This window comes from Cellulomonas sp. P1_C4, assembly GCF_056406355.1.
Genome location: NZ_JBFUAI010000001.1, coordinates 169843 through 281908, shown reverse-complemented (window position 1 = coordinate 281908; position 112066 = coordinate 169843). Strand labels below are relative to the sequence as shown.

Genomic DNA, 112066 nt, shown 5'->3' with positions numbered 1-112066 from the left:
GGGCAGAACCGCTTGCGCTCCTCGACCTCCGGCACGGCCATGACGGCCTGCAGCGGGTCCTGGACGGGTGCGGGCGGGACCGTCGTGAGCCCGGCGCCCAGCCGAGCCCCGCGCAGGCGCGTCGAGGACGTGCCGACGCGTCGCGTGGGCCGCGAGCCCGTGGCCGCCGTGCGGGCCGAGCCGAGGGCGACGGTCGCCAGGCGGCTCGAGCTCGTCCGACCGGTGCGGGTCGAACGCTCGGCGACCTCCTCACCCGCTGCGTGGTCCGGGGCCGCCTGGGCGACTCCCGTGCCCAGGAGCGACGTGGCGGACGCGGCCGCGGAAGGCGCCGACGAGGCCGGCTGCGGCGAACCGCAGACGTTGCACCAGCCGTCCTCGTAGGTGCCCGTGCAGCCGGGCTCGATGCATGCGGTCATCGGGGTCGTCCCTCCTGACCCGCCGAGGGCAGGTCGCGGGTGAGGTACTCGTACTGCTCCACGAGGAAGCGGGTCATGGTGAGGTCGCAGGGGGTCTGGGCGACGACGGCGCGGGCCTCGTCGTACCCCGACCGGACGGTCGGCGACGCGCTGCGCCCGTTCGCGTCGGCGGCGGCGCGCGCACCCTCGAGGCGGTAGCGCAGCTCCGCGCGCTCACGCAGCGGCGCACTGTAGGCATCGGCGACGGCGTCGAACGCGCGGCCCACGGCCCCCAGCCGGTCGACGTAGGAGTCGAGCTCGGTGCGCGTCGCGGGCACCGGACCCAGGCGGGAGACGTCGGGCACCGCGAGCTTGGGCGGGCGGGCGATCTCGCGCCGGCAGCGGTCCGCCAGCTCGTGCAGCGTCGGCTCCCGCTTCTCGAGCGCGGCCACCGTCGCCGCCGCGTCCGCGCGCCCCTTCTCCACCGTGCGCCGCTGGGACACCTGCACGATGAGGTCGCGCTCCGCCACCGCGGCGCTAGCCTCCAGCTCGGCCAGCGGGCCGCTGATGTCGGCGCCGCGCGCCGCCTGCGTGACGAGCTTCTGCTCCCGCGCACGCAAGGTGGCGACGAGCTCGCCGGCGGCCACGTCGAGGCCCGCGAGGTCCTCGCAGCGGACCAACCCCGCCCGCAGGCCGCGCAGACGGGACGCCTGGTCCGCGGTGTCCGGGTCGAACGACAGCCGCGCCCGCACCTGGGAGATCATCGCGTCGCACAGCGTCACGGCCTCGACCAGCGAGACCAGCGCGGCGCCCAGCCCGGAGTCGAGCCGCCCCCAGACGAGCTGCGACATCTTCTCGCGGTCCACGGCGTCCGCCCGGCCCGAGTCCCACACCTCGACCAGCTCGTCCGTGCGGGTCCGGATCGCCTGCCACATGGTCAGCGCGAGCAGCACGTCGTCGGTGTAGCTCTCGGACGCGGGCGAGGCCTGCGCCGCCTGGTCCAGACGGTCCAGCTCGGTGCGCCGGTGCGCCAGCCACGCCTCCAGGCCGCTGAGGTACGCGAGCAGCTGGGGGGCCGGGATCGGCTCGCCCAGCCTCCCGGGCGGGTCCGGGGCGTCGGGTCCGCTCACCGGCCGTACACCGAGGTGGGCGGCGTCGGCGCGGGTCCCAGCGCGTGCAGCCAGCGGTCGTAGGTGGCCGCCCAGGTGCCGTCGGCCTTCATCCGGTCGAGCACGCCGTTGACGAACCGCACGAGGTCGACCTGGTCCTTGTTGACGCCGATGCCGTACGGCTCGTCGCTGAACGCGTCGCCGACGACCTTCGCGTAGGGGTCCTGCGCCGCGAACCCGGCCAGGATCGTGTCGTCGCCGGTGATCGCGTCGACCTTGCCCTGCTGGAACAGGACGAGGCAGCCGGTGTGGGTCGGGGCGCTGACGGCCGTCACGTCCGGGTAGGTCTCCTGCAGCCGCGTCAGGGTCGTCGTGCCGTCCGGCGCGCAGACGCGCTTGCCCGCCAGGTCGTCGATGCCGGTGGCCGTCGAGTCGCGGGTGACCAGCACCTTCTGCCCGGCGTGCAGGTACTCGCCCGAGAAGGCGATGGAGTCCCAGCGCTCGCAGTTCATGGTGAACGTGCGGGCCACGAGGTCGACCTCGCCGTTGGTGAGCACGTCGAGGCGCTGGGCGGAGGTGATCACCCGGAACTGGAGCCTGTTCGGGTCGCCGTCGAAGATCGCCGCCGAGATCGCGTGCAGCATGTCGATGTCGAAGCCCTCGATCTGGCCCGACAGCGGGTTGCGGGCGCCCATGAGCAGGGTGTCGGCGGAGATGCCGACGCGCAGGGCGCCGCGCGAACGGATCGCGTCGACGGTCGGCGCGGGGCCGCCGTCGGGCGCGTAGGACGTCGTGGCGTTGTCGCACTCGGTCGCGGCGGGCACGGCGGCGGCCGTCGCCGGGGCCGACGTCGTTGCGGCCGGCTGGACGGCGGTCGGAGCAACCGTGCAGCCCGCGAGCAGGAGCAGGGACGCGACGACCGCGCCACGGCGCCATCTCTGGGTGGTGGTCACCGGTACTCCTCCACTCGGGTCGAGATGCCGCGCCAGGACAGGACCGCGGCGAGCAGACCGGCGACGAGCATGAGCCAGCCGACCAGGACGGCGGACCCGCCGGACCCGGACAGGCCGACGTGCGTCTCGTGCGCGCTGGCCTCGAGGCTGGTGGACGCGGCGGTCGAGAACGCGTCGAACTTCCCGTTCGGCGTGCCATCGCCGGTGCTGATCGCCAGCGCGACGGCCCCGTCCCAGTCACCGCCGTCGTCGAGCTTCCGGATCTCCTGGTGCGCGGCCACCCAGTCGTCGAGCAGCGGCACCAGGCCCGGGTCGACGGTGTCCCGCGAGAGCAGCGTGCGCGCCTCGTCCGTCTCGGCGACGAAAGTCTCCTCGTACGAGGCCCCGGAGCCGCGCTTGATCAGCGTGAACGACTCCATCGACTTCGCGTCGTTGGCCAGCGAGTACGCCTGGGACACCGAGACCGTCTCGTCGTACGGGCCGTGCTGCACGTCCGTCGCCCGCTGCGCCGTGGACCCGAGCACCACCGCCCCGCCGACGCTGGCGGCGAGCGCCAGGACGGTCGACCAGAACAGCCCGGCGTTCAGGCGTCGGTGGGTGCGCCGGGCCAGCCACACCTGCACGACGACGAGCACCGCCAGTGCCAGGATGCCGAGCGCGAGCAGCCACGGCACGGACGCCACGGAGTCGAAGGACGCGTCCACCCGGTCGCTGTTGGCGCCGACCAGGTCGTCCAGGTGCGGGAGCACGTCCGTGCGCAGCACCGTCGACGCCTGGTCGAGGTAGGCCGCCCCGACCGGGAAGCCCTGCCGGTTGTTGGCCCGCGCCTGCTCGACCAGCCCCGTGTAGGTGGTCAGGCCGGCGGTCGCCTTGCCCAGCAGCTCGGCGTCCGCCTCGTTGGAACCGGCCAGCTGCGCGAGCCCGTTCGCGGCCGAGGCGACGGCCTCGTCGTACCGGGCACGCTGCTCGGGCGGCTCGAGGCCGCCGACGAGGAACGCGTTGGTCGCGGTCGCGTCGGCGACCACCAGGTCGTTGCGGACGTCCTGGATGCCGACCAGCTGGGTGGTGTCGGCGTCGGCGTCGGCGAGGGCGTCCGACTGCGCGAGGCCCGCCCGCAGCCCGAGCACCCCGACGGCCAGGGAGGCGACGACCGCGAGGACGCCGGCGACGCGCATCTTGCCGGGCGTGCGGCGCAGCGCGCCGCGCACGCCCGTCCGGTGCACCGGCGCGGGAGCGGGGGTCGGCGCGACCGCGGGAAGGGTCGCCGGCTGGGCGATGGTCTGCGTCACGCTGACTCCTCGATGTGGGCGGGCACGGCGGCGACGTCGGACTCGGGCACCAGGTCGTCGGGGAGGAGCAGCCGCAGCTGCTCCACCGTCGGTTGCTCAACGTCCCGCAGGCGCCAGGCGTGCCGGGTGATCGCCTGGTCCAGCACGTTGCGGGCGTACCGGCCGTTCCCGAACCCCTCGTCGCGGATCTGCAGCGACGCGAGCTCCTCGAACCGGGTCAGGCACTCGGGGGTCGGCTCGAAGTCGGCCTTGGCCGCGGTGCGCGCGAAGATCTCGCGCAGCTCGGCGTCCGTGTAGTCGTCGAACTCCACGGTGGTGGAGAACCGACTCTCCAGGCCCGGGTTGGTCGCGAGGAACGTCGCCATGGGCCCGGGGTAGCCCGCGACGATCACCACGAGGTCGTCCCGGTGGTCCTCCATGTCCTTGACCAGCGTGTTCACCGCCTCGGCGCCGTACTGGTCCTCGGCCAGGCCGTACGCCTCGTCGACGAACAGCACGCCGCCCAGCGCGGTCGCGACGACCTCGGACGTCTTCACGGCCGTCTGCCCGAGGTACCCCGCGACCAGCTCGGAGCGGTCCACCTCGACCAGGTGCCCCTTGGTCAGCAGCCCCAACGCCTGGTAGATCCCGGCCACCAGCCGCGCGACCGTCGTCTTGCCGGTGCCGGGGTTGCCGAGGAACACGAGGTGACGCGTGAGCGTCGGCGCCGTGAGGCCGGCCTCGGTCCGCAGCTTCTCGATGCGGAGCAGCTGGGTCTGCTGGCGGATCTCCGCCTTGACGCGCGACAGGCCGACGAGCGCGTCCAGCTCCGCCAGCAGCTCCTCGAGGGTCTTGGCGGGCTTCTCCTCCGGGTGGAACGTGGTGCCCGGCGGCGGTGTGGCAGCGTGCGCCGTGCCCGGGGGCGGCTCGATGCCTGGGAGATCGAGGCCCGGCATCGAGAAGGCCGCCGGGGTCGGCGTCCCCTGGGGTGGCCCACCCACGGCTGCCCGCTGCACCGCGGCGGTGGCGGAGGCGCGCGCGATGACGTCGATCTCCGCCGGCCCGAGGTCGCAGGCCGCGGAGACCACGCCGGCGAGCGCGGTCGCGTACGCCTCGGCGTGCGAGGAGCCCTCGGCGACGAGCCCCGCTAGCAGGTCGGTCGGCGCCGACCGCCACCGCCGCGCGCTGGACGCGGCCGAGAAGAACGCGCCGTAGGTGGCGTCGGGCGAGCCGACGGCCGTGAGCCAGGCGGCCGCCGCGCCCGKGACCGACTCCGCGACGGCGGCGGCGAGCMGCGCGCCCTCGTCGCGGACTGCGGCCTCGTCCAGCCCGGCCGCGGCGCCGGCCTGCGCGAGCGTGTCCAGCGCATCGGGAAGGGTCACGGGAGCTCCCTCTGCGGGGTGTCGAGGCCGGCGTCGGGCGCCAGGGCCAACGAGGACTCGCCGAACTTCTCGGCGAGGAACTGGCCGTGGGCCACGAGCGCGTTGGCGTCCTCGCGCGACACGGCGTCGGAGATCTTGTCCAGCGTCACGCCCAGCAGGTCGAGCTGGTCGCAGAGCACCATCAGCGAGGTCTTCCCCTTGGACACCACGCGACGGTCGGCGAAGTCCCGCGGCAGGCGCAGATACCCGCCGACCGCCTCGGGGAGGTAGCTCGTGGCGGTCGCGACGACGGTGTGCGCCTGCCGGCTGCCGGCGCCCAGCCGGTCCAGCCGCGGCGCCATCTCCTCGACCGTCCGGGCGATGCGGTGCACCCGGGCCGTCACGGCGCCGGGGACCTTGCCGACGATCTGCTGCTCCACCTGGTGGGCGGACGCGAGGATGTCGGCCGTCGTCGGGGCAGGCGGCGGCGCAGGGAGCTCAGGCTCCTGACGCCGCCCCCTCAGGCGCGCGAACCAGCTCATGTGTGGCGCCTACCCAGACCCTCGGTGCTCAGCTCGTGCCGAGGTCGAGCGAACCGCTGGCCACGTCCGTGGTGTCCGCGCGCTTGACCCGGTCGAGGTAGGTGCGCGCCTTCGTCGTCTCGGTCTCGAGCACGCCGATGGTCGTCGCCATCGAGTCGAGCGCCTTGACCTTGAACGTGTCGATCGAGTCCATCGTCGCGTAGATGTCCGTGAACGCCTGCTGCAGCTGCGGGAGGCCGACGGTGGCCTGCGCCGCCTGCTCCTGGATCCCCGCCGACTGCTCCTTGAGCATCTTGGCGGTCGACGCGATGAGGCCCGTGGTCGTGGTGTTGAGCGCCGTGATCTGGTCGAGGACCAGCCGCTGGTTGTTCAGCGCCTGGGCGACGATGACCGCGGTGCGCAGGGCGGCGACGGTGGTGGTCGTCGCCCGGTCGACACCCTTGATGAGCTCGACGTTGTTCTTGATGATGATGTCGATCGCGAGGTAGCCCTGGATCGAGACCGCCAGCTGCGTGAGCAGGTCCTGGTGCTTCTGGCGCACGTAGAACAGGACGTCCTCGCGCAGTGCCTTGGCCCGCGCCGGGTCGGTCGCGTCGAGCTCCGCGATGGTCGTCGACAGGCGCCGGTCCAGCGACTCCGCGACGTAGATGTACTGGTGCAGGCGGGCCATGGTGTCCCAGAGGTGCTGCTTCTCCAGGTTGAGCGCCGCGTTGTCCTTGCGCAGCTCGTCCTGCCCATTGTAGAGCGCGCGGACGATCGCGTCGATCTGCTTCTGCGAGCTCTCGTAGCGCCGGAAGTAGTCGGTCATCGAGTCGCCGAACGGGATGAGCCCGAGCAGCTTCTTGCCGATCGTGGCCTCGCTGGGGTCCAGGCTCTCGACCGTCTTGCGCAGGTCCAGCAGCGACTTGCTCACCTGGGACGTGCCGGAGACGCCGCCCTCGCGCAGCTCCTTGACGGGCATCTGGAGCAGCCGGTTGGACGTCTCCGCCGCCCCGCGGATGTCGGAGTCGCCCATGAGCCGGATGTCGTCGGCCTTGCGCGCGAGCTCCGGCGACCCCACCTGCGCGGCCATGAGTCCGTCGACGTACGCCGAGACCTTCGCGTCGAGCCCCGGCAGCGCGGCCTCGGGGATCTGCGGAGCCATCCCGGACGCCGCCGTCGTGGCCACCGGGGACACCGGCGCGGGCGCCTCGAGCGCGAACACGGACTGCGGCGCGGGGGGCTGGAGGGGAGCTGCCTCGGTCATCGTCGTCCTTCACGTCCAGGTCGTCGCAGGGCGATCATTCTGCGCCTTGCAATGGTCATGGAATGGTCAAGCATCCTGTTGGGGACAGTAGCACGCAAGACCGTTCCGGCCCGGAGACCAACCGATCTCTGCCATGCCCAGGCAGGGGGCGACGAGCGCGCGGTGAGATGGGGCAGGATCGGGAGATGACACCCGACGACAAGGCCTCCCTCGAGGAGCGGCTCCGGCGGCTCGGCATCGCCCAGGACGTGCAGCGCGTCGTCGCCGCCGGCATCGACAAGCTGCCCGTGAGCGACTCCACCAAGGGCTCCCTGGCGTCCAAGAGCGCGACCGCCGTCGTCGTCGTCGGGGAGACCGGCGTCGCGCTCGGCAAGGGAGCAGCGACCGCGGCCAGGGATGGGGCGGACGCGTTCCAGCGCAGCCGGCAGGAGCACGCCTCCGCTCACCCGGCACCCCCGGTGGACGACGTCACCACGCGGCTCGAGCGCCTGAGCGCGCTGCACGCGGGGGGTCGGCTGGACGACGAGGAGTACCGGGTGGCCAAGGCGAAGGTCATCGCGGGGAGCTAGGGCTCCTCGTCGGGGCGCACCTCGTCGCCCGTGACCGGGTCGATGGCCCGCTCCCCCCTCGGCAGGTTGGACAGGTCGGGGGCGATGACGATGCCCGGCAGGCCCGAGTCGGGCAACCGGAACACCGGCTCGTCGGCGGCCCCCGAGCCCACCAGCACCAGGTCGTGCGACCCGGCGCGCGCCAGCGTCTCCCCGCGGAAGAACGCCGGCGCCCGCAGCCGCCAGACCACCATGAGCACCGCGCCGATGAGGATCGCGACGACTCCGACGACGGCCACTGCGCCCACCCCGGCGATGGTGACGTCGTTGCCGTTCTCGTCCTGCAGCCAGTCGACCTCGGCGAACGACTTCAGCGCGTACACGAACGCGACCAGCAGGATCAGGCCGCCCAGCGAGGGCAGCACGCCTTGCATGAAGAAGTCGCGCGGCTTGTGGTGCAGCGTCCGTCGATAGAACCACGAGCACGCGAACCCGGTGAGGCCGTAGTAGAAGGCGATCATCAGGCCGACCGACCCGATCAGCGCGGTCAGCAGGCTCGGGCTGATGAGCGTGAAGATCGCGTAGAAGAGCATCGACGCCAGGCCCATCGCGATCGTCGACACGCCCGGCGTCAGGTACCTGGGGTGGATCTTGGCGAACGCCGCGGGCATCGCCTTGTACGCGGCCATCGACAGGGTGGTCCGGGCCGTCGGCAGAATCGTCGTCTGCGTCGACGCGGATGCCGACGTGAGGATCGACGCGGACAGCAGGAGCAGCCCGATGTGACCGAGCGCGGTGTCGCCGAACAGCGCCGGCCCGATCGCCGCGAACACGTCGTCGGCGTTGTCCGGGTTGCCCAGCCCGATGCCCGTGGTGCCGACCCCCGCGAACGCCACCGCCGCCGTCGACACGAGCGTGTAGGTGACCAGCAGCAGCACGGTCGACAGGATCGCCGCGCGGCCGGGGGTCTTGGCGGGGTCGTCCGACTCCTCGTTGACCGAGACGGCCGTGTCCCAGCCCCAGTAGATGAACACGGCCGTGAGCAGTGCCGGGGCGATGACGTCGGCCACGCTCAGCCCGCCCGGCCAGAACCAGTCCCAGGACGGGATCAGCGAGTAGAACTCCGCGTTGCCCGAGTACACCTTTCCCAGTGCGACCACCGAGAACATGATCAGCACGGCGACCTCGATGGCCAGCAGGACGTACTGGATGCGCGCCGACACCTCGATGCCGCGGTAGCAGATGTACGTCATGATCGCGATCCACAGCAGGCCGGCGACCGTCGTCCAGAGCGTGCTCGATGCCAGCTCCCCGACGGCCTCCCACCCCAGGTCCGCCACGAAGGTGAACGAGTACGCGCCGGCGATCTGGGCGAGGTTCGCCATGACGATCACGTCGGCGGCGATGATCCCCCAGCCGCCCAACCAGCCGGTGATCGGCCCGAACGCCCGGGCTGCCCAGGTGAACGTGGTCCCGCAGTCCGGCTCGGCGCGGTTGAGCTCCTGGTAGGCGACGGCGATCAGGTACATCGGGACGAAGGCCAGCAGGATGATGGCCGGCGCCTTGACGCCGGCCAGGATCGCCCCGCCGCCCGCCACGACGAACCCGAGGCTCGCCGCGAGGCTGTACGCGGGGGCGGTGGACGCGGTGCCGACGACGACGCTCGACACCAGGCCGAGCGCGCCGCCCTTGAGTCCCTTGCCGGTCTCGGGGAACCCGAGCGGAGCGGCGTCGGCGGTCGGAGAAGTCAACGGAACCTCACAGCGGCTGAGCCCGAGGCCTCGTTGCCTCGGGCGGTGACGCCCCCCGGATTCCTTGCGTCGTCATGCTGGAGCAGATATCGCTCGTCAGAAGTGCGGACAGCACTGCAGACCGTAGACCCGCCGGTCGCCGACGGAAAGGGTGTCAGCGCTTCGGCCACGTCCACGGCGGGCCGTCGAACCGCTCACGTCCGGCGACCGTGGTGGCCGCGCCGGTCTTGCTGAGCTCGACGGTGGTCGAGCCCGCCTCCCGCAGCGCACGCACCAGGTCGCCCGAGTGGGTCACGACGAGCACCTGCGAGCGCTCGGAGGCCGAGGCGATCAGCGCACCGACGGCCGGCATGAGGCTCGGGTGGAGGCTGGACTCGGGCTCGTTGAGCACGAGCAGGTCCGGCGCCCGGGTGGCCAGGCACGCCGCGAGCAGCAGGAGGTAGGTGAGCGTCCCGTCCGAGAGCTCGGCGACCGAGAGCGCCCGGAGCAGACCGGGCTGGGTCATGCCCACGCGGCAGGTCCCGTCCTCGTCCTCGTCGACGACCACCTCGGAACCCGGGAACGCGGCGTCCACGCAGGCCTGCAGGGTCTCCGGGTCCCCGACGCGCCCGATGGTCAGCAGGGCCGCGGCAAGATCGTCGCCGCCGGAGGACAGGACGGGCGTGAACGTCGCGACCCCGGGCCTGCGGGCCGGGGCGTCGGCGTCCGTGCGCAGGTGGTCGTAGAACCTCCAGCGCCGGGCCTGCTCCCGCAGGGCGAAGAGCTCCGGCGTGGCGCTCGGGTCCGCGAGCACGGCCATGACGGACTCGTGCTGGCTGACCGCAAGCGGGGCATCGCGCCACGTCCCGTCGTCGTCGCGGCTCCGCACCCTCATCCCGACGCGTTCGGTGAGGATCGTGGACGGGCGCAGCACCGGACCGGCCCAGACGACCTCGGACTTGATCTCCGGGTCGAGCTTGAACGGCCCCATCTGCGGCAGGCCGAGGTCGATCGCGTACGACAGCTCCTCGGTGGCCACGCCGAGCCGCACGGCCACCGGCCCCTTGGGGCGCGGCCCGGCGTGGATGGCCGAGCGCATGCCGCCCTCACGGGCGAGCGAGCTGATCGCGCCGTCGCGCACGACGTYGGCGAGCAGGCGCAGCACCCGGTAGACGCTGGTCTTGCCGCTGCCGTTCGCGCCGGTCACCACGGTGAGCCGGTCGAGCCCGAGCACGAGCTCGTCCAGGCTCCGGTAGCGCTCGACGGCCAGCGTCCGGATCATGCGGTGACCTTAGCGAGCGCTCGTGTCGGACGGTGGTCGTAGGGTCGCGGGGCATGGAGGTCCTCTCGCGTGCGCAGGCACGTCGGATCGCGGTGCGCGCGCAGCTGCTCACCGCCGAGCGGCCGACGGAGGTCCGGGAGGTCGTGCGGCGGCTGACCATGGTCCAGCTCGAACCCACCAGCGCGATCGCCCCGAGTGCGGACCTCGTCCTGTGGAGCCGCCTCGGCTCGGCGTACGACCCGCGCGAGCTCGCGGACAGCCTCGACGACCTCTCGCTCCTCGACTTCCGCGGGACGGTTCGGGTGCCGGAGGACATCGCGCTGTTCCGCGCCGAGATGGCCGCGTGGCCGGGGACCGGGCCCGACGTCAAGGGTTGGCAGCTGGCCAACGCCCGCTGGCTCCACGACAACGAGGGCTGCCGCCAGGACATCCTCGAGCTGCTGCGCTCGGACGGGCCGCTGACGGCGCGCGAGCTCCCCGACACCTGCGTGCGGCCGTGGCGGTCGAGCGGCTGGAACAACAACCGGAACGTCGTGATGATGCTCGAGGTCATGGTCCACAACGGCGATGTCGCGGTGGCCGGCCGGCGCGGTCGAGACCGCCTCTGGGACCTGGCGGAGCGCATCTACCCCGACGATCCCGCTCCCCCGCCCGCGGAGGCGCGGCGCCTCCGGGACGAGCGACGCCTGCGGGCCCTCGGCATCGCGCGGCCCACCGGCACGGAGCAACCGGTCGAGCCCGTGGCCGTGGGCGAGGCCGGTGAGCCGGCGGTCGTCGAGGGTGTCCGGGGCACGTGGCGGGTCGACCCGGAGCTGCTCGACGGCCCGTTCGAGGGGCGCGCGGCGCTGTTGTCGCCCTTCGACCGGCTGCTCAGCGACCGCAAGCGGATGGCCGAGATCTTCGAGTTCGAGTACGCGCTGGAGATGTTCAAGCCCGTCGCCCAGCGCCGGTGGGGGTACTACGCCCTGCCGATCCTGGTGGGCGACCGGCTGATCGGAAAGCTCGACGCCGCGGCCGACGTGCGGGCCGGGGTGCTGCGGGTGCACGCCGTCCACCGKGACGAACCGTGGAGCGCGGCCGACACCGCGGCGGTCGACGCCGAGATCGAGGACCTGGCCCGCTGGCTGGAGCTGGACCTGGCGCGGGAGGACTGAGAGCGGTCAGAGCCCGACCATGCGCATCCCGGCGTCGTTGTAGCGGTTGCCGTGCACGCCGATGCGGTCGGCGGCGGACGTGAGGTCGGCCAGGTCCTGCGCCGTGAGCTCGAGGTCGGCGGCGCCGATGTTCTCCTCGAGCCGGCTGAGCCGGCGGGTGCCCGGGATGGGCACGATCCACGGCTGCTGGGCGAGCAGCCAGGCGAGCGCGACCTGCGCGGGCGTGGCCGCGTGCCGGGAGGCGACCTCGGCGGCCAGGTCGACGAGGGCCTGGTTGGCCTGCCGGTTCTCCTCGGTGAACCGCGGGATCGTCGTGCGGATGTCCTTCTCGGTGAACGACGTCGTCGCGTCGACCGTGCCGGTGAGGAAGCCCTTGCCCAGCGGGCTGAACGGCACGAACCCGATGCCGAGCTCCGTGAGCGTCGGCAGCACGTCGACCTCGGGGTCCCGCGTCCACAGCGAGTACTCGCTCTGCAGGGCGGTGACCGGGTGCACGGCGTGCGCCCGTCGGATCGTCGCCGGACCCGCCTCGGACAGACCGAAGTGACGGACCTTGCCGGCGGCGACCAGCTCGGCGACCGCACCGGCGACGTCCTCGATCGGCACCTCGGGGTTGACGCGGTGCTGGTAGAAGAGGTCGATCACATCGATGCCGAGGCGCTGCAGCGAGGCGTCGGCGACCTCCTTGATGTGCTCCGGTCGGCTCGACAGCCCGTGGTGCGAGCCGTCGGCGTGCAGGTCGAACCCGAACTTCGTCGCGATGACGACCTGGTCGCGCACGGGCGCCAGCGCCTCGCCGACGAGCTCCTCGTTGACGAACGGGCCATAGACCTCGGCCGTGTCGAAGAACGTCACCCCGCGGTCGACGGCGCCCCGCAGGACGCCGATCATCTCCTGCCGGTCACCGGGGTTGGGCCCGTAGCTCTGGCTCATGCCCATGCAGCCGAGGCCGATCGCGGAGACCTCGAGGTCCTGTCCGAGAGTGCGTGTGTCCATTCCTCGACGCTACGTCCAGACCCGGCGACGAGGGAGGCCCTGGCAGTACCGCCCTGGCGTGCCAGACTCACGCCGTGAGCGCATTCTCGGGCCGCGACGTGCAGTCCCGGATCTACCGCGCCGGGGTGTTCGGGCGGCGGCCCGTGGTCCCCGTGGAACCCGCGCGGCTCGCCGCGGCGGCTCGGCGGCGGATGAGCCCGGCCGCCTGGGCGTACGTGGCGGGCAGCGCCGGCCGGCAGCAGACCGCGCGGGCCAACGTCGAGGCGTTCGGGCGGCACCGGCTCGTGCCGCGGATGCTCGTCGACGTGGAGACCCGGGACACCTCGGTCGAGCTCTTCGGCCGCCGGATCCCCGCTCCGCTGCTGCTCGCCCCCATCGGCGTGCTGGAGATGGCGCACCGCGACGCCGACCTCGCCGCGGCCCGCGCCGCGCGAGCGCTGGGGCTGCCGATGGTGATCTCGTCGCAGGGCTCGGTTCCCATGGAGCAGACGGCCGCCGAGCTCGGCGACACACCCMGCTGGTTCCAGCTGTACTGGAGCAAGGACGACGACGTGGTCGACTCGTTCGTCGACCGCGCCGCGGCGATCGGCAGCGACGCGCTCGTCGTCACGCTCGACACCCATGTGCTCGGCTGGCGCACCAAGGACCTCGACCTCGGCTACCTGCCCTTCGCCCGCGCGGAGGGGATCGCGCAGTACACGAGCGACCCGGCGTTCCGCCGGTTGGTGGAGGCACGCGCTGCTTCCGCAACGGCCTCCAGGGACCGCCCCACGCCGGCCGCGGTCCGCGCGCTGCTGTCGATGGCCCGGCACTATCCCGGTGACCTGCGCACCAACCTCCGCTCGCCGCAGCCGCGCGCCGCCGTGGACACGTTCCTCGACGTGTTCTCGCGGTCGTCGCTGACCTGGGACGACCTCGCCCGGCTGCGCGAGCGCACCTCCCTGCCCATCGTGCTCAAGGGGATCCAGCACCCCGACGACGCCCGGCTCGCGCTCGACCACGGGGTCGACGGCATCGTCGTGTCCAACCACGGCGGTCGGCAGGTAGACGGTGCCGTCGGCTCGCTCGACGCGCTGCCCGGGGTCGTCGAGGTCGTCGACGGCCGGGTCCCCGTCCTGTTCGACAGCGGCATCCGGGGCGGCGCCGACGTGGTCAAGGCGCTCGCGCTGGGCGCGGCCGCGGTCCTCGTCGGCCGGCCCTGGGTCTACGGGCTCGCGCTGGCCGGCGCCGACGGAGCCCGCACCGTGCTGGAGCACGTGTGGGCCGAGCTCGACCTCACCATGGCGCTGTGCGGCGTCCGCTCCATCGACCAGATCGGCTCGAACATGCTCACGGACGCGCCATGACCATCGAACCACCCGTGATCTCGGTGATGCTCGCCGTCCCCGACGCGGCCGCTGCTGCCCGCTGGTACGCGGAGGCGCTCGGCGCGACGGTCCTGTGGGACCTCGGGTCGGTCGTGGGGCTCAGCGTCGGCGGGGCGCCGTTCTTCCTCGGTCAGCCCGAGGGAAACCGCTGGGACACCCCCGGGGAGCTGGGCGGCCGGACCGTCCGCGTCGAGGTCTTCGTCGAGGACCCGGACTCGTTCCTCCAGCGCGCGGTGGACGCGGGAGCGGACGGCGACGTCGACCTCGTCCGCACCCACCAGATGCCGTGGGGCCCGCACCGGCAGGGCGGCTTCGTCGACCCGTTCGGCCACCTGTGGCTCGTGGGTGACCGGTCGCCGCTGCGGCCTCATCCCGCGCGCGTGGCGCCCGAGCGGGCGACACCCGACGACATCGACGCGATCCACGCCCTGCGCCGGTCGCTCGAGGACTGGATGGCCGCGAACGGCACGGTCCAGTGGCCGCAGGGCTCGCTGCCGCGGGAACGCGTCGCGGCGCAGGTCGACGCGGGCGAGTGGCACGTCGTGCGCGACGACGGCGGCGTCGTCGTCGCCACCATCCGCCTGCTGTGGTCGGACCCGGACTTCTGGGGGGCCGACGACTCCTTCGCGGTGTACGTCCACGGCCTCATGGTCGACCGCCGCCACACCGGCGCGGGCATCGGCAGGACACTGCTCGACTGGGCGGCGGCCCGCGGGCGCGACGCCGGGGTCGACCTGTTCCGGCTCGACTGCCGGACCACCAACCCGGTGCTGCGCGACTACTACGAGGCGTACGGGTTCACCGCCGTCGGGCAGCGCGACTTCGCCGACTTCTCCTGCACCCTGCTGGAGCTCGACCTGCGGGGCTGACGCATGTCGGTGGCCCTTCGTAGCCTGGCGGGATGACGCAGCAGCAGCGGACCTATCCCCCCGGAGTGACGTCCTGGGTCGACATCGAGCAGCCGGACGTCGAGGCGGCGAAGGCGTTCTACGGCCCGGTCCTCGGGTGGTCGTTCCACGACGCCACGCCGCCCGGGCTGCCGTTCCGGTACGTGATCGCGCAGGTCGACGGCCGGGACGCCGCCGGTATCGGCGGCCCGTCGGACCCGTCCGGCGCCGCGCCGGCCGACCCCTCCTGGCACACCTACGTCGGCGTCGAGGACCTCGACGCCGCGCTCACCCGGGTCGCGGCGGCGGGCGGCACGGTCACCACCGCGCCGACGGTCGCGGGCGAGGGCGGCACGTGGGCAGCGTTCACCGACCAGCAGGGCGCCGACCTGCGGCTGTGGCAGCCGAAGCGGCGCCTCGGCGCGCAGATCGTCAACGCGCCGGGCGCCTGGAACTTCAGCGACCTCCACACCAGCGACCCGGCCGCCGCGCTCGGCCTCTACACCCGGGCGTTCGGATGTGAGGTCGCGGACGTCGGGTTCGCGACGATGATCCGCGTCCCCGGGTACGGCGACCACCTCGCCGCCACGGTCGACCCCGACATCTACGAGCGGCAGCACGGCGTGGCCGTGCCGCCCGGGTTCGCCGACGCCATCGGCTGGATCGCACCCGTCCGTGGCGACGAAACGCCCCACTGGCACGTCTCGTTCGCCGTCGCGGACCGCGACGAGACCGTGGCGCTGGCGACCGCGCACGGCGGCGAGGTCATCGCGACCGAGGAGAACCAGTGGGCGCGCACGGCGACGATCCGCGACCCGCAGGGGGCCGTGTTGACCGCCAGCCAGTTCGCCCCTCAGTAGCCGCGCGAGCTGTCGGCCGTCACTGCCGCACCGCGGAGGGTCCCCACGTACTCGTCGACCGTCATCGGCTTGGAGAACATCGGGTAGTCGTAGGTGATCGCGTTGTCGTGCTCGGCCTGCGAGGTGGCGCCGACGGCGTCGGTGAGCGTGATGACCTCGAAGCCCTTCTCGTAGGCCGAGCGCATGGTCGACTCCACGCAGCAGTTGGTGAGGAAGCCGGCCAGCACCACGGTCGTGATGCCCTTCGACCGCAGGATGAAGTCGAGGTTGGTCGACCCGAACGCGTCGAGCCCGCGCTTGCCCTCCACGACGATGTCGTCGCCGGCGGGGGCGACGTCCTCGACGAAGTCCGCACCCCACGAGCCCTTGACGAACGCGTTCGAGTCGACGACGCCCTTGAGGATCCCGTAGGGGTGCGCAGTGATCTCGCCGTACCCCGCCGCGAACGCGATGGGGCTGTGGATCACCGTGGCACCCGCGGCGCGGGTGGCCTCGAGCGCCGTCCTGGCGTGCGCGAGCATGCCGGTGCTCTCCATGACGCCCTGGACCGCGCCGTGCAGGACGCCGCCCTCGCTGGTGAAGTCGTTCTGGAACTCGATCAGGACGAGTGCCGTGGTCTCCGGGTTCATCTCTGCTCCTCTGCTGGATGTGTTCGGACGGGTGGTGCTGATCGGTGGAGGGCCTGGTCGGCGAGCAGCTCGACGACGTGTCGGTACGTCGCGCCCGTGGCTCGCGTCATGCCCAGCTCGCAGGTCCGGTTGCAGCTGGCGTGCGCCTGCGCGCCCAGACGAGCGACCTCCGCGGCCTGCCGACGCGTCGCTGCGGCCGTCAGCTCAGGGTGCAGCATCCCGCGGTCGCCCGCGAAGGCGCAGCACCCCCAGTCGAGGGGCACGGTGACCGTCTCGGCGACGGCCTCGGCGACCGTCCGCAGAGCCGGGTCGAGGCCCAGCTGCGTGGACGAGCAGGTCGGGTGCAGGGTCAGCGAGTCGAGCCGACGGAACTGACCGAGGACCGGCAGCACGCGGTCGGCGACGAAGGCCACGACGTCGACGACCTGCACCTTGCTCCCGAGCACGTGCCGGAAGCCCTCGGTGCACGACGAGGCGTCGCAGACCACGGGCAGCCGGCCGCCGTCGGTCGCCTCCCGCAGGGCGCGCAGCACGGCGGCGCGCATCGCCTCGTGACCCGCGACGACACCCTTCGATGACCAGGGGGTGCCGCAGCACAGGTCGTCGATCCCCTCGGGGACCAGCAGCGTGATGCCCGCGGCCGCGCACAGGTCCTCGAACGCGACCTGCACGCCGGGACCCTGGGCCGGGCCGAACATGACGTTCACGCACGCCGGCACGTAGACGGCGTCGGGCGGCGCGTCGGGTCGCGGCCGTCGGCGGGGCGCACCGCCGGCGGGCAGGTCGGACGTCCACTGCGGCACCGCGTCGGACCCGAGGACCGCGCGAGCCGCGGCGGTCACGGCGGGCACCAGCGGGCCGGGCACCGCGCGGGCCACGGTCAGCGCGGTCCCGGCGAGGCTCGTCGTCGCGCCCCAGTGCTTCGCCGCCGCCGTCCAGGCGGCCCCGGCCGGGGCGGACAGGTTCTCGCGGCGCAGCGTCTTGACCAGCAAGCCGGTGTTGATGCCGACCGGGCACGCGGTGCCGCACATCCCGTCGACCGCGCAGGTGTCCACGCCCGGGTACTCGTAGGCGCGCTCGAGCCGCGCGGCCGTACCGTCGTCGCCGGCCAGCTCCGCCGCGCGGATGTCCCGGCGCAGCGCGATCCGCTGGCGCGGCGTCAGGGTGAGGTCCCGGGACGGGCACACCGGCTCGCAGTAGCCGCACTCGACGCAGCGGTCGACCTCCGCCTCGACCGTCGGCGCCAGCTTGATGTGCCGCAGGTGGGCCTCCGGGTCGTCGGAGAGCAGGACGCCCGGGTTGAGCAGCCCGCGCGGGTCGAACAGGCGCTTGATCTCGTGCATCACGTCGTAGAGCTCGTCGCCGTACTGGCGCCGGACGAACGGCGCCATGACGCGGCCGGTGCCGTGCTCGGCCTTCAGCGAGCCCCCGTTGTCCAGGACGAGGGTCACCAGGTCCTCGGTGAAGGCGGCGTAGCGCGCCAGCTGCTCGCCCGACTCGAACCGGTCGGTGAGCATGAAATGGAGGTTGCCGTCCTTGGCGTGGCCGAAGATCACCGCGTCCTCGTAGGCGTACCGGTCGAAGAGCGTCGTCAGCGCGGAGCACGTGTCCGCCAGCCGCTCCACCGGCACGACGACGTCCTCGAGCAGGGCGGTCGTCCCGCTGCGGCGCGCGCCGGCCACCGAGGTGTACAGCCCCTTGCGCAGCTTCCAGAGCTGATGGCGGGTGCCCGGGTCGGCGGTCAGCGGCACCCCGCCGAGCACGGGTCGCGCGCTGCCGACCAGCGACGCCAGCTCGTCGGCGGTCGTCGCCTGATACTCCACGAGCAGCGCCGCCTGCCGCTCCACGGTGAGCGCGGCGACCGCGGGCGGGCAGTCGGCGAGGGTCTGCCCGACCCGCAGCGAGGTGGCGTCCATGAGCTCGAGGGTGGCGGCACCGGTGGCGACGAGCGCCGGCAGCGCCCGGTTGGCCGCGTACAGATCGTCGAACACGAGCAGCGCCGACGCCGCGTGCGTGCGCAGCGGGACCGTGCGGAAGGTCGCCGACGCGACGAAGGCGAGCGTCCCCTCGCTGCCCACCACCAGGTGGGCCAGCATCTGCGGCGCGGTGTCGAAGTCGACCAGCGCGTTGAGGCCGTAGCCCATGGTGTTCTTCATCGCGAACTGCCGGGCGAGGGTCGCCACCGAGGCAGGGTCGTCGAGCACCCGCCGGCGCAGCGCGTGCAGGCCCGCGTAGAGCTCGGGCTCGAGGGCGCGCAGCAGCTCGTCCGCATCCGACGCGCCCGTGTCGACGACCGTCCCGGACGGCAGGACCACGACCAGCGACTCCAGGGTCCGGTAGCTGTTCTCGGCCGTGCCGCACGCCATGCCCGAGGAGTTGTTGGCGACGACCCCGCCGACGGTGCACGCGACCTCGCTGGCCGGGTCCGGCCCGAACCGGCGGCCGAACCGGGCCAGGTGCGCGTTCAGCTGCCGGACCGTCACCCCGGGCTGCACGCGGACGCGGTCGCCGCCGTCCAGCACCTCGACCCCCTGGAAGTGCCGGCGCACGTCCACCAGCACGCCGTCGCTGCCGGCCTGCCCGGACAGGCTGGTCCCGCCCGAGCGGAAGGTCAGCGGCACGCCCGCGTCCGCCGTCGCGCGCAGCAGCCTGCCCACCTCGGCGGCGGTGCGCGGGGCCACCACCGCCTCGGGGACCAGCAGCACGTGGGACGCGTCGTGCGCGACGGCCCGGCGGCTCAGCTCGTCGGTCCGGACCTGCGCACGCTCCGCGACGCACCCGGCCAGCAGGGCGGCGAGCGGCGTCGGTGCCGTCGAGGTCATCGGGCTCCCTCATCACGTGTCGTGCGATTGTCGGACAAGTCGACGCCGCCGTCGAGGACCGCCCCTCGCCGGGCTGACCGGGCGGCTGCCCCCACCCGGTCGGGCATTCCTCCCGGCCGCCCGGGACGGGTGCCCCATGACGCCCGGGACGCCCCGGCGAGACGTTCGTACCTCAGGAGTCAGGAGCTCCCCGAGGAGGAACCGATGCGTCGCATCACGATGTCGATCGTGGAGCTGGACGACCCGCTCAACCCGCGCGAGGACCCAACCGAAGAGCCGCCTCCCCGCGCGGCACGGGCCGCGTTCGCCACGCTCGCGGCCGCCTGCCTCGCGGTGGTGCTCACCGCGAGCGTGCTCGGCGCCACCGGCCCGGCGGCCGCGCCGGCCCCCAGCCCGGTGCAGTACTCCACGGCGCCGGCCGACCGGTGCCCGGGCGACCACATGCGCCCGGGCGGCAGCTCGTGCCTGGACCCGTGCGCCCACTACGACAACCCGTCCGCCGGCGTCGCGTGCGAGCACGCTCGACGTGTGGAGACGCCGACGCCGCTGGGCTTCTCGACCGGCACGCCCGAAGGTGCATGGTGAGCGCGCCCTCGACCGCGAGGGCGGCCGCCGCGAGCGGTCTGCCCGCCGCCTCGATGCCGATGCCACCCCACGTCCGCGCACTGACGGTCGCGAGCGGAGTCTGCGGCGTGGTCGGCACGGCGCTGCTCGCCGCGTTCTTCGCCTTCGCCGACCCGTTCACCACGTCGGGCGGCCCGTGGCACTGGGCCGGCCGCGCGAACGACGTCGTCGGCTCGCTCGCGTGGTTCCTGCTCATCCCGGCGGTTGCCTGGTTCGCGTTCGTCCTGCGCGACGTCCTCGTGCGCGTCTGGTCGGCGCTCACGGTCGTCGGTCTCGCCGCGATGGCGGTCGCCGGTCCGCTGTTGGTCCGTGAGCAGATCACCCTGGACGACCAGTACGCCGTGTCGGCCGTCGGCCTCCCCCTCGTCGTCGGCTGGGTCTGGCTCGCATCGCGGCGCGGCGGGCGGCGGGGCGTCGTCGGGAGCGTCGCCGCGGCGACCGGGCGAGCAACCGTTCTGGTCTTCGTGCTCGGCGCGGTCGTCGGACTGGCCGGGCTCGCGCTCCTGCCGTGGGGGAGCCCCGCCCTGGTCGTCGCTCTGGTGCCGGGGGTGCTCGGCTGGGTCGCGTTGACGGCGTGGCCGCTGGTGCTCGGCATCCGACCCCGCACGGCCGATGCGGCAGTCCTGGCCCTCATGAACCAGCTCACGCGGGCCTGCATCGCCGGCTACCGCGCGACGGGCGGCCGGTTCATGGGTCGCGCCAAGGGCGCGCCGGTACTCCTGCTGACGACGACCGGGCGCCGGTCGGGTCTCGTCCGCAGCGTGGCCGTCGTGTTCGCGGAGGTCGACGACGCCTACGTGGTGATGGCGACGAACGGCGGMCGGGCCGCGCTCCCGGGGTGGTACTTCAACCTCGTCGCGGACCCCGATGCGGACGTCGAGATCGGCCCGCGGTTCCGCGTGGTCCGCGCGCTCGAGCTGCAGGACGACGACTACGACGACGCCCACGCGGTGCTCACCACGGCGTACCCGCGGCTCGAGCACTACTGGACCACCACGCCCCGGCGTATCCCGCTGCTCCGGCTGACCCCGGTCGACCCGTGACACCGCCCCGGGAGGCGGCCACGATGAGCGCATGGGTGCTCCGTCCGCGGGACGGCCGGTGACAGCGCAGGGCAGCCCCGTCGGCGTGCTCGTGCTCGTGTCGGTGGCGCTCGCAATCTGTGCCGCATTCGTCGCCTGGCGCGTCACGACACCCGGCGAGTGCGCGCGGCTGACCTCGGCGCCCAGCGCGTGGACGACGACGGGCGTGCTCCCCACCGCCGAGGTCGGCTGCCCGGTGCATACGGGCGACGAGGCGACCGGCGTGATCGCGTCGTCGGTGGATTCCGTGCGGTACGCGGTCGTGCGCGACGGCGAGGATCTCGTCGTCGACGTCCCGCTCGGCCCGGCGGACATCGCGCCCCGGCTGGCGCCGGGATGGTCGACGCTGCTGTTCGTCGGCTCGCTGGTGGGCGTCGGTGCCTACGCATTCGTCCGCCGACCGCGCGACCGGGCCGCCCAKGCCCTCCTGCTCATGGGGACCGGGCTCGCCACCAGCACGATCGTGTACCTGCTCGAGCTCCCCCTCCACGGCGGGTTCTCGCCGTGGCCCCGCAACCTGTTCCTCGGTGCTGTCGTCGGCTGCTACCTGCTCGGGTGGGGCGGGGTGCTCGCGTTCGCGCTCGTCTTCCCGTGGCGAACGCCGTGGTCCCGGTTCGCCGCACCGGCAGCCGTCGCGCCCGCACTCCTCGCGACGGCGGTGGCGGTGATCGGCTCGTTCGCCGGTCCGTTCGTAGCCGCGAGCGCCGCCATCGACGCCGAGGCCGCACTCACCCTGGTGGTGTTCGGCGTCGCGATCGTCGTGTTCGCCCTCCGGGTGCGCGGCGGCGCACCAGACCAGGATGCCGCGCGGCAGGTCCGGTGGGTCGGCCTCACCGGGGCGGCCGCGCTGATGCTCGCCGCCGCGCTCTGGCTCGTCCCGCAGCTCGTCATCGGTCGGTCCTTGCTGCCCGGCACCTGGATCGGGCTGCCGGGCCTCATAGCCGTGGCCGGACTGCTCGTCGCCCTGCTGCGGCAGCGACTCTTCGGCCTCGATGTCGTCCTGCTGCGCACCCTCGTCGCCTCCGGGCTGGCGCTCGGCATCGTCACGGTCTACACGGGGATCACGGCCCTGCTGGGCGCCTCCGCCTCGGCCGTGGTGCCCGTGCAGGTGGCGCTGGTGGCCGCCGCAGGGGTCGCGCTCACGCTGGATCCCATGCGCCGGGGGCTGACCCGGCTCGGCCGCCGAGCGCTGTACGGCGACCGGGACGACCCGTACCGCGCGCTCAGCCGGCTCGGGGAACGGATCGCGGACGCCACCCGACGCGACGTCCTGCCGCTGGTGGCCGACGAGATCGCGCAGGCGCTGCGGTCGCCGTGGGTCGGGATCGCCGCCGTCGGAAGACCGCTGGTCGTGGCCGGCCCGTCGACCAGCCCACCCTCCGACGACGGCGTCGAGGCCCTCCCCCTCGTGCACCACTCGGAGCGCCTCGGCACGCTGCGGATMGCCCGGCGCCGACCCGACGAGCCGTTCGACCCCGCGGAGCGGCGGCTGCTCGCCGGCCTGGCCGGGCGGGTCGCCGCGGCGGTCGCCGAGGAACGCCTGGACGCCGCCGTGCGAGCCTCTCGCGAGCGCCTCGTGCTGGCCCGCGAGGAGGAGCGCCGCGCGCTGCGCCGCATGCTCCACGACGAGGTCACCCCGACCATCGCCGGCATCGCGCTGCGGGCGGCCACCGCCCAGGCGCTGGTCACCGCGCCGGGGCGGGAGGGCGAGCTCGATCGCACACTCGCCGGCATCGCGGTGTCCGCCACCCAGGCTGCGGCCGAGGTCCGTGAGCTCTCGTACGGCCTGCGTCCCCCCGCGCTCGACGAGCGCGGGCTGGTGCTCGCGCTCCGGGAGCACGCCGACGAGCTCGCCGTGAAGGTCGACGTGGTCAGCGACCTCGGCCCGGAGGTCCTGCCCGCCGCGGCCGAGGTGGCGGCGTACCGCATCGCAGTCGGCGCGCTGGCGAACGTGGTCGCGCACGCCGACGCCACGCGCGCGCAGGTGGCGATCGAGCGCCTGCCTGACGCTCTGCGCGTCACCGTGCAGGACGACGGCACCGGGATGGCGCCCGGGACGCGGGCCGGGGTCGGCCTGACGTCGATGCACGAGCGTGCCGGTGAGCTGGGCGGCGAGCTCGTCGTCTCCCAGGTGCCCGGTGGCGGGACACGCCTGGTCGCCGTCCTGCCGCTGGTGGCGGTCGGGGCATCCACATGACCGGTGACGCCACCCGCGTGGTGGTCGCCGACGACCACCCGCTGTACCGCGAAGGGCTCGTGGGTCTGCTGACGGCAGCCGGCGACATCGTCGTCGTCGCGCAGGCGGGCAACGGCGCGGACGCGGTCACGCAGACCGAGGAGCTCACACCGGACGTCGTCGTGCTCGACCTCAAGATGCCCGAGCTCGACGGCGTGGAGGCGACGCGGCGCATCGTCACGGCGGCGCCGCACACCGGCGTCCTCGTCCTCACCATGTACGACGACGACGCTCTCGTGTTCCGCGCCATCCAGGCGGGCGCGCGCGGGTACGTCCTCAAGTCCGAGCAGCCCGCCACGGTGCTCGCAGCCGTGCGGGCGGTCGCGCGCGGCGACGCCGTGTTCGGGCACGAGCTCGCCGGCCGGCTCGCCGCCTGGTTCGCCGCGGCGCCGCCCGATCTCGGCCCGTTCGTGCAGCTCACCCCCCGCGAGCACCAGGTGCTGGACCTGCTCGCGCGCGGGCTCGGCAACCCGGCGATCGCCGACCGGCTGGGGATCAGCGCGAAGACGGTGCGCAACGTCGTGTCGAACGTGCTGGTCAAGCTGCAGGTCGCCGACCGCGCCGCGGCGATCGCGCGCGCCAGGGACGCGGGCCTCGGTCGGGGCTGAAGCCTGGTGTCAGGACGCGCCGTCCATCTCGGTCATGTCACCGGTGGCGGGGTCTGACCCCGTCGGGGCGTACCGCAGCTGGACCGCTCCGGCGCTCCCCGTCACCGGCGGCTCGAGCAGCGTGAGCCCCGACGCCCGGACGCCGTCGGGGAAGACCTTCTTCCCCTGGCCGAGGACGATCGGGTAGACCCAGAGCGTCAGCACGTCGAACAGCCGCTCGGCGAGCAGCGTCTGGACGAGGTCAACGCTGCCGATGACGTGCGTGTTCTCGTGCCGGTCCCGCACGGCCCGGATCTTCGAGACGACGTCCGCGCCGAGCAAGATGGTCCCCGCCCAGCCGAGGTCCGGCGTCCCGCGGCTGGCGACATACTTGGGTACGGCATTGAGCTGGCGCGCGATGTCGCCGTCCTGGTGCGGCCAGTACGCGGCAAAGATGTCGTACGTCCGTCGCCCGAGCAGCAACGCGTCCATGGCCGCGATGCCGGCGCCCACCTCACGGCCGACGACGTCGTCGAACAGCGGCGCCTGCCAGCCGCCGAAGGGGAAGCCGTCGGACGAGTCCTCCTCGGGGGCGCCCGGCGCCTGCGCGACGCCGTCGAGGGTGACGAACAGGTCGATGTGCAGGCGGCCCATGGCAGCTCCTCGGATGGTCCTCGGTCTGGGCGACCGTTCGAGGGTAGCCCCGGGTCCGTTGGGGAGGTCAGCCCCCGCCGACGCTCGGCGACGCGTGGACGAGTCGATCGCCCCCGGGCAGTGCGCTCGTCGCGGCCAGGACGAGCGCGAGGACGCCGAGGCCGACGGGGAGCGACCAGACCGTCGCGACGACCCCGACGAGGAGCGGGCCGCCGGCGTCGCCGAGCTCGCGGCCCACCTCGGCGGTGCCCATGGTGCGACCCATGCGCTCATGGGGTGTCGTCTCGGCGAGGTAGGCGAACGCGAAGGGCGTCGACACCCCGATCCCCGCCCCGATGAGGCCGCCTGCCGGGTAGAGACCGACGACGGAGGGCAGCACGGCGGCGAGCAGGGCGCCGCCCGCGGCCAGGAGCAGCCCGCCCGTCATCCCGGCGGGGTCGGTGAGACGGTTCCGGTCGCGCAGGGCACCGGCCAGAGGTTGCGTCAGGGTCGAGCACAGCGCCAGGACCGAGGCGATCCCCAGGGCGGCCAGCAGGCCCGCCCCGAGGTGGTCGGCCAGGGCGGGCAGGAACCCGATGGCCGCCCCGAGCGCGCCGGTCGACGCCGCCAGGACCAGGGTGGGGATCACGAACTGTCGGTGGGTGGACTGCCGGACCACGTCGGCGACGGTGTAGCGCGGGCGGGGCAGCGGCTCGATCCGGGGCAGCCGGACGGCGACCCAGACCGCGGCCAGTGCGGCGACGGCAGCCAGCGTGACGAAGAGGAGCGGGAACCCGCCCAGGTGCAGGAGTGCCGCGCCGATCAGCGGACCGAGGGTGTAGCCGAGGGCCTTCCACGAGCCGTACCGCCCGAAGTACCGGCCGGCCCGGCCCGGGCCCGCGAGCCGGGCGACAGTGGCGGACGAGGCCGGGGAGAACGCCGACGCAGCCGCCCCCTGCCCCAGCCGGGCGAGCACGAGGACCAGCGGCTCCGACCCCCACACCCCGATCGACGACGTGACGGCGAAGGCGACGAGGCCGCCGACGATCACGGGCTTGGCGCCGATCCGGTCGCTCAGGGATCCGAACACCGGCTTGAGGACGACCTCGGCGACGTCGTAGATCGCGATCAAGAAGCCGATGCGCAGCAGGTTCAGCCCCAGGCTCTCCCCGCTGGCACCGAGTCCCGCGGCGACGCTGTGGGCCCCGAAGGCCGTGACGAAGCCGGCCGCGTACAGCGGTCGCAGCGCACCCGTCGGCCGCTCGATGCTGCGCTCCGCCTCTGCCATCAGCTCGTCGCGCCCGATTCCTCGCGGTCCAGGTACGCCCGCCCGCGCGGCGAGAGCCGGTAGCCGACCTCGAGGCTGTGCGTCAGGCCGAGCTCCTTGAGCCGGCGGACGTCCCGCTTGAACGGCGCCGTCTCGCGCCCCACCGAGGCGGCCAGGTCGGGCGCGCGGGTCGCCGGGCGGTCGCGGATCAGCTCGAGCGTCTGCCGCGTCCACCGGGTGGTCGCGTCCCAACGGGCCAGCGTGGCCGCGAGCGTCGCCAGCTGCTCCGCGGTGAACGACGTGTCGGCGGACAGCGCCTCGCGCGGGTCGGGACCGCCCCACGACAGCCCGATCCGGTATAGCGGGAGCTCGGTCCGGCCGCCGACGACCTCGTCGACCGACGACGCACCGGCCGCGCGTGCCTCGTCAACCGTCGCGCCGCTGACCTCGTCGACGGTTCCGACGAGCACGACGCCCACCGACGACAGGAACGAGCCGCCGGGCTTGACCCGGGGCGTCGCCCATCGCCGGAACGCCAGCGTCACCTCGCCGCTGCGGATCCCGTCGGCGATCCGCTGGTTGAGGAGCATGCCCACCATGATGGGCGATTGTCGAATGCGTCGTGGGTCGAGGTCGCTGGTCAGCGGGGCGCGACGAGCCACGCCAGGAAAGCCTCGACAGGCCCGCGCTCGGCGGCGGACGCGAAGGGGCCGAGCTTGTCGTGGACACTGTCGCCGTGCGCGCGAGCTGGTCGAGCCGATGGCTCGCTCCGGGCGCTTCCCGGGCCAGGTGTGACGACGGCGCGCGGACCTCAGGGCAGCTCACCCATGCCTGCCCTGCGGGCGCGGCGGATGGCCTCGGCCCGGTCGGGGACGTCGAGCTTGGTGAACAGCGACGACACGTGGTTGCGCACTGTCTTGTCGGAGATGAACAGCTCCCGCGCGATGCGCCGGTTGTCGTGGCCGCGGGCGACGAGCTCGAGGACCTCCCGTTCCCGGTCGCTCAGCCGGGGGAAGACCTCGCGCCCGGGTTGAGCGGCGAGCCCGGCGAAGTAGTCGACGAGGCGGTCGGCGACGGTGGTGCTGAACACGGCGCCGCCGGCGGCGACGGTCTGCACCGACTGGATCAGCTCGGCACGGCCGGCACCCTTGACCACGTAGCCGCGGGCACCCGCGCGCATCGCCGCGACGACGGCGTCGTCCTGGTCCGCCATCGTCATCACGAGCACGCGGGTCTCGGGGCTCGACCGGAGCACCGCCCTGGTGGCGTCGATTCCGGACCCGTCAGGCAGGTTGAGGTCCATGAGCACCACGTCCGGGCGGAGCTCGCTCACCAGTGCGAGCGCGGCGGCCACGTCGTGAGCCTCACCGACCACCTCGAGCCCTTCGGCGCCGGCGAGCGCCGCGCGCACGCCGTCGAGGAACAGCGGGTGGTCGTCGACGAGCAGCACGCGGGTCATCGCGGCCCTTCCAAGGTCGAGGGGAGCACCGCGCGCAGCTCGGTACCGGGTCCGGGGTCGACGGCCCGCACGGTGAGGGATCCGCCGATCTCCTCGGCGCGCTGCCGCATCGACGCGATGCCGAGGCCCGATCCGGGACGCGGGTCGCGGCCGCCGTCCGGCCCGACACCGTCGTCGACGACGACGAGGGCCAGCGCGTCGGCGCTCCGGGTGAGGGTCAGGACGATCCGGTTCGCGTGCGCATGTCCCGAGACGTTCGCGAGGGCCTCGGCCGCGATCCGGTACGTCGCGACCTCGGTGGCCGCACCGAGCTCGCCCACCTCGTCGATGGCGACCTCGACAGCGAGCCCGGATGTGCGGTGCCGCTCCGCGAGCAGCACCAGCGCACGGGCGAGCCCGAGGTCGTCGATGCCGGGCGGTCGCAGCCCGTTGGAGATGGTGCGCACCTCCGCGACCGCGTGGCCGACGCTGCCACCGGCGGCCTCGAGGAGGGCGCTCGCGGTGGGATCGGCCACCAACGCCTGCGCGGACTCGACCTGGAGCCGCAGGCCGGCCAGCGTCGCCCCCACGCCGTCGTGGAGCTCCCGCCGCAGACGCTGCCGCTCGGCCTCACGCGCGGCGACGAGCAGCTCGCGGCTGCGTTGCAGCTCCTGGTGCAGCTGCAGGGCGGCGATCGAGGGCGCCACGAGATCGGCGATGCCCGCGAGGATGTCCGCATCCCGCTCGGTGACGACGACCTCGCCCGGGCGCGGCGCGACGACGAGCCACCCGGCCGTCTCGCCCCGATGCCTCATCGCGAACCGCTCGCCGGACGTCGACGAGTCCCCGGCCCTCGCCAGCCGTCGCTCCTCGCCGTCGACGAGCAGCCACACCTCGGCCGCGCCCAGCCGCAACGACGAGACGACGCTCTGGCACACCACCTCCGGGACCGCGGCGATGTCGAGCCCAGGCGCGGCGAGCCGCGACGAGAGTCGGGACGTCACCGCGTACGGGTCGGCGCGGTCGCCGTAGAACAGGCGGTCGGCGCCGGCCCACAGCCGTCGACCCAGCGGGTGGATCAACGCGCCCGTCACCCCCGCCGCGACGGCGGCGCTGAGCGCCGAACGCTCGTCGCCGACCGCCTGCAGCACCGCGAAGACGCTGAGGTAGACACCGATCAGGCAGATGGCGAGGCTCGCGGTCACCAGGGCACGACAGACCGCCGTGTCGAGGTCGTAGAGCCGGTGGCGCGTGACCGCCACCCCGATCGCGATGGGGACCAGCGCCACGGCGGCGGCCTGGACGAGCACGTCGACCGGACTGGGGAGCAGACCCTGCGCCAGCGTCGCCGCGACCAGCGTCCCGGCCGCGACCAGAAGGACGACGACCTGCCGCCGACGAAGCCCCTGCGACCGACGCAGCCGGAGCACGAGGCTCCACACCGAGGCGATCGTCGCCGGCACCAGCAGGACCGCCGCGGCGACCGCCAACACCTTCGCCACGCCCTCGTTGGTGACCGGCTTGGCGATCGGGACCGCGCTCTGGAAGTCCTCCGGGTAGAGACCGACAGCGAGGGCGAGCAGGACGATCCCTGCACCGGCGGCGGACGCGACGACGCGCCAGATCCGACCGGGCAGCAGCCCGTCCGGGTACAGCAGCGGGACCCCGGTCACCAGCGGCAGGAACCCGGGGACCCAGAGCCAGCTCTGCAGCTGGACGAGGATCCCGACGAGGTCGCTCGGCTCGGACGCGACGAGCGCGAGGGCGGCCGTCAGCACGGCGAGCGCGGACGCGAGCCCCGCGCCGAGCATCACCCACGCGAGCGCCCGCGTCCCCCGAGCAGGGGCCCGCCCCAGGAGAATGACGAGCGCGGTCACCGGGTAGACGAACCCGACGGTCGCGTCGACGACCAGCTGGGGGGCCGGCGGCAGGTGCCAGACGTCGCCGATGGTCATGAGCGCGACCGCGGCGACCGATGCGCCGCACGCGAGCGCGGCGACCAGGCTCGCCCAGCGGTGGCGCAGCACGAGGCGCACCGACGCCCCACGCCCGGGCTGACCGGGTCGCGGGGCGGGGCGGACCGACTGGTCGACCACAACGGCCATGGCGGGGATCCTAGATCCCGCACTGCTCGGTCGAGGGCTCAACGGGGTTGCGGCGCTGCATCCAGGCGGCGACCGCCGAGACCACGCCGAAAGCGAGCGCCAGGAGCGACCACGTGGTCCCCTCGCCGAACGCGAGACCGGCGAGGCCGAAGCCCAGGCACGAGACGGCGACCCACGCGACGAGCGAGCGGCCGGCCGGCAGCAGCGCCGCCAGAACTGCCAGGACGATGAGCGTGACCGACGTCCAGGCCATGTCGAACAGGTGCGGGTTCTCCGAGTGGAGGCCGGTCGTCGCCAGGTTCTGGAGCGCGAGCTGGTTGATCGCGTACGGGGTCAGGAACGCGGCCAGGGCCAGCGCGAGAGGAGCGAGCACGGGGTCGATGCGGACCGGACCCCGCAGCCGCGGCCGCCGCGGCATCGCGAGCCAGAGCAGGGCGCCGGTGATCACGATGACGCCGATCAGGAACGGCGCGCCGCCCCCGGGAGCCACCACCGCACAGACGACCCCGGAGCCTGCGAGGGCGAGGTGCAGAAGGCCCGTCGCCGTGGACGGTCGGCGCCCGCTCCACCCGGCCCGGACCAGCGGCAGCAGTGCCCCCAGCCACAGCGCACACAGGATCAGGCCCTGGCCGGTCGCCTGGTGGAAGCGGTGGTCCGGCTCGATGCCGGTGACGAGCATGCGGGTGAGGTTGACGGTGAACACGACGGGGAGCGCGGAGGCCAGGAAGGCCGTGACGCCGACAGCCGCGCGGCGCCGCCAGCTCGGCGTCACCGCCGGCTCAGGAGCGGAGTGGGAGGTGGACGTGGCACTGAGGGTTGTTGTTGTCATGACCGCTACGGTCGTCGGCCGGGTGTCCCGGGCACATCGCCGAGGTGTCCCGGAGTTGTCCCGGCCCGAGCACGCGACGGGACCGTCACCCTCACCCCGCCGGCCACCGGGGGTCTCCGCGTCGCGCTCCACCTGCCCGCCGCACCACCTGACGATCGGGGAGGAGAGCCGCCGACCGACGAGACCGTTCGACCGTCGATACGGTGGCATGAACCGCGAATGTTCCTGCCCGAAGAGGATGGTGAGTCGTGACCACGTACCGAGTCGGGTACTTCGTCGGAAGCCTGTCGTCGACGTCCATCAACCGCACCCTGGCGAAGGCGCTGGTCCGCCTGGCGCCGGACGACCTCGAGCTCAGCGAGATCCCGATCAAGGACCTCCCGCTGTACAGCCCCGACTACGACGACGACTTTCCCGCCGAGGCCCAGGCGTTGAAGGAGGCGCTCGCCTCGGTGCAGGCCGTCCTGTTCATCACCCCGGAGTACAACCGGTCCATCCCCGGCGGGCTGAAGAACGCGATCGACTGGGCCTCGCGACCGTGGGGCCACAACTCCTTCGACCACATCCCCGCGGCCGTGATCGGGATGTCGACGGGACCCATCGGCACGGCCATGGCCCAGCAGAGCCTGCGCGGGGTGCTCAGCTTCGTCAACGCCCGGCAGATGACGGCGCCCGAGGCCTATCTGCGCTGGACACCGGACATGTTCGCGGACGACGGGGAGGTGCTCCTGGAGGCCACCGAGGCGCTCCTGCGCCGGTTCATGGCCGAGTTCCGCGAGCACCTGGTGCGCGTGCTGACGGTCCTGCCCCGGGCGTGAGCGGGCCGCGCACGAGACGACGAAGGGCCGCAAGGACGGGAGAGTCCTTGCGGCCCTTCGCTGGGGCGGTCGGGTGCTACCCCGCGTGCTTGATGCGGAACGCGTCCTGCGCGGACGTGTCGAACGAGCCGCCGACCGTGATGCCGTAGGTGCCGTCAGCGGTCGTCCACTGCCCGGCGCCCGCGTCCCAGTACTGCAGGAGGTGCAGGTCAGCGAGGTCCGCTGCCGAGAGGGTGATCTCGACGTTCTCGGACTTCCCGGCACCGAGCGTCACCTGCTTCCAGCCGACGAGCCGCTTGGACGGCTCGCCGGTGCTCGACGGCAGCTCGACGTAGGCCTGCGCAGTCTCCGTCCCGGTCGTGGTGCCGGTGTTGGTCAGACGGAACCGGATGGGGATCTCCTTGCTGCCGTTCGTCGTCGACGGCGTCGTCTGGAGCTTGTCGTAGGAGAACGACGCGTAGGACAGGCCGTAGCCGAAGGGGAACAGCGGCTTGATGCCCTGGGAGGCGTACCACCGGTAACCGACCTTCATACCCTCGGAGTAGTCGACCTGACGGATCTCGAGGGAACCGGCCGGGCGCACCGTGGAGCCGTCGGCGAAGACGCCCGGGTACTGGGCGACGGAACCTGCGGTGGGCAGGTCCGCCATCGACTTCGGGAAGCTCATCGGGAGCTTGCCGCTCGGGTTGGTGTCACCGAAGAGCAGCGCGGCCGTCGCCGGCCCCATCTGCTCACCCGGGTACCAGGTCTCGAGCACACCCTTGACCGAGTCGAGCCACGGCATGACGACCGGGCCACCGGTCTGCAGCACCACGACCGTGTTCGGGTTGGCCGCGGCGACCGCGCTGACCAGTGCGTCCCCGTTGCCGTCGAGACTCAGGTTGGCGCGGTCCGCGAACTCGCCCTCCTTGTAGTACCCGAACACGACGACGACGTCTGCGCCGGCCGCGGTTGCAGCCGCGGTGGCGAGGTTGGTGCCGTTGTCGTAGCTCACCGTGCTGCCGTTGGCGGCTGCACGCGCCGTGATGCTGCCGAGCGGCGCGACGACCGACTCCGCGCACGCGCTGGTCACGCTCGTGCCGTACGTGCAGACGCTGGAGGCGTCGACGTCGCCGACGGTGGCCGTCTGTGCCGCCGTCTGGCCGATCACGGCGATCTTCTTGCCAGCACCGCCGATCGGGAGAATCCCCGCGTCGTTCTTCAGCAGGACCGAGCCCTTCTCGGCGACCTCGCGCGAGACCGCCTTGTGCTCCGCGGTGGTGACGACCGCCTGCGCGACGGCCGGCTTGGCCACGTCGAAGAGCCCCGCAGCGATGTGGGACCGCACCACGCGCAGCGCGGCATCGTCCACGTCTGCCTCGGTGAGCCTGCCCGCAGTGATTTGGTCCTTGATCAGCTGCGGCGTCCACTCACGCCAGGCGTTCAGCTCCTGGTCCAGGCCCGCGCTGAGCGACGGAGGTGTGTCCGTCAGGTGGTGCGTCGAGCCGAAGTCGGTCATGACGAAGCCCTGGAAGCCGATCTCCGTCTTGAGGATCTGCCGCAGCAGGTTGTCGCTGCCGCACGCCCAGGCCGTGTTGACATGGTTGAACCCGCACATGACGCTGCCGACATTCCCGCGGTCGATCCCGATCTCGAACGGCAGGGTGTAGATCTCCCGCAGCGTCCGCTGGTCCACGTTCGAGGAGCTCAGCTGGCGGTCGACCTCCTGCTCGTTGGCCACGAAGTGCTTGAGCTGCGCGGCCACGGGACGGTCGGGGTTGCTCGTGATGCCGTGGGATCCGGCCGCGGCGGTCAGACCACCGAGCAGCGCATCCTCACCGAGGTACTCCGACGTTCGTCCGTTGAGCGGCGTCCGGCCGCTGGCCAGCGCGGGAGCGAGCAGGACGTTCCGCGACTTCAGCCAGGCCTCATCCGCCTGCGCGGCGCCCTTGCTGAACGCCAGGTCCGTGTTCCATGCCGCGGCCTGCGCGATCGGCGCGGGGAAGTACGTGACCCCCGTCCCGGCACTGACGTTCTGCGGCCCGTCGGCGTAGGCGATGGCGGGGGTGCACGGCACCTGCGCCGGCATGGTGAAGGGCGTCTGGTCGATGACGACCGACGCAGGGATGTTGCGGGGGCGCTGCCGGACGAACACCGTCTGGGTCGGGTTGTTCGCCGCCTGCTCGTTGAGCCACCGGAGCTTCTGGTCCAGCGACGACGCGGCGAGGAGCGCGTGGGCGCGCTCGTCGGCCGACTTGGAGACGTCCATCCACGGATAGCTGGCGCACTCGGCGTTGACGGCGTCGGCCGACGCCGCCGTGGGGATGAGAGCCAGGGGAAGGGTCAGGCCTGCGGCCACTCCGCAGGCCGCGGCGATGCGACCAAGAGGTGATCGACGATCGGGCTGAGCGCCCGGGCGGGGAGAGCGTCGGAGCAGTGACATTCGTCCTCCTTGACGATGGATGCTGCTGACTTGCCCGCATGATTTGAAACGCTTCATTCGCGGGCAAGCGACACACTACGGACGTTTCGCACGTGGGGTCAAGATGTCCGAAACATCTGATACCGCTTCAATTTCTCGACAAGAAAATAGCATTTGACCTGGCTTTATATGGGACACCGCGCGTTTCAATCGGCCGGGCACCGGCTCCGTCGCGCCCCGCCTCGACGGGCGTCTTCGCACCGAGAAATGAAGCGTGTCAATCGATCGACGTCAGGCTCAGCTCGCGGTCAAGCGGTCGAGACCCGTCGTCAGCTCGTGCCTTCCCGCCATCAGCTCGACGACGCCGTCCGCGCCGAGATCGACGCGCGCCCGCGCGCCGGGTGGGACGGTCACGGCGATCGACACGTTCGCGCCGTCGGTGGACCACCGCACCGCTGCCCTGCCCGACGAGGTCTCGAGCCACGCCTCGGCCCATGTCAGGCCACCACCGGGGCGCGGAGCGATCTCCAGCTCGTCGCCGGCCGGCGAGGTCTGGCGAAGGCCCGCGACCGTCCCGTGCAGCCAGTCTGCGACGGCGCCGAGTGCGTAGTGGTTGAAGGACGTCATGTCACCGGGGTTCACGGTCCCGTCCGGCAGGATCGAGTCCCAGCGCTCCCAGATGGTCGTCGCACCCTGGCCCACCATGTACAGCCACGACGGGCACGCCGTCTGCATGAGCAGCGCGTACGCGCGATCGAGGTGCCCCGTGCTCGTGAGCGCCTCCAGGACGACGGGCGTGCCGACGAAACCCGTCGCGACGACGTCGCCGCCCGCCTCGACGAGCCAGGCGAGCCGGTCACCGGCGGGGGCGCGCAGCTCGGTGGGGAGCAGGTCGAAGGCCAGCGCGAGCGCGTAGGCCGTCGGGGCGTCGCTCGTGAGCCGCCCGTCCGGCAGGACGTAGCGACCGACGAACGCCTCCCGGACCTCGGCGGCCAGAGCGCCGAACCGTGCCGCGTCCCCGGTGCGACCCAGCACGTCCGCCATCCGGGCGAGCAGGTGCGTCGAGCGGGCGAAGTAGGCGGTCGCCACGAGGTACCGGTCCGTTCGAGCGTCCGCCGGGTCGTCCGGCGGCGCGGCCGGGTCGAGCCAGTCGCCCAGCTGGAACCCGTCGTCCCACAGGCGGTCCGGACCTGCCAGCCGCTCGACGCACTCCACCCAAGCGCGCGCCGAGTCGAACTGGCGGGCGAGCACGTCGCGGTCGCCGTAGCGCTCGTACAGCGTCCAGGGCACGATCACCGCGGCATCGCCCCAGGCGGCCCCGGGGCGCGGCGGCGACCACATCGGGTTTCCGTAGATCGTCGGGACGAACCACGGCACGGTCCCGTCGGGGAGCTGCTCGAGCGCGAGATCGCGCAGCCACGACGACAGCAGCCCAGCGCAGTCGTAGAGGAACGTCCCGGTGGGTCCGAACACCTGGATGTCGCCCGTCCAGCCGAGCCGTTCGTCACGCTGCGGGCAGTCCGTCGGAAGCCCGACGAAGTTTCCTCTCATGCTCCAGACGACGTTGTCGTGCAGTCGGTTGAGTCGGGCGTCCGACGACGCGAAGCCACCGGTGCGCCGCATGTCCGAGTGCAGGACGCGAGCGACGACGTCGCCGGCACGCAGCTCGCCGGGCCAGCCCTCGACCTGGGCGTAGCGGAAGCCGTGGATGGTGAACCGCGGCTCCCACTCCTGCGGGCCGCCGGGGCCGAGCACGTACTCGTCGACGGAGTAGGCGCCACGCAGGGGGCGGACGTGGAGGTCGCCGTCCTGCAGAACCTCGGCGTGGCGGAGCCGGATGACCGTGCCCTCCGGACCGTCGACGCGGATCCGCAGCCGACCGACCAGGTTCTGGCCGAAGTCGAGCAGGGCGGCTCCGTCCTGCGTGCGGGTGATCGAGATCGCGGCCAGCTCCTCGGTGCACCGGATCGGGGGCCCCTCGGGTGCCACGAGCGTGACGGGGTCACGATCGACGACCTCGACGGTCGACCAGCCGCTGTCGTCGAAACCAGCCATCGACCACCCCGGAGCGGCGAGGCGGGCGTCGTGGCGCTCGCCCTCGTAGAGACCGGAGCTGAGGATCGGACCCTCGCCGGATCGCCAGCCCGGGCCCGTCGCGACGACCTGTCGGGTGCCGTCGGCGAGCTCGACCTCGAGCTGGGCGATGAGCGCGAGCCGGTCACCGTAGATGTCCCGGTTGCCGCCGTCGAACCCGAGGCGCCCCCGGTACCAGCCGTCGCCGAGGAACGCGCCGACCGCGTTGGGCCCCTCCCGGACGAGGTCGGTGACGTCGAACGTCGAGTACCGCAGCCGGTGCGGATACACGGTCCACCCCGGCGCGAGCTCCTCGTCGCCGACGCGGACACCGTTCAGGTACGGCTCGACCAGGCCGTGCGCCGAGACGTACAGCCGCGCGGCGACGGGCCGCTGCGCCACCTCGAACACGTGCCGCACGAGCGGGGACGGCCTCAGGTCGGCGTCCTCGACCGGTCCGGGTGCGGCGACCGCCCTGGCCACCCAGTCGGACGGGTCGAGCAGCCCGGCCTCGACGGGGGTGCCCGCGGACCAGGGCGACTCGCGCCCGTCGGCGTCCCGGACGCGCACCGACACGACGACACGCTGTCGGGAGCGCAGCGCGTCGAACGGCCAGTCGACGAGGCTCTGGGATGCCGCGGGGATCCACCCGGACGTCCGCTCGGGTCGACCCTCGGCCGAGACACGCAGCTCGTACGCGGTCGTGCGCCAACGGTCGGGTGCTCGATCGAGCCGCCAGGAGACCCGGGGGCGCGCCTCGCCGATGCCGAGTGCATGCACGTGGTGCTCGACGGTGGGCGCTGCCACGGTGATCGCGGCCGGCTCGTCGGGCGCAGACGCCGGTCGGGGTTCTGTCAGCACGGTCAGCCCTTGACCGCTCCGGCGGACAGCCCGCGCATGACTCGCTGGTTCAGGAAGATGTAGAGCACCAGGACGATGAACATGTTGATGCAGATGGCCGCGAACGTGGGCCCGTAGTCGACGGCACCGAACTGCCCGGTGAAGTTGAGCAGGCCGACCTGGACCGTGCGGAGGTTGTCCTGGGTGGTGAAGGTCAGCGCGATGAGCAGGTCGTTCCACAGGAAGAAGAACTGGACCAGCGCGATCGTGAACACGGCGTTGCGCATCATCGGGAAGCCGATCGACCAGAACGAGCGGACCGCGGACGCCCCGTCGAGCGTGGAGGCCTCGAAGACTTCGCGCGGGACTGATCGGAAATAGGTCGCCATCATGAACACGGTCAGCGGCAGGCCGATCGCCGTGTACGTGATGATCAACGGCCACAGGGTGCTGGTCAGGTGCAGCTTGAAGTACACGGTGAACAGCGGCAGCAGGATCATCTGGCCGGGGATCATGATGCCGGCCAGGAAGAGCAGCAGGACGCCGCCGCGGCCCTTGAAGACCATGACCTCCAGTGCGTACCCGGCCGCCGTGCCCAGCACGACGACCAGCGCGAGGGCGGGGAAGACCGCCAGCACCGAGTTGCGCAGGTACAGCGCGATGCTCGACCACGCCTCGGTGTAGTTGCTGAAGTTGGTGAAGCTGTCCGGCAGCGACCACGTGGGGTCGTTCAGGAACTCGTCCTGGGTCTTGAAGGACCCGAGCAGGAGCCAGAGCAGCGGGTACACCATCACGACCAGCAGGACGGTGACCCCGGCGTACAGCGGGATCCGGCGGATTCGCCGACGTGCCCGACCGGGACGAGCCGGTGCGGAGACGGGCTGGGGCATCTGCGTCAGGGTGGTCATGGGCTCAGTCCTGGGTGATGTCGCGGCGGTTCGCGCGGAAGATGAAGAGGGTGACGATCAGGCACAGGATCGTGAGGGCGAGTGCGATCGTGGAGCCGTAGCCGTAGTCGCCGTAGAAGAACGACGTCCGGTACATCAGCAGGGTCAGCGGCGTCGTCCCGCTCCCTGGCCCTCCCCCGGTCAACGCGTAGATCGAGTCGAAGACCTTGAGGGTGCCGTTGATGCTGAAGATGATCGACGAGACCAGGACCGGCAGGGACAGCGGAAGCACGATGCTGCGCACGAGCCGCCAGCCGGCGGCGCCGTCGAGGCGTGCGGACTCGAGCAGCTCGTCGGGGACGTCGACCAGGCCGGCGTACAGCAAGACGGCGTAGAACCCCATCGACCGCCAGATGTCCATCAGCGCGATCACCCAGAATGCGTGACTCGCGGTGCCGAACCAGTCGACCGCGTGCAGTCCGACGGCCTCGAGGAGGGCGTTGACCGGGCCGGTCTGCGGCGCGAACTCGAAGAACTTCTGGAACAGGAGCGCGACCGCGACCGTGGGCAGCACCACCGGGAAGAAGACCAGGGTGCGGATGGTCGCCGACGCCTTGCGCAGGAAGAAGATGTAGAGGAGAGCCAGCAGGTAGCCGACCGTCACCTGCCCGATGGTGATCACCACGGCGTACTTCAGGGTGAAGACGAGTGCTTCGCGCGCGGCCGGGTCGGTGAAGAGCTTCTGGAAGTTCTCGAGCCCGACCCACTCGAACCCGGTGACGACGCTGCCGCTGAAGAACGTGTACCCCAGTGACCACACCATCGGCAGCAGCATGACGAGCGAGTACACGAGCAGTGCTGGCCCGAGCAGCAGCAGGATGGCGCGCTTGTCGCCCAGGACACGGTTCATGGCAGAGGCTGCCTCTCATCATCGAGGGGTGTCGATCGGTAGTGCGGCGGGCCGATGGGCAACCATCGGCCCGCCTCACTGGTCGTGCATCGGGCGGGGTGTCAGGAACCCAGGCTCGCCTGGACCTGCGACATGAAGTCCTCCCCGGTGAGCTGTCCGGAGCCGAGCAGGCCGCCGTCGTTCTGGCTCGTGGTGGTGCCCTCGGGGCTGAAGTAGGCCTCGAACCAGAGGATGCTCTCCTGGGTCTTGCCGATCTCGTCCTGGACCAGCTGGCTCAGCGGAGAGACCTCCACGTCGCCGTTCACCTTGAAGCCGGTCACCTGGCCGCTGTCCCGCAGGGCGACKGTGCCGTAGTTCGCAGCGATGCACTTGACCCAGTCCTGCGTGGCGGTGTCCTTGAAGCCCTTGGACGAGATCGCCATGGCGGTACCGACGTTCGCCGGCATCTGGTCGGCATTGCCCTTGCCGCCGTCGACGGCGGGGAAGTGCATGAAGCCGATGTTGTCGGCTCCGACCTTGTTCTGCTCGGGGTCGCTGAAGTTCGACACGGCCCACGAGCCCATGTAGATGAACGCTGCGTCACCGGTCAGGAAGGTGTTGAGCGCGGTGGTGTAGTCGATCGACGTGGGCGACTCGCCGAAGTAACCCTGCTTGCCGAGGTCGGCGATCGCGTCGGCGGCCTTCACGTACTCCGAGTCCGTGAGCTTGGCCTTGCCGTCGCGCACGTCCTGCAGCGCCGTCGGGCCGAGGTCACGAGCGATGTAGTTGCCCACCCACCGGGTCACGCCCCAGCCGTCGCCACCCTTGCCGGCCTGGGAGATCGGCTGGATGCCCGCCGCCTTGAGCTTGGCGAACGCGTCGGTGAGCTCGGTCCACGTCGTCGGGACCTCGATGCCGTTGTCGGCGAGGATCTGCTTGTTGTACCAGATGCCCTCGATGTTCAGCTCGGTCGGCAGCACCAGCTGCTTGCCGTCGTACAGGTTCTCGATCACCGACGTCGCCGCGGGCAGGACGTCGTCCGCGATGCCGAGCTGGTCGAGGGCCGCGCCGGCGTCCTGCAGGGTGCCCTGCTCGGCCAGCTGCGCGTTGAGCGACGGGGCGTTCGCGCTGATGAACAGCTGCGGCAGGGCATCCTGTCCCGCCAGCAGCTGGAGCTGCTGGTCGAGCGTCGACTGCGCCTGCTTGGTGATCTTCAGAGGCTGCGCCTCGTTCTCCGCCTTGCACTCGTCGGTGCTCAGCGTGGTCAGTGTGGTCGGGATCGTCTCGTTCTCGTTGATGGCGAGGAACGACAGGTCGGATGCGGCCTTGCCCGATCCGTCGGACGACGAATCGCTGGATCCGGATCCGCTGCACGCGGTCAGCGCCAAGGTCGCGCTCAGGCCGACGACGCCCGCCAGCAGCGCCCGCCGGCGCTTCAGCATCGAGTTCACAGTTCCTCCTTGAAGTGCGAAGCATGGATTGAAGCGTTTCAAAACGTAGACCCCACTCGATCAACGGTCAACCCGCGTTGCCAAACTGTGACGTGACCAGGTTCGATGTTCTGGCGGCGCCCAGGGATCCGATCCATCTGGTGGGGCGAAGTTGGCTCGATTCAATCGGCGGGCGAGATGTCGCCGCGTCGAGGGCAGAGCACGGGACAGGGCGGCTACGCTCATCTCGCGATCACCGACAGGGAAGGAGTCATCGTTGCCTCCCGAGCAGACGAACCGGCCGACCTCGAGGCCCCGGCCGAGCGTCGACGACGTCGCGTCCCTCGCGGGGGTCTCGTTGGGCACCGTCTCCAACGTCCTCAACCACCCGGACAAGGTCGCCGTTGCCACCCGTGAACGGGTCGAACGCGCGATGTCGATGCTGGGCTACGTCCCCAACACCGCCGCCCGGTCGTTGAAGTTCGGCTCGACGCGGTCGATCGGCCTGATCGTGTCCGACCTGAGCAACTCCCTGTTCGTCGACATCGCCCGGGGAGCCGAGAGCGGCGCGGAGCACGGTGGCCTCACGCTCCTCATCGCGAACAGCGACGCACGGATCGAGCGGGAGTCGAACTACCTCGCGATGTTCGCGCAGTCGCGGGTCACCGGCGTGCTGATGACGCTCAACGACGCCGCGCACTTCGCCGCCGTCTCGCGTCGCGCCCCGACCGGCATCCCCCTCGTGCTGCTCAACTTCAGCGCCCCGGTGTCGCAGTACTGCAGCGTCGACGTCGACAACGCCCTGGGCGGCTACCTCGCGACCAAGCACCTCATCGAGACCGGTCGGCGCAAGCTGGCGTTCGTCGGCGGGCCGACCGAGCTGCAACCCGTCGTGGACCGCGGCAAGGGCTTCCACCAGGCGGTGGGCGAGCATCCCGACGTCACCTCCGAGGTGATCACCCCGGAGTGGATCAACCGGTCCGACGGGTGGTCGGCAGGCGTTCACCTCGCAGCCCGGGTCGCCGCCGGCGAGATCGACGGGATCTTCGCCGCGTCCGACCTCCTCGCGGCCGGGATCGTCCAGGCGCTCTCGAGCACGGCAGACATCCGCGTCCCCGAAGACGTCGCGATCGTCGGCTACGACAACAACCAGGCCGCCTGGGACAGCCCCATCCCGATCTCCACCGTCGCCCAACCGGGAGACGACGTGGGACGGCTGGGCGCCCTCCTGCTCCAGGAGGAGGCCGCTCACCGGGACGGCCATCACGAGCACTCGGCGATCGTGCTGCCGCCTCGCCTCATCGCTCGACAGAGCTCGAGCCCCCGAACCTGAGACGAGCTGTCAGTCCAGCGCCACGTCGACGTTCGGCGCCGAGCCGACCGCCGGGTGGTCGGTCAGGGTCGTCGCCGCCCAGGACGCGAGGAGCTTCAGAGCGTCCGCGGACGGCGACCCGGGAACCGCCGAGTACACGTTGAGCTGCAGCCCGGGGTCGGCGGGCAGGACGAGGGCCTCGTAGTCGAGCTCGAGCAGACCGACCGCCGGGTGGTGGAACACCTTGGTCCCGGAGCGGTGGTAGCGGACGTCGTGCGACGCCCACAGGCGGCGGAAGTCCTCGCTGCGGGTGGACAGCTCCCCGACGAGGTCGGTCAGGCGCTTGTCGTAGGGGTTGCGGCCGGCTTCGGCACGCAGGATCGCGACGGCGTCGTGCGCCATGCGGTCGGCCTTCTCGCCCCAGAACGCCCGCGCGCCGGCCGGGTCGAGGAACTGGAAGCGGGCGGTGTTGACCGGTCTGCCGGGCACGCGCTGCGGCGAGTCGTAGAGCGGCGAGTACAGCGCACGGCCGAGCAGGTTGGCGCCCAGCACGTCCAGCCGACCGTTGCGCACGAACGCCGGCGCACCCTCCAAGGCATCCACGATGCGCTGGACGACGGGACGCAGCACGGACGTCGGCGCCGTGCGGGCTCGCGACCGGGCGGCGCCGGACGCGTTGGCGGCACGGGCCAGGTCGAACAGGTGACCGCGCTCGGCCTCGTCCAGCTGCAACGCCCCTGCCAAGGACTCGAGGACCTCCTCGGAGACACCCGACAGGTTCCCCCGCTCCATGCGCGTGTAGTAGTCGATGCTCACTCCGGCGAGCATCGAGACCTCCTCGCGGCGCAGCCCCGGCACGCGCCGGTTGCCGCCGTATGCCGCCAGTCCGGCGCGCTCCGGCGTGATGCGGCCGCGACGCGTCATGAGGAACTCACGGGTCTCCGCGCTCAGGTCCATACCGCGACGGTACGTTCCGGCGTCCGCGGCGGGGAGGTACTGGCGTTACCGGGTAACGACAGACCCTCCCGGGACGCTCCAGGCGTTCGTACCGTGACATGCATGACGACGACCGCGGTCCCCACCCTCACCCTGAACAACGGCGTGACCATGCCCGCCCTCGGATTCGGTGTCTTCCAGACCCCACCCGCGGAGACGGTCGCCGCCGTCCGCACCGCCCTGGAGGTCGGCTACCGGCACATCGACACCGCCGCCGCGTACGGCAACGAGCGTGAGGTCGGCCAGGCGATCCGCGAGGCCGGACTGGCTCGCGACGAGATCTTCGTCGAGACCAAGGTCTGGATCAGCGACTACGGGTACGACGAGACGCTGCACGCCTTCGACAAGTCCGCCGGCAAGCTCGGCGTGGACACCATCGACCTGCTGATCCTGCACCAGGCGCTCCCCAGCCGGTTCGATCTCACGACCGACGCCTACCGCGCCCTGGAGACCCTCCTGGCCGACGGCGTGGTCCGGGCGATCGGCGTCTCCAACTTCATGCCGGACCACCTCGCCCGGCTGCTCGAGGCCACCACCGTGGTCCCTGCCGTGAACCAGGTCGAGATCCACCCGTACTTCCGCCAGCCGGCCGTCCTCGCCGCCGACGCCGAGCACGGCATCGTGTCCCAGGCGTGGTCACCCATCGGCGGCATCACGTTCTACCGCGACGCGGGCCACACCTCGACGCTCGAGGACCCGACGATCACGGGGATCGCCGCCGCCCACGGCAGGTCGCCGGCGCAGGTGATGCTGGCCTGGCACCTGCAGCAGGGCCGCTCCGCCATCCCGAAGTCGGTCACGCCGGCACGCATCGCGGAGAACTTCGCCGTCGTAGACATCGAGCTCACGGTCGACGAGCTCGCGGCCATCGACGCGCTGGACACGGGACGCCGCGGAGGACCCACCCCGGACGCCGTGACCCTGGAGATCTTCGGGCGCGCCATCCCCGAGGCCTGACGCCCAGCCACACCGAGGAGAGATCTCATGCAGTACCGCCTGCTCGGACGCACCGGCGTCCAGGTCAGCCCGCTGTGCCTCGGCGCGATGATGTTCGGCCCCTGGGGCAACGACGACCGCGCCGACACGACCCGGATCATCCACCGCGCGCTCGACGCCGGGATCAACGTCGTCGACACCGCCGACGTCTACTCCGCGGGGGTGTCCGAGGAGATCGTCGGCCAGGCGCTGACCGGTCGCCGCGACGACGTGTTCCTGGCGACGAAGTTCTTCATGCCCATGGGCGACGGCCCGAACCAGGGCGGAGGGTCACGCAGGTGGATCACGCGTGCCGTCGAGGACTCCCTGCGCCGCCTGGGCACCGACTACATCGACCTGTACCAGGTGCACCGACCCGGCCCGGACACCGACGTCGCCGAGACGCTCGGCGCCCTGAGCGACCTGGTGCACCAGGGGAAGGTCCGCTACATCGGCTCCTCGTCGTACTCCGGGTCGCAGATCGTCGAGGCCCAGGCCGTCTCCCGCGAGCGGCACCTCGAGCGGTTCGTCACCGAGCAGCCCCCGTACTCGATCCTGGTGCGCGGCATCGAGGAGGACGTCCTGCCTACGACCCAGCGCCACGGCATGGGCACCCTCACCTACAGCCCGCTCGCCGGCGGCTGGCTGTCCGGCCGCTGGCGCAAGGACTCCGCCGGGGCGCCGACCTCGTCGGCCCGCCCGAGCGCGCGGTTCGACATGACCAGCCCCGCCAACCAGCGCAAGCTCGACGCCGTCGAGGATCTCGCCCTGCTCGCGTCGCACGCGGGACTCGGCCTCATCGAGATGGCGATCGCGTTCGTGATCAACCACCCCGGTGTGACCTCGGCGATCGTGGGCCCGCGCACCATGGAGCAGCTCGAGTCCTACCTGCCCGCCACCGAGCTCACCCTGAGCGCCGACGTGCTCGACCGCATCGACCAGATCGTCGCGCCGGGCGTGACGATCAACCCGGACGACAACAGCTACGGCACCCACGAGCTCACCGCCGGCGCCCGACGCCGCTGACGAGCACCGACATGGCCACGTGGAACCCCTCCGACCTGGCCGCCCTCGACCACGCCGGCCAGCTGCCCGTCGCCGCCCGTCGACGATCGTGTGGCACGTCGTCGTCGACCATGCGGAACGGGCGACAGGGATCTCGTCGACCGCGACTCAAGCGCGGAGTACGTCCACCCCGGCGCGGACGAGCTCGGTGAGGACGAGGTCGTGGGGGTCGGCGTCGCTGACGATCCCGGCGACTTCGTCGAGACGGAGCACCGAGAACGGCGATGCCGCGCCGATCTTCTCCTCGCTCGCCATGACCCACGTCTGGGCCGCTCGCCGCGACAGGGTTCGCTTCATCGCAGCCTCGTCGACGTCACCCGTCGTCAGGCCCGTGTCCGACCGCACGCCCGTCACGCCCATCAGGAACAGGTCGGCGGTGACCTGAGCCGCCGCCTCGGCCGCGGCCGCCCCGGATGCCACGACCGAGTGCTTGAACAGTCGACCGCCGATGATGAACACCTCGGCCGGGTGGTCGACGAGCGCGACGGCGATCGTCGGGCTGTGGGTGATCACGGTGACCTCGAGATCGACCGGGAGGAGCCGGGCGACCTCGAGCGCCGTCGTGCCACCGTCGAGGATCAGCGTGCTCCGCGGCTGGATCAGACCCACGCAGGCCAGCGCCACGCGGTGCTTGCTCGCCGTCGCGATCTCCTGCCGTCGCGCGTAGCTCGCCGCGGCCAAGGGCACCGGGATGGCGCCGCCGTACACGCGCTGGCAGAGCCCCGCGTCGGCGAGCTCGCGCAGGTCACGACGGATGGTGTCCTCGGAGGTGTCCAGCTCGGTCGCCAGCTCCTTGGCCACGAGCCGCCCGTCGACCCGCAGCCGGTCCAGGAGAAGTTCTTTACGCTGAGCAGCGAGCATCTGCACGATCTCCCTTGTTTCTTCCGATTCGTGGATACTACTGCACATGACGACACCCATGATGATTTTGATCGCCGGCCCCTATCGTTCCGGCACGGGCGACGACCCCGACCTGATGGCGCAGAACCTCGAACGTCTCGAGCAGGCCGCCTGGCCCATCTTCCGCAGTGGTCATCTCCCGATGATCGGTGAGTGGGTGGCACTTCCCGTGCTCAGCAGTGCGGGTGCCGACGGCCCGCTGAGCCCGCTCGCGCAGAGCGTCATGTACCCCACGGCTGAACGACTGCTGCAGCACTGCGACGCGGTCCTGCGCCTGGCGGGCGAGTCGACCGGCGCCGACCAGGACGTCGCAATCGCGCAAGAACGTGGACTGCCGGTCTACTACCGCGTCGAAGACATCCCCGGGTTCGTCGCCTCTGAGCTGCCCGACTGACGTCTGCGCGCGCGGCACGGCGGGCCTGCACCGGTACACCCCCGCCGCGCGGGCCGTCTGGGTGATCCGTGCGGTGGTTCGGGGCGCACCCGTGCCAGAGTCGACCCCGATGGACGACGCCGCCCGAAGGGCTCACATCTCGCCTGCGCGTCTCCGCGTGGGCGTCTTCCTGATCCTGCTCTGGTGGATCCCCGTGTGGCTCGCCGCGCCGGTGATCAGCGCGGCCTTCGGGCTCGACGCCCAGAACGTCCTCGTCGGCCTCATCGTCGTGCAGACGGTCCTCGGCGCCCTCGGCGCCCTGGTCGCAGGCGCGCAGATCACCCGCATCCTGCGCGGCGTCCCGAGGAAGCAGATGTTGCCCACCGTCTGGCGCGTGTTCCGCCACGGCTCGCTCGACTGACTGCCTCAAGCCGGCCACCAGTCATTCGCAAGTGGCGCTCGGCACCCTCGTCAGGAAACGCGGTCGAACCGGACGTATCACACCGGTCCGGCCCGGTTCCTGACAGGGCGGCAATCCCGCCGCCCCACCCACCGTGCCGACACTGGAGAGCACTCGTCATGAGCAAGGTCCTGTTCACCCTCACGCCGATCACCGGGCACGTGCGACCCGCGCTGCCGATCGTGCGGGCCCTCGTCGACGCCGGTCACGACGTCGCCGTCTACACCGGCAGCAAGTTCGCCGACGCCGTCCAAGCCGCGGGCGCGCGGTACGTCCCCATGACCCTGGGCCGCGACGAGGACGACTCCGACGTCAACGCCTGGTCCGATGCCAACGGCGCCCCCGCGCCCGGCCTGCGCCGGCTGCGCTGGGAGGTCGTGCACCTCTTCGTGCGGACCGTGCCCGCCTACGTCGATGACGTCTCCGCGTACCTGGCCGCCGAGGAGCCCGACGTCGTCGTGGTGGAGAGCGCGTTCGTCGCCGGAGCGCTCGCCGCTCGACGGCACGGCGTGCCGTCGGTCCAGCTGTCCGTCCTCCCCCTGCAGCTGTCCGGCCGCGACGTCCCGCCCTTCGGGCCTGGTCTGCAGCCGCCGCGCCACGCGCTCGACCGCCTCAAGCAGCGGGCGCTGACGTTCCTGATCCAGAAGGTCGTCTTCCGCGAGGCCCAGCGCGAGGCGCAGCTCGTGGCCGAGCAGGTCGGCGCGGGCAAACTGGACGTCTTCTTCTTCGACTGGGTGGGGACGATCGCCGACCGGCTGCTGCAGGCGTCGGTGCCGGGGTTCGAGTACCCGCGCCTGGAGCCGCACCCCGAGCTCGAGTTCGTCGGCCAGATCACGCCGCGCGGCGTGGACGCGTTCGACGAGCCCGCGTGGTGGTCGGACGTGCTGGCGGCCCGCGAGGCCGGCCGACCCGTCGTCCTGGTCACGCAGGGGACGATCGCCACCGACCCCGACCGGCTGCTGCGCCCGGCGCTGGAGGGGCTCGCGGACCTGGACGTGCTCGTCGTCGCGACGACCGCCATCGGGGAGCCCGACGAGGTCCTGCCGGACCGGCCGTCGAACGTGCGGGCCGCGCGGTTCGTGCCGTTCGAGCACCTGCTGCCGCTGGTCGACGTGATGGTGACCAACGGCGGCTTCGGCGGGGTTCAGCAGGCGCTCGCGCACGGCGTCCCGCTCGTCGTCGCCGGCCGGACGGAGGACAAGGCCGAGGTGACCGCGCGGGTCGTCTGGTCGGGCACCGGGGTCGGGGTCAAGACCGACGCGCAGGACGTGGCCTCCGCGGCCGCCGTCCGCGCGGGTGTCCTCGACGTGCTGGCCGACCCGTCGTACCGGCGGCGCGCGACCGAGCTCGCCGCGGAGTACGCGCGCTACGACGCGGTCGCCCGCACGGTCGAGGTCGTCGAGGAGACGGCGCGGGAGCGCGCGACAGTCGCCGCGTGAGGGGCCCGGTGGGCGCGGCGCCAGGGGGACCGCCGCGCCCACCGAAGCCACCGGCGGTGGTGCAAGGGAGCGCCGACGCCCGCCTCCCCGCACGCGCGGCTCAACGCGCGGGGGCACTCCCCTCGGCGACCCCGTCGGCAAGTTCGCCCGTGGGCGCCTCACGTCCCTTGTCGTCGCCCATGAGCAGGCTCGCGAGGATGGTCGCGACCAGGATCACCACGCCCATGATCAGGTAGGACTGGGCGAACCCGTTCTTGTCGTAGGACCGCCCGAACGCCCCGGAGAACACCGCGACCCCCAGGGACTTCGCGACGCCGAAACCGAGCATGTACGCGGTCGCGGAGATCTTCACGTCGAACATCCGGGTGATGTACTTCATCACCGAGACGAGCATGAACGGCATCTCGATCGCGGCGAGCCAACGCCAGGCGATCAGTGCTCCCGTGCTGGTGAAGATCGCGGAGCCCAGCACCCGCACCACGAGGATCGCGGCGAAGACCTGCAGTCCGCGCTTGGCGCCGATCCGGTTGATGATCGCGGGCGTGAAGATCAGGACCACGGCCTCGAGCAGGATCTGGATCGACACCACGGTGCCGAACAGCGCCTCGGGGTCTCCGTGGTCGACGAGGCCGGTGAAGTAGATCGAGTACTGCTGGTCGAACACGTCGTACAGGGCGGCCGTGCCCATCATGAGGACCACGAAGCCGATGAAGTTGCGGTCGGTGACCAGTCTCCGGATGTCTTCCTTGCTGACCTTGTGCGCCTTCGACTCGCCCCCGGCCTGGCTCGAACCGGCCGGCTGGCGCGGCACCCGCGCGACGAAGAGCAGCACGCCCAGCACGAGCGCGGAGAACGACGCGGCCCACCAGATGTTGTCGGGGTTGGTGCTCCAGACCAGTCCGCCGATGGCCGAGGCGAAGGAGCCGCCGAGCGCACCGAAGAGCCGCGCGTGGCCGTACTCGAACTCGTTGGCGCGGCTTGCGCGCTCGTTGAAGGCCTCGACCACGGACACGCCCGCGTAGGTGACGAGGCTGAGGTACATGCCTCCGACCACGGCGGCGAGGGTCTGGTCGACGTCGATGAGGGGCTTGAACACGAACAGGAAGAACGGCCCGATCAGCGCCGCGCACACGACCACGAACGAGAACAGCGGCTTGCGGAAGCCCAGGCGGTCCTGCAGGAACCCGTACAGCGGCTGCAGGACCAGCGCGGTGAGCGCCATGACCGTGCTGACCCTGCCGATGCTCGTCGACGACATGCCCTGGTCGTCGAGCCACAGGCCCATGAACGTGAAGATGAACTGCCAGGCGACGAAGTAGAAGAAGTAGATCCCGCCGTAGTTCCACAGCACCGGGCGCTTGATCGAGTCGAGGAACCTGGGCCCGGCGGGCGGTGCCAGGGTGTCCTGACCGCCGCGGCCGCTCATCGCAGCGTCCCGTCGGGCGCAAGCACCTCGACGCCGGAGGGCGCCGGACGGCTCAGCGGCTGTGGGACCCCCCAGTGGGGCTCGCCGTCCGCGAACGGCAGGACCTGCGCACACGCGTGCCGGTTGGGATCCCACAAGGGGTTGCCGATGAGCTCCGTATACGTGCGGGCGTGATAGACGAGCACCGTCTCCCCCTCAGGTGACTCCGTGAAGCTGTTGTGGCCCGGACCGTAGATGCCGTTCTCGGGCGCGCTCGTATAGACCGGTTCGGAGGACTTGGTCCAGCTCGCGGGGTCGAGGAGATCCGCATCCGCGGACGCGGTGAGCAGCCCCATCGCATAGTCGATCCCGGTCGCGGAGGCGCTGTACGTGAGGAACAGCCGCCCGTCCCGCTGCAGGACCGAAGGACCCTCCGCGACCCAGAAACCGATGATCTCCCAGTCGAGCTCCGGCCGGCACAGCATCACCGCGGGCGTCGCGAGCGTCCAGGGGTTCTCCATGCGCGCGATGTAGAGGTTCGAGTGCCCCTTCACCGCGAAGTCCTGCTGCGCCCACACCAGGTACTGGTCGCCCCCGTGGAGGAAGCTCGTCGCGTCGAGCGCGAAGGACTCCCAGCCGGTGTCCACCTGGCCCTTCTCCGTCCACGTGCCGGTGAGGGGGTCCGCGTCGAGGCACTCGAGGCAGTAGACACGGTGGTTGAAGGTGTCGTCCGCGTCGGGGACGTCGAAGGTGACGTCCGGGTTGGGCGCTGCGGCGTAGTAGACGTACCAGGCATCACCGATGCGGTGGAGCTCGGGCGCCCAGATGAGGTTGGACTGCGGCCCCTCGGCGTGCTTGCTCCAGATGGTCACCTCGGGCGCGGCCTGCAGGTCCGCGAGGTGTTCGGCCCGGCGCAGGACGATGCGGTCGTACAGCGGGTACGAACCCGTGAAGTAGTACTGGCCGTCGTGGCGCAGAACGCAGGGATCTGCGCGCTGCAGCACGATGGGATTCGGCATGGGATCCACGGGCACGGAGTGCCTCCTCGTCGCTGAGACAGGGCCAGATTCGCAACGTAGCAGGACAAAGAGCCCTGGGGGCGGCTCGCTGACCAGCAGTTTGGCGATCCGAGAGCCTCAGCGAGCACGGCCGACCCTTGCCGCACAAGGACCGGTTCGGCCCGGCCGCTGGGAGCGCCGCAAGGCGGGAGCTGCGCGAACGGTGAATTGCATTGCATTCACTGTGCGCCACCTGTGCGAAAGTCCTGGCGTGTCCGCGCTGGGCGCGAGTAGCGTCCCGATCGATCATCCAGTTCGCACCTTTTGTCCCGACGTGGCCTCTGCTCCTGTGGGCGGCGCCATGGCCGGTCCGCGCGCCGTCCCGCGGTGTCGTCAGGGGTCGTGGTTGTCGGCGGGTGGGGGCCCGTAGCGAGCCGCTGGAGGCGGGCTCATGGTCAGGTCAATGAGGACTTCCCGACGAGGGGTGCTGGTCGGTGTGCTCGCGGCCGTCGCGCTCGCGTTCCCGGCGGTGCCGGCGTCGGCCGGTGGAAATGTCGAGACGACGCCGTACTCGGACAGCAACGACTGGACGTACAGCGACTGCGGCTACCCGGTGTCGGTGCACGAGGAGGTCACCGGCACGTACAAGGTGCGGACGGCGAAGAAGGGCAAGGAGACGTTCTACTTCGTCACGGACACGTTCTCCTACCGGCAGGTGCACACCCGCGTCGACACCGGCCAGTGGTACGTCCGGTGGGGGAACGCGAAGGTCAAGGACATCCAGGCCACGCGGGTCGAGGGCAACGTCTTCAAGTCGACCCTCGTCGTCAAGGACCGGCCGAGCGCGATCGAGAGCTCGACTGGCGAGGTCGTCCAGAAGGACCGGGGCACCATCCGGTACGAGGCGCTCTGGGACACGGGCGGCGACACGGACCCGGCCAAGGAGTTCCTGGAGCTGATCAACATGACGGTCCGCGGGCCGCACCCGAGCCTCGACCAGGACTTCTGCAAGGTCCCCGGTGACCTCGTGGGCACGGGCTCGGCCGACCGGATGACATTCAAGCCTGTGGGCTCGACGGGCTCTGCGTCCGGGTACATGGAGTACCTGCCACCGGACTACGCCGCTGCGACGAAGTCGCCGTTGCTCGTCTTCCTGCACGGTTATGACGAGGGCGGAAGCGGCTCGGCCGAGGACCTCCCGAGGCTGGCCGGCACGGCGATCCCCCGGTTCATCGCGAACGACGGCTGGCCGGCCAGCCGCCCGTTCGTCGTCCTGGCGCCGCAGCACGTGATCGGCGACGACCCGGCGTACGCCGACTGCCCCGAGTACCGGGGTGGCTCCTGCGTCATGGCGATCCAGCACAGCCTGGGCAACGCGCCTGCGTCGTCGCCGTGCATGACGCCGCAGGAGGTCGACGCATTCGTGAACTACGCGATCGCCGCGTACGACGTCGATCCGTCCCGGGTGTACCTGACGGGACTCAGCTGCGGTGCGTACGGCCTGTGGGAGTACCTCGCAGCTCACGGGAACGAGAAGGTCGCGGCTGCCGTTCCGATCGCCGGGGATGGTCGACCTGCCTGGGGTGGTGCCGGTTGCACGCTCGGCGAGGTGCCGGTGTGGGCGTTCGCTGGGGATGCGGACGAGGTCGTCGATCCTGCTGGCAGCATCGAGACGGTCGCGAACATCAACACGTGCCCGCCGCCGGCTGTCCCCGCTCAGGTGACGATCTACCCGGGTGTCGACCACGACTCGTGGACGCAGACGTACGCGATCGGCGCTGCGAACGACATCTACTCGTGGATGCTCAGCCACCCGCACACGTAGTCGTCCGACGAGGGCCGCACCTTCCGCTGAGGCGCTCGGGGTCGACGAGGTCAGCCGTCGGCCACGTCCGCCCGGCGGGGCCGGCCGGGCCTGCGGACCGGGGGCGCCGCGGTGGGCATCCGGCCGGCCTCGGTCAGCGCACGACGCAGCAGCAGGTCGACCTGCGCATTGAGGCTGCGCAGGTCGTCGGCCGCCCACCGGGCCAGCGCATCGTGCACGGCCGGGTCGAGGCGCAGCAGGACCGAGCGCCGCTCGCGCCGGGCCGCGGGACCCGGTGCGGGTCCCGCGGCCGGCTCGTCGGCACTCACGCGTACAAGGTGCCGGTGTTGACGACGGGCGTCGCACGACTGTCGCCACAGAGCACGACGAGCAGGTTCGACACCATCGCTGCCCGGCGCTCGTCGTCGAGGGCGACGATGCCGTCCCCCTCGAGCCGCGCGAGCGCCTGCTCGACCATGCCGACCGCACCCTCGACGATCCGCTCCCTGGCCGCGATGATCGCGCCGGCCTGCTGCCGCTGGAGCATCGCCTGGGCGATCTCGGCCGCGTACGCGAGGTTGGAGATGCGCGCCTCGATGACCTCGATACCGGCGATGACCACCCGTGCGGCGACCTCGGCGGCGATCTCGCCGGACACGACGTCGGTCGCGCCGCGCAGCGACTCGACCGTGTCGTCGCCGACGTCGTACGGGTGCGACATCGCGACGTGCCGCAGCGCCGACTCGGACTGCACCCGGACGAAGTCGACGTAGTCCTCGACGGCGAACGTCGCCTTCGCGGTGTCGGCCACCTGCCAGACGACGATCGACGCGATGTTGATCGGGTTGCCGTCGGCGTCGTTGACCTTGAGCTCGTTCGTCTCGAAGTTGCGCACCCGCACCGAGACCTTCTTCTTGCTGGTCAGCGGGACGGTGAGCACGAGACCCGTGCGCCGGATGGTGCCCACGTACCGGCCGAACAGCTGGACGACCTTCGTCTGGCCGGGGCTGATGATCGTCAGGCCCGTGTACCCGAGGATCCCGACGAGCAGCAGCAGGGTGCCGAACCCGTTCTCCATGGCCAGGAGGACCACGCCGCCGGCGACCAGGGCCGTCGCGACGAGGATGAGCAGCAGCGCGCCCCCCACGCCCGTGGCCCAGGCCGCGCGCTCCTCGACGTCGATGCGCGCGCCGTCGTGCCCGACCGGCCGGCCGGCCGGCGCCCCTCCCGCGGACTCCTGCGGGGGCAGGTCGGGTGCGGACCTGAGGTCGGTCATGGCGAGGTCTCCTCTGCTCGGGCGCTGAGTGAGCGCGATATCAAAGTGATATCACATTTGCGGTCGAGCCGCGGCGCACACCCCCGATACCCACGCTCGAGAAGGAAGTCCGCCTCGATCACTGAGTTCTGGGGATGACCTGGGGAGTCGTTACGATTCGCCAGGTAGGGGCCTCTAGCTCAATTGGCAGAGCAGCGGACTTTTAATCCGCGGGTTGTGGGTTCGATCCCCACGGGGCCCACCATCGTCAGGTTCCCCGCTGAGCGAACGCGGATCCGGAATCCCCGGCCTGGGGCGACCGTTCAGATGAGCAGCACAGGCAGCGCCCGTCCGGACGACGAACGCCGCCCCCTCCAGCGAGACGAGGTGTCCGCCCATGACCACCGCCACTGTCGACATCGCCACGACCGCCACCGAGCTCACGCGCCAGGACCGGTGCGACCGCTGCGGCGCCCAGGCCTACGTCCGGGCGACGCTCCCCTCGGCCGACGGCCTGCAGCTGCTCTTCTGCGGCCACCACTTCCGCGCCCACGAGCTCAAGCTGGTCGCGGCAGGCGCCACGATCCAGGACGAGCGTCACCGCATCGACGAGCAGGCGCCCGAGCGCGTCTAGCGGTAGTACCCCGCGGCGATGTCCTCGAGCGGACCCGTCGTCGGCCGACCTCGCGGCGCGAGTCCGGGAGACGCTGGACCAGTTCCGCGCGGTGAGTGTCGGCGACCCGTCCTAGCGTGGTCGCATGACCGTGGAGGTGCTGCCGGCGTACGGGCGCTACGACGACTTCTTCGAGGTCGTCGGCGTCAAGAAGCCGGGCGGCGGCGGGTGCTGGTGCATGGCGTACCGCGACAGCCGGGTGCCCAACGAGGAGCGCGGCCAGTACATGCGCGACGAGTGCGCGCAGGAGCCCGGGCCGGGGGTGCTCGCCTACGTCGACGGCGAGGTGGCCGGTTGGTGCTCGGTCGCGCCGCGCAGCAGCTACCGGCGGCTCATGAACTCGCGGACGATCCCGTTCGTCGACGACCGCGATGCCTGGAGCATCGTCTGCTTCGTCGTCAGGCCGCGGTTTCGCCACCAGGGCCTCATGCACGAGCTGCTCGAGGGCGCGGTCGCCCACGCGCGAGCGAGCGGTGCACAGGTCGTCGAGGGCTATCCGATCGACGTCGGCACGGGCGACCGGGTCGACGTCATCTCGGGCTACGTCGGGACCAGCCGGCTGTTCGAGGCGGCGGGGTTCACGCAGGCCGCGCCGACCACCGGCCACAGCGGCGGCCGTCCGCGCGTGCTCATGCGCCGCGAGCTGTGACCTCCGCCGCCGCGGGAACGGTACCCCGCACGCGCGGGCCGTATCGCAGCATGTCCGCGGCCAGCCCGACCGTCAGCACCCCCAGGGCGAGCACGACGAGCGCCTGCTGGAGCACCGTCCAGCCGAGCGGCCTCATCGACAGGTGCGCCAGCAGCGCCATGAGCAGGCCGCGACCGATGATCGCGACGGCCGCGACCAGCACCGTGTCCTGCCGAGGTCCCGTGCTCGACGCCAGGCGGACGAGCAACCAGACCACGACCGCGAGCCCCGAGGCGTAGACGGCGACGAGCGCGATGCTCCGGTCCGGCACGGCGAGCAGCAGCAACGCACCGCCGACGACGCACAGCACCGCGCTGGTCCGGCACGTGACCTGGCGGCCGTACCGGACGAGGAACGTCCGCTTGCCCAGCAGCGTGTCGCCGCGCACGTCGCGGAAGTCCTTGAGCAGCAGGCGGCCGATGATCGCGACGTACAACCCGCCGAGCAGCGCGACATCGCCGGAGCTCAGCCGCGCGTCGGCCGCCAGCAGCCCCACCAGGTACGGCACGGCGACGATGCACAGCGGCAGCACCAGGGACGCGACGACCCCGCGCTTGGAGAAGCTGAGCGGCGGCACCGAGTACGCCGCCCCGACGAGCAGGCCGGCGACCAGGACGACGAGGACCGGCCAGCCCAGCGCCACCGCGCAGGCCACCGCCAGCACCCCGCCGGTGACGGCGACGAGCACGAGCTCGCGCGGGGTGCTCCCGGTGGTGAGCGGCCGCGACCGGTCGCCGGCGAGGTTGATCCGGTCGACGGCGACGTCGGCGAGGTCGTTGAGGACGACGGACGCGAGCAGGTAGCCGATCACGACGACGAGGACGCCCATCGTGCGCCACCCGTCGTCGGCCGCGCCGTGCTGCGCGAGGCCGATGGCGGCGTAGCTGCCGAGCAGCAGCACCAGCGCGGGGCGTGCCATGAGGACGACGAGGCGGACGTGCGCCCGGAGGTCGCCCCTCACTTGTTGCTCGCCCACTGGTTCATGCCCACGACGAACAGGACGCCGAAGGCCAGCACCGCCAGGCCGCAGACACCCAGGACGATCGCCAGTGCCAACCCCACGCCCTGCCAGCCGGAGAGGGCACGGCGCGGCCGCTGCGGGGGCCACGGCTGTGGGTTCGACGGACGCTCGTCATCGGTGGGCACGGCAGACCTCCGGTCGGGTGCCGGGAGCGTATCTCGGCGACTCTGCCGCTGTGTCAGGATCACCCTTCTGGCCCGACGATCCAGGGAGCACTGATGGCAGGCGGTCTCGCCGCGCTTCTCGACGACATCGCCGCGCTGGCCAAGCTTGCGGCGGCCTCGGTCGACGACGTCGGCGCGGCCGCGGGTCGGGCGAGCGCGAAGGCGGCGGGCGTCGTCATCGACGACACGGCCGTGACCCCCCGCTACGTGCACGGCTTCTCCCCCGACCGCGAGCTGCCGATCGTGCGACGCATCGCCGTGGGCTCCCTGCGCAACAAGCTGCTGTTCATCCTTCCCGCGGCCCTGCTGCTCAGCCAGTTCCTCCCCTGGCTTCTGACGCCGATCCTCATGGTCGGCGGCACCTACCTCGCCTACGAGGGCGCGGAGAAGATCTGGGAGCTGGTCAGCGGGCACGCGAAGGAGCACACGACCACCCCGGTGGCCGTCCAGGGCGAGGCCACCGAGAAGTCGATGGTCACGGGCGCGATCCGCACCGACTTCATCCTGTCGGCCGAGATCATGGTGATCGCCCTCAACGAGGTGGCCGACGAACCGCTGCTGTCCCGCGCGATCATCCTGGCCATCGTGGCCCTGGCGATCACGGCGCTGGTCTACGGCGTCGTCGGGCTCATCGTGAAGATGGACGACATCGGCCTCCACCTGGCCGGCCGCAGCAACGCCGCGGCCGCCGCCACGGGGCGCGTGCTGGTCCGCGCCATGCCGAAGGTCCTGTCGGTGCTGTCGACCGTCGGCATCGTCGCCATGCTGTGGGTCGGCGGCCACATCCTGCTCTCGGGCGTCGACGAGCTGGGCTGGCACGCTCCCATGGAGCTGCTGCACCACCTCGAGGACGCGGTGGACGGTGTGCCGGGCGTCGGCGGGTTCCTCGCGTGGCTCGTCGACACCCTCGGCTCGGCGCTCGTCGGCCTCGTGGTCGGCGCCGTCGTCGTCGGGGTCATGCACCTGATCCCGAAGCGCCGGAAGGCAGCCGACGGAGCCCACTGAGCCGACAGAATGGCCGACATGGAGCTCGGGTTCACGGCCGGCGTCGCGGCGATCGTCCTGTTCGGCGTCCTCGGTCAGATCCTCGGCAAGGCCACCCGGATCCCGTCGATCATCCTGCTGCTGCTGCTCGGCCTGCTGGTGGGCCCGGTGCTCGGCTGGGTGAACCCGGACGCCATCCTCGGCGAGGCGCTCTTCCCGCTGGTGTCGATGGCGGTCGGGCTGCTGCTCTTCGAGGAGTCGCTCAAGCTCGACTTCTCGCGGCTCCACGGGGGAGCACGACGGCCGGTGCTCGGGCTGGTGACGGCAGGCGCCCTCCTCACCGGCATCGGCGCGACGATCCTCGCTCGCGCGGTGTTCGACCTGCCGCTCGACCATGCCCTGGTCATCGGCGCGATCCTCATCGTCTCCGGGCCGACCGTCGTCGGCCCCATGCTCGCCGTGATCCGGCCGAAGCAGCCGCTCGAGTCGGTGCTGGCGTTCGAGGGCATCTTCATCGACCCCATCGGCGCCACCGTCGCGCTCGGGATGGTGAACCTCGCCCTCCACGACGGGCTGCACCTCGGATCGACGGCGCTGGCCGGCGTCCTCACCGGCCTGGCTGCTGCGGGACTGTTCCTCCTGCTCGTGACGGTCGGCAAGGTGCCGCCGGCCACGCACGTCGCGCTCGGGGTCGCCATCGCGCTCACGGCGTTCGCCGCGGCCGAGGCGCTCCACGAGGAGTCGGGTCTCTGGGCGACGACGACCCTGGGGGTCGCCCTCGCCAACCAGCGGTGGGTGCGGCTCGACGCGCTGCACGAGTTCGGCAGCCACGTCGGCATGCTCCTGATCGGGTCCCTGTTCATCGTGCTGTCGGCGCGCGTCGACCTCGACGCCCTCCTGCACTACGCCCCGCTGACGCTCGTCCTGGTCGGGCTTCTCGTCCTCGTCCTGCGACCGCTGGCCGCCGCGGTCGCCACGAGCCGGACCGTGCTGAGCCGCCGAGAGCGGGCGATGGTCGGCTGGATGGCGCCGCGCGGCATCGTCGCCGCGTCCACCGCGAGCGTGTTCGCGCTCCAGTTCGAGGACGCCGGCGAGCCGTTCCCGGAGCTCGTGCCCGTCGTCTTCGGCGTCGTGCTGGCCACTGCGATCGTCTACGGCGCGACGGGACCGCTGGTCGCGGGCCTGCTGGGGGTGCGTTCCGACGAGCCGGAGAACATCGACGACGACGGAGTCCTCCGTGAAATCTCCGGACGATCGTGACCATCCCGAGATGTGGATGTTACTTACCGGTAAGACCCTCGTGATGCCTGACACATCTGTGTGCTACCCATAGCCCACTGAGAATCCAGCCGGCGGGCGCTACCCGTGCGCCCGCGGCCCTGACAGAAGAGGTAGCGCATGTCCTCCCTCGCACCATCTCGTCGCCGCGTCCTCGCGGCGACCGCGGGACTCGCCGCGACAGCCCTCGTGCTCACCGCGTGCTCGGGCAGCAACGACGACGAAGGCGACGGCGGCAGCACCTCCGCCGCGGGCGGCTCGCTGACGATCGGCACGACGGACAAGGTCACCACCCTCGACCCGGCCGGCTCGTACGACAACGGATCGACCGCCGTGCAGAACCAGGTCTTCCCGTTCCTCATGAACACCCCGTACGGCAGCCCCGATGTGGAGCCGGACATCGCCGTCTCGGCGGAGTTCACGGCACCGACCGAGTACACGGTCAAGCTCAAGCCGGGCCTGAAGTGGGCCAACGGGCACGACCTGACGTCGTCCGACGTGAAGTTCACGTTCGACCGCCAGCTGAAGATCGCGGACGAGAACGGCCCGTCGTCGCTGCTCTACAACCTGGACAGCACCGAGGCCGTCGACGACACCACGGTGGTCTTCCACCTGAAGTCGCCGGACGACCAGATCTTCCCGCAGATCCTGTCCAGCCCCGCGGGCCCGATCGTCGACGAGGAGGTCTTCTCGGCCGACGCGTTGACGCCCGACAGCGACATCGTCGACGCCGACGCCTTCGCCGGTCAGTACACGATCACGGGCTACGACTTCAACTCGCTGGTCTCGTTCAAGGCCAACCCGGACTACAAGGGCGTCCTGCCGCCGGCGAAGACCGAAGAGGTCAACCTCAAGTACTACGCGGACTCGTCGAACCTCAAGCTGGACGTCCAGGAGGGCAACATCGACGTCGCGCTCCGCAGCCTCTCGGCGACGGACATCGCCGACCTCCGGACCGACGACAAGGTCAAGGTCGTCGACGGTCCCGGCGGGGAGATCCGCTACATCACGTTCAACTTCGACACGCAGCCGTACGGCGCCAAGACGGACGACGCCGACCCGGCGAAGGCCCTCGCGGTCCGCGAGGCGGTGGCCGACCTGGTCGACCGCGAGCCTCTCTCGGAGCAGGTCTACAAGGGCACCTACACGCCCCTGTACTCCTACGTCCCGGACGGCCTGACCGGCGCCACCGAGTCCCTGAAGAGCCTGTACGGCGACGGGAACGGCGGACCCGACGCCGACAAGGCGAAGGCGGCCCTCGAGGACGCCGGCGTCACCACGCCGGTCGCGCTCAGCCTGCAGTACGCCACCGAGCACTACGGCCCGTCGTCGGGCGACGAGTACGCGCTCGTCAAGGAGCAGCTGGAGAAGGACGGCCTGTTCAAGGTCGACCTGCAGACCACCGAGTGGGTCCAGTACTCCAAGGACCGCACCTCCGACGTCTTCCCGGCGTACCAGCTCGGCTGGTTCCCGGACTACTCGGACGCCGACAACTACCTCACGCCGTTCTTCCTCAAGGAGAACTTCCTGAGCAACCACTACGACAACCCCGCCGTCAACGACATGATCCTGAAGCAGGCGACCACGACCGACCCCGCCGCCCGCACCCAGCTCATCGAGGACATCCAGGACGCGGTGGCCAAGGACCTCTCCACCGTCCCGCTCCTCCAGGGCGCCCAGGTGGCCGTCACCGGCACGGACATCAGCGGCGTCGAGGACACTCTCGACGCGTCCTTCAAGGTCCGCTACGGCGCCTTCGCCAAGGGCTGACACCCGCACCACCCGGCCGACGGTCCCGTTCCCGAGCACAATCGGGGACGGGGCCGTCCGGCTCGTCCGCACCGCATCTTTGCGGCACGACCATGCACAGGCAGGAACCATGACCTCCACCACCACCGGAGCGCCCACCGGCGTCGCGCCCGGGCAACCAGCGGCGCCGGCGACCCCGACCGCGAAGAGCAGGCGATCGGGGGGGCACCTGGGCAGCTACCTGCTGGTCCGGTTCCTGCTGATCTTCCCGACGATCTTCATCCTGGTGACCACCGTCTTCCTCCTCATGCGCTCGACGGGCGACCCGATCACCGCCTCGCTGGGCGGCCGGCTCACGCACGACCAGCTGCAGGAGCGGATCCACGCCGCCGGCTACGACCGGCCGATCCTCGTGCAGTACTGGGACTACCTCACCAACCTGATGCACGGCGACTTCGGGACGACGATCTCGACGAACCGCCCGGTGACGGAGGTGGTCCTCACCTACGGGGCCGCCACGCTCGAGCTGGCGTTCTACGCCCTGATCGTCGCCCTCCTGGTCGGCATCCCCCTCGGTCGGATCGCGGCCGCGCGCCGCGACCGGGGCGTCGACGCGTCCCTGCGGGTGTCCGGCATCGTCGCCTACGCGACGCCCGTCTTCTTCGCCGGCATCCTGCTCAAGCTCGTCTTCTCCGTGTGGCTGGGCTGGCTCCCGGTCGCGGGGCGCGCCTCCACGGACGCGCAGATCGAGATCCAGCGCAACGGCGCCGGGACCGGTCTGTACATCGTGGACGCGATCAGCACGGGTGACCCCGCCGTGGTGTGGGACGTGCTGCAGCACGCGATCCTGCCGGCGCTCGCTCTCGGCCTGCTCACCGGCGGGATCTTCCTGCGGCTCGTCCGCACCAACGTCATCGGCACCCTGTCGACCGGCTACGTCGAGGCGGCGCGCTCGCGCGGCGTGAACGAGCGGCGACTGCTGCGCCAGCACGCGTGGCGCCCCGCGCTCGTCCCGATCATCACCGTGATCGGCCTGCAGATCGCGCTGCTGCTCAGCGGCGCCGTCCTCACCGAGAAGACCTTCGAGTGGAAGGGCCTCGGCTTCGAGCTGGTCCAGTTCCTGCTGGCGCGCGACTTCGTCGCGGTCCAGGGCCTGGTCGTGCTGCTCGCCGTCGTGGTGGCACTGACGAACTTCATCGTCGACGTCATCGCCGCACTCGTCGACCCGAGGATCAAGTACTGACATGACCGCGCTGACCCCCCTCGACGGCCCCGACGCCGTCCACGCCGCCCCGGCGGCCCCCGAGCACACCGCCCTCTGGAAGCGCCTGCCCGTGCTGCGTCAGGTCCGCACCAGCGTCGGCCTGCAGCGCACGATGCTCGTCACCGGGCTCGTGCTCGTCGCGATCTTCCTGGTGACCGCCGTGTTCGCGCCGCTGCTGGCGCCCTACGGCTACGCACAGCTCTCCGCCGACGGGGTCAACTTCGGCTCCCAGCAGCCGCCCTCCGCCGAGCACCTGCTGGGCACCACCGTCGGCGGCTACGACGTCCTGTCCCGCACGATCTGGGGCGCCCGCCCGGCGGCCCTCGTCATCGTCGTCGCCGTCGTGCTCTCGATCTTCCTCGGCGTCGCCCTGGGCCTGGTGTCCGGGTATTTCGGCGGTTGGATCGACCGCGTGCTCGTCGTGATCGCCGACGCCCTGTTCGCGTTCCCGTCGCTGCTGCTCGCCATCGTCGTCGCGATCGTCATCAGCGGCGGCGAGTCCTCGATGTGGGGCGGCGTCATGGCGGCCGCCATCTCCTTGAGCGTCGTGATGATCCCGCAGTACTTCCGCGTGGTCCGCGCCGAGGTGGTGCGCGTCAAGGCCGAGGCGTTCGTCGAGTCCGCGCGCGTGATCGGCTCGGGCCACCTGCGGATCATGGGCCGGCACGTGCTGCGCAACTCGACCCGCACGCTCCCCCTCATCCTCACGCTCAACAGCTCCGAGGCCGTCCTCACGCTGGCCGGCCTGGGCTTCCTCGGGTTCGGCATCGAGCCGACGGCCGCGGCGGACTGGGGCTACGACCTGTCCAAGTCGCTGTCCGACGTGACCAGCGGCATCTGGTGGACCGCCGTGCCCCCGGGCGTCGCGATCGTGCTCACCGTGCTGGGCGTCACGCTCGTCGGCGAGTCGCTGAACGACCTCGCCGACCCGCGCCTGCGCACCCGTCGCCGGGCCAAGGCGGCCGCCCCGGTCAGCCCGGTGGTGGCCGTCCCCGGCGGGGTCGCCGACGACGACTTCGGGACCATCGACGAGCTCGAGGCACCGTCGAACCTGTACGGAGAGACCGAGGACCGCTCATGACCACCCAGAACGTCGTCGACATCACGAACCTGCACGTCTCGTTCGCGACGGACTCCGGCACCGTCCGGGCCGTCGAGGGCGTTACGCTCAGCGTGGCCGCCGGGGAGGTGCTCGCCATCGTCGGCGAGTCGGGCTCCGGCAAGACCGTCACTGCCCGCTCGATCCTCGGCCTCCTGCCCGAGACCGCGCTGACCAGCGGCGCCGTGCTGCTCACGCGCAAGGACGGCTCGGCCACGCACGACGTCGCCACGATGAGCGCGAACGAGCTGCGCGACGTGCGCGGTCGCGACGCCGCCATGGTGTTCCAGGAGCCCTCGACGGCCCTCAACCCGGTGTTCCCCGTCGGCTGGCAGATCGCCGAGGGCCTGCGCGCCCACCGCAAGCTGTCGGACAAGGACGCCCGCGCCCAGGCGATCGAGGTCCTGCGCCTGGTCGGCATCCCCGACCCGGAGCACCGCGTCGACTACTACCCGCACCAGTTCTCGGGCGGCCAGAAGCAGCGCATCGTCATCGCGCAGGCCCTGGTGCTGGACCCGGGCCTGATCATCGCCGACGAGCCGACGACGGCCCTCGACGTCACGGTGCAGGCCGAGATCCTCGACCTGCTGCGCCGGCTCCCCCAGGAGTACGGCTCCGCGATCGTGCTGATCACGCACAACATGGGCGTCGTCGCGGACCTCGCGGACCGCGTGGCGGTCATGTACAACGGCGAGATCGTCGAGCAGGCCGACGTGCGGACGCTGTTCGCGTCGCCGCAGCACCCGTACACCCGCAAGCTCCTCGACGCGGTCCCCCGCGTGGGCGGCCGCCGCCTGCGCGACCGCGTGCGGGTGGCCGACGAGCTCGAGGCGATGGTCGTCGACGAGTCCTCGACGCCCGTCGTCGAGGCGAAGGACCTGCGGGTCGTCTACCCGGGCCGCCTGCGGCAACCAGCGTTCACGGCCGTCGACGGGGTCGACCTGGTCATCCGGCCGGGCGAGGTGCTCGGCCTGGTGGGTGAGTCGGGCAGCGGGAAGACGACGATCGGCCGCGCGATCGCCGGCCTGACCCCGGTCAGCGGCGGCTCGCTCAAGGTCCACGGCGTCGAGATGCTCGGCGTCAAGGAGAGGACCTTCAAKCCGGTCCGCAAGCGCATCGGGTTCGTGTTCCAGGACCCGGCGACGAGCTTCAACCCGCTGCTGACGATCGCGCAGTGCGTGGCCGAGCCGATGGTGGTCCACGGGCTCGCGCGCAACCCGCAGGAGGCGCGGCCGAAGGTCGACGAGCTCATGGAGGCCGTGCAGCTGCCCAAGGCGTTCGGCGACCGGTTCCCCCACGAGCTCTCGGGCGGTCAGCGCCAGCGCGCCAGCCTCGCCCGCGCGCTCATCCTGGGCCCCGAGCTGCTCATCGCCGACGAGCCGACGAGCGCGCTCGACGTGAGCGTGCAGGCGCGCGTGCTCGACCTGTTCGCCCGCCTGCAGGCCGAGCTGGGCTTCGCCTGCCTGTTCATCAGCCACGATCTGGCCGTCGTCGACCTGCTCGCCCACCGCATCGCGGTGCTGCACCGCGGCGTGCTGGTCGAGGAGGGCACGGGCGACGAGGTCCTCGGCGCTCCGAAGCACCCGTACACGCAGCGCCTGCTGGCGTCGCTCCCGGTGCCGGACCCGATCGAGCAGGCCGCCCGCCGCGAGCAGTGGCGGAACCTGCGCGCCAACGACTGACGGTGGGCCGGTTCACCCCCGCGGTGAACCGGCTCCCACGGTCGCTGCGATGCACGCCTCCCGACGCGCGGCGTAGCGGTCGTACAGCGTGACGATGAGCGCCACCAGGTAGGCGAACAGCAGGACGTCGCCGACGGACACCTGGCCGCGCTGCCCGGTCGCGAACGCGGCGAACACCAGCATCGCGGCGACGCTGATCACGGTGTTGACGACGACCTGCACCCCCAGGGGCGCCCTCCTGCGCAGGCGCGCGCGCCAGACGGCCAGGGCCGCGTGGAGCAGCACGGTGGCCGCGACGACGAGCGCCACGACCGACAGCCGCCCCTCCACCAGCGGGAACGACTCGAACATGATCGCCGTGACCAGCCCGGCGAGGACCACCTTCTCGACGACGTGGCGGATCCCCGACGGCGCCCACGCCACGGGTCCCCGCGGCAGCCACCCGACCCGTTCCGCGACCACGTCGGCGTCCAGCGTGAACGGCCAGTCGGCCGGGGGAAGTCGGCGGTACACGCGGCGCCCGACGATCACGAGCACCACGGCGACGATCGCCAGCAGGCCCCAGACCCACGGCCGCTCGTCCACCAGCTTGCTGAACTCGTCGGTGAAGTCCAGCTGCGCGACGTGGATCCACCACTCCTGCGGCAGCTTGATCACCACCCAGATCAGGCCGGCGGTCCACAGGAACGCCGCCTTGGTCAGCCGGCTGGCGTCCCACCGGGTGCGGACCACCTCGATGGCGATCACGAAGTACTCGAACGTGTTGGGGAACACCATGAGCAGCCAGCGCGCGCCGGTGATCTCGAACGCCAGCACCCCCACCAGCCGGTAGTACCAGAGGAAGGCACCGACGCCGACGGCGAACGGGTTGCGCCAGTTCCGCAGCACCGCCAGGTAGGCGATCGTCAGGTAGTAGATGTCCAACGCCTTGTCGTACGACTGGTAGTTGTCGAGCGGGAAGCCGGTGAACGCCGCGAAGATCGACTTGTCCACGCCGTCGATCACCAGCGCGGCCAGGATCGCGGGCAGCGGGAACCGCGGGATGAAGAGCGGCACCACCAGGCGCAGGCCCACCACCAGCACGAACACGGTCCAGTCGAGGGTGCTCGCGTTCGCCATGGTGGGGACTGTAGCCATCCGGACCGCCCACGCGGTCGAAGTGTTCGCCCCTAGCCTGTCGCCATGCGGAACAGGCTCGTCGTCGCCGGCGCGGTCGCGGCCGGGGTGCTGGGCGTCGTCGTCGCGCTGGTGGCACTCTTCCCGCCCGTGCGCCAGGTTCCCGGTCCGCGCGCCGGTCTGGTGGTCGCCGGGGTCGTCGCCGTGCTGGGCGTCAGCATGCTCGTGCTCCTGCACCGGGCGACCGCGGCGCGGTGGGCCGCCTGGTTCGCCGTCCCCGCCGCGGCGCTGGGTGCGGTGTGGTGGTGGCAACCGCAGAGCTCGTTCGGCTGGTTCGCGTACGCCCCGCTCTCCTCGGTGGTGGTCGAGGGCTCACCGCGCGCCGACCTCCTGCTGCCGGCACTCGTGCTCCTGCTCGGCACACTCGCCACGACGGGCGTGATCACCCTCGTCGGCGACGAGACCCCGGTCCGCGTGCTCGCGATCATCGCGGCGGCCCTCACCGCCCCGCTGTGGGTAGTGCCCGGCATCCGCGTCACCGCGTACGGCGCATCGCTCTCCGGCGAGCTCGTCACCACCCGGGTCACCGTCGTCCGGACGGCTGCGTTGCTGCTGGTCCTCGTCGTCGGCGCGGCCGTGCTCCTGGCCCGCCGGCCCGCGCCCGCCCGGGCGGCGGCGTACGCGCTGCCCGCCGCCGGGCTCAGCTGGGTCTGGTGGCAGACCGGCGCGGGCGCGAGCGTCGGCGTCACGCTGTCCGGCGGCACACCGGGCCCCGGCTTCTCCGACCTGCTCCCGTGGCTGGTCACGCCCGTCGCGGAGAGCGCCCTCGTGATCGTCCTGTGGGTGCTGACGGCCCTCGGCGCGCGCGTGCTGGTCGCCCGCCACCGCCCGCCCGACGGCCTGCCGGTCAGCCCGTCCGAGCCGTGACGTCAGACGGCCGAGAGGTCGAGCGTCGCCTCGGACTGTCCCGCTGCGGCGGCCACGGTCAGCACCGGCCGATCGGCGGCCTCGACGCGCACGGACCACGGCGCGCTCGCGCCTCGGGCCTCCACCCGCACCTCGTCGCCTGCCCGTGTCACGACGAACGTGACGTCCGCACGCTCCCCGACGGCGGGGACCGTCGTCACCGACCGATGGCCGTCCGGCAGGTCGAACAGGCGCAGCGTGACGCCGTCGGCCCAGTCGTAGTCGGGCCGGTCAGAGCGAGCACCCAGGGCGAGCACCGATCCCGGCCGCACGTACAGCGGGACGGAGTCGAAGCCGTGCCGCTCGCGCACCCAGCGCGGGCCGGTGACCTGGTCGCCGTTGAGCAGCGAGGTCCAGGTGCCCTCGGGCACGTAGACGTCGACGTCTCCCTCGGCGTTGAACACGGGGGCGACCAGCAGGTCGGGCCCGAGCATGTACTGGGTGTCGATCGTGGCGGCTGCGGGGTCGTCAGGGAACTCGAGCACCATCGGCCGCATGACGGGCACGCCGTCCCGGTGCGCCTCGGCGCCGGCAGCGGCGAGGTACGGCATCAGCGAGAGCTTGAGGCGCGTGAACAGCCGCGCGACGTCGACGGCCTCCTCGTCGAAGGCCCACGGCACCCGGTACGAGCTCGACCCGTGCAGGCGGCTGTGCGACGACAGCAGGCCGAACGCCAGCCACCGCTTGAAGACGGCGGCGTCCGGCGTGCCCTCGAAGCCCCCGATGTCGTGACTCCAGAACCCGAACCCGGACGCCGCGAGCGACAGGCCGCCGCGCAGCGACTCGGCCATCGACACGAACGTCGACTCGCAGTCACCGCCCCAGTGCACCGGGAACTGCTGGCCGCCCGCCGTCGCGGACCGCGCGAAGAGCACCGCCTCCCCCGACCCCTGCTCGGCCTCCAGGACGTCGAAGACGGCGCGGTTGTACAGCTGCGTGTAGAAGTTGTGCATCCGCTGCGGGTCCGAGCCGTCGTGCCAGACCACGTCGGTCGGGATCCGCTCGCCGAAGTCGGTCTTGAACGCGTCCACGCCCTGCCCGACCAGCCGGCGCAGGCGCGCCTGGTACCAGGCGACCGCGTCCGGATTGGTGAAGTCGACCAGCCCCATGCCGGCCTGCCAGAGGTCCGTCTGCCAGATCGAGCCGTCGGCGCGGGTCACCAGGAACCCGCCCGCGCGGCCCTCCTCGAAGAGGGCGGAGCGCTGCGCGATGTAGGGGTTGATCCAGACGCAGATCTTCAGGCCCTTGGCCTTGAGCCGCGCGAGCATGCCCTCCGGGTCCGGGAACGTCGCGGGATCCCAGGTGAAGTCGGTCCAGTGGAATGCGCGCATCCAGAAGCAGTCGAAGTGGAAGACGCTCAGCGGCAGGTCACGCTCGGCCATGCCGTCGACGAACGAGGTCACGGTCGCCTCGTCATAGCTCGTGGTGAACGACGTCGAGAGCCAGAGGCCGTACGACCAGGCGGGGACCTGGGCCGGGCGGCCGGTCAGTGCGGTGTACCGGCGCAGCACATCCTTGGGCGTCGGGCCGTAGATGACGTAGTACTGCAGAGACTCACCGGGGACCGAGAACTGCGTCCGGCTGACCACCTCGGAGCCCACCTCGAACGACACCCGGCCGGGGTGGTCGACGAACACGCCGTACCCGGCGTCGGACAGGTAGAACGGGACGTTCTTGTACGCCTGCTCGGAGGACGTGCCTCCGTCTGCGTTCCAGATGTCGACGGACTGGCCGTTCTTGACGAACGCGCCGAACCGCTCGCCGAGCCCGTAGACATGCTCGCGGACGCCCAGGCTGAGCTGCTCGTGCACGTACGCGTCGCCCGCGGCGTCCGTGACGATCCCCACGGAGCGCGGGGTCGACGACGTCAACAGCCGGCCGCCCGCCTCGAACCGCACGTCCCAGGGTCCGGTCGTGGCGATCCGCGCGCTCAGCTCCCCGCTCCGGAGAGTGACGAACCCGTCGTCCGGGCCGACGATCTTCACGTCCCCGGCGCCGACCGCCACCTCGAAGTGCGGGCCGCGGTCCACGCCGCCGCTGAAGTGCTCGATGCGCACCCGGATCACGTCGTCCATCGGGCTGTCGAACGCGACGGAGACGAGCGGGCGGTTGAGCGAGTCGCCGCGGCGCCGCTGCGGTGCCGTGGCCGCGTACACCCGGACGTCAGCGTCACCGACGACGACGTCCGCGACGTCGCGAGGATGCAGCACGCTGGTGCCGGGGAGCGTCTGCCAGTAGCCGTCGGTGAACTTCATCGTCGTCCTCTCGGTCCTGCTCCAGTCCGACCGCGTGCCCGCGCCGCCCCCTCGTCGGGACGGGCTGTCGGGTCGTATGCAGATCGTCGAAGCGCTTCGCCTGATGGAGCGTACGGCACCGCGGGGGCCATGCCTAGAGGCGGCCACGACAGGAAGGCAGACCGGTCGCCACAATGCACGGCGGGCTCCGCGTCCGACCATTCGGGAACCGTCCGGCCCCGCATGCCGCTAATCTTGCGCCATGGCGACCATCGGCGATGTGGCCCGCGCGGCGGGGGTCTCCCTGTCGACCGTGAGCTACGTGATCAGCGGCAAGCGGCCGATCTCGCAGCCCACCCGCGAGCGGGTCGAGCGCGCGATTCGCGACCTGGCGTTCCACCCGCACGCCGGGGCGCAGGCCCTGGCGTCGGCGCGGAGCAACGTCATCGCGCTCATGGTGCCGTTCCGGCCGGGGATCAACGTCGCGATCATCATGGAGTTCGTCGCCGGGGTGGTCACCGCGGCCCGGACGTTCGACCACGACGTCCTGCTGCTCACCCAGGAGGACATCCAGGAGATCGACCGGGTGGCCGCGCGATCACTCGCGGACGCCGTGATCGTCATGGACGTCGAGTCCCAGGACGCCCGGCTGCCGTCGCTGCGCGCCATGGACCTCCCCGCGGTCCTCATCGGCGTCCCGGACGACACCTCGGGCCTGGCCTGCGTCGACCTCGACTTCGCGGCGGCCGGCCGCCTGGCCACCCGGACGCTCATCGATGCAGGTCACAAGCGGCTCGCGCTCATCGGCGCGTCCCGTGAGCGGTTCGAGCGCCGCGCGAACTACGCGGTCCGCATGCGCGACGGGGTGGTCGACCAGGCGACGCACAGCAACGTCGAGCTGCACGTCCTGCCCTGCGAGCCGAGCTATGCCGGCGGTGTCGCGGTGGTGGACCAGCTGCTCGCCGAGCATCCCGAGGTGACGGGTCTCGTCGTGCACAACGAGGCCGCCCTCGCCGGCGTCGTCGACGCGCTCGAGCGGGCCGGCCGACCGGTGCCCGACGCCATGTCGCTCGTGGCCATCAGCGCGGCGAACATTGCCGAGACGCTGCGCCACCCGGTCGATTCGATCACGGTCCCCGGCCACGACATCGGACGGATCGCGGTCGAGATGGCGATGGCCCGGCTGCGCCAGGAGAGCCCGGGCGAGACCCGGCTGGTCTCGCCGACGCTGGAGCAGCGCGGCACCGTCACGCCCCCGTCCTGACGCCTTAACGGGCACATCCCCCACGCCACGGCCGGACGTCGAAGCGCTTCGAAATCTGATGTCGAAGCGCTTCGAATTCGGCGTCCGCTCCCGACGACGACGTCGATCTTCGGCGGATAACAATTCCGGCAAGACGGTTGACAGGCGCATCCGACCGGGCACACGATGGCGCCCATCAGTCATCGAAGCGCTTCGCTTTGACGGGGCACCGCACCCCGACCCAAGTACCACGTCAAGGGAGATGTGAAACATGCGTTCGAGAGTGATCACCGCCGCAGGCGCCCTGATCGCCGTGGGTGCACTGCTCGTCGGCTGCTCCGGCGGCGACTCGGGCTCCGACGACGACTCCACCAGTAGCGGCCCCGTCACGCTCCAGTACTGGGCGTGGGGCACGGCCCAGGACCCGATGGTCGAGGCGTGGAACAAGGCCCACCCCGACATCCAGGTCAAGCACACCGACGCCGGTGGCGGCACGGACTCCTCCGCCAAGCTGCTCACCGCGACCCGGGCCGGCAATGCCCCGGACGTGTCCGTCGTCGAGTACCAGACGCTCCCGGCGATGATCGTCGGGGACGTGGCCGCCGACATCACCGAGTACGTCGACGATGACCTCAAGTCGAGCTTCACGGACGCGACCTGGGGCCTGACGACCTTCAACGACGCGATCTACGGCGTCCCGCAGGACGTCGGCCCCATGGCGTTCATCTACAACCAGGCGCGGCTCGACGAGCTCGGCGTCCCGGTGCCCACCACGTGGGCCGAGTTCAAGACCGCGGCGCAGGCGGTCCGCCAGGCCGACCCGACGACGTACCTCGCCACGTTCAACACCACGGAGTTCGGCTTCTTCGCCGGGATGGCGCAGCAGGCCGGCGCGAAGTGGTGGACGGTCGACGGCGACAAGTGGACCGTCGGCATCGACGACGAGGCGTCGAAGGAGGTCGCCGACTACTGGCAGGACCTCATCGACAACGACCTCATCAAGGTCGAGGACCTGCTGACGCCGCAGTGGAACCAGGAGGTCAACGCCGGGCAGGTGCTCTCGTGGCCGTCCGCGCTGTGGGCCCCCGGCGTGATCTACGGCGTGGCCGAGTCCATGGCCGGCCAGTGGGCGATGGCACCGCTGCCGCAGTGGACGCCCGGTGACAGCGCGGTCGCATACCAGGGCGGCTCGGCCGTCGTCGTGACGACGTCGTCGAAGCACCCGAAGGAGGCTGCGGAGTTCGCGGCCTGGATCAACTCCAGCGACGAGGGTGCCGGGATCCAGCTCGAGACGGGCCAGTACCCGGCCTCGACTCTGGGCCAGACGAAGGCGGAGACGTCGGAGCCGCCGCTGCTCATGCCGCAGCAGACCGACTTCTGGCAGCTCGCGTCGACGATCGCCGGCAACACGATCCCGAACATCTCGTGGGGCCCGAACGTCAACGTCGCCCAGTCGGCGTTCCAGGACGCGATGGCCAAGGCCGTGCAGGACGGGACGCCGCTGAGCGACGCCCTCACGGCAACCCAGAAGGTCGTCGTGGACGACATGAAGAAGACCGGGTTCGACGTCAGCGAGTGAGGACGTCCCGGCCGCGGCGTCACGTGCGCCGCGGCCGGGCCTCCCGATGGAGAGTGACATGACGACCACCACCACGACGCCGACGACGACGTCGACAGGTGTCACCACGCCCAAGAAGCTCCGCCGCTCGCCGATCGCCCCCTACGTGTTCGTCGCGCCGGCGGTCGTGCTGTACATCGCGTTCCTGCTCGTGCCGATGCTCTACTCGATCTACCTCAGCTTCCGAGGGCTGCGGCTGGTCTCGGGCGGCGCGTTCGGCAAGCGCAAGGAGGTGTTCATCGGGCTCGGGAACTACGTCTCGGCGATCACCGACCCCGAGTTCCTCGCCGGCTTCGGCCGGCTCGCGATCTACGGCGCCATCGCGATCCCGCTCACCCTCGGCCTGGCCCTCCTGTTCGCGCTCCTGCTCGACCTCGGCGCGACGAAGGCCAAGCGGTTCTCCCGCACGTCGATCTTCATCCCGTACGCCGTGCCCGGGGTCGTCGCGACCCTCATGTGGGGCTTCATGTACCTGCCCCTGACCAGCCCGTTCTCGTACATCACCGAGAAGCTGGGCTGGGGCACGATCCCGTTCCTGGAGAACCCCTGGATCTTCGGCTCCGTCGCCAACATCGCGATCTGGGGCGGCGTCGGGTTCAACATGATCATCATCTACACCTCGTTGCGCGGGATCCCGGGCGAGCTCTACGACGCGGCTCGCATCGACGGCGCCAACGAGTGGCAGATCGCCTGGCGGGTCAAGGTGCCGCTGGTGACTCCGGCCCTTGTCCTGACCGGTCTGTTCGCGCTCATCGGCACGCTCCAGGTCTACGGCGAACCGACCACCCTTCGACCCATGACGAGCGCGATCTCCCAGACCTGGGTGCCGCTCATGACGATCTACCGCGACGCGTTCATCCGCGACGACCTGCCTCGCGCCGCCGCGAGCTCGGTGTTCCTCGCGGTGTGCACCGTTGCCCTGTCCGTGATCCTCCTGCGGCTCACGCAGAAGCGCGCGTTCGGAGGAGAGAACTGATGGCCCGCCCGACCCTCGCGCACGACACGGTGCGCACCCCGTTGCTGTCGAAGGCGATTCCGACCGCGGTCATCCTCGTCGGGGCGCTGTACTGCCTCGTGCCGGTCGCCTGGGTGCTCGTCGCCTCGACGAAGTCGCGCTCGGAGCTCTTCACGACCTTCACGTTCGCCCCCGGCACGGGGCTGATCGACAACCTCCACGACCTGTTCGCGTACGGCGGCGGGCAGTACACGACCTGGGCCCTCAACAGCCTCCTGTATGCAGGAGTGGGCGCCGTGCTCTCCGTCATCGTCTCGGCGATGGCGGGCTACGGCCTGGCGAAGTACCAGTTCCGCGGCCGCGACCTCGTGTTCTACGCGATCCTCGCCGGAGTCCTCATCCCCGGCATCACGCTCGCGATCCCGCAGTACCTGCTGATGTCGCAGATCGGTTTCGCCGGGTCGTACCTGTCCGTCCTGCTGCCGGTGATCGTCTCGCCGTTCGGCATCTACCTCTGCCGGGTGTTCGCGGCGGCGTCCGTACCGGTCGAGACCATCGAGGCCGCCCGGCTCGACGGCGCCGGCGAGGCCCGGATCTTCACGAGCATCGGCGTGCCGATGATGATCCCCGGCATGGTGACCGTCTTCATGCTGCAGTTCGTCGGCATCTGGAACAACTTCCTGCTGCCGTTCATCATGCTGTCGGACCAGAGCAAGTACCCGATCACGGTCGGGCTCTACACGCTGCTGTCCAAGGGGTCCGGAGAACCGGCGCTGTACAGCGTCGCGATCATCGGCGCGGCCGTGTCGATCATCCCGCTCGTCGCGCTCCTGCTCTTCCTCCAGCGGTTCTGGCGCCTCGACCTGATCAGCGGCGGGCTCAAGGGATGAGCTCTCCTGACCCGGCCGCGCGCCGCGCGGTCGGCCTGGACGTAGAGGTCAGCGTTCTGACCGTCGGCGCCTCGGCGCTCGGCAGCGACCGCGTCGACGACGAGACAGCGGCGGCCACGATCACCGCGGCGCTGACGGGTCCGCTCGCGGTGCTCGACACGAGTAACGGCTACGGCCGCTCGGAGGAGCGGATCGGGTCCGTGCTGCGGTCGCTCGGCGGCGTCCCGGCGGGGCATCTCGTCGCGACGAAGGTGGACCCGGCCGATGGGGTCGACGACTTCTCCGGCGACGGCGTCCGACGCTCGGTCGAGGAGAGCCTGGAGCGGCTGGGGCTCGACCGCCTGCCGCTGGTGCACCTGCACGACCCCGAACGCATCACGTTCGCGGCGGCGACGGCACCGGGCGGACCGCTGGAGGCGCTGCTCGCGCTGCGGGACGAGGGCGTCGTCGGGCTCGTCGGCGTCGCCGGCGGACCCGCGGCCATGATGGAGCGCTTCGTGCGGCTCGGCGTCTTCGATGCCCTCGTCACACACAACCGGCTCACCCTGCTCGACAGGTCCGCCGACGCCCTGCTCGACGCGGCCGTCGAGCACGGGGTGGCGGTCTTCAACGCCGCGCCCTTCGGCGGCGGGATCCTCGCCCGGGAGCCGCGGCCCGGCGTCCCCCTGACGTACGCGTACCGGCCGGCGACTCCCGACCACCTCGCGGCGCTCACGGCGATCGCCGCGGCGTGCGCCCGGCACGGTGTCCCGGTGCCCGCTGCGGCGCTGCAGCTCTCCACGCGCGACCCGCGCGTCGCGTCGACGATCGTCGGGGCGACCCGGCCGCAGCAGATCGACGACGCGCTCGCCTGGGCGCGACACCCCGTACCCGCCGACCTGTGGGACGAGCTCGCCACGCTGGTCCCGGACCAGCGCGTGTGGCTCGGTCCCGACGGTCGATGACCCCGCAGCAGGAGACACCGATGACCCGCACGCCGTTCGTCCCCGACCGGTTCTGGTTCGGCGGCGACTACAACCCCGAGCAGTGGCCGCGCGAGGTCTGGGCGCAGGACGTCGAGCTCATGCAGCGCGCCGGCGTGAACATCGCGACGATCGGTGTCTTCTCCTGGGCGCTGCTCGAGCCAGAGGAAGGCCGCTACGAGCTGGGCTGGCTCGACGACGTCGTCGAGACGCTGCACGCGGGCGGGATCGGCGTCGTGCTCGCGACCCCGACGGCCTCCCCGCCGCCCTGGTTCAGCGCGGCCCACCCGGACGCGCTGCCCGTCCTGGCCGACGGGACGCGGCTGTCCCACGGCAGCCGAGACACCTACTGCGTGTGCGCGCCCGCCTACCGCGAGCGCTCCCGATCGATCGCCGGCGTCCTGGCCCGCCGGTACGGCGCGCACCCAGCGCTGAAGGCGTGGCACGTGCACAACGAGTACGGCACGTACTGCTGGTGCGACCACGTCGCCGCGGCGTTCCGGTCGTGGTTGCAGGCGCGGTACGGAACGCTCGACGCGCTGAACGAGGCGTGGTGGACGACCTTCTGGAGCCAGCACTACGAGTCGTGGGACGACGTCCTGCCGCCCCGCGCGACCCAGTACCTGCACAATCCGACCCAGGCCGTCGACTTCCGCCGCTTCTTCTCCGACGAGATGCTCGACGCGTACCGCGAGCAGAGTGCGGAGATCCGCGCCACCGGTTCCTCAGCCCCCATCACGACGAACTTCATGCTCCCCACCTGGAACCACCTCGAGCAGTGGAGCTGGTCCGCCGAGCTCGAGTTGCCGTCCGTCGACCACTACCTCGACACGACGGGTCCCGATGGTGAGGCGCACGTCGCCTACGGCTCAGACCTCACGCGGTCGTGGGCCGACGGAGGACCCTGGCTGCTCATGGAGCAGTCGATGAGCTCGATCTCGACCGACGGGCGGATCGCGTTCAAGGACCCGGCTCGAGCGGTGCGCAACTCGCTCGGCTACGTGGCGCGCGGGGCTCAGTCGTCGCTCTTCTTCCAGTGGCGCGCGTCGGCGGCCGGCTCGGAGGCCTGGCACGGCGCGATGGTGCCGCACGCAGGTGCCGACTCCGCGACGTTCCGGGCCGTGTGCGAGCTCGGCTCGGTCCTCGACTCGATCGCCGAGGTGCTGAGCCCGCCCGCCGACGGACGCCTGGTCGACAGCGGGATCGCGGTCTGGTGGCACGCCGAGGGTTGGTGGGCACTGGAGAACCGCAGCCTGCCATCGGACCACCTGAGTTACTCCGACGCCGTGCGCTCCGTGCACCGCGCGGCGTGGCACGCGGGGCTGCAGGTCGACTTCACGCGGCCCGGGTCCGACCTGTCCCGGTACCAGGTGCTGCTGGTCCCGAGCATGTTCGCGCTCGACGACGACGCCGTCCGCTCGGCCGAGGAGTTCGTCGCGGGCGGCGGCCACCTCGTGGTCTGGCCGTTCACCGGGATCGCGGACGAGAACCTGCACGTCGTCACCGGCGGCTACCCCGGCCGGCTGCGCGAGCTGGTCGGTCTTCGCGTCGAGCACATCGCGCCGCTGGCCCCCGGCGAGACCGTGACGCTGGACGACGGCTCGACGGGGTCGGTGTGGTCGGAGCTCGTGCAGCCCGTCGACGCCACGGTGCTGCGCCGGTACCGCGGCGGCGACCTCGACGGGCAGCCGGCGCTCACGCGGGTGCAGCGCGGGGCGGGGACTGTCACCTACGTCTCGACCCACCTGGACCTTGCGGCGACGCGCGCCCTGCTCGAGGAGGTCGCGTCCGGGGCCGGGGTGACGCCCGTGGTGCCGGACCGACCGGGCGACGTCGAGGTCGTGCGCCGGCGCGGGCGGGACTACGACTACCTGTTCGTGCTCAACCACGGCGACGTCCCGGCGCGTGTGGCCGGGCCAGGCCTCGACCTGGTCGGCGGCGGCCGCACCGACGCAGGAGTTCCGGTGACAGCCGGCGGCTACCTCGTCGTGCGCGAGGACGCCGGAGCCGCCTGGGCCGTGACGCTCGCATGATGTCTGCGGCCCGCGTGCCGACCCGTCCGGTCATCGCCGGGTTCCACCCTGACCCCAGTGTCTGCCGGGTGGGCGAGGCGTTCTACCTCGCGTGCTCGAGCTTCGAGTACGCCCCCGGCGTTCCCTTGTTCCGTTCCGTCGACCTCGTCGACTGGACGCTCGTCGGGCACGCGCTCGACCGTCCGGACCAGCTCGCACTCGCGCGGGTCGGTCCGTCGGGCGGGATCTACGCGCCCACGCTCCGGCACCACGACGGCCGGTTCTGGCTCGTGACGACGAACGTGGACGACGGCCCCGGCCACCTCGTGGTGAGCGCGGCCGACCCTGCCGGCCCGTGGTCGGCCCCCGTGCGCATCGAAGAGGCCGGTGGCATCGACCCCGACCTGGCCTGGGACGATCTCGGAACCTGCTACCTGACCTGGTCCGACGGCGGAATCGTGCAAGCCGAGGTCGACCTCGACTCCGGGCGCCTGCTGACCGAGCCCCGGCGGCTCTGGAGTGGCACCGGCGGCCGGGACCCGGAGGGACCGCACCTGTACCGCGTCGGCGACACGTGGTACCTCGTCCTCGCCGAAGGGGGCACCGGTCTCGGGCACGCAGTGTCGGTCGCCCGCGGGGCGGCCCCCACGGGGCCGTTCGAGCCGTTCGGCGAGAACCCCGTGCTGACGGCTCGTGGAACGAACCGGCCGGTGCAGAGCACCGGGCACGGCGACCTCGTGGAACGGTCCGACGGCTCGTGGGCCCTCGTGCACCTCGGGGTGCGGCCCGCGGGGCGGTTCCCGGGCTGGCACGTGCTCGGACGGGAGACCTTCGCCGCGAACGTCGACTGGGTGAACGGCTGGCCGCGGGTAGGCGAGCCGCTCGAGCCACCGGAGACCGCCGGTTGGTCACAGCGGCTCGACGCGACGGTGCCGGAGCTCCCGGCTGACTGGGTCGGAGCCGCAGTCTTCCCCGACGAGGTCCTGCGCCGGGCCGAAGGCCGATGGCGGCTCTCGTCGCCGGCCGAGTCGACCGGCGACGAGGACGCTCGGACGTTCGTGGGACGGCGCCAGGAGCATCGCGACATGACAGTCAGGGCGCGGATCGACGCGACCGGCGGTGGCGGCGGTCTGGAGGTGCGCATCGACCCTCGGCACGCGCTCACCCTGGAGGTCGACGGCGGTCGGGTGCGTGCCGTGGCGCGGATCGGGACCGTGACGACTCCGGTCGGGGAGTGGCACGGCGAGCCCGGCGACGATCCCGGCGGCGTCGTGCTCGAGCTGCGGGCCGATCCCGGCGCCGATGGTGCCGGCGGACCCGACGTGCTCATCGCCTCCGTCGAGCGGTCGGGAGAGCGCGCCGAGCTAGGTCGACTCGACGGCCGCTATCTGTCGAGCGAGGTCGCCGGCGGGTTCACCGGGCRGATGGTCGGTGCGGTGTGCTCGCGCGGACACGTCGACGTGCTCGAGCTTGAGTACGCCGGAGCGACCCGAGCGGTCACGTCGTCCGCGCGATGACGATCAGCAGCATCGTCACCAGGAACCCGGTGACCAGGTTGAGCCAGAGGAACCGGCGCCAGCCGGCGTTGGCGCGCTCGCAGTCCCCGTCGCGCACGGACCAGAACTGCGCCGCGTTGACGGCGTACGGGATGGGCAGCACCGCCGCGAGCGACCCGGGCCACGGGACCACGAGCAGCACGGCCGCGGCCAGCACGTAGAGCACCGTCGACGCGACGACCGTCCGGTGCGCGCCCAGCGCGGTCGCCACCGACGCGATGCCGCCCTCGCGGTCGGCGCGCACGTCCTGCACCGCCCCGAACGCGTGCGACGCCATCCCCCACAGCACGAACGCGACGAGCACCGGCCACGTGGTCGTCGCTCCCAGGTCGGCGCCGACCAGCACCAACGCGTACAGCAGGGGGCCGACGAAGTGCATCGCGGACGTCAGGGAGTCCAGCACCGGCCGCTCCTTGAACCGGAGCGCGGGCGCGGAATAGGCGACGACGAGGAAGAGCACCAGCGCCAGGGTCGCGTTCGCGGCGGCGTCGCCGACCAGCAGCAGGTAGACGACGAACGGCACCGTGGTGACGACGCACGCCCACAGGATCCGGCGGTGCACCTGTCGCGCGCGGGCCGGCTCCACGAGGCCGCCCTCGATGCCGCCCTTGCGGGGGTTGCGCAGGTCGGAGGCGTAGTCGAAAACGTCGTTGATGCCGTACATCAGCAGGTTGTAGGGGCCCAGGAAGAACAGGGTGCCGACGACGAACGTCGCGTCGATCCGGCCGCCCGTCGCAAGCAGGTAGCCGGCCGCGAACGGGTACGCGGTGTTGATCCACGAGAACGGGCGCGAGGCCGCGAGGACCTCCCTCACGGCTCGTCCCGCCGACGCCCCAGCACGACCCAGAGGACCGGCATGCCGATGGCCGCCGCGATCGCGTACGCGAAGTCCTCGAGCGGCGCGCCCCAGATGCGGATGCCAAGGATCTTGTCGGGGTCGAACACGTACAGGTCGGCGGCGATCATGATCGTGTCGAAGACCGCGGTCAGCACGCACAGGAGCACCGCGGTCGCGACGAGCGGGATCGCCCGCATCCGGCGCAGGACCGGGAACGACACCGCAGCGAGCACCGCCAGGACCACGACGTTGAGGACGATGTTCGTCATGCGTCGCCCCCGCGCAAGCGGTCGACCGCGCGCCACGCCAGCAGGGCCGTGTAGCAGAGCAGCGCCAGGAAGAACGCCTCCTCCACCGGCAGCTCGGGCGCCAGCAGCAGGCCGGTCATGTGGGGCGAGTCGCCGCGGGCGAAGATCCCGAGCAGCAGGCCGATGCCGTCCCACGCGAGGAAGCCGACCACGCCGATCCCGACGGTCAGGGCGGCCCGGCGGGGGTCGGACCAGAAGGCGAGGCGGAACCGGCGGTCCAGCAGCGCGAGCCCGCCCAGCGACACGAGCAGGGCGCCGAGGTACAGGACGCTCATCCGACCTGCTCGGTCCACACCCCACGCGGCAGCGCGGCGGCCAGGAACCCCGGCCGCAGCGGCGCGGGCAGCGGGCGCGACGACGTCTCCCCCAGCATCCGCTTGACCACGAGCTCGGCGCTGATCAGGCACATCGGCAGTCCCACACCGGGGATGGTGCCACCCCCGACGTGCAGCACGTTCGGGACGCGCGCGGAGGCGTCGCCCGGCCGGAACATCGCGCTCTGCCGCAGCGTGTGCTCCATCCCGAGCGCCGTGCCGCGCCACGAGGAGAAGTCGCGCGCGAAGTCCGCCGGGCCGACCACCCTTCGGGTCACCACGCGGCCGCGCAGGTCCGGCACGCCCGCCCAGCCGCCGATCTGGTCCAGGTACCGGTCGGCGTGCCGCTCGAGCGCGTCCCCGCTCAGCGACGGGTCGGCCGGGAACGGGACCAGCACGAACAGGTTCTCGTGCCCGGGCGGCGCCGCCGACGGGTCGCTCGCCGTGGTCCGCGAGACGTACATCGACGCGACCTCGGGCACCCGCAGCCCCTCGGGCGGGGTCGACCGTCCCGTCCCGAGGATGTCCTCGAAGTTCGTCGGCCAGTCGCGCGTGAAGAAGAGCGAGTGGTGCGCCAGCTCCGGCAGCTCGCCGCGCACGCCGGCCATGACCAGCAGAGCCGAGATGCCCGGCCCCMGGTCCTCCCACCACTCCTCGGGCAGGTCCCGGTGCCGGCCCAGCAGCGCGGTCTCCGTGTGGTGGCGGTCCGCGGCGGAGACGACGACGTCCGCGGGCACCCGCGAGCCGTCGGCCAGCCGGACCCCGCGGGCGGTGCCTGACCTGCGCGGATGCTTCGTCGACCGCGGTGCGTCATCGATGTCGATCGCGACGACGTCGGCCCCCGTGCGCACCTCGACGCCCTCCTTGCGGGCGATCCGCTCGAGCGCCTCGATCACCGTGTACATCCCGCCGCGGGGAAAACGTACGCCGTCGATCAGGTCGAGGTGGCTCATGAGCGAGTACAGCGCCGGAACCCGGTACGGCGAGGACCCGAGGAACACGGCGTGATAACCCAGGACCTGCCGGAGCACCGGGTCGGTCACGGTCGCGGCGACCTTGTCGGCGAGCGTCCCGGTCAGCAGCCCCGCCAGCGTCCCCGACTGCCGGAGGGTCTCCGCGGACAGCAGCCGGTCCGGTCGCGCGAACGTCGTGTAGAGGAACGAGTCGAGGGCCGTCCGGTACGCCTGCGTGGACTGCTCGGCGTACCGCCGCATCGCATCACCCGCACCGGGCTCGCGCGCGTCGAAGGTGGCCCAGTTGGCCTCCGGGTCCGCCACGACGTCAAAGGGCTCGGCCCCCTCCGGGAACAGCCGGTACGCCGGGTCCAGCCGCTCCAGCTCGACGTGGTCCTCGATCCGCTCGCCCAGCAGCGCGAACGCGTGCTCGAAGACCTCGGGCATGAAGTACCAGGACGGGCCCGTGTCGAACCGGAACCCGTCGATCGACAGCGTGCCGGCGCGCCCGCCGAGCTGGTCGTGACGCTCCAGGAGCGTCACCTGGGCGCCCCCGCGCGCCAGCAGCGCGGCCGTGGTCAGGCCGGCGATGCCGCCGCCGATCACCACGACGCGGCCGGGGCCGGGTCGATGCCCGCGAGAGCTCATGCGTCGACCGCGCGACCCGCCCGCGCCTCCGACAGCACGGACTCGCCGACCACCAGCAGCTTGACGGGCGTCGGCAGGCGCACGCGCCCGACCAGCAGCGACTCCGGCGGCCGCGTCGCGATCTCGTCGAGCAGCCGCTGGTACAGGGCCAGCGTCGCCCCGACGGCGTACCGCGCGCGCCGCGGGAGCGTGGGGACGGCCGCGCGCGCGGTGGCGACGTCGGCGTTGATCTCCTCGAGGATCGCCTGCAGCTGCGCCGCGTCGAGGTGGCCCGGTGTCGTGCCCGGGAAGTACGTCCGGCCCAGCTCCTCGCTGTCCGCACCCAGGTCGCGCAGGAAGTTGATCTTCTGGAACGCCGCACCGAGCGCCCGCGCGCCGGCCACCTGCGTCTCGTCGGGCTCCCGGACGGGCTCGTCGGGGCGCCGGTCCTCGTTGAGGAACGCCCGGACGCACATGAGCCCCACCACCTCGGCCGACCCGAAGACGTAGGTCTCGTAGCTGGCGCGATCGTGCTCGTGCACCGTGAGGTCGGCCCGCATGGACGCGAAGAACGGCGCCGTCTCGGAGGCGGTGATCCCCACCCGACGGGCGGTCCGGGCGAACGCGTGCACCACGAGGTTGGTGGAGTACCCGGTGCGGAGCGCGCGCGCGGTCTGCTCCTCGAGCTCGTCCAGCTCGGCGCCCGCGTCGTCGCCGCGGTAGGTGTCCACCACCTCGTCGGCCAGCCGCACGAGCGCGTAGACGGCACGGATGTCCTGCTGCGCCCGCCGCCCGAGCAGGCGCGTCCCCAGTCCGAAGGACGTGGAGTAGGCGGCCAGCACGCCGGCGCTGGTCCGGGCGGCCGTCGAGTCGTAGAGGCGCAGCGCCCGGTCACGCGCGGATCGCGCCTGCGCCATGGTGTCCCCCGCCACTCAGTGACCCCGTCCCACGAGGTCGTCGACCACGCCCACAAGGTAGCCCCCCAGAGGCTCCGGCAACCCGCCGAGCGCCAGCTCGCGCGCGCACTGGCCGGTCCGCCGCGTCAGCTCCCGCACCTCGTCCAGCGCGCCGCTCGACACCATCACCTGCCGCACTGCCGCCGCACCCGCGTCATCGAGGTCGGGTCGCCCCACCTGCGCGTCCAGCACGGCACACCCCGCTGCATCGGCCAGCCAGTACGCCCGGCGCAGCAGCTCCGTGCGCTTGCCCTCCCGCAGGTCGGAGAGCACGGACTTGCCGGTGACCTCGGGGTCGCCGAACACCCCGAGCTCGTCGTCGGTCAGCTGGAACGCGACGCCGAGGGCCAGGCCGACCGCCCTGAGCTGCGCGACCCGCTCCTCGTCGGCACCGGCGAGCACCGCGCCGACCACCAGGGGCAGCGCGCCGGAGTACGCGGCTGTCTTCAGCTCGGCCACCGCGAGCGCGTCCACGTCCCCCGGAGAGCTGAGCGACGCCGTGATGTCGAGCAGCTCGCCGACGACGGTGGTCTCGATGCCCTGGCCCAACAGCCCCACCACGCGCAGCAGCGCGGCGGGCTCCGCCGGGGCGTCGGCCACCAGCGAGAACGCCGAGGCGATCGCCAGGTCCCCCGCGAGGACACCTGCCGCGAGCACCTGGTCCGCCACAGCCCGGTCGTCGAGCCCGTCCACGGCCAGCCGGGCACGCGTGGCACCCGCGACGTTGGGCCGACCCCGCCGCACCTCGTCGTGGTCGAGCAGGTCGTCGTGCACGAGCATCGCCGTGTGCAGCACCTCGATCGCCGCTGCCACTGGTGCGACCGCACGCGCGTCGGCGCCGCCGAGCCCCAGGTAGGCCGCGACCGCCAACCGGGGCCGCATGAGCTTGCCGCCGACGACGCCCGCCAGGTCGGTCCACAGGCGGCCCACGACGTCTGACCGGCCCTGCGCCGCGCGCAGGCGGGCGCCGAGGAAGTCGTGGAGAACCACCGTCGTCTCGGCCATCGCGCGCTCCACCGCCTCCGCGAGGTCGGCGGCGTCGGCCGGCCGGAGCGTCACCTGCGGCTCTGACTGCACGAGCCCTCCTGTCCTGGTCCCGGTCCTGCGCAGGAATGCTCAGCATACTGAGCATCTACCTGAGCGCATGGTGAACACCTCTGGGGACCCTTCGGCCCGGAGGGCCTCGACGGATGCACCGGCGCGGAACCTGGTGCGCGTGCGGCCGTTCGCCGTCGTCGTCGGTACGCTCGGGCGCATGACATGGCTGGTCACCGGGGGTGCCGGGTACATCGGGTCGCACGTGGTGCGGGCGTTCGGGCAGGTCGGCCTGGAGACGGTGGTCCTCGACGACCTCTCCAGCGGGCACCGATCGTTCGTCCCCGACGACGTTCCTCTGGTCGAGGGCTCGATCCTCGACACGGACCTCGTGGCGGACACGCTGTCGCAGCACGGCGTCGTCGGCGTCGTGCACCTGGCGGGGTTCAAGTACGCCGGCGTCTCGGTCGACCGCCCCCTGCACACGTACGAGCAGAACGTCACCGGCACGGCGCACCTGCTCGAGGCGATGGCGTCGCAGGGCGTCGACGCGATCGTGTTCTCGTCGTCGGCGGCCGTCTACGGCACCCCGGACGTCGACCTGGTCACCGAGGCCACGTCGACCAACCCGGAGTCGCCGTACGGCGAGTCCAAGCTCATCGGCGAGTGGCTGCTACGCGACCAGGGCACCGCCGTCGGCCTGCGCCACACGTCGCTGCGCTACTTCAACGTCGTCGGCTCGGCCACCCCGGACCTCTACGACACCAGCCCGCACAACCTCTTCCCGCTGGTGCTCAACGCCCTGGCGGAGGGCCGCACGCCGCGCATCAACGGCACCGACTACGCGACGCCCGACGGCACCTGCGTCCGCGACTACATCCACGTCGCCGACCTCGCCGACTCCCACGTGGCCGCCGCCCAGGCGCTCGCCGCCGGGCGCACCCTCGAGCCCGTCTACAACCTGGGGTCGGGCGACGGCGTGTCCGTGCGCGAGATCATGACCGCCATGGCCGACGGCACCGGCATCCCGTTCGAGCCCGACACCGCCCCGCGTCGCCCCGGCGACCCGGCCCGCATCGTCGCGTCGGGCGAGCTGGCCACCCGGGACCTGGGCTGGCAGATGCGCCACTCGCTGCTCGACATGGTCACCAGCGCCTGGGAAGCCCGCCAGGCGCACTGAACCCGCGCGTCAGAGCGCCTGGAGCCTCGGCAGCTGCTCCACGAGACCCTCGAGCACCGACTCGCTGCCGGCGTAGATCCCGTCCGCCCGCGGCCAGTGCACGACCACGTCGCTGAACCCCAGCCCCGCGGCGCGCTCGATCCCCTCGGTCACCAGGTCCAGCGACGTCATCGAGAAGATCGGTGCCCCGTCCAGGCTCAGGTACCGCCTCAGCGGTGCTTCACGGACCGCGCGTGCGGTCGCCTCGATGGCGTCGAGCCGCTCGAGCATCGTCGCGAGCCCGGTCCACCACTGCTCCTGCGCGGCGGAGGGGTCGTCGGGCACGTCCTCGGTGGCGTACGCCGGCCCGTACGTGGCCCACCCCTGCCCGTACCGCGCGGCGAGCGCCATGGCGCGGGGGCCGTTGGCGGCGACGACGAACGGAGTGCGCGGTTGCGCGATCGTGCCGGGGATCATCCGGGCCTGGTCGGCGCGGTAGAACTCCCCCTGGTGAGACGTGACGGGCTGCGTCAACAGTTGGTCGAGCAGCTCGACGAACTCCTCGAACCTCCGGGTGCGCTCCCCTCGGGTGGGCGGGTCGCCGGTGACGGAGGCGTCGAAGCCCTCACCGCCCGCGCCGACCCCGAGCAGGAACCGGCCGCCGCTGACGTCGTCGAGACCCATCACGTCCTTGGCGAACGGCACCGGGTGGCGGAAGTTCGGCGACGCCACCCACGTGCCCAGCCCGATCCGCTCGGTGACGGCGGCCGCGGCGGCGAGCAGCGGCACGGTCGCGAACCACGGCTCGTCCACCAGCGACCGCCAGGCCAGGTGGTCGTACGTCCACGCGTGGTCGAAGCCCCACTCCTCGGCCTGCTGCCACCTGCGACGAGCCGGCGCCCAGCGCTCCTGCGGCAGCAGAGTGATCCCCACAGCAACCATGCAGCGACCCTACGCGTGCGCGTGGTCCTCCCTGCCCGTGGTGGACGGAGGCTCCAGCTGGAACGTGCAGTGGTCGACGTCGAAGTGACCTGCCAGGCAGCGGCGCAGGTCGTCGAGCACCCTGCCAGCCTCACCGCGGGACAGGAGCTCGTCGGGCACCTCGACGTGCGCCGACAGGACGGGGACTCCGGAGGTGATCGTCCAGGCGTGCAGGTCGTGCACCCCCAGCACGCCGCGGACGCCGCAGATGTGCGACCGGATCGCGTCCAGGTCGACCCCGCGCGGCGTCGCCTCCAGCAGCACCGCACCGACCTCGCGCAGGAGGGCGACCGCGCGCGGCACGATCATGAGGCCGATGACGACCGACGCGATCCCGTCGGCCCGCTCGAACCCGGTGGTCAGCACGACCACCGCGGCGACGACGACGGCCGCCGAGCCGAGCAGGTCGCCCAGCACCTCCAGGTAGGCGCCCCGGACGGTGAGCGACTCCGCCTGCCCCCGGCGCAGGAGTGCCAGCCCGACGGCGTTGGCGACGAGGCCGACGACGGCGACCGCGAGCATCAGGCCCKCCTCGACCGGCCTCGGCGTCACGAGGCGCGCGATCCCGCCGACGATCACGCCGATCCCGACGACCGCGATGACCAGCCCGTTCACCAGCGCGGCGAGGATCTCGGCGCGCTGCCACCCGAAGGTGCGGGTGGCCGTCGCGGGTCGGGCGGCGAGGGCCGTCGCGCCGAGCGCCAGGCCCACCCCGGCGGCGTCGGTGAGCATGTGGCCGGCGTCGGCGATCAGGGCGAACGACCCGGAGACGAGCCCGCCCACCACCTCGACCACCAGCACGACGAGCGTGAGGACGAGCACCGCGAGCAGCCGCCCGCGGTGCGCCTGCGCCGCGGTGGAGTGCGAGTGGTCGTGACCCACGGTCAGTCCCAGCCCAGCTCGTGCAGCCGCTCGTCGTCGATGCCGAAGTGGTGCGCGATCTCGTGCACCACCGTGACCGCGACCTCCTCGACGACGTCGTCCCGGTCGTCGCAGATGGCCAGGGTGGGCAGCCGGAAGATCGTGATGCGGTCCGGCAGGGACCCGGCGGCCCAGAAGTCGCCGCGCTCGGTCAGCGGGGTGCCCTCGTAGAGCCCCAGCAGCTCGGGCTCCCCGTCGGGCGAGCGGTCCTCCACCAGCACCACGACGTTGTCCATCATCGCGGCCAGCTCGTCGGGGATCTCGTCGAGCGCATCGCGCACGGCGTCCTCGAACTCGGCGAGCGACATGTCGACCATGGGCACCATCCTGCCTGCTCACGAGCACGTGACGGCCGCCACCTCGAGTCACTTTGGAGATCGGGCCGATGACCCCGTATGCTCATCACCGGTCATCCGGCGCCTCGGCGTTGGGGGTTGGATGTTCGCGTTGGACAAGCCCCCATCGTCTAGCGGCCTAGGACCCCGCCCTTTCACGGCGGTAGCACGGGTTCGAATCCCGTTGGGGGTACGAGCAGTACAGCAGTAAGGCCTTGCAGCTTCATCAAGGCCCCGTAGCGCAGTTGGTTAGCGCGCCGCCCTGTCACGGCGGAGGTCGCGGGTTCAAGTCCCGTCGGGGTCGCTCGGTACGTCTGGCCACTTAGCTCAGTTGGTAGAGCGTTCGACTGAAAATCGAAAGGTCGGCAGTTCGACCCTGCCAGTGGCCACATCAGAAGCCCCGCCCGGATCAACCGGAGCGGGGCTTCGTCATGATGCTTGGGCGGCCTCAGCCGAGCAGCTTGGCCTTCGCCGCGGCGAACTCGGCGTCGTCGAGCACGCCGGCCGCCTTGAGATCAGCCAGCTGCGTCAGCTGGGTGATGATGTCGTTCTGTGGCGCCGCAGGAGCCGCCGCCTGCTGGGCGGCGGCCTGGGCCGCCTGCTGCTGCTGGGCCGCGGCCTGCTCCTGTGCGTACTGCGCGTCCTCGGCGTCCTGCGCCCGGCCCGCCTGCCGCCGGGAGACGTTGCCGCTCACCGCCGTCGCGGTGCCGGCGATCACGGCGGTCCGCGCCATGGTCCCGACCAGCCCGGGGCGTCCGATCCGTCGTCCACGCATCACTGACCAGCTCCTTCATTCAGCGCCTCGATGGCGATCTGCACGATCTCCCGCGGGATGCGCTCGAACGCGACGACCTCGCCGCCCGAGCTGCGCACCGCGCTCGCGAGCCTGACGGCCCACGCGTTGTCCCACACCACGACGAGCGCGGTCTGCCCGGGGTCGAGCCCCTCACCGATCTCGAGCAGGTCCGCCTCGCTCAGCAGATCGAGCGGGTCGTCCCCGACCGAGTCCAGCGCCGTGCCCGTCTCCCCCTCCGACGGCTCGATGAGCGTGACGCTGCCGTCGGCAGCCTTGCTCACCTCGGCGAGGTCGATGATGCGGACGGTGCCCGAGCTGTGCAGCTCGCTCAGGGCCGCGGCCACGTCGTCGCCCACGTCGAGCCCGTCGAACAGGATGACCGCCACGTCCACGTGGCCCAGCTGATTGACATCCACTACAGCCATCACGAGCTCCTCTGCGCTCCGGCGGTTCGCCACGGCCGTTCTACCACCAACTGGGGCGAACAGGTGCGCGGCGGGCAGATCGGTCCGGTGTCGGGTGGCGCGCGCGGCAACCTCGCCACCAGCGACTCTGCTCCTAGTCTGGGCGGACCGCCGCCCCACAGGAGGACCCATGGCCAGCCCGTCCGGCTCAGACCGACCTCGTAGCTTCTTCGACCGCTTCACCGAGCCCTTCGCGGAGCGCGCGCGGGAGAAGTTCGAGCAGGTCGAGGACCACGTGCGCGAGGCGATCCAGACGGAGATCGACGCCGTCGCCCGCAGCGTCCGTGCCCGCGCCATCGAGGTGCGCCCGTCCGCGATCGGGTTCGGCGCGGCCGCCCTGCTCACCTTCTTCGGGCTGGCCCTGCTCGTCACGTCCGCGGTACTGGGCCTGGCCCACGCGGTCGAGCCGTGGCTGTCCGCGCTCATCATCGGCGTCGCTCTCCTGCTGATCGGCGCCGGGGTCGCGGCCTGGGCCAAGCGCCGACTGCCCCCGCCTCCGGTCGTCTCCGTGGTGCGCATCCACGAGCCGGTGCACCCGGCCGAGGAGCAGGTGCACCCCTGGGCTGACTGACCCCGCAGGGGTGATCCGGCGCTCACCCCTCGCGCGCCGGATCGCTGACCAGCAGACTGAGTGCTCTACGTACGCGCAGACGAGAGGTCGTACCCATGACCACGCAGTCGGGACCGCCGGGTGACGAGAAGTCGCTGGGCCAACTCGTATCCGATCTGAGCGAGCAGGCCGCCCGCCTGGTCCGCGCGGAGATCGACCTCGCGAAGGCGGAGATCACCGGTCGCGCGCAGCAGCTGGGCATCGGCGCCGCCCTCGTCGCCGTCGGCGCCGTGCTCGCGCTCTACCTGATCGCCGCAGGCATCGCGCTCGCGGTCATCGTGCTCGACATCTGGCTGGAGCTGTGGCTCGCCGCACTCATCGTCTGCGCGGTGCTGCTGCTGGTCATCGCGATCCTCGTGCTGATCGGCATCAACCGCATCAAGGCGGGATCGCCGCCCACGCCGGCGCTGGCCATCGAGAACGTGCAGAACGACATCACCGCGGTCAAGGCAGGATTCCAGTCATGAGCGATGACAAGGTCGAGACGCCCGCCAAGGACAAGAAGCCCCCGGTCCCCTTCAGCAGCCCGCAGACGGTCGCGCTCGAGGCGGAGCTCGCCGTCACGCGCGCGCAGCTGGCCTCGACGGTCGACGAGCTGGTCGCCCGGCTCGACCCGCGGGCCCAGGCCGGGCGTGCGGTCGAGTCCGGCCGCCAGCTGTGGACCGACGCGACGAGCGGGGACGCCGACCCCGACGCACGCAAGAGGGCGCTGACGATCCTGGGCAGCGTCGTTGCCGGCACCKCCGCGCTGCTCGCGTTGATCATCGCGGCGAACCGGCGCAGCAGCACGTAGAGAGCGGCAGGCACGACAACTCCGAGCGGCGCTTCATCGCGACGCTCGGAGTTGTGATGTCGTGCTCGGCGCGGTCCCGGCACTCAAAGCCGAGGGCACGTCGAGGAGGGTCGACGGGCCTCGGCCGGGCAGGGACTGTCGTTCAGCCGTCCGACGGGCGCTGCTGCGGGATGCCGTTGAGCAGGTCGCGCACCTCGGACTCGCGGTAACGACGGTGACCACCCAGGGTGCGGATCGACGACAGCTTCCCGGCCTTCGCCCAGCGGGTGACGGTCTTCGGATCGACCCGGAACAGCGTCGCGACCTCAGAGGGCGTGAGCAGCGCTTCGGAATCTGTGGGATGTGCGTTCATCAGCTGCCTCCTGGCTAGCGTGCGGCCTGCGACTCCGACGGCGTCGGCGCCAGGCCAGTTCAGGTGCGGGTGGTGCGGTGTGAAACGTTCTCTTTCGGTGGTGCCACCGGAAGCCTGAGGAGCCGAAACCGGGACATCTCCCACTAGCATGAACGAAAGCCGCAGATGTCGCATTCCAGGACACGGTCCGGTAACGAACCTTCACACGACTCTCATATAGTTCTCATGCAGTGTCATCGAGCCCTCGGACGACGCTTACCCGGTCGAGGTGCCACCACCCTAAACCCGACCAAACGGTCATACACCTCGACGCGCGCATCAAGTGTGCATCGAAGTTGGACGCCGGTCCGAATCCGACCCGCTGACGCGCCGGCCTCCGGGGGTGGGTGCGAGCCAGACGTGACGCGTGTCGCCCGCGGCGAGTGGTCGGAATACCGAACGAGCATGTACCGTTGCCCCACGAAGAGACGATTCAGCACCCCGGGGCCGCACGTGTCAGCACGGAGCCGCCCCGCATCCACGTAAGAGGGGGTCGATGCCATGGGGCGCGGCCGTCAGAAGGCTAAGCAGACGAAGGTGGCCCGGGAGCTGAAGTACTTCAGCCCGGAGACCAACTACCGAGCTCTCGAGCAGGAGCTCACGTCGCACGGCCACAACGATGTCGTGACCGACAACCGCCCCCGTGCGGTCGTGGACACGGACACTGACGACGACAGCGACGACTACCGACGCTGGTCGGACGACGATCGCTGACCGTACTCACCACCTGCGCTGACGCGTAGGGCGGCACTGCACCGCACCATCCCTCGGGGTGGTGCGTGCGTGTCTGCGCAGGTGGTGAGGAACGAGTCTCAGACCCGGTACGAGCCCGTCAGCTGGACGGCTCCCCCGTGCACACCCTTGGTCCCCGCGACGAAGCCGGGCGCCCCGACCACATCGGTGGACCGGTCGGCCTGCCGCACGGTGCCCAGCTCCCAGGCGGGCAGGCCAAGCTCGGCGGCGTGCGCCAGGACGCCGTCCACGGCGTCCGCCGCGACGATCGCCACCATGCCCGCGCCGAGGTTCAGCGTGCCCTCGAGGTCGGTCCACGGGACCTGGCCCAGGCGCTGCACCAGCGAGAACACCGGCGGCAGCGTCCAGCCGCCGCGGTCGATGTCGGCCACGAGGCCCTGCGGCAGCACGCGGGCGACGTTCGACGCGAGGCCCCCGCCGGTCACGTGGCTGTACGCGTGCAGTCCGTCGACGCCCGCGCGCTCGGCCAGGGCCAGGCAGTCGCTCGCGTAGACACGGGTGGGCTCCAGGAGCTCCTCGCCGAGCGTGCGACCGAGCTCGTCGACGTGGCGGTCCAACGACCAGCCGGCCACCGAGACCACCTTGCGCACCAGCGAGTAGCCGTTGGAGTGCAGCCCGCTCGAGCCCAGCGCCAGCAGCACGTCGCCCGCGCGCACGCGCTCCGGCCCGAGCAGCCGGTCGGCCTCGACCACGCCGGTCGCGGCACCGGCCACGTCGTACTCGTCGGGGCCCAGCAGGCCGGGGTGCTCCGCGGTCTCGCCGCCGACGAGCGCCGTACCGGCCACGGAGCACGCCGCCGCGATCCCGCGCACGATGCCCGCGATCCGCTCGGGCACCACGCGCCCGCAGGCGATGTAGTCCGTCATGAACAAGGGCTTGGCGCCGACCACGACGATGTCGTCGACGACCATGCCCACCAGGTCGAACCCGATGGTGTCGTGGATGTCGAGCGCCTGCGCGATGGCGACCTTGGTGCCGACGCCGTCGGTCGAGGTGGCCAGGAGCGGCTTGCGGTACTGGAGCAGCGCGCTCGCGTCGTACAGCCCGGCGAAGCCGCCGACGCCACCGAGCACCTGCGGGCCGTGCGTCGCGCGCACGGCATCCTTCATGAGCTCGACGGCCTTGTCCCCGGCCTCCGTGTCGACGCCGGCGGTGGCGTACGTGACCTGCGGGCCGCTCACGGGTGGTCCAAGGCGCTCGCGCCACCGGCGCTCGGCACGATCGAGAGCAGACCGTCCTCGGGTGCGCCCAGCGGCAGCTCGTTCTGCTCGAGCAGGAACTTGCCCAGCCGGTCGTCCGGCGGCAGCTCGATCGGGTACTGGCCTGTGAAGCACGCGGCGCACAGCTGCGACGCGGGCTGCTCGGTGGCCGCGACCATGCCCTCCGGGGAGATGTAGCCGAGGGAGTCGGCGCCCAGCGACGCGGCGATCTCGTCGACGCCCAGGCCGTTGGCGATGAGCTCCGCGCGGGAGGCGAAGTCGATTCCGTAGAAGCACGGCCACTTCACCGGCGGCGAGCTGATCCGCACGTGCACCTCGGCCGCGCCGGCCTCCCGGAGCATCCGGATGAGCGCGCGCTGGGTGTTGCCGCGCACGATCGAGTCGTCGACGACCACCAGGCGCTTGCCGCGGATGACTTCCTTGAGCGGGTTGAGCTTGAGCCGGATGCCCAGCTGGCGCAGCGTCTGCGACGGCTGGATGAAGGTGCGTCCGACGTACGCGTTCTTGGTCAGCCCTTGCCCGAACGTGATGCCCGACTCGGCCGCGTAGCCGACCGCGGCGGGCGTGCCCGACTCGGGGACCGGGATGACGAGGTCGGCCTCGACGGGGTGCTCGACCGCGAGCCGCCGGCCCATCGCAACGCGGGCGGCGTGCACCGAGCGACCGGCGATCGAGGTGTCGGGGCGGGCCAGGTAGACGTACTCGAACACGCAGCCGGCGCGGTCGGCCGCGGCGAAGCGGCTGCTGCGCAGGCCGTCGGCGTCGATGGCGATGAACTCGCCCGGCTCGATCTCGCGGACGAACGACGCGCCGACGATGTCGAGCGCCGGCGTCTCGCTGGCCACGACCCACCCGCGCTCGAGCCGGCCGAGCACCAGGGGGCGGACGCCCTGCGGGTCCCGCGCGGCGTAGAGCGTGTGCTCGTCCATGAAGACCAGGCTGAACGCGCCGCGCAGGCGCGGGAGCACCTCGAGCGCGGTGGCCTCGAGCGTGTGGTCCGGGTCCCCCGCCAGCAGGGCGGTGATCAGCGCGGTGTCGGTGGTGTTGCCGCGCGCGAGCTCGCCGCGCCGCTGGCTGCCGTAGCGCTCGGCGACGAGGTCGACGAGCTCGGCCGTGTTGGTGAGGTTCCCGTTGTGCCCGAGGGCGACGGTGCCGGCGGACGTGGGTCCGAGCGTCGGCTGCGCGTTCTCCCAGGTGCTGCCACCGGTGGTCGAGTAGCGCGCGTGCCCGATGGCGATGTGCCCCTGCAGGGCGTTGAGCGCGGTCTCGTCGAAGACCTGGGAGACGAGGCCCATGTCCTTGTAGACGAGCAGCTGCTGGCCGTTGGAGGTGGCGATGCCCGCCGACTCCTGGCCGCGGTGCTGCAGCGCGTAGAGGCCGAAGTAGGTCAGCTTGGCGACTTCCTCGCCAGGTGCCCACACACCGAAGACGCCACAAGCGTCCTGGGGGCCTTTTTCGTTGGGGAGGAGGTCGTGGTTCAGACGTCCGTCTGCGCGGGGGGCCACGTGACCATGGTCGCACACGCGTCGGTGTGGGCGACCATGCCGCCCACGGGTCAGTCGCCGGCGGGGACCGCGCGACGAACGCTGCGGCGGTCGGCCAGGATCGCGACCAGCCCTCCGACGAACCCGCCGAGCACGGCGCCGGCGACCGCCATCCAGGTGCGGACCGCGCCCTCGCCGTCGAGGAACGAGATGAAGCCGGAGCCGTCCGCGGCGCGCGCCGCGTCGGGGTGGATCACGATGGTGAGCAGGAGACCGACGATGATCCCGACGAGCGCGCCGGCGGTGATGAACGCGCCGAACTTGGGGGCGTGGCGCACCGTCGCGGGCTCCGCGACCGCGGCCAGCTCTTCCTCCGCCGGGATCGGCACGCCGCGCGCGTCGAGCTCCGGCGGGACGGGCGTCTCGTCGGGGCTGGGCTGGGGGTCGTTCGGCACCCCGTGATCCTAGGTCAACCGCTGCTCAGGGACGGTGTCGCGCGGCCTGCAGCGGCAGCCACTCGCGCAGGTCGGCGCGCTCGCCGGACGCCCGGATCCGACCGTCCGCGGCGGCCTCTTCCCAGGTCAGAGCGCCCGTCACCAGTGCGAGCCACGTCTGCGCGTCGGTCTCCACCACGTTCGGCGGCGTGCCCCGGGTGTGACGAGGACCCTCCACCGCCTGCACGGCGCCGTCCGGCGGCACCCGCACCTCGACCGCGTTGCCCGGCGCCAGCTCGGCCAGCTCCTCGAGCGTGAACCGGACCGCGGTGCGCCGGGCCGGCGTCGGCACGCCCTCCGGATCGGCACGCCAGACCGCGAGCGCCGCGCGTCCGTCGGCGGGGTCGGTGCGTCGGCGGGGAGGCATGGACCGATTCTGCCCCTCGCGGCTACCCTCTCGACCATGACCTCCACGACCTGGCGCTGGCTGCACTAGACGCAGCACGCGGTCGTCCTGCCCCCGAGCTGCCCACGCGGCTACGGGGGCATCGCTGTCTCCGGACGCGTGCGCGGCTCCCCTCTCTGACGAAGGAGCACCCTCATGACCCGCATGCTCACCGGCGAGCGCCCGACCGGTCCCCTGCACATCGGCCACCTGTTCGGCACGGTCGCCAACCGCGTCCGCCTGCAGCAGTCCGGCGTCGAGACCTTCCTGGTGCTGGCCGACTACCAGGTGATCACCGACCGGGAGGTGGTGGGTGACGTCGCGAGCAACGTTCGCGAGATCGTCCTCGACTATCTCGCCGCCGGGATCGATCCCGATGCGGCGACGATCTTCACGCACAGCGCCGTGCCCGCCCTGCACCAGCTGATGCTGCCGTTCCTCTCGCTGGTGTCCGTCGCGGAGCTCGAGCGGAACCCGACCGTGAAGCAGGAGCTCGCGGACTCGGGCAGGTCGATGAGCGGGCTGCTGCTCACCTACCCCGTGCACCAGGCGGCCGACATCCTGTTCTGCCACGCCGACGTGGTGCCGGTGGGCAAGGACCAGCTGCCGCACCTGGAGCTGACCCGGACGATCGCGCGGCGGTTCACCCAGCGGTACGGGCCGTGCTTCGGGGAGCCCGAGGCGCTCCTGTCCGAGGCGCCGGTGGTGCTGGGCACCGACGGCCGCAAGATGAGCAAGAGCCGCGGCAACGCCATCGAGCTGCGGGCAACCCCCGACGAGACCGTCCGGGCGATCCGGTCCGCCAAGACCGACACCGACCGGACCATCACCTACGACCCGGCCGCTCGGCCCGAGGTCGCCAACCTGCTGCTGCTCGCGTCGCTGTGCACGGGGGTCGCGCCGGAGGTGATCGCCGACGAGATCGGGTCCGGCGGCGCCGGGCGGCTCAAGGCCGTCGTCGCCGACGCCCTCGTCGAGCACCTCGCTCCCCTGCGCGCCCGTCGTGCGCTGTTCGCGGCCGAGCCCGGCCTGGTGGCCGACATCCTCGCGGCCGGGAACGCCCACGCGAACGAGCTCGCGGACGCCACGATCCGTGACGTCCGCGAGCTCATGGGGATGGACTACACGTGAGCTACCACCTCGCGTTGCGGGCCAGCTCGAGGGCGATGTCCTGGAACCAGGCGCCGGCCGACGGGCCGCCGTTGCAGGTGCCGTCCGACTCCCCGGGCAGCTTGACCCACAGGAGGGCGTCGAGGCCCGACCCGTCGTTGACCAGCGTCGGCTTGTCGCCGAGCGCCCGGCCGCGCGGGTTGCACCACTCGCCGTTGGAGCCGTTGCCGTTGCGGGACGTGTCGATGACGAATTTCTTGCCGCCCAGCTGCTGCGAGATCTGCTGGCCGTACGACTTCGACGCCGCGGTGGTCTGGTAGTTCGACGTGTTGAGCGCGAAGCCCACCGCGTACTCGAAGCCGACCTGGTTGAGCCGGCTGACGGCCGTGCTCACGGGCAGCCACGCCGAGTGGCCGGCGTCGATGTAGACGCGGGCGCCCTTGAGGGTCAGCGACTTGGCCGCGTACCTGAGGAAGCCGACGCGGTCGCCCTGGCCGGTGCAGTCGCCCAGCTGCGCGAGGGCGTCGGGCTCGAGGACCACGTACGGGTTGCCCTGGATCCCCGAGGCGACGGTGTCGATCCACGCCGCGTAGGCGCTCTCGGCGACGCCGCCGCCGGAGTACGAGCCGCAGTCACGGCCGGGGATCGCGTAGATGACCAGGGTCGGGATCTTGCCGGCGGCCTTCGCGCGGCCGGTGTAGTCGGCGACCTCGGCCTTCGAGTGCGCCGCGTCCGCCCAGTTGCCCACCCAGTACGCCTGCGGGGTCAGGGCGATCTTCTCGAGCAGCGCCTTGTCGGTGCCGGTCGCGGTCTGCCACGCCCGGTAGCCCTGCGTGGTCGGGTCGACGTAGAAGCCGCTGGCCGTCGGGGGTGTGGTCACGGTCGGTGTGGGCGTCGGGGTCACGGTCACCGTCGGGGTCGGGGTGGGCGTCGGGGTCGTGGTCGGCCTCGGTGTCGTCGTCGGGGCGGTGCCCGTGCAGGCGGTGCCGTTGACGGTGAACGCCGTGGGCACCGGGTTGGACCCGCTCCACGAGCCATTGAACCCGAAGCTCGTCCTCCCGTTCGTCGCGAGGGTGCCGTTCCACGGGAGGCTCGCGACGGAGACCGCCGAGCCCGTGGTTGTGACGGTGCCGTTCCAGAGCGAGGTGACCTTCTGGCCGGCCCCGAACGACCAGCCGACCGTCCACGCGCTCACGGGGTCACCCAGGTTGGTGATCGCCACGTCGGCGCCGAAGCCGCCCTGCCACTGGTTGGTGATCGTGTAGTCGACCTTGCAGCCGGTCGCGGCCTGCGCGGCGCTCGCGGTGACGGCGGTCAGGCCGGCCACCGCGACGGCCGCGGCGGCGAGCAGCGCGGTGACGCTTCTGCGGGTGGGCATGGGCGGGGATCTCCTCGGGACGGCTCGGGCGCGTGGGGGCGGCTCGGCGTCGACGATGACGCTGCACACCCCGGTCCCGGCGAGGAAACCCGACCGCCGGACGTCCTGGCGAGCGCTCGCACGGGTCCGAATCGTTTAGGCCTCGGAACTGGCTCGTCGATGCGCTTCCGCGCGGGGGCTCGTATCTCCCGCCGGACACGGCCATCCTGGAAGGTGACGCGGCGATGCGCCCTCGACAGCCGGCGCCGTCCGCTCGGGGAGGTCGGCCATGCAGCGACGACGACTGCTCGCGGCCCTGGCGCTCGTCGCCACGCTGGCTGCGTGCTCCGGGCCACCCACAGAGCCCGCTCCCGCCCCGACCTCGGTCACCGGCGCGGACGTCGCCCCCACCAGGGGCACAGGCGAGGTCGAGGCGCCGCAGACGTCGGGAGCCGACCTCCCGGTTCTGACCACGGCCGTCGCCGGGTCCGGCTCCCCCGCCTCCGTCGAGGACGGCGTGGTCTGCGTCTTCTGGAGCTGGGGCGGCGAGGGCGTGCCGGCGCTGGTCGACGGGATGTCGTTCACGATCATCCACGCCGAGGTGCAACCGCCCACCTGGTCCTCCTACGCGGCCGCGTGCACCGGGCAGTCGGGTCGCGCGTGCGTGGGCGCCGTCGTGAGCGCCGACGACACCGGCTGCCTGGCGGGCTTCGCGCGGGATGCCGGACCCGGCGCGCAGGACGGCGCGCAGGCGCTCGTCGGGATGCAGGGCTCGCTCGCGTGCACCGACCCGGCGACGGCCGCCGACTGCGACGAGACCGCTACGGCGCTCAGCAAAGCCCCGGACGTCTCGCCCGACCTCGACCTGGAGAGCTTCGCGGTCACCAACGGGGACGGCTGACATGGCCGCCACCCCGAGCAGCCGCGCGCTGCCCGGGTGGCTCACGCTGGCGACGCAGATCGCCGCGCCCGTCACGCTGGTGACGACGCTGCTCTTCTACTTCGGGTACGTGTTCACGCGGTCGCAGTACGCGTACTTCGGTGTCGACGTCGACACCATCGGGTTCACGCCGCGCGACTACGTGATGCGCAGCCCGCAGCCGTTGCTGGTCCCGCTCCTGGTGCTCACCGTCATGTCCGTGGCGGTCGTCGCGCTGCACGGGCGGATCGACGTCCGGGCGCGCGAGGCCCGGGCGATCGACGGCGGGGACGCTCGCGTGCAGCGCGCGGCGCGCTGGTGGGTGTCGGCCGGCTGCGGGGTGCTGGGCGCCGGGCTGGTGCTGCTCGTCGCCTACGCCTGGTGGGGTGCGTGGCCGTACCTGTCGCTGGTGTCGGCGGGGCTCATCGGGCTCGGCGCCGCGACCTGCGCGCTGACCCTGGGCTACGCCACGACGCGCGCGCCGGGCATCGTCGCCGGCATGTGGGTGCTGGTCGTCGCGGCCGCCTTCTGGGCCGTGTCCATCACCGCCGACTGGTCCGGCCGCGGGCAGGCGCATCAGATGGCCCGGCACCTCGACCAGCTGCCCGCCGTGATCCTCGACAGCCCCGCTGACCTGCACCTGCGCAACACCGTCGGTGCTCCCGAGGACCTGTGCTGGACCACCGGAGACGCGCCCGACCCGGCCTGCGCGGCCCTCACCGAGCAGCCGCGCTACCGATACCGCGGGCTGCGGCTGCTGGTGCAGGGGCCGACCGCGATGTTCCTCGTGCCGTCCGCATGGTCGGCGAGCGCGACGACGCTGCTCGTGCCCCGCGCGGCCGACGTGCGGCTGCAGTTCCAGTTCGTCAACGTGCCGCCCGGCTAGCCGCGGGGCTTGCCCGGGCCGCGCAGGCCACGCTGGTACTGACGCGTCTGCTGCTTCCACCGGCGCTTCTCCTGCGCGGCCAGGTGGGCGTCCGTCCGCCGCGTCTGGTACGCGGCCTCGCGCGCCAGCCGGCGCCAGCTCTCGTACCGACGCACGGGCAGATCCCCGCTGTCCAGCGCCGCCTGGATCGCGCACCCCGGCTCCCCCGCGTGGCGGCAGTCCGCGAACCGGCACGCCAGGGCCAGCTCCGCGACGTCCGCGAACGTGGTGTCCAGCGCGTCCCCGTCCGCGACGACGCCCACGCCGCGGATCCCGGGGGTGTCGATGAGCATCGCGCCGCCCGCCAGCCGGACCAGCTCACGGTGTGTCGTGGTGTGCCGGCCGCGGCCGTCCGACTGTCGCCCTCCGGTGGCCATGACGTCGCGGCCTGCCAGCGCGTTGACCAGCGTCGACTTGCCGGCGCCGGACGGACCGACGACGACAAGAGTCGTCCCAGGGACCAGCAGCCTGCGCAGCGGCTCGAGGCCCTCGCCCGTCGGGACGCTGACCGCGTGCACGTCGACCGCGAGCGCCGCCGCGGCGACCTCCTCGGCCATGCCGGCCGGGTCCGGCACCAGGTCCGCMTTGGTGAGCACGACGACCGGCCGGGCACCCGAGCGCCACGCGAGCGTCAACAGCCGCTCCACGCGGCCCAGCTGCGGCTCCGGGTCGAGGTGCTCGACCACCAGCACCACGTCGATGTTGGCGGCGAGAGCCTGCACGCGGGACGTCCCGCCGGCTGTGTCCCGCACCAGCGCCGTCCGGCGCGGGGCGAGCGTCCGGGCGTGCGGGCCCCCGTCGGTGTCGTCGACCAGCAGCCAGTCGCCGACGGTCGGCGGCAGCCGGTCGCCCCCCTGCGTCGGGACGAGTCCGTCGCGGTCGATCGTCACCCGGCGGGGCGTCGCGGCCGCCATGAGCTCGGGCGCGGACAGCACGAGGACCGCGCCCTTGTCGGCGCGGACCACGCGGACGTGGTCGGGGTGGAGATCGGCTGGCACGCCTCGACGGTAGGACCGGGTCACTGGCAGGCACCACGCAAATACCCACCCGCCGCTCGGCGCGAGCGGCGGGTGGGGCTAGCCGAAGTAGCGCGGCAGCGTCTCCTCGTGGGCGGCGCGGGCCTCGGTCAGGGGCAGCGTGAACAGGCCCTGGACCTCGACGGCCGGGCCGTGGACGTGGTCGGACTCGTCGACCGGGGTGCCGGCGCCCGGCGAGCAGGACTCGGCCGTCTCGCCGAGGCGCAGGGTCGGGACGCCGCGCGCGGTACAGAGGTCGACCAGGCGGACCTCCTCCGACCGCGGGACCGCAACCAGCACGCGGGCCGTCGACTCAGAGAACAGGGCCTCGAACGGGGTGACGCCGTCGCGCTCGCAGATGGGGCCGAGCGACACCTGGACGCCCACGCCGTAGCGCAGGCTCGACTCGATGAGCGCCTGGACGAGCCCACCCTCCGAGAGGTCGTGCGCGGCGTCGACCAGCTCGTCGCGGCTGGCCCGCGTGAGGACCTCGGCCAGCCGGCGCTCGGCGGCCAGGTCCACGGCCGGCGGGAGGCCGCCGAGGTGCCCGTGCACCACGTCGGCCCAGGCGGACCCGTCGAGCTCGGCGCGCGTGGTGCCCAGCAGGTAGACGGCCTGGCCGGGGGCGGTCCAGCCCGACGGGGTCGCGTCGGCGACGTCGTCGAGCACGCCCAGCACGCCGACCACGGGGGTCGGGTGGATGGCGGAGTCGATGAGGCCGGGCTCGCCGGTGCCGTTGTAGAGCGACACGTTGCCGCCGGTCACGGGCACCTCGAGCACCTGGCAGGCGTCGGCCAGGCCGCGGATCGCCTCGACCAGCTGCCACATGGAGTCGGGGTGCTCGGGGCTGCCGAAGTTGAGGCAGTCCGTCACCGCGAGCGGGCGGGCGCCCGTCGTCGCGACGTTGCGGTACGCCTCCGCGAGGGCCAGCTGCGCGCCCGTGTACGGGTCGAGCTTGGCGTAGCGGCCGTTGGCGTCGGTGGCCAGGGCGACGCCCAGGCCGGTCGTCTCGTCGACGCGGATGACGCCCGAGTCGTCCGGCTGCGCCAGCGCGGTGTTGCCCTGCACGAAGCGGTCGTACTGGTTGGTCACCCACGCCTTCGAGGCCAGGTTGGGGCTCGCCAGCAGCTGCAGCGCGGCGGCACGGATCTCGGCGTTCGTCGACGGCTTCGCCAGCGCGGCCGAGGTGTCGGAATTCAGCCCGTCCTGCCAGGCCGGCCGCGCGTACGGGCGGTCGTAGACCGGGCCCTCGTGCGCGACCGTCTTCGGGTCGACGTCGACGATCCGCAGGCCGTGGTGGTCGATCGTCAGGCGGCCGGTGCCGGTCACTTCGCCGATCACGGCCGTCTCGACGTCCCACTTGCCGGTGATGGCCAGGAACGCGTCGAGCTGGTCGGGCCGGACCACGGCCATCATCCGCTCCTGCGACTCCGACATGAGGATCTCGCCGGCCGTGAGCGTTGGGTCGCGCAGCAGCACGTTCTCCAGGTCGACGTGCATGCCGCCGTCGCCGTTCGAGGCCAGCTCGCTGGTCGCGCAGGAGATGCCGGCGGCGCCGAGGTCCTGGATGCCCTCGACCACGCGCGCGGCGTAGAGCTCGAGGCAGCACTCGATGAGCACCTTCTCCATGAAGGGGTCGCCCACCTGCACCGACGGGCGCTTGGAGGGCTTGGCGTCGTCGAACGTCTCGCTGGCGAGGATCGAGGCTCCGCCGATGCCGTCGCCACCGGTCCGGGCGCCGAACAGGACGACCTTGTTGCCCGCGCCGGACGCGTTGGCCAGATGGATGTCCTCGTGCCGCAGCACGCCGAGGCACAGCGCATTGACCAGCGGGTTGCCCTGGTAGGACGCGTCGAAGACGAGCTCGCCGCCGATGTTCGGCAGGCCGAGCGAGTTGCCGTAGCCGCCGACTCCGGACACCACGCCGTGCACCACGCGCGCGGTGTCGGGGTGGTCGACCGCGCCGAACCGCAGCTGGTCCATGACGGCGACCGGGCGCGCGCCCATCGAGATGATGTCGCGCACGATGCCGCCGACGCCCGTGGCCGCGCCCTGGTACGGCTCGACGTAGGACGGGTGGTTGTGCGACTCGACCTTGAAGGTCACCGCCCAGCCGTCACCGATGTCGACGACGCCCGCGTTCTCGCCGATGCCGACGAGCAGGTGCTCCTTCATGGCGTCGGTGGTCTTGTCGCCGAACTGGCGCAGGTGGTTCTTGCTCGACTTGTACGAGCAGTGCTCCGACCACATGACCGAGTACATCGCGAGCTCGGCGGCCGTGGGGCGGCGCTCGAGGATGTCGCGGATGCGCTGGTACTCGTCCGGCTTGAGGCCCAGCTCGGCGAACGGCTGCTCCTGGTCGGGGGTCGCGGCGGCGACGTCGACGGTGTCGGTCTGGGGGGCGCGCGCAGGTGCGGTGGTCATCGATTCCCTCGGTGGAGACCCGTGGCTCTGCGCCACCATCACGGCAGCGCGGCCGACGTCGGCAGACGTGGCCCAGGATACCGGGGCGCGGAGGTGGCCCGGCGCAGCGTCCAGGACCCGCCGCGGCCCGGTTCCGACGAGCAATCCGGACCAGTTACTTGGGCTCACGCTCCCGGGCAACCAGCTCCTGGCCGCTCGCGGCTCACCCCGGGCGCGGTGGTCGCCCGCAGCGACCCGCATGCCGACCCGGCCGTCGTGTCACCGTCGGAGTGCGTCTGGCTCCGCTGACGCGCGGTGATCGCCTACGGTGGCCGTGACCAGGAGGAGGACCGCCGTGCCTGACGACCTCGCCGCGCACCGGTGGCGATGACCCCGCTCCGGTCCGCGCTCGCGACCGCCGCGGTGCTGCTCGCCCTCGCCGGCTGCTCCCCCGCCCCGACCACGCCAGCCCCCACGCCTACGGCGACGCCCACCCCCACGGCCACCGCGGACCCGGACGACCCGGCGACGATCCGCGCGACCGGCGTGCCGCTCTCGTCGGGAACCGTGACGGTCGTGATCGCGGCCCCGGCCGCCCAGGCGGTCCCGCAGGACGACGGCTCCGCCCGGCTGAGCGTGCCCGGGGGCGACGCCCGGCTGGCCGCGCCCGAGGGCATGACCCTCACGGCCCTCTCCGACGGCACCGGCGCGGTCCGCGACAACGCCGGCATGTTCGTCGCCGGCGTGAGCACCGAGCCGTGGGGCACGGAGCTCGAGCAGGTGAGCCCCGAGGTGGTCCGGCTCGCCACGGCGGGTGCCACGCCCGGCCCGGTGGACCTCTGGCTCGCCTCCGTCGCGGTCGAGAGCGCCGTCTGGGGCGAGGCCGAGGGCGGCCGCTCACTGGCTGTCACGCCCAGCGCCTGGGCACGGGAGCGGAGCCGCGCGGCGCAGGAGGGGCTCTGGGCGCAGGTCGTCGCGCAGGCTCCGGACGCCGACACCCCCGGCATGCAGGCCCAGCTCGAGTGCCACGAGCTCGGCGCACCGGACAAGGCCACGTGGAACCTCGAGCCGTGGCGGTCGGTGGTCGACCCGCTCGAGATGATCGCGGCGCGCTGCAACCCGTCCTGACGAGGCCCGGCCCGCCTCCCCGCGGGTTGCGGGGCGACGGGCCGGGTCCGGTCTGCGCGCCGGATAGGCGCGCGGCTCGTGGGTCAGCGCTGGTGCTTCTCCGGGACGGGGGCGTCACCGGACGCGCGCTGCGCCCGGTAGTAGGCGCGGGCCTCGTCCTGCCGGGCCTGCTCCGCGCCCGACGCAATGGGCGCACGCAGGTGGGCCTGCTCGTAGCCGAACGCGTCGACCAGGCTCTGCGCGTGCGGACGCAGCCGCGCCAGCAGGCGGTCGATGTACGACGTCACCGTGCGGGCCCGACCGGCGGACAACCGGCCGTTGAGCAGGTACCAGGTGAGGTGCCGCTCGACGAGCGTGAGGCCGAACAGGTCGCGGACCCAGGTGAGGATCTGGCGCGTGCCCGGGTCGGTGACCCGCTCGAGCGCCGCGGTGAACGACTCCCACTGGACCAGCTCGGCGTGCGCGCGGGCCGCCTCGACCAGCTCGTGTTGGTGCGCGTTGAACAGCGCCGCGGCGGTGGCCGGGTCGGCCTTCTGGGCCGGGCGCAGGGCCTGCGCGATCTCCGCGACCATGGTCTCGACCCGGTCCACCAGCAGCTCGCGCTGGGTGGCCGTCTCGCGCAGCTGGCCGGCCGAGCGGCGGGGGTCGCCCACGTCGGCGATCGTCTGCACGGCGCGGTGCAGCGGCGTGCGGTAGCGGGCGGCGTCGGACGCGCGCTCGGCCACCATGCGGGCGACCTTCGTCGCGTCCAGGTGCTTGAAGTGCGCCGCGTAGTCGGCGAGCAGGCGCTTGCCGACGAGCTGCAGCAGGACCGTGTTGTCGCCCTCGAACGTCGCGTAGACGTCCATGTCGGCGCGCAGCCCCGTGAGCCGGTTCTCGGCCAGGAACCCGGCGCCGCCGCACGCCTCGCGGGCGACCTGCAGCGTGGTCAGCGCGTGCCAGGTCGAGGCCGGCTTGAGTGCCGCGGCGAGCGTCTCGAGGTCCTCGCGGGTCTCGGTGGTGTCGTTGCGGCCGGAGAACACGTCGTCGAACGCGGCGAGCAGGTCCTCGTGCGCGAACCCGGCGGCGTACGTCTCCGCGAGCAGCGGCAGCAGGCGGCGCTGGTGCTCGGCGTAGTCGAGGATCACGACCTCCTCGGTGGGCGAGGCGGCGTTGAACTGGCGGCGCTGGTTCCCGTAGGTGATCGCGATGGTCAGGCCCACGCGCGCGGCCGTCACCGCGGCGCCGTCCAGCGAGACGCGGCCCTGCACCAGGGTGCCGAGCATCGTGAAGAAGCGGCGGCCCGGGCTCGCGATGGGCGACGAGTAGGTGCCGTCCTCGGCGACGTCGCCGTACCGGTTGAGCAGGTTGGTGCGCGGGATGCGGACGTGGTCGAACCACAGCCGGCCGTTGTCGATGCCGTTGAGGCCGCCCTTGAGCCCGTCGTCCTCGCCGCCGACGCCCGGCAGGAACTCGAGCGCGTCCTCGTCGCGGATCGGCACGTAGAACGCGTGCACCCCGTGGTCCACGCCCGCGGTGATCAGCCGCGCGAACACGGCCGCCGCCGTGCCGTGCTGGCCGGCGTTGCCCAGGTAGTCCTTCCACGCCGCGCGGAACGGCGTGTGGATGACGAACTCCTGCGTCTCCGGGTCGTACGTGGCGGTCGTGCCGATGGCGGCGACGTCCGAGCCGTGGCCCGTCTCCGTCATCGCGAAGGCGCCCGGCACCTTGACCGACAGGGCGTCGGCCAGGAACTCGTCGTGGTTGCGCTCGGTGCCCAGGTGGTAGATGGCCGACGCGAACAGGCCCCACTGCACGCCCGACTTGATCTGCAGCGACGGGTCCGCGTGCGTGAGCTCCTCGAACCGCGCGAGGAAGCCGCCGTGGTCCTCGGCGCCACCGAACCGCTCGGGGAACGAGCGGTGCACGTCGCCCTCGGTCGCCAGCAGCCGCAGCTGACCGAGGACCCGCTCGCGGTGGTCCGCCAGCGACTGGCCCTCGATGCGGTGGAACCGCTCGTCGGCCAACAGCTTGCGGGCCGCGAGGCGCAGCTCCGGGTAGTGCCCCAGGAGCACCCGGTGCAGATGCTCGATGTCGACGTTGGTGACGTCGGCGTCGAGCCGCGGGTCCCCGGAGTCGGGTGCCTCGACCGTGGGGCGGGGGGCGGTGGTGGTCATCGAGAGTCCTCCGGGGCGATCGTGTGGTCAGGGGTGGTGCGGTGACGGTCACGGGCCAGCAGCCCGACGGGTCCGGCCCAGAGCCAGGCGGCGACCTGGGCGGTGATCTCCTCGCGGTCCGGGCTGCCGGGCTCGTCGCGGTGGGCCAGCCACCACTCGCCGGAACCGCGCACGAAGCCGACGGCGCCGGCGGCCCAGGACTCGGCCAGGGCGACGCGGGCCTGCAGGGCCGTGTCCTCGGGGTGCGCCCCCTCGGACGCCTCGGGCCGGCGTGCGGTCCGCCGGCCGTCGTGCTCCTCGGTGAGGCCGCGGGCGAACGGGGCGGCGACCATCGCGGTCACCGAGTCGAGGAAGTGCCCGAGCGGCCCGCCGGACTCGACCGACCCGTTGCGGGTCACGAACGCGTAGACGTTGGGCGACGACTCGATCATCTCGAGGTACACCGCGACCATGGCCCGCAGGCCGTCCCGCGGGGTCGGTGCGATCCGCAGGACGCCCTCGAGCGCCCCCTGGATCTGCAGCACGACGGCCTCGGCGACAGCGATCTGCAGGCCCGTCTTGTCGGCGAAGTAGCGGTAGACGATCGACTTCGAGGTCCCCGCGGCGGCCGCGATCTCCTCCATGGAGACGTCGGGGCCCTTGTGGTGGACGGTGCGCCGGGCGATGCGGACCAGCTCGGCGCGACGGGCCTCGCGGTGGTCGGCCCAGCGGGTGGAGCGGCCGTCGGCGGCGAAGGCGTCCTCGGGGGGTCGGCGGACGGTCGGGGGTACGGGAAGCGCCGGTCGCGCACGACCGGCGTCGGAGTTCAGCAGCGTGAGGGCCCTCGTCGTCGACGGGCCCGGTGTGACAGGGCTCACGAGACCGAAGGTATCAGGTACTGTGGGTTTCGGACACAACGTCATCTCGAGCGCACCCAGCTCGACACCTCCCTGCGCTCGACGACGATGCGAGAGGAACGCGCCCATGGCCGACAACACCCCGACCCCCGTACCCACCACCCCCGAGGTGCGCCGCGCCTACGTCCTGGGCGGGAACCGGATCCCCTTCGCCCGCGCCGGCGGACCGTACGTGCGGGCGAGCAACCAGGACATGCTGACCGCCGCCATCGACGGGCTCGTCGCCCGCTTCGGGCTGCAGGGCGAGCGCATCGGCGAGGTCGCCGCCGGCGCCGTGCTCAAGCACAGCAAGGACTTCAACCTCACGCGCGAGGCCGTCCTCGGCTCGGCGCTGTCGGCCGAGACCCCCGCGTACGACGTCCAGCAGGCCTGCGCCACGGGCCTCGAGACCGTCGTCTCGCTGAGCAACAAGATCCGCCTCGGCCAGCTCGAGTCCGCCATCGCGGGCGGCGTCGACAGCACGTCCGACGCCCCCATCGCCGTGAGCAACCGCCTGCGCCGCGCGCTGCTCGATCTGTCGCGGGCCCGCACCGCGAAGCAGAAGCTCGCGGCGATCGCGCAGATCCGGCCGAAGGACCTCGCGCCGTCGGCCCCGACCACGGGCGAGCCCCGCACGCACCTGTCGATGGGCGAGCACCAGGCGCTGACCACGGCGAAGTGGGAGATCACGCACGCCGCGCAGGACGAGATCGCGCTGGCCAGCCACCAGAACCTGGCCGCCGCCTACGACTCCGGGTTCTTCGACGACCTGGTCACGCCGTTCCGCGGGCTGACCCGCGACGCCAACCTGCGCGCCGACTCCTCGCTCGAGAAGCTGGCCAAGCTCAAGCCGGCCTTCGGCCTCACGCTCGACACCCCCGCGACGATGACGGCGGGCAACTCGACGCCGCTGTCCGACGGCGCGTCGGCGGTGCTGCTCGGCTCCGCGGACTGGGCCGCGTCGCACGACCTCGTCCCGCTCGCCTGGGTGGTCGACGCCGAGGCCGGTGCGGTCGACTTCGTGCACGGCGACGACGGGCTGCTCATGGCCCCGGCGTTCGCTGTGCCGCGCCTGCTCGCCCGCCAAGGGCTCACGCTGGCCGACCTCGACCTCATCGAGATCCACGAGGCCTTCGCGGCGACTGTGCTCACCACGCTGGCGGCGTGGGAGTCGGAGGAGTTCGGGCGCACGCGGCTCGGGCTCGACGGGGCGTTCGGCACCGTGGACCGGGCGAAGCTCAACGTGCACGGCTCGTCGCTGGCCGCCGGGCACCCGTTCGCCGCGACCGGCGGGCGGATCATCGCGACCGTCAGCAAGGAGCTGCACCGACGCAAGGTGGCTTTCGGGTCCGACGCACCGGTCCGCGCGCTCGTGTCCGTCTGCGCGGCCGGCGGGCTGGGCCTCACCGCGATCCTCGAGGCGGCCTGACCATGAGCGACACCTACCTCAACCTGGTCAACAGCGGGTTCACCAAGAAGATCGCGCAACAGCTCGGGCTCCCACAGCCCGCGCCCCTGCGGCGCTACGAGCCCGGACAGCCGCTGGTCGCCGGGGCCGTGCTGGTGCTCGGCCGCGGGCCCGAGTCCGAGGTGCTGTCCGGTGTCCTGGCGCACGACTGGGACCTCGACGTGCACCGGAACGCCACGCCCGGCACCCGGTACGCCGCGGTGGTCCTCGCGCTCACCGAGCTGACGCACCCCGACCAGCTGGCGGAGCCGGTGATGGCCGCCGGCGCCGTGCTCAAGTCGCTGCCCCGCGGCGCTCGCGTGGTCACCGTCTCGCGCGCCGCGGGTTCCGACGACGCCCCGGCGGTCGCGGCCGCGCGGCAGGGCGTCGACGGTCTGCTGAGGTCGCTGGCCAAGGAGCTACGCGGCGGGTCCACCGGCAACGGCGTGGTGCTCGACGACGGTGTGGCGGTCACGGCCCCGTCGGTGCTCGGCGCCTTGCGGTTCTTCCTGTCGACCAAGTCCGCGTTCGTCGACGGTCAGCTGCTTGCCGTCGACTCCGCCGCCGGTGCGCTCCCCGAGGACTGGGAGAAGCCGCTGGCGGGTCGGGTCGCCGTCGTCACCGGCGCCGCTCGCGGCATCGGCGCCTCGATCGCCGACACCCTCGCCCGCGACGGCGCCACCGTCATCGCGGTCGACGTGCCGGCGGCCGGCGAGCAGCTGGTCGCGGTCGCCAACCGCGTGCGCGGCACGGCACTCCAGCTCGACGTCACGGCGGCGGACGCCGGCGAGCGGCTGCTGGAGCACGCGCTGCAGCGGCACGGGCGGCTGGACATCGTCGTGCACAACGCCGGCATCACGCGCGACAAGCTGCTGGCCAACATGTCCTCGGACAAGTGGGACTCGGTGCTCACCGTGAACATCGCGTCACAGCTGCGGATCAACGAGGCGCTGCTGACGTCCGGCGACTTCACGGACGCCCCGCGGATCGTGTCGCTGGCGTCGACGTCGGGCATCGCCGGCAACCGCGGCCAGACCAACTACGCGGCGTCCAAGGGCGGCGTCATCGGCATGGTCCGCGCGACCGCGCCCCTGCTCGCGGCCTTCGGCGGCACCGCCAATGCGGTGGCCCCCGGGTTCATCGAGACCGAGATGACCGCGCGCATCCCCGCCGTCACGCGGCAGGTGGCGCGCCGGCTGAACTCGCTGCAGCAGGGCGGTCAGCCGGTCGACGTCGCCGAGACCGTGGCGTTCCTGGCCTCCCCCGCCGCCGGTGGCGTGGTCGGGCGCGTGCTGCGCGTGTGCGGGCAGAACATGGTGGGCCAGTGACGACCGTCGTCCTGCCCGAGGTACCGGGGCTCGGCGGGCTGTACGCCCGCGGGGCCGGGCTCGCCGTGGCCCGCCGGGTGCGCTCCGGGCCGTCGGTCCTGCCCGGCGTCTCGTACGTCGTCCGCGGGGTACGGGCGTCGTCCGAGCGCCTGACGGAGTACCAGCACCTGCTGGGCGAGTCAGCCTCCGACCAGCTTCCCGCCGGCTTCGTGCACGTGCTGGCGTTCCCGGTGGCCACGGCACTCATGGCCCGGTCCGACTTCCCGCTGCCGCTCGTCGGCCTGGTGCATGTGGCCAACCGGGTCTCGCAGCTGCGCCCGCTGTCCTTGTCCGACGTGCTGGAGATCCGCGCGTCCGCCGCCGACCTCCGGCCGCACCGGTCCGGCACGCAGGTCGACCTGGTCACCGAGGTCTCGGTCGACGGCACGCTCGCGTGGCGCGGGGTGTCCACCTACCTGGCGCGCGGGGTGCACCTGGAGGGTTCGGCTGCCGACGACGACGCCCCGACCTTCGTCCCGCTGACGCCCACCGGCCGCTGGACGCTCGACGGCGACATCGGCCGGCGCTACGCGGCGGTGTCAGGCGACCGCAACCCGATCCACCTGTCGGCGCTGTCGGCCAAGGCCCTCGGGTTCCCCCGGGCCATCGCGCACGGCATGTACACGGCCTCGCGCGCTCTCGCCGACGTGGGCGCGGGCCGCGGCGACGCGTTCGACTGGTCCGTCGACTTCGTGAAGCCCGTGCTCCTGCCCGGGACGGTGACCGTGCGGATCGCGCGGTCACGGTCCGACGGGTTCACGTTCGCCGGCTGGGACGCCCGCTCGGGCAAGCCGCACCTGACGGGAACGGTCACGCCTCTGGCCTGAAGGACTCTGCAGGATCCGGGCTCGCCGCGCCGGATCCTGCAGAGTCCTTGCGTCTCAGAGGTCCGCGGGGCGCAGGACGAACGTGATCGCGTGCGCGATCTGCACGTTGCCCTTGTTGAGGTCGAGCTTGCCCGGGATCAGGAACGGGTTCAGGTCGTTGCGGTCCTGGTCGCGCAGCTGCACGATGCCGAACCGCTTCGAGATCACGTCGACCGTGAACGTGCCGCCCTGGGCGGTCGTGAGCACCGCGTTGTCGCTGGCCAGCGCAGTGGCGGAGTCGATCGTCGCGCCCGGGACCACGTGGTAGAGCAGCACCTGCTCGATGGCATCGATGCCGACCGCGCCCGCGAGCGCCGTGAGGACCTCCTGCTCGCTGCCGTACCAGCGGTGCGTCAGGTCCTTAGCGAGGTACTGGAACGCGCGGTCGTTCGGCAGGAACGCCGTCAGCGGGACCGTGCCGTCCGCGAGGACGCCGACCGGGCTCGACGGCTTGGCGGCGAGGACCGCGCCGACCGCCTGGTCGAGGATGTCGAAGTCGCGCCAGTTGCGGTCGAACGTGTCGCCGTCCGACGCCAGCAGGGCCGCCAGGCTCGACGTGCCGGTGGGTGGGGCTGCGGCGCTGGCCGCGGGTGCGAGGGCGAGTCCCCCGCCGGCGACGACACCTGCGACGGCAAGGACGGAGAGCGTACGACGGATCCTCATGGTGAGCTCCTGCGGACGACGGTCGCGGCCGACGCCGGAGCGCCGCACCGCGCGGGCACCGGAGGGCGCCCTGCCTCCTCTTCGCCGGTCACGCGGCTCCCGGATGCAGTCGGGATCGTGAGGTCGTGGGTTTTCGACGAAGTCGTGCCTCGCGACTCACGAATTCGTCGCACACTCGCGAGCTCGCCGGCGGATCGGCCCTGGTCAGGTCAGGTCCGCCGCGGGTGCTCGGCGTCCTTCGCTCCGGCGAAGACGGCCGACGCGATGATGCTGAAGACGATCCCCCAGGTGGTCAGTCCGGCGTAGATGCAGGCCGTGCCGACCGCGATGAACAGCGCCGTCTGCGCCACGACGCGGGGCCCGCGCCGGAGCCGGTGCCGTGAGGTCGGTGCCATCCACCGGGCCCAGATCGCGATGGCCACGGCGGGAAGCAGCACCGCGAGCGTGATCGACGTCGGCGAGCTCGTCCCGAGGCGCCACCCGGCCACCGCCAGCAGCCCGATCATCACGAGCTCGCAGAGGAACGCGAGCACCCCGAGCAGCCCGACGGCGGGCCCGGCGGCGGGCGGCGTGGTCACGGCACCATCCTGTCGGCCGATCGACGACGAGTTCGGCAGCTCACCGAACGTCACCTCGACGTGCCGCTCTGGCGGCGGGGTGACGTTCTCGACCCGGCGGGACTGACAGTCAGTCGTCTAGGGCCGGTCCGCAAGCGGCCGCGGCCGTCGCGGCCAGGTGGTCCAAGCCGTGCACGGCGAGCAGCGGGCGGGTGTCCTCGACCACGGCCCAGCAGCCGTCGATCACCTCGTAGCGGACGCGCGGGCCCGTGGCGAGGTACTCGGTGAGGGCCACGACCAGACGGTCGACCGCCTCGCTCGTCGTGCCGACGCCCACCGAGGCCCGGATGGCCCCGCCCGACGCGCCGAGGTGCGCAAGGAGCGGGTGGGCGCAGAACCGGCCGTCGCGCACGCCGATGCCGTGCTCGGCGGCGAGGTACGCGGCGACCAGGCCCGGGTCGTGGTCCGGCACGGTGAACGTGAGGACGCCGACGGGCGCGGCGGAGTCGGGCCAGATGCGCGCGATCTCGACGCCGTCGATGCCCGAGAGCCCCTCGACGAGGCGCGCCCGGAGGGCCTCCTCGTGCGCGGCGAGGGCGCCGGCGGGGAGGGCCGCCAGCTGGTCGCACGCCTCGGCCAGGGCGATCGCGCCGAGCACGTTGGGCGAACCCGCCTCGTGGCGCGCGGGCGCCGGCTGCCAGACCGTCCGATCGGCCCGCACGTCGCGCACCGCACCTCCCCCTGCGAGGTACGGAGTGCCCGTGTCGAGCCAGTCGCGGCGCCCGACCAGGGCACCCGCACCGAACGGCGCGTACGTCTTGTGGCCCGAGAACGCCACGTAGTCGGCGTCGGTCGCCGCCAACGAGAACCCGCGGTGCGGCACCAGCTGGGCACCGTCGACGGCCACCCGGGCGCCCTCGGCGTGGGCGAGCGCCACGACCTCGTCGATCGGCAGCGCCTCCCCCGTCACGTTGGACGCGCCCGTGATCGTGACCAGCGCGTACGGCTGGCGGGCGAGCTCGGTGCGCAGGGCGTCGAGCGTCGCGGCCACGGTGTGCTTGATGGGCAGGATCGTCGTGCGGTTGCCGTGGCGCTCCGACGACTGCACCCAGGGCAGCAGGTTGGCGTGGTGCTCGACGTCCAGCACGAGGACGCGACCGCCCTCCGGCACGACTCCCGCCAGGAGGTTGAGCGAGTCCGTGGTGTTGCGGGTGATGATCGCGACGTCGTCGGGACGCGCGTCGACGAACCGCGCGATGGTCTGGCGCGCGGACTCGTAGAGCGCGGTGGACACCTGCGACAGGTAGCCGGCACCACGGTGCACAGAGGCGTACAGCGGCAGCACCTCAGTCACGCGCGCCGCCACAGCCTCGAGGGCGGGGGCGCTGGCGGCGTAGTCGAGGTTGGCGTAGACGCGCTGGGTGCCGTCCACCAGCGGGACGGTGGTGGTGCCGCCGACGACCGGGAGCAGCGCGCTCACCTCGTCGACGGAGGCACACGAGGCGCGCTCGGCGATGATGGTCATGGAAGTCCTCCGACACGTTCCGGGGGAACACCTACGACAGGTGGAACCCCGCGCTTGCCGGGTCCCGGACGGGACACGGCCAGGTCGTCACCCGGGGCACCCCACCGCGGAGGAGGGTTGCCGGCCAGCGAGCCGGGGCTTGACGCTGGCGCTCATGACCTGCAACGAGGGTCGCGGCAGCCCGTAGCGCCTGTCAACGCACCGCGCGGTTCGTCTCGCCTGCCGGGACACCTTGTCCACTACTTGGAGCGATGGTGCCGCCGCGCGTAGCATCACCGGCACCATCCAGAGCGGCTGAGAGATCTGGCTCGACGACGCCGCAGCAACCCGCGGGCACCACGTGCTCGGCCGAGGGTGCTACCGCCAGGACCGATGAGACGAGGATCTGCATGAGCTACGCCGGCGACCTGACCCCCCAGCAGGCCTGGGACCTCCTCACGACCGACGAGACCGCCGTGCTCGTCGACGTGCGGACCGACGCCGAGTGGCGCTACGTCGGCATCCCCGACCCCGCCCAGATCGACGGTCGCTCCGCGCTGGTCGAGTGGGTGTCGTACCCGTCGGGACGGCCCAACCCGCAGTTCCTCAAGCAGCTGGCCGACGCCGGCGTCACGGCCGGGCGGCCCGTCGTCTTCCTGTGCCGCTCGGGCGTGCGCTCGATCGCCGCCGCGCAGGCCGCGACGTCGGCGGGACTGGGTCCGGCCTACAACGTGCTCGAGGGCTTCGAGGGCGACGTCGGCGCGGACGGCCACCGCGGCCACTCCGGCTGGCGTGCCGCCGGTCTGCCCTGGCGCCAGGCATGAGCCCCCGCCGCGTCCCCGGTCCCGGCGACTGGGACGACCGCCGCACCCCGCGCACCGACCTGCGCCCCGACACCCTCGCCGTGCGCGGCGGGCTGGTCCGCTCGCAGTTCCAGGAGACCTCCGAGGCGCTGTTCCTCACGCAGGGCTACGTCTACGACGCGGCCGCCGAGGCCGAGGCCGCGTTCGCCGGCGAGGCCGACCGCTTCCTCTACTCGCGCTACGGCAACCCCACGGTGTCCACGTTCGAGGAGCGCCTGCGCCTGCTCGAGGGCGCCGAGGCCGCGTACGCCACCGCGTCCGGCATGTCCGCCGTCTTCACGTCCCTCGCCGCGATCGTGCAGTCGGGGTCGCGCATCGTGTCCGCGCGGGCGCTCTTCGGGTCCACCGTCGTGATCTTCGAGGAGATCCTGGCCAAGTGGGGGGTGCGCACCGACTACGTCGACGGCCACGAGCTGTCGCAGTGGGAGGAGGCGCTGTCGACGCCGGCGGACGTGGTGTTCTTCGAGACGCCGTCCAACCCGATGCAGGACCTGGTCGACATCGGCGCGGTCAGCCGGCTCGCGCACGCCGCGGGCGCGACCGTGATCGTCGACAACGTCTTCGCCACGCCCGTGCTCTCCCGCCCGCTCGAGCTCGGCGCGGACGTCATCGTGTACTCCGCGACCAAGCACATCGACGGGCAGGGCCGCGTGCTCGGCGGCGCGATCC

The 112066-nt window shown here is 72.2% G+C and carries 104 protein-coding genes, 4 tRNA genes and 2 riboswitches (2 of these 110 running past the window's edge); of the genes, 51 read left to right on the top strand and 57 right to left on the bottom strand.

What is annotated here, in order from left to right; genetic code table 11:
- The 7 genes in view from AC1DYZ_RS01305 to AC1DYZ_RS01275 are tightly spaced (at most 28 nt apart) and all read right to left on the bottom strand, a layout consistent with a single transcriptional unit that may run on beyond the window.
- A protein-coding gene (locus tag AC1DYZ_RS01305) for a serine/threonine-protein kinase (RefSeq protein ID WP_477063420.1) crosses the window boundary here: on the bottom strand, window positions 1-416 show its beginning. Its footprint begins 1867 nt before the window's first position; 416 of the gene's 2283 nt are visible here — the first part of the coding sequence; it begins with the start codon at window positions 414-416; its stop codon lies off the left edge, out of view.
- Window positions 413-1525 carry a hypothetical protein gene (locus tag AC1DYZ_RS01300; RefSeq protein WP_477063419.1) on the bottom strand — a complete coding sequence of 371 codons (1113 nt, stop codon included), beginning with the start codon at window positions 1523-1525 and terminating at the stop codon, window positions 413-415. Before AC1DYZ_RS01300 ends, AC1DYZ_RS01305 begins: the two co-directional genes overlap by 4 nt.
- The gene (locus tag AC1DYZ_RS01295; RefSeq protein WP_477063418.1) at window positions 1522-2457 is read right to left on the bottom strand and encodes a glutamate ABC transporter substrate-binding protein; all 936 of its coding nucleotides are present in this window, start codon (window positions 2455-2457) and stop codon (window positions 1522-1524) included. The genes AC1DYZ_RS01300 and AC1DYZ_RS01295 overlap by 4 nt, the downstream gene beginning before the upstream one ends.
- On the bottom strand, window positions 2454-3746 hold the full coding sequence (locus AC1DYZ_RS01290) for a hypothetical protein (protein ID WP_477063417.1): 1293 nt from the start codon (window positions 3744-3746) through the stop codon (window positions 2454-2456). Before AC1DYZ_RS01290 ends, AC1DYZ_RS01295 begins: the two co-directional genes overlap by 4 nt.
- On the bottom strand, window positions 3743-5107 hold the full coding sequence (locus AC1DYZ_RS01285; protein ID WP_477063416.1) for an AAA family ATPase: 1365 nt from the start codon (window positions 5105-5107) through the stop codon (window positions 3743-3745). The genes AC1DYZ_RS01290 and AC1DYZ_RS01285 overlap by 4 nt, the downstream gene beginning before the upstream one ends.
- A complete protein-coding gene (locus AC1DYZ_RS01280) occupies window positions 5104-5628 on the bottom strand; it encodes a hypothetical protein (protein ID WP_477063415.1) in 525 nt (174 codons plus the stop codon). The genes AC1DYZ_RS01285 and AC1DYZ_RS01280 overlap by 4 nt, the downstream gene beginning before the upstream one ends.
- A 28-nt stretch (window positions 5629-5656) precedes the next feature.
- Window positions 5657-6874: a toxic anion resistance protein gene (locus tag AC1DYZ_RS01275; RefSeq protein WP_477063414.1), complete on the bottom strand. Its 1218-nt coding sequence runs from the start codon at window positions 6872-6874 to the stop codon at window positions 5657-5659.
- Between the two features lie 185 nt (window positions 6875-7059).
- Between AC1DYZ_RS01275 and AC1DYZ_RS01270 the strand changes: the two genes are divergently transcribed.
- Window positions 7060-7443, top strand: a complete 384-nt coding sequence (locus tag AC1DYZ_RS01270) for a hypothetical protein (protein ID WP_477063413.1) — start codon at window positions 7060-7062, stop codon at window positions 7441-7443.
- Here AC1DYZ_RS01270 and AC1DYZ_RS01265 read toward each other — a convergent pair.
- On the bottom strand, window positions 7440-9173 hold the full coding sequence (locus tag AC1DYZ_RS01265) for an APC family permease (RefSeq protein ID WP_477063412.1): 1734 nt from the start codon (window positions 9171-9173) through the stop codon (window positions 7440-7442). The genes AC1DYZ_RS01270 and AC1DYZ_RS01265 overlap by 4 nt on opposite strands.
- A gap of 154 nt (window positions 9174-9327) precedes the next feature.
- Window positions 9328-10434, bottom strand: a complete 1107-nt coding sequence (locus AC1DYZ_RS01260; protein ID WP_477063411.1) for an AAA family ATPase — start codon at window positions 10432-10434, stop codon at window positions 9328-9330.
- Between the two features lie 53 nt (window positions 10435-10487).
- Here AC1DYZ_RS01260 and AC1DYZ_RS01255 point away from each other — a divergent pair, with 53 nt between their 5' ends.
- Window positions 10488-11588, top strand: coding sequence for a DNA glycosylase AlkZ-like family protein (locus AC1DYZ_RS01255; RefSeq protein ID WP_477063410.1), 1101 nt, complete (start codon window positions 10488-10490; stop codon window positions 11586-11588).
- A gap of 6 nt (window positions 11589-11594) precedes the next feature.
- Here the strand turns inward: AC1DYZ_RS01255 and AC1DYZ_RS01250 are convergent, their stop codons facing one another.
- Entirely contained in the window at window positions 11595-12584 is a 990-nt protein-coding gene (locus AC1DYZ_RS01250; protein WP_477063409.1) for an aldo/keto reductase, read from the bottom strand.
- A gap of 74 nt (window positions 12585-12658) precedes the next feature.
- Between AC1DYZ_RS01250 and AC1DYZ_RS01245 the strand changes: the two genes are divergently transcribed.
- From AC1DYZ_RS01245 to AC1DYZ_RS01235, 3 genes are read left to right on the top strand one after another with little or no spacing between them, the layout of a single operon-like run.
- On the top strand, window positions 12659-13930 hold the full coding sequence (locus AC1DYZ_RS01245) for an alpha-hydroxy-acid oxidizing protein (RefSeq protein ID WP_477063408.1): 1272 nt from the start codon (window positions 12659-12661) through the stop codon (window positions 13928-13930).
- Window positions 13927-14820, top strand: a complete 894-nt coding sequence (locus AC1DYZ_RS01240; RefSeq protein WP_477063407.1) for a GNAT family N-acetyltransferase — start codon at window positions 13927-13929, stop codon at window positions 14818-14820. The genes AC1DYZ_RS01245 and AC1DYZ_RS01240 overlap by 4 nt, the downstream gene beginning before the upstream one ends.
- A gap of 32 nt (window positions 14821-14852) precedes the next feature.
- Window positions 14853-15698: a VOC family protein gene (locus AC1DYZ_RS01235; RefSeq protein WP_477063406.1), complete on the top strand. Its 846-nt coding sequence runs from the start codon at window positions 14853-14855 to the stop codon at window positions 15696-15698.
- Here the strand turns inward: AC1DYZ_RS01235 and AC1DYZ_RS01230 are convergent.
- Window positions 15692-16327 carry a cysteine hydrolase family protein gene (locus tag AC1DYZ_RS01230; protein WP_477063405.1) on the bottom strand — a complete coding sequence of 212 codons (636 nt, stop codon included), beginning with the start codon at window positions 16325-16327 and terminating at the stop codon, window positions 15692-15694. The two genes, AC1DYZ_RS01235 and AC1DYZ_RS01230, sit on opposite strands and share 7 nt — an antisense overlap.
- Window positions 16324-19149 (bottom strand): FAD-binding and (Fe-S)-binding domain-containing protein, encoded by a 2826-nt coding sequence (locus tag AC1DYZ_RS01225; protein ID WP_477063404.1) that lies wholly within the window; start codon window positions 19147-19149, stop codon window positions 16324-16326. The genes AC1DYZ_RS01230 and AC1DYZ_RS01225 overlap by 4 nt, the downstream gene beginning before the upstream one ends.
- 204 nt (window positions 19150-19353) lie before the next feature.
- Between AC1DYZ_RS01225 and AC1DYZ_RS01220 the strand changes: the two genes are divergently transcribed.
- From AC1DYZ_RS01220 to AC1DYZ_RS01205, 4 genes are read left to right on the top strand one after another with little or no spacing between them, the layout of a single operon-like run.
- Window positions 19354-19734: a hypothetical protein gene (locus AC1DYZ_RS01220; RefSeq protein WP_477063403.1), complete on the top strand. Its 381-nt coding sequence runs from the start codon at window positions 19354-19356 to the stop codon at window positions 19732-19734.
- Window positions 19731-20816: a nitroreductase/quinone reductase family protein gene (locus tag AC1DYZ_RS01215; protein ID WP_477063402.1), complete on the top strand. Its 1086-nt coding sequence runs from the start codon at window positions 19731-19733 to the stop codon at window positions 20814-20816. The genes AC1DYZ_RS01220 and AC1DYZ_RS01215 overlap by 4 nt, the downstream gene beginning before the upstream one ends.
- A 31-nt stretch (window positions 20817-20847) precedes the next feature.
- On the top strand, window positions 20848-23052 hold the full coding sequence (locus AC1DYZ_RS01210) for a sensor histidine kinase (protein WP_477063401.1): 2205 nt from the start codon (window positions 20848-20850) through the stop codon (window positions 23050-23052).
- Window positions 23049-23699 carry a response regulator transcription factor gene (locus AC1DYZ_RS01205; protein WP_477063400.1) on the top strand — a complete coding sequence of 217 codons (651 nt, stop codon included), beginning with the start codon at window positions 23049-23051 and terminating at the stop codon, window positions 23697-23699. The genes AC1DYZ_RS01210 and AC1DYZ_RS01205 overlap by 4 nt, the downstream gene beginning before the upstream one ends.
- 9 nt (window positions 23700-23708) lie before the next feature.
- On the opposite strand, the gene AC1DYZ_RS01200 is transcribed toward AC1DYZ_RS01205, so the two are convergent.
- The 6 genes from AC1DYZ_RS01200 to AC1DYZ_RS01175 all read right to left on the bottom strand — a co-directional run bounded on the left by AC1DYZ_RS01200 (window position 23709) and on the right by AC1DYZ_RS01175 (window position 29950).
- Entirely contained in the window at window positions 23709-24332 is a 624-nt protein-coding gene (locus AC1DYZ_RS01200; RefSeq protein ID WP_477063399.1) for a dihydrofolate reductase family protein, read from the bottom strand.
- 67 nt (window positions 24333-24399) lie between these two features.
- A complete protein-coding gene (locus tag AC1DYZ_RS01195; RefSeq protein ID WP_477063398.1) occupies window positions 24400-25599 on the bottom strand; it encodes an MFS transporter in 1200 nt (399 codons plus the stop codon).
- On the bottom strand, window positions 25599-26177 hold the full coding sequence (locus AC1DYZ_RS01190) for a hypothetical protein (protein WP_477063397.1): 579 nt from the start codon (window positions 26175-26177) through the stop codon (window positions 25599-25601). Before AC1DYZ_RS01190 ends, AC1DYZ_RS01195 begins: the two co-directional genes overlap by 1 nt.
- A 212-nt stretch (window positions 26178-26389) precedes the next feature.
- Complete coding sequence (locus tag AC1DYZ_RS01185; protein ID WP_477063396.1) at window positions 26390-27037, bottom strand: response regulator; 648 nt, start codon at window positions 27035-27037, stop codon at window positions 26390-26392.
- Complete coding sequence (locus AC1DYZ_RS01180) at window positions 27034-29121, bottom strand: sensor histidine kinase (protein WP_477063395.1); 2088 nt, start codon at window positions 29119-29121, stop codon at window positions 27034-27036. Before AC1DYZ_RS01180 ends, AC1DYZ_RS01185 begins: the two co-directional genes overlap by 4 nt.
- Before the next feature lie 10 nt (window positions 29122-29131).
- Entirely contained in the window at window positions 29132-29950 is an 819-nt protein-coding gene (locus AC1DYZ_RS01175) for a hypothetical protein (RefSeq protein ID WP_477063394.1), read from the bottom strand.
- A 248-nt stretch (window positions 29951-30198) separates the two neighbouring features.
- Between AC1DYZ_RS01175 and AC1DYZ_RS01170 the strand changes: the two genes are divergently transcribed.
- Window positions 30199-30768, top strand: coding sequence for an NADPH-dependent FMN reductase (locus tag AC1DYZ_RS01170; RefSeq protein ID WP_477063393.1), 570 nt, complete (start codon window positions 30199-30201; stop codon window positions 30766-30768).
- Window positions 30769-30844: 76 nt separating this feature from the next.
- Here AC1DYZ_RS01170 and AC1DYZ_RS01165 read toward each other — a convergent pair whose 3' ends face one another.
- From AC1DYZ_RS01165 to AC1DYZ_RS01145, 5 genes are all read right to left on the bottom strand, one after another.
- Window positions 30845-33190, bottom strand: coding sequence for a beta-glucosidase (locus tag AC1DYZ_RS01165; protein WP_477063392.1), 2346 nt, complete (start codon window positions 33188-33190; stop codon window positions 30845-30847).
- 276 nt (window positions 33191-33466) lie between these two features.
- Complete coding sequence (locus AC1DYZ_RS01160) at window positions 33467-36103, bottom strand: family 78 glycoside hydrolase catalytic domain (protein WP_477063391.1); 2637 nt, start codon at window positions 36101-36103, stop codon at window positions 33467-33469.
- Window positions 36104-36105: 2 nt separating this feature from the next.
- Window positions 36106-36990: a carbohydrate ABC transporter permease gene (locus AC1DYZ_RS01155; RefSeq protein WP_477063390.1), complete on the bottom strand. Its 885-nt coding sequence runs from the start codon at window positions 36988-36990 to the stop codon at window positions 36106-36108.
- A 4-nt stretch (window positions 36991-36994) separates the two neighbouring features.
- The gene (locus AC1DYZ_RS01150; RefSeq protein WP_477063389.1) at window positions 36995-37879 is read right to left on the bottom strand and encodes a carbohydrate ABC transporter permease; all 885 of its coding nucleotides are present in this window, start codon (window positions 37877-37879) and stop codon (window positions 36995-36997) included.
- Window positions 37880-37980: 101 nt separating this feature from the next.
- Window positions 37981-39300 carry an ABC transporter substrate-binding protein gene (locus tag AC1DYZ_RS01145; protein WP_477063477.1) on the bottom strand — a complete coding sequence of 440 codons (1320 nt, stop codon included), beginning with the start codon at window positions 39298-39300 and terminating at the stop codon, window positions 37981-37983.
- A 265-nt stretch (window positions 39301-39565) separates the two neighbouring features.
- Between AC1DYZ_RS01145 and AC1DYZ_RS01140 the strand changes: the two genes are divergently transcribed.
- Window positions 39566-40621, top strand: a complete 1056-nt coding sequence (locus AC1DYZ_RS01140) for a LacI family DNA-binding transcriptional regulator (protein WP_477063388.1) — start codon at window positions 39566-39568, stop codon at window positions 40619-40621.
- Window positions 40622-40630: 9 nt separating this feature from the next.
- Here the strand turns inward: AC1DYZ_RS01140 and AC1DYZ_RS01135 are convergent, their stop codons facing one another.
- Window positions 40631-41557: a helix-turn-helix transcriptional regulator gene (locus tag AC1DYZ_RS01135; protein ID WP_477063387.1), complete on the bottom strand. Its 927-nt coding sequence runs from the start codon at window positions 41555-41557 to the stop codon at window positions 40631-40633.
- Window positions 41558-41659: 102 nt separating this feature from the next.
- Here AC1DYZ_RS01135 and AC1DYZ_RS01130 point away from each other — a divergent pair, with 102 nt between their 5' ends.
- The gene (locus tag AC1DYZ_RS01130; RefSeq protein WP_477063386.1) at window positions 41660-42553 is read left to right on the top strand and encodes an aldo/keto reductase; all 894 of its coding nucleotides are present in this window, start codon (window positions 41660-41662) and stop codon (window positions 42551-42553) included.
- Between the two features lie 27 nt (window positions 42554-42580).
- Window positions 42581-43597 carry an aldo/keto reductase gene (locus AC1DYZ_RS01125; RefSeq protein WP_477063385.1) on the top strand — a complete coding sequence of 339 codons (1017 nt, stop codon included), beginning with the start codon at window positions 42581-42583 and terminating at the stop codon, window positions 43595-43597.
- A 147-nt stretch (window positions 43598-43744) separates the two neighbouring features.
- Here the strand turns inward: AC1DYZ_RS01125 and AC1DYZ_RS01120 are convergent, their stop codons facing one another.
- Entirely contained in the window at window positions 43745-44497 is a 753-nt protein-coding gene (locus AC1DYZ_RS01120) for a DeoR/GlpR family DNA-binding transcription regulator (protein ID WP_477063384.1), read from the bottom strand.
- 46 nt (window positions 44498-44543) lie between these two features.
- Here AC1DYZ_RS01120 and AC1DYZ_RS01115 point away from each other — a divergent pair, with 46 nt between their 5' ends.
- From AC1DYZ_RS01115 to AC1DYZ_RS01105, 3 genes are all read left to right on the top strand, one after another.
- On the top strand, window positions 44544-44930 hold the full coding sequence (locus AC1DYZ_RS01115; RefSeq protein ID WP_477063383.1) for a DUF4406 domain-containing protein: 387 nt from the start codon (window positions 44544-44546) through the stop codon (window positions 44928-44930).
- A 157-nt stretch (window positions 44931-45087) separates the two neighbouring features.
- The gene (locus tag AC1DYZ_RS01110; protein WP_477063382.1) at window positions 45088-45330 is read left to right on the top strand and encodes a hypothetical protein; all 243 of its coding nucleotides are present in this window, start codon (window positions 45088-45090) and stop codon (window positions 45328-45330) included.
- A 158-nt stretch (window positions 45331-45488) separates the two neighbouring features.
- Window positions 45489-46808, top strand: coding sequence for a glycosyltransferase (locus AC1DYZ_RS01105; RefSeq protein WP_477063381.1), 1320 nt, complete (start codon window positions 45489-45491; stop codon window positions 46806-46808).
- A gap of 100 nt (window positions 46809-46908) precedes the next feature.
- Here the strand turns inward: AC1DYZ_RS01105 and AC1DYZ_RS01100 are convergent, their stop codons facing one another.
- The gene (locus AC1DYZ_RS01100) at window positions 46909-48234 is read right to left on the bottom strand and encodes an oligosaccharide MFS transporter (RefSeq protein ID WP_477063380.1); all 1326 of its coding nucleotides are present in this window, start codon (window positions 48232-48234) and stop codon (window positions 46909-46911) included.
- Window positions 48231-49232 carry a glycoside hydrolase family 43 protein gene (locus AC1DYZ_RS01095; protein ID WP_477063379.1) on the bottom strand — a complete coding sequence of 334 codons (1002 nt, stop codon included), beginning with the start codon at window positions 49230-49232 and terminating at the stop codon, window positions 48231-48233. The genes AC1DYZ_RS01100 and AC1DYZ_RS01095 overlap by 4 nt, the downstream gene beginning before the upstream one ends.
- A 442-nt stretch (window positions 49233-49674) precedes the next feature.
- Between AC1DYZ_RS01095 and AC1DYZ_RS01090 the strand changes: the two genes are divergently transcribed.
- Window positions 49675-51036: a carboxylesterase family protein gene (locus tag AC1DYZ_RS01090; protein WP_477063378.1), complete on the top strand. Its 1362-nt coding sequence runs from the start codon at window positions 49675-49677 to the stop codon at window positions 51034-51036.
- 50 nt (window positions 51037-51086) lie between these two features.
- Here the strand turns inward: AC1DYZ_RS01090 and AC1DYZ_RS01085 are convergent, their stop codons facing one another.
- Together AC1DYZ_RS01085 and AC1DYZ_RS01080 are read right to left on the bottom strand one after the other, a co-directional pair.
- A complete protein-coding gene (locus AC1DYZ_RS01085; protein WP_477063377.1) occupies window positions 51087-51344 on the bottom strand; it encodes a type II toxin-antitoxin system antitoxin in 258 nt (85 codons plus the stop codon).
- Window positions 51341-52291 (bottom strand): SPFH domain-containing protein, encoded by a 951-nt coding sequence (locus AC1DYZ_RS01080; RefSeq protein WP_477063376.1) that lies wholly within the window; start codon window positions 52289-52291, stop codon window positions 51341-51343. Before AC1DYZ_RS01080 ends, AC1DYZ_RS01085 begins: the two co-directional genes overlap by 4 nt.
- A 168-nt stretch (window positions 52292-52459) precedes the next feature.
- Here AC1DYZ_RS01080 and AC1DYZ_RS01075 point away from each other — a divergent pair.
- The 3 genes from AC1DYZ_RS01075 to AC1DYZ_RS01065 all read left to right on the top strand — a co-directional run bounded on the left by AC1DYZ_RS01075 (window position 52460) and on the right by AC1DYZ_RS01065 (window position 53592).
- A tRNA-Lys gene (locus AC1DYZ_RS01075) sits at window positions 52460-52535 on the top strand.
- A 132-nt stretch (window positions 52536-52667) separates the two neighbouring features.
- Complete coding sequence (locus AC1DYZ_RS01070) at window positions 52668-52904, top strand: DUF7455 domain-containing protein (RefSeq protein WP_477063375.1); 237 nt, start codon at window positions 52668-52670, stop codon at window positions 52902-52904.
- 124 nt (window positions 52905-53028) lie between these two features.
- The gene (locus tag AC1DYZ_RS01065; RefSeq protein ID WP_477063374.1) at window positions 53029-53592 is read left to right on the top strand and encodes a GNAT family N-acetyltransferase; all 564 of its coding nucleotides are present in this window, start codon (window positions 53029-53031) and stop codon (window positions 53590-53592) included.
- Here AC1DYZ_RS01065 and AC1DYZ_RS01060 read toward each other — a convergent pair.
- On the bottom strand, window positions 53573-54592 hold the full coding sequence (locus AC1DYZ_RS01060) for a UbiA prenyltransferase family protein (RefSeq protein ID WP_477063373.1): 1020 nt from the start codon (window positions 54590-54592) through the stop codon (window positions 53573-53575). The genes AC1DYZ_RS01065 and AC1DYZ_RS01060 overlap by 20 nt on opposite strands.
- Window positions 54589-54777: a hypothetical protein gene (locus tag AC1DYZ_RS01055; RefSeq protein WP_477063372.1), complete on the bottom strand. Its 189-nt coding sequence runs from the start codon at window positions 54775-54777 to the stop codon at window positions 54589-54591. Before AC1DYZ_RS01055 ends, AC1DYZ_RS01060 begins: the two co-directional genes overlap by 4 nt.
- A 93-nt stretch (window positions 54778-54870) precedes the next feature.
- Here AC1DYZ_RS01055 and AC1DYZ_RS01050 point away from each other — a divergent pair, with 93 nt between their 5' ends.
- From AC1DYZ_RS01050 to AC1DYZ_RS01025, 6 genes are all read left to right on the top strand, one after another.
- Entirely contained in the window at window positions 54871-55821 is a 951-nt protein-coding gene (locus AC1DYZ_RS01050; RefSeq protein ID WP_456823600.1) for a DUF808 domain-containing protein, read from the top strand.
- An 18-nt stretch (window positions 55822-55839) separates the two neighbouring features.
- Complete coding sequence (locus tag AC1DYZ_RS01045) at window positions 55840-57060, top strand: cation:proton antiporter domain-containing protein (RefSeq protein ID WP_477063371.1); 1221 nt, start codon at window positions 55840-55842, stop codon at window positions 57058-57060.
- Window positions 57061-57198: 138 nt separating this feature from the next.
- Window positions 57199-58848 (top strand): ABC transporter substrate-binding protein, encoded by a 1650-nt coding sequence (locus AC1DYZ_RS01040; protein WP_477063370.1) that lies wholly within the window; start codon window positions 57199-57201, stop codon window positions 58846-58848.
- A gap of 109 nt (window positions 58849-58957) precedes the next feature.
- Window positions 58958-60070, top strand: a complete 1113-nt coding sequence (locus AC1DYZ_RS01035; RefSeq protein ID WP_477063369.1) for an ABC transporter permease — start codon at window positions 58958-58960, stop codon at window positions 60068-60070.
- Window position 60071: 1 nt separating this feature from the next.
- Window positions 60072-61172 (top strand): ABC transporter permease, encoded by a 1101-nt coding sequence (locus AC1DYZ_RS01030; RefSeq protein ID WP_477063368.1) that lies wholly within the window; start codon window positions 60072-60074, stop codon window positions 61170-61172.
- The gene (locus AC1DYZ_RS01025) at window positions 61169-62872 is read left to right on the top strand and encodes an ABC transporter ATP-binding protein (protein ID WP_477063367.1); all 1704 of its coding nucleotides are present in this window, start codon (window positions 61169-61171) and stop codon (window positions 62870-62872) included. Before AC1DYZ_RS01030 ends, AC1DYZ_RS01025 begins: the two co-directional genes overlap by 4 nt.
- Window positions 62873-62884: 12 nt before the next feature.
- On the opposite strand, the gene AC1DYZ_RS01020 is transcribed toward AC1DYZ_RS01025, so the two are convergent.
- Entirely contained in the window at window positions 62885-63991 is a 1107-nt protein-coding gene (locus AC1DYZ_RS01020; RefSeq protein ID WP_477063366.1) for a hypothetical protein, read from the bottom strand.
- 63 nt (window positions 63992-64054) lie between these two features.
- Between AC1DYZ_RS01020 and AC1DYZ_RS01015 the strand changes: the two genes are divergently transcribed.
- Window positions 64055-64915 carry a hypothetical protein gene (locus AC1DYZ_RS01015; RefSeq protein ID WP_477063365.1) on the top strand — a complete coding sequence of 287 codons (861 nt, stop codon included), beginning with the start codon at window positions 64055-64057 and terminating at the stop codon, window positions 64913-64915.
- A gap of 2 nt (window positions 64916-64917) precedes the next feature.
- Here the strand turns inward: AC1DYZ_RS01015 and yicI are convergent, their stop codons facing one another.
- A complete protein-coding gene (yicI, locus tag AC1DYZ_RS01010) occupies window positions 64918-67209 on the bottom strand; it encodes an alpha-xylosidase (RefSeq protein ID WP_477063364.1) in 2292 nt (763 codons plus the stop codon).
- A gap of 241 nt (window positions 67210-67450) precedes the next feature.
- Between yicI and AC1DYZ_RS01005 the strand changes: the two genes are divergently transcribed.
- The 7 genes from AC1DYZ_RS01005 (at window position 67451) to AC1DYZ_RS00975 (ending at window position 76385) form a co-directional block, all read left to right on the top strand.
- On the top strand, window positions 67451-68452 hold the full coding sequence (locus AC1DYZ_RS01005) for a LacI family DNA-binding transcriptional regulator (RefSeq protein ID WP_477063363.1): 1002 nt from the start codon (window positions 67451-67453) through the stop codon (window positions 68450-68452).
- A 250-nt stretch (window positions 68453-68702) separates the two neighbouring features.
- Window positions 68703-70010, top strand: a complete 1308-nt coding sequence (locus AC1DYZ_RS01000; protein WP_477063362.1) for an ABC transporter substrate-binding protein — start codon at window positions 68703-68705, stop codon at window positions 70008-70010.
- Window positions 70011-70068: 58 nt separating this feature from the next.
- A complete protein-coding gene (locus tag AC1DYZ_RS00995) occupies window positions 70069-71025 on the top strand; it encodes a carbohydrate ABC transporter permease (RefSeq protein WP_477063361.1) in 957 nt (318 codons plus the stop codon).
- Complete coding sequence (locus AC1DYZ_RS00990) at window positions 71025-71894, top strand: carbohydrate ABC transporter permease (RefSeq protein WP_456823588.1); 870 nt, start codon at window positions 71025-71027, stop codon at window positions 71892-71894. The genes AC1DYZ_RS00995 and AC1DYZ_RS00990 overlap by 1 nt, the downstream gene beginning before the upstream one ends.
- Window positions 71891-72838, top strand: coding sequence for an aldo/keto reductase (locus AC1DYZ_RS00985; RefSeq protein ID WP_477063360.1), 948 nt, complete (start codon window positions 71891-71893; stop codon window positions 72836-72838). Before AC1DYZ_RS00990 ends, AC1DYZ_RS00985 begins: the two co-directional genes overlap by 4 nt.
- 20 nt (window positions 72839-72858) lie before the next feature.
- Entirely contained in the window at window positions 72859-74889 is a 2031-nt protein-coding gene (locus tag AC1DYZ_RS00980) for a beta-galactosidase (RefSeq protein WP_477063359.1), read from the top strand.
- The gene (locus AC1DYZ_RS00975) at window positions 74889-76385 is read left to right on the top strand and encodes a glycoside hydrolase family 43 protein (RefSeq protein ID WP_477063358.1); all 1497 of its coding nucleotides are present in this window, start codon (window positions 74889-74891) and stop codon (window positions 76383-76385) included. Before AC1DYZ_RS00980 ends, AC1DYZ_RS00975 begins: the two co-directional genes overlap by 1 nt.
- Here AC1DYZ_RS00975 and AC1DYZ_RS00970 read toward each other — a convergent pair.
- The 6 genes from AC1DYZ_RS00970 to AC1DYZ_RS00945 are packed head-to-tail and all read right to left on the bottom strand — an operon-like array spanning window position 76366 to window position 81497.
- A complete protein-coding gene (locus AC1DYZ_RS00970) occupies window positions 76366-77238 on the bottom strand; it encodes a prenyltransferase (RefSeq protein ID WP_477063357.1) in 873 nt (290 codons plus the stop codon). The two genes, AC1DYZ_RS00975 and AC1DYZ_RS00970, sit on opposite strands and share 20 nt — an antisense overlap.
- On the bottom strand, window positions 77235-77531 hold the full coding sequence (locus tag AC1DYZ_RS00965) for a lycopene cyclase domain-containing protein (protein WP_477063356.1): 297 nt from the start codon (window positions 77529-77531) through the stop codon (window positions 77235-77237). The genes AC1DYZ_RS00970 and AC1DYZ_RS00965 overlap by 4 nt, the downstream gene beginning before the upstream one ends.
- Complete coding sequence (locus AC1DYZ_RS00960) at window positions 77528-77845, bottom strand: lycopene cyclase domain-containing protein (RefSeq protein WP_477063355.1); 318 nt, start codon at window positions 77843-77845, stop codon at window positions 77528-77530. Before AC1DYZ_RS00960 ends, AC1DYZ_RS00965 begins: the two co-directional genes overlap by 4 nt.
- Window positions 77842-79485, bottom strand: a complete 1644-nt coding sequence (gene crtI, locus AC1DYZ_RS00955) for a phytoene desaturase family protein (protein ID WP_477063354.1) — start codon at window positions 79483-79485, stop codon at window positions 77842-77844. Before crtI ends, AC1DYZ_RS00960 begins: the two co-directional genes overlap by 4 nt.
- Complete coding sequence (locus tag AC1DYZ_RS00950) at window positions 79482-80396, bottom strand: phytoene/squalene synthase family protein (protein ID WP_477063353.1); 915 nt, start codon at window positions 80394-80396, stop codon at window positions 79482-79484. The genes crtI and AC1DYZ_RS00950 overlap by 4 nt, the downstream gene beginning before the upstream one ends.
- Window positions 80397-81497, bottom strand: coding sequence for a polyprenyl synthetase family protein (locus tag AC1DYZ_RS00945; protein ID WP_477063352.1), 1101 nt, complete (start codon window positions 81495-81497; stop codon window positions 80397-80399). It abuts the gene before it with no gap.
- Between the two features lie 178 nt (window positions 81498-81675).
- Here AC1DYZ_RS00945 and galE point away from each other — a divergent pair, with 178 nt between their 5' ends.
- Window positions 81676-82635, top strand: a complete 960-nt coding sequence (gene galE, locus AC1DYZ_RS00940) for a UDP-glucose 4-epimerase GalE (RefSeq protein ID WP_477063351.1) — start codon at window positions 81676-81678, stop codon at window positions 82633-82635.
- Window positions 82636-82644: 9 nt separating this feature from the next.
- On the opposite strand, the gene AC1DYZ_RS00935 is transcribed toward galE, so the two are convergent.
- Genes AC1DYZ_RS00935 through AC1DYZ_RS00925 form a run of 3 tightly spaced genes read right to left on the bottom strand, consistent with a single transcriptional unit; the run spans window position 82645 to window position 84833 of the window.
- Window positions 82645-83556, bottom strand: a complete 912-nt coding sequence (locus AC1DYZ_RS00935) for an LLM class flavin-dependent oxidoreductase (RefSeq protein WP_477063350.1) — start codon at window positions 83554-83556, stop codon at window positions 82645-82647.
- A gap of 9 nt (window positions 83557-83565) precedes the next feature.
- Window positions 83566-84477, bottom strand: a complete 912-nt coding sequence (locus AC1DYZ_RS00930; protein ID WP_477063349.1) for a cation diffusion facilitator family transporter — start codon at window positions 84475-84477, stop codon at window positions 83566-83568.
- Window positions 84478-84479: 2 nt separating this feature from the next.
- Complete coding sequence (locus tag AC1DYZ_RS00925) at window positions 84480-84833, bottom strand: metallopeptidase family protein (protein ID WP_456823576.1); 354 nt, start codon at window positions 84831-84833, stop codon at window positions 84480-84482.
- A gap of 138 nt (window positions 84834-84971) precedes the next feature.
- Between AC1DYZ_RS00925 and AC1DYZ_RS00920 the strand changes: the two genes are divergently transcribed.
- The 3 genes from AC1DYZ_RS00920 to AC1DYZ_RS00910 all read left to right on the top strand — a co-directional run bounded on the left by AC1DYZ_RS00920 (window position 84972) and on the right by AC1DYZ_RS00910 (window position 85240).
- Window positions 84972-85044: transfer RNA gene (locus AC1DYZ_RS00920), tRNA-Glu, on the top strand.
- A gap of 37 nt (window positions 85045-85081) precedes the next feature.
- Window positions 85082-85155 (top strand) — tRNA-Asp (locus AC1DYZ_RS00915).
- 12 nt (window positions 85156-85167) lie between these two features.
- A tRNA-Phe gene (locus AC1DYZ_RS00910) sits at window positions 85168-85240 on the top strand.
- Window positions 85241-85299: 59 nt separating this feature from the next.
- Here AC1DYZ_RS00910 and AC1DYZ_RS00905 read toward each other — a convergent pair.
- Entirely contained in the window at window positions 85300-85626 is a 327-nt protein-coding gene (locus AC1DYZ_RS00905; RefSeq protein ID WP_477063348.1) for an SHOCT domain-containing protein, read from the bottom strand.
- A complete protein-coding gene (locus tag AC1DYZ_RS00900; RefSeq protein WP_477063347.1) occupies window positions 85626-86072 on the bottom strand; it encodes a DUF6325 family protein in 447 nt (148 codons plus the stop codon). The genes AC1DYZ_RS00905 and AC1DYZ_RS00900 overlap by 1 nt, the downstream gene beginning before the upstream one ends.
- A 169-nt stretch (window positions 86073-86241) precedes the next feature.
- Here AC1DYZ_RS00900 and AC1DYZ_RS00895 point away from each other — a divergent pair, with 169 nt between their 5' ends.
- The 3 genes from AC1DYZ_RS00895 (at window position 86242) to AC1DYZ_RS00885 (ending at window position 87514) form a co-directional block, all read left to right on the top strand.
- Window positions 86242-86682: a phage holin family protein gene (locus AC1DYZ_RS00895; RefSeq protein ID WP_477063346.1), complete on the top strand. Its 441-nt coding sequence runs from the start codon at window positions 86242-86244 to the stop codon at window positions 86680-86682.
- A gap of 95 nt (window positions 86683-86777) precedes the next feature.
- Entirely contained in the window at window positions 86778-87188 is a 411-nt protein-coding gene (locus AC1DYZ_RS00890) for a phage holin family protein (RefSeq protein WP_456823572.1), read from the top strand.
- The gene (locus AC1DYZ_RS00885; RefSeq protein ID WP_477063345.1) at window positions 87185-87514 is read left to right on the top strand and encodes a DUF3618 domain-containing protein; all 330 of its coding nucleotides are present in this window, start codon (window positions 87185-87187) and stop codon (window positions 87512-87514) included. Before AC1DYZ_RS00890 ends, AC1DYZ_RS00885 begins: the two co-directional genes overlap by 4 nt.
- A gap of 142 nt (window positions 87515-87656) precedes the next feature.
- On the opposite strand, the gene AC1DYZ_RS00880 is transcribed toward AC1DYZ_RS00885, so the two are convergent.
- Window positions 87657-87866 carry a BldC family transcriptional regulator gene (locus AC1DYZ_RS00880; protein WP_477063344.1) on the bottom strand — a complete coding sequence of 70 codons (210 nt, stop codon included), beginning with the start codon at window positions 87864-87866 and terminating at the stop codon, window positions 87657-87659.
- 540 nt (window positions 87867-88406) lie between these two features.
- Here AC1DYZ_RS00880 and AC1DYZ_RS00875 point away from each other — a divergent pair.
- Complete coding sequence (locus tag AC1DYZ_RS00875; RefSeq protein WP_456823569.1) at window positions 88407-88619, top strand: DUF3073 domain-containing protein; 213 nt, start codon at window positions 88407-88409, stop codon at window positions 88617-88619.
- Between the two features lie 98 nt (window positions 88620-88717).
- Here AC1DYZ_RS00875 and purM read toward each other — a convergent pair whose 3' ends face one another.
- Genes purM through AC1DYZ_RS00855 form a run of 4 tightly spaced genes read right to left on the bottom strand, consistent with a single transcriptional unit; the run spans window position 88718 to window position 92223 of the window.
- Entirely contained in the window at window positions 88718-89839 is a 1122-nt protein-coding gene (gene purM, locus AC1DYZ_RS00870) for a phosphoribosylformylglycinamidine cyclo-ligase (RefSeq protein WP_477063343.1), read from the bottom strand.
- Entirely contained in the window at window positions 89836-91383 is a 1548-nt protein-coding gene (purF, locus tag AC1DYZ_RS00865) for an amidophosphoribosyltransferase (protein ID WP_477063342.1), read from the bottom strand. Before purF ends, purM begins: the two co-directional genes overlap by 4 nt.
- Before the next feature lie 50 nt (window positions 91384-91433).
- Window positions 91434-91817: a histidine kinase gene (locus AC1DYZ_RS00860; RefSeq protein WP_477063341.1), complete on the bottom strand. Its 384-nt coding sequence runs from the start codon at window positions 91815-91817 to the stop codon at window positions 91434-91436.
- Between the two features lie 25 nt (window positions 91818-91842).
- Entirely contained in the window at window positions 91843-92223 is a 381-nt protein-coding gene (locus tag AC1DYZ_RS00855; protein WP_477063340.1) for a sterol carrier family protein, read from the bottom strand.
- Window positions 92224-92397: 174 nt separating this feature from the next.
- Between AC1DYZ_RS00855 and trpS the strand changes: the two genes are divergently transcribed.
- The gene (gene trpS / locus AC1DYZ_RS00850; protein WP_477063339.1) at window positions 92398-93372 is read left to right on the top strand and encodes a tryptophan--tRNA ligase; all 975 of its coding nucleotides are present in this window, start codon (window positions 92398-92400) and stop codon (window positions 93370-93372) included.
- Window position 93373: 1 nt separating this feature from the next.
- Here trpS and AC1DYZ_RS00845 read toward each other — a convergent pair whose 3' ends face one another.
- On the bottom strand, window positions 93374-94729 hold the full coding sequence (locus AC1DYZ_RS00845; RefSeq protein ID WP_477063338.1) for a glycoside hydrolase family 6 protein: 1356 nt from the start codon (window positions 94727-94729) through the stop codon (window positions 93374-93376).
- 268 nt (window positions 94730-94997) lie between these two features.
- Here AC1DYZ_RS00845 and AC1DYZ_RS00840 point away from each other — a divergent pair, with 268 nt between their 5' ends.
- Together AC1DYZ_RS00840 and AC1DYZ_RS00835 are read left to right on the top strand one after the other, a co-directional pair.
- On the top strand, window positions 94998-95609 hold the full coding sequence (locus AC1DYZ_RS00840; protein WP_477063337.1) for a hypothetical protein: 612 nt from the start codon (window positions 94998-95000) through the stop codon (window positions 95607-95609).
- A gap of 1 nt (window position 95610) precedes the next feature.
- Window positions 95611-96513, top strand: a complete 903-nt coding sequence (locus AC1DYZ_RS00835; RefSeq protein ID WP_477063336.1) for a hypothetical protein — start codon at window positions 95611-95613, stop codon at window positions 96511-96513.
- Here AC1DYZ_RS00835 and rsgA read toward each other — a convergent pair.
- Window positions 96510-97550: a ribosome small subunit-dependent GTPase A gene (rsgA, locus tag AC1DYZ_RS00830; protein WP_477063335.1), complete on the bottom strand. Its 1041-nt coding sequence runs from the start codon at window positions 97548-97550 to the stop codon at window positions 96510-96512. The two genes, AC1DYZ_RS00835 and rsgA, sit on opposite strands and share 4 nt — an antisense overlap.
- A 78-nt stretch (window positions 97551-97628) precedes the next feature.
- Window positions 97629-99992 carry a phosphoribosylformylglycinamidine synthase subunit PurL gene (purL, locus tag AC1DYZ_RS00825; protein WP_477063334.1) on the bottom strand — a complete coding sequence of 788 codons (2364 nt, stop codon included), beginning with the start codon at window positions 99990-99992 and terminating at the stop codon, window positions 97629-97631.
- A gap of 366 nt (window positions 99993-100358) precedes the next feature.
- Here purL and AC1DYZ_RS00820 point away from each other — a divergent pair, with 366 nt between their 5' ends.
- Entirely contained in the window at window positions 100359-101099 is a 741-nt protein-coding gene (locus AC1DYZ_RS00820; RefSeq protein WP_477063333.1) for a DUF2599 domain-containing protein, read from the top strand.
- A gap of 83 nt (window positions 101100-101182) precedes the next feature.
- On the opposite strand, the gene AC1DYZ_RS00815 is transcribed toward AC1DYZ_RS00820, so the two are convergent.
- Together AC1DYZ_RS00815 and AC1DYZ_RS00810 are read right to left on the bottom strand one after the other, a co-directional pair.
- On the bottom strand, window positions 101183-103255 hold the full coding sequence (locus tag AC1DYZ_RS00815; protein ID WP_477063332.1) for an acyl-CoA dehydrogenase family protein: 2073 nt from the start codon (window positions 103253-103255) through the stop codon (window positions 101183-101185).
- Window positions 103252-104112: a TetR family transcriptional regulator gene (locus AC1DYZ_RS00810; RefSeq protein WP_477063331.1), complete on the bottom strand. Its 861-nt coding sequence runs from the start codon at window positions 104110-104112 to the stop codon at window positions 103252-103254. The genes AC1DYZ_RS00815 and AC1DYZ_RS00810 overlap by 4 nt, the downstream gene beginning before the upstream one ends.
- 106 nt (window positions 104113-104218) lie before the next feature.
- On the opposite strand from AC1DYZ_RS00810, the gene AC1DYZ_RS00805 reads away from it, so the two are divergent.
- Genes AC1DYZ_RS00805 through AC1DYZ_RS00795 form a run of 3 tightly spaced genes read left to right on the top strand, consistent with a single transcriptional unit; the run spans window position 104219 to window position 107771 of the window.
- Entirely contained in the window at window positions 104219-105559 is a 1341-nt protein-coding gene (locus AC1DYZ_RS00805; protein WP_477063330.1) for an acetyl-CoA C-acetyltransferase, read from the top strand.
- Between the two features lie 2 nt (window positions 105560-105561).
- On the top strand, window positions 105562-106905 hold the full coding sequence (locus AC1DYZ_RS00800; protein ID WP_477063329.1) for a 3-oxoacyl-ACP reductase: 1344 nt from the start codon (window positions 105562-105564) through the stop codon (window positions 106903-106905).
- Window positions 106902-107771: a MaoC family dehydratase gene (locus AC1DYZ_RS00795; RefSeq protein ID WP_477063328.1), complete on the top strand. Its 870-nt coding sequence runs from the start codon at window positions 106902-106904 to the stop codon at window positions 107769-107771. Before AC1DYZ_RS00800 ends, AC1DYZ_RS00795 begins: the two co-directional genes overlap by 4 nt.
- 54 nt (window positions 107772-107825) lie before the next feature.
- Here the strand turns inward: AC1DYZ_RS00795 and AC1DYZ_RS00790 are convergent, their stop codons facing one another.
- The 3 genes from AC1DYZ_RS00790 to AC1DYZ_RS00780 all read right to left on the bottom strand — a co-directional run bounded on the left by AC1DYZ_RS00790 (window position 107826) and on the right by AC1DYZ_RS00780 (window position 110555).
- Window positions 107826-108473 carry a fasciclin domain-containing protein gene (locus tag AC1DYZ_RS00790; protein WP_477063327.1) on the bottom strand — a complete coding sequence of 216 codons (648 nt, stop codon included), beginning with the start codon at window positions 108471-108473 and terminating at the stop codon, window positions 107826-107828.
- A gap of 209 nt (window positions 108474-108682) precedes the next feature.
- Window positions 108683-109051: a YrdB family protein gene (locus AC1DYZ_RS00785; protein ID WP_477063326.1), complete on the bottom strand. Its 369-nt coding sequence runs from the start codon at window positions 109049-109051 to the stop codon at window positions 108683-108685.
- Between the two features lie 109 nt (window positions 109052-109160).
- Window positions 109161-110555 (bottom strand): aminotransferase class V-fold PLP-dependent enzyme, encoded by a 1395-nt coding sequence (locus AC1DYZ_RS00780; protein WP_477063325.1) that lies wholly within the window; start codon window positions 110553-110555, stop codon window positions 109161-109163.
- 45 nt (window positions 110556-110600) lie between these two features.
- Window positions 110601-110715: riboswitch (SAM riboswitch) on the bottom strand.
- 118 nt (window positions 110716-110833) lie between these two features.
- A riboswitch (SAM riboswitch) is annotated at window positions 110834-110934 on the top strand.
- A 10-nt stretch (window positions 110935-110944) separates the two neighbouring features.
- Between AC1DYZ_RS00780 and AC1DYZ_RS00775 the strand changes: the two genes are divergently transcribed.
- Together AC1DYZ_RS00775 and AC1DYZ_RS00770 are read left to right on the top strand one after the other, a co-directional pair.
- Window positions 110945-111358, top strand: a complete 414-nt coding sequence (locus AC1DYZ_RS00775; RefSeq protein WP_477063324.1) for a rhodanese-like domain-containing protein — start codon at window positions 110945-110947, stop codon at window positions 111356-111358.
- Window positions 111355-112066, top strand: the 5' portion of a protein-coding gene (locus AC1DYZ_RS00770; protein ID WP_477063323.1) for an O-succinylhomoserine sulfhydrylase. It continues 548 nt past the right edge of the window; 712 of the gene's 1260 nt are visible here — the first part of the coding sequence; its start codon is at window positions 111355-111357; the stop codon falls past the right edge of the window. The genes AC1DYZ_RS00775 and AC1DYZ_RS00770 overlap by 4 nt, the downstream gene beginning before the upstream one ends.

Bases quoted from the DNA above. Each gene is read 5' to 3' on its own strand.
- AC1DYZ_RS00905 (WP_477063348.1), bottom strand. From the start codon at position 85,626: ATGCGTGGACGACGGATCGGACGCCCCGGGCTGGTCGGGACCATGGCG.
- AC1DYZ_RS00925 (WP_456823576.1), bottom strand. From the start codon at position 84,833: ATGGTCGACATGTCGCTCGCCGAGTTCGAGGACGCCGTGCGCGATGCG.
- AC1DYZ_RS01125 (WP_477063385.1), top strand. From the start codon at position 42,581: ATGCAGTACCGCCTGCTCGGACGCACCGGCGTCCAGGTCAGCCCGCTG.
- AC1DYZ_RS01100 (WP_477063380.1), bottom strand. From the start codon at position 48,234: ATGAGCGGCCGCGGCGGTCAGGACACCCTGGCACCGCCCGCCGGGCCC.
- AC1DYZ_RS01040 (WP_477063370.1), top strand. From the start codon at position 57,199: ATGTCCTCCCTCGCACCATCTCGTCGCCGCGTCCTCGCGGCGACCGCG.
- AC1DYZ_RS00845 (WP_477063338.1), bottom strand. From the start codon at position 94,729: ATGCCCACCCGCAGAAGCGTCACCGCGCTGCTCGCCGCCGCGGCCGTC.
- AC1DYZ_RS00815 (WP_477063332.1), bottom strand. From the start codon at position 103,255: ATGACCACCACCGCCCCCCGCCCCACGGTCGAGGCACCCGACTCCGGG.
- AC1DYZ_RS01115 (WP_477063383.1), top strand. From the start codon at position 44,544: ATGACGACACCCATGATGATTTTGATCGCCGGCCCCTATCGTTCCGGC.
- AC1DYZ_RS01155 (WP_477063390.1), bottom strand. From the start codon at position 36,990: ATGACCACCCTGACGCAGATGCCCCAGCCCGTCTCCGCACCGGCTCGT.
- AC1DYZ_RS00775 (WP_477063324.1), top strand. From the start codon at position 110,945: ATGAGCTACGCCGGCGACCTGACCCCCCAGCAGGCCTGGGACCTCCTC.
- AC1DYZ_RS01080 (WP_477063376.1), bottom strand. From the start codon at position 52,291: ATGACCGACCTCAGGTCCGCACCCGACCTGCCCCCGCAGGAGTCCGCG.
- AC1DYZ_RS00800 (WP_477063329.1), top strand. From the start codon at position 105,562: ATGAGCGACACCTACCTCAACCTGGTCAACAGCGGGTTCACCAAGAAG.
- AC1DYZ_RS01045 (WP_477063371.1), top strand. From the start codon at position 55,840: ATGGAGCTCGGGTTCACGGCCGGCGTCGCGGCGATCGTCCTGTTCGGC.
- AC1DYZ_RS01000 (WP_477063362.1), top strand. From the start codon at position 68,703: ATGCGTTCGAGAGTGATCACCGCCGCAGGCGCCCTGATCGCCGTGGGT.
- galE (WP_477063351.1), top strand. From the start codon at position 81,676: ATGACATGGCTGGTCACCGGGGGTGCCGGGTACATCGGGTCGCACGTG.
- AC1DYZ_RS01235 (WP_477063406.1), top strand. From the start codon at position 14,853: ATGACGCAGCAGCAGCGGACCTATCCCCCCGGAGTGACGTCCTGGGTC.
- AC1DYZ_RS01035 (WP_477063369.1), top strand. From the start codon at position 58,958: ATGACCTCCACCACCACCGGAGCGCCCACCGGCGTCGCGCCCGGGCAA.
- AC1DYZ_RS00900 (WP_477063347.1), bottom strand. From the start codon at position 86,072: ATGGCTGTAGTGGATGTCAATCAGCTGGGCCACGTGGACGTGGCGGTC.
- AC1DYZ_RS01070 (WP_477063375.1), top strand. From the start codon at position 52,668: ATGACCACCGCCACTGTCGACATCGCCACGACCGCCACCGAGCTCACG.
- AC1DYZ_RS01090 (WP_477063378.1), top strand. From the start codon at position 49,675: ATGAGGACTTCCCGACGAGGGGTGCTGGTCGGTGTGCTCGCGGCCGTC.
- AC1DYZ_RS00985 (WP_477063360.1), top strand. From the start codon at position 71,891: ATGAGCTCTCCTGACCCGGCCGCGCGCCGCGCGGTCGGCCTGGACGTA.
- AC1DYZ_RS01275 (WP_477063414.1), bottom strand. From the start codon at position 6,874: ATGACCGAGGCAGCTCCCCTCCAGCCCCCCGCGCCGCAGTCCGTGTTC.
- AC1DYZ_RS01225 (WP_477063404.1), bottom strand. From the start codon at position 19,149: ATGACCTCGACGGCACCGACGCCGCTCGCCGCCCTGCTGGCCGGGTGC.
- AC1DYZ_RS00960 (WP_477063355.1), bottom strand. From the start codon at position 77,845: ATGAGCGTCCTGTACCTCGGCGCCCTGCTCGTGTCGCTGGGCGGGCTC.
- AC1DYZ_RS01130 (WP_477063386.1), top strand. From the start codon at position 41,660: ATGACGACGACCGCGGTCCCCACCCTCACCCTGAACAACGGCGTGACC.
- AC1DYZ_RS01120 (WP_477063384.1), bottom strand. From the start codon at position 44,497: ATGCTCGCTGCTCAGCGTAAAGAACTTCTCCTGGACCGGCTGCGGGTC.
- AC1DYZ_RS01135 (WP_477063387.1), bottom strand. From the start codon at position 41,557: ATGGACCTGAGCGCGGAGACCCGTGAGTTCCTCATGACGCGTCGCGGC.
- AC1DYZ_RS01240 (WP_477063407.1), top strand. From the start codon at position 13,927: ATGACCATCGAACCACCCGTGATCTCGGTGATGCTCGCCGTCCCCGAC.
- AC1DYZ_RS01030 (WP_477063368.1), top strand. From the start codon at position 60,072: ATGACCGCGCTGACCCCCCTCGACGGCCCCGACGCCGTCCACGCCGCC.
- AC1DYZ_RS00835 (WP_477063336.1), top strand. From the start codon at position 95,611: ATGGCCGCCACCCCGAGCAGCCGCGCGCTGCCCGGGTGGCTCACGCTG.
- AC1DYZ_RS00805 (WP_477063330.1), top strand. From the start codon at position 104,219: ATGGCCGACAACACCCCGACCCCCGTACCCACCACCCCCGAGGTGCGC.
- AC1DYZ_RS00980 (WP_477063359.1), top strand. From the start codon at position 72,859: ATGACCCGCACGCCGTTCGTCCCCGACCGGTTCTGGTTCGGCGGCGAC.
- AC1DYZ_RS01165 (WP_477063392.1), bottom strand. From the start codon at position 33,190: ATGTCACTGCTCCGACGCTCTCCCCGCCCGGGCGCTCAGCCCGATCGT.
- AC1DYZ_RS00890 (WP_456823572.1), top strand. From the start codon at position 86,778: ATGACCACGCAGTCGGGACCGCCGGGTGACGAGAAGTCGCTGGGCCAA.
- AC1DYZ_RS00820 (WP_477063333.1), top strand. From the start codon at position 100,359: ATGACCCCGCTCCGGTCCGCGCTCGCGACCGCCGCGGTGCTGCTCGCC.
- AC1DYZ_RS01205 (WP_477063400.1), top strand. From the start codon at position 23,049: ATGACCGGTGACGCCACCCGCGTGGTGGTCGCCGACGACCACCCGCTG.
- trpS (WP_477063339.1), top strand. From the start codon at position 92,398: ATGACCCGCATGCTCACCGGCGAGCGCCCGACCGGTCCCCTGCACATC.
- AC1DYZ_RS01280 (WP_477063415.1), bottom strand. From the start codon at position 5,628: ATGAGCTGGTTCGCGCGCCTGAGGGGGCGGCGTCAGGAGCCTGAGCTC.
- AC1DYZ_RS01180 (WP_477063395.1), bottom strand. From the start codon at position 29,121: ATGGCCGTTGTGGTCGACCAGTCGGTCCGCCCCGCCCCGCGACCCGGT.
- AC1DYZ_RS01195 (WP_477063398.1), bottom strand. From the start codon at position 25,599: ATGGCAGAGGCGGAGCGCAGCATCGAGCGGCCGACGGGTGCGCTGCGA.
- AC1DYZ_RS01050 (WP_456823600.1), top strand. From the start codon at position 54,871: ATGGCAGGCGGTCTCGCCGCGCTTCTCGACGACATCGCCGCGCTGGCC.
- AC1DYZ_RS00880 (WP_477063344.1), bottom strand. From the start codon at position 87,866: ATGAACGCACATCCCACAGATTCCGAAGCGCTGCTCACGCCCTCTGAG.
- AC1DYZ_RS00840 (WP_477063337.1), top strand. From the start codon at position 94,998: ATGCAGCGACGACGACTGCTCGCGGCCCTGGCGCTCGTCGCCACGCTG.
- AC1DYZ_RS01020 (WP_477063366.1), bottom strand. From the start codon at position 63,991: ATGGCGAACGCGAGCACCCTCGACTGGACCGTGTTCGTGCTGGTGGTG.
- AC1DYZ_RS00990 (WP_456823588.1), top strand. From the start codon at position 71,025: ATGGCCCGCCCGACCCTCGCGCACGACACGGTGCGCACCCCGTTGCTG.
- AC1DYZ_RS00895 (WP_477063346.1), top strand. From the start codon at position 86,242: ATGGCCAGCCCGTCCGGCTCAGACCGACCTCGTAGCTTCTTCGACCGC.
- AC1DYZ_RS00965 (WP_477063356.1), bottom strand. From the start codon at position 77,531: ATGACGAACATCGTCCTCAACGTCGTGGTCCTGGCGGTGCTCGCTGCG.
- AC1DYZ_RS01150 (WP_477063389.1), bottom strand. From the start codon at position 37,879: ATGAACCGTGTCCTGGGCGACAAGCGCGCCATCCTGCTGCTGCTCGGG.
- yicI (WP_477063364.1), bottom strand. From the start codon at position 67,209: ATGAAGTTCACCGACGGCTACTGGCAGACGCTCCCCGGCACCAGCGTG.
- AC1DYZ_RS01220 (WP_477063403.1), top strand. From the start codon at position 19,354: ATGCGTCGCATCACGATGTCGATCGTGGAGCTGGACGACCCGCTCAAC.
- AC1DYZ_RS01190 (WP_477063397.1), bottom strand. From the start codon at position 26,177: ATGGTGGGCATGCTCCTCAACCAGCGGATCGCCGACGGGATCCGCAGC.
- AC1DYZ_RS01270 (WP_477063413.1), top strand. From the start codon at position 7,060: ATGACACCCGACGACAAGGCCTCCCTCGAGGAGCGGCTCCGGCGGCTC.
- AC1DYZ_RS00995 (WP_477063361.1), top strand. From the start codon at position 70,069: ATGACGACCACCACCACGACGCCGACGACGACGTCGACAGGTGTCACC.
- AC1DYZ_RS01200 (WP_477063399.1), bottom strand. From the start codon at position 24,332: ATGGGCCGCCTGCACATCGACCTGTTCGTCACCCTCGACGGCGTCGCG.
- AC1DYZ_RS00875 (WP_456823569.1), top strand. From the start codon at position 88,407: ATGGGGCGCGGCCGTCAGAAGGCTAAGCAGACGAAGGTGGCCCGGGAG.
- AC1DYZ_RS01015 (WP_477063365.1), top strand. From the start codon at position 64,055: ATGCGGAACAGGCTCGTCGTCGCCGGCGCGGTCGCGGCCGGGGTGCTG.
- AC1DYZ_RS01175 (WP_477063394.1), bottom strand. From the start codon at position 29,950: ATGACAACAACAACCCTCAGTGCCACGTCCACCTCCCACTCCGCTCCT.
- AC1DYZ_RS01095 (WP_477063379.1), bottom strand. From the start codon at position 49,232: ATGCCGAATCCCATCGTGCTGCAGCGCGCAGATCCCTGCGTTCTGCGC.
- AC1DYZ_RS01230 (WP_477063405.1), bottom strand. From the start codon at position 16,327: ATGAACCCGGAGACCACGGCACTCGTCCTGATCGAGTTCCAGAACGAC.
- AC1DYZ_RS00790 (WP_477063327.1), bottom strand. From the start codon at position 108,473: ATGAGGATCCGTCGTACGCTCTCCGTCCTTGCCGTCGCAGGTGTCGTC.
- AC1DYZ_RS01065 (WP_477063374.1), top strand. From the start codon at position 53,029: ATGACCGTGGAGGTGCTGCCGGCGTACGGGCGCTACGACGACTTCTTC.
- AC1DYZ_RS00855 (WP_477063340.1), bottom strand. From the start codon at position 92,223: ATGCCTCCCCGCCGACGCACCGACCCCGCCGACGGACGCGCGGCGCTC.
- AC1DYZ_RS00780 (WP_477063325.1), bottom strand. From the start codon at position 110,555: ATGACCATCATCGCCGAGCGCGCCTCGTGTGCCTCCGTCGACGAGGTG.
- AC1DYZ_RS01105 (WP_477063381.1), top strand. From the start codon at position 45,489: ATGAGCAAGGTCCTGTTCACCCTCACGCCGATCACCGGGCACGTGCGA.
- AC1DYZ_RS01185 (WP_477063396.1), bottom strand. From the start codon at position 27,037: ATGACCCGCGTGCTGCTCGTCGACGACCACCCGCTGTTCCTCGACGGC.
- purL (WP_477063334.1), bottom strand. From the start codon at position 99,992: ATGACCACCGCACCTGCGCGCGCCCCCCAGACCGACACCGTCGACGTC.
- AC1DYZ_RS01250 (WP_477063409.1), bottom strand. From the start codon at position 12,584: ATGGACACACGCACTCTCGGACAGGACCTCGAGGTCTCCGCGATCGGC.
- AC1DYZ_RS00935 (WP_477063350.1), bottom strand. From the start codon at position 83,556: ATGGTTGCTGTGGGGATCACTCTGCTGCCGCAGGAGCGCTGGGCGCCG.
- AC1DYZ_RS01005 (WP_477063363.1), top strand. From the start codon at position 67,451: ATGGCGACCATCGGCGATGTGGCCCGCGCGGCGGGGGTCTCCCTGTCG.